Here is an 81,349-nt window from a genome sequence, read left to right as displayed (position 1 = left end):
AATTACGTATGTTCACTCAGAGACTTGGTATTCATTTATTGTCCGAAGACATTAAGAATCCATGTCACTTTGAGTGCCCACACAGATTGTCTGATAAATTGTTAAAGAGCAGTTGCGACGCGCTTTAGCGCTCTGTCGCGAGGTGGCGTATATTACGCTTTCCTCTTTCAGAGTCAACCCTGAATCTCAGGATTTTTTCTCTTCAACCGAACCGGTTGTTGTGTGAAGTGATTCACATCTGCCGTGTCGATGGAGGCGCATTATAGGGAGTTCTCGCGCCGCCGCAACCGCTAAATGACAGAAAAATGACTGGCTGCTGCATTCCACAGCAAAACCCCGCCTTATACCTTTTTACACACAGACTTATCCACAATGATACGAAAAAGTGAAATTGTGCGAGCGTTGCGCAAACGTTTTCGTTAAAATGCTCGCGCTTAACAGGCATGCCCCGCCAGGTGTGTTAGATGAGTTTTTCACAGGAAAAATTCATCTAACGCTCTCTGTAATCGTGAAATCCAGGGGATTTACCATGCAACAACGTCGTCCAGTCCGCCGCGCTCTGCTCAGTGTCTCTGATAAAGCCGGTATCGTTGAATTCGCTCAGGCACTTTCTGCACGCGGTGTGGAGCTGCTGTCCACAGGCGGTACCGCTCGCCTGTTAGCAGAGAAAGGTTTGCCGGTTACCGAAGTCTCTGATTACACCGGTTTCCCGGAAATGATGGATGGACGCGTCAAAACCCTGCACCCGAAAGTGCACGGCGGCATTCTTGGCCGTCGCGGTCAGGATGACGGCATTATGGAACAGCATGGCATCGCACCTATCGACATGGTTGTCGTTAACCTCTACCCGTTCGCCCAGACCGTAGCCCGCGAAGGTTGCTCGCTGGAAGATGCCGTAGAGAATATTGATATCGGCGGCCCGACCATGGTGCGCTCCGCAGCTAAGAACCATAAAGATGTGGCTATCGTGGTCAAGAGCAGCGACTACAGCGCCATTATTAATGAGATGGACGCCAATGAAGGTTCATTAACCCTCGCAACCCGTTTCGACCTCGCCATCAAAGCCTTCGAGCACACCGCCGCCTACGACAGCATGATCGCCAACTACTTCGGCAGCCTGGTGCCCGCCTACCATGGCGAAAGCAACGCTCCATCTGGCCGCTTCCCGCGCACGCTGAACCTGAACTTCATTAAGAAGCAGGATATGCGCTACGGCGAGAACAGCCACCAGCAGGCAGCCTTCTATATAGAAGAAGAGGTAAAAGAAGCCTCGGTTGCCACCGCTCAGCAGGTTCAGGGCAAAGCGCTCTCCTACAACAATATTGCTGACACCGACGCTGCGCTGGAATGCGTGAAAGCGTTCAGCGAGCCGGCCTGCGTTATCGTCAAGCACGCGAACCCGTGCGGCGTGGCGGTAAGCACCTCTGTTCTGGATGCCTATGATCGCGCCTACAAAACCGACCCGACCTCCGCGTTTGGCGGCATTATTGCCTTCAACCGTGAGCTGGATGCGCAAACCGCGCAGGCCATTATCTCGCGTCAGTTTGTCGAAGTGATCATTGCGCCATCAGCGTCTGAAGAAGCCCTGAAAATTACCGCGGCGAAGCAAAACGTGCGCGTCCTGGTTTGCGGTCAGTGGGCTGATCGCGTGCCGGGCCTGGACTTCAAACGCGTGAACGGCGGTTTGCTGGTTCAGGATCGCGATCTGGGTATGGTGACAGAGGCCGACCTGCGCGTGGTGACCAAACGTCAGCCAACCGAGCAGGAACTGCGTGACGCGCTGTTCTGCTGGAAGGTCGCGAAGTTCGTGAAATCCAACGCCATTGTCTACGCGAAAGAGAACATGACCATCGGAATAGGCGCAGGCCAGATGAGCCGCGTTTACTCGGCGAAAATTGCCGGTATTAAAGCAGGCGACGAAGGGCTGGAAGTGAAAGGGTCCGCCATGGCCTCCGACGCCTTCTTCCCGTTCCGCGACGGCATCGACGCGGCAGCGGCGGTGGGCATCACCTGCGTGATCCAGCCTGGCGGCTCCATTCGCGATGAAGAAGTGATTGCCGCAGCTGACGAACACGGCATCGCGATGATCTTCACCGACATGCGTCACTTCCGCCATTAATTCCCGGAGCAGAAAATGAAAGTATTAGTGATTGGTAATGGCGGCCGCGAGCACGCGCTGGCGTGGAAAGCCGCGCAGTCTCCGCGAGTGGAAACCGTCTTTGTGGCGCCGGGCAATGCCGGCACTGCCCTGGAGCCCACGCTGCAGAACGTCGCCATTGGCGTGACCGATATCCCGGCACTGCTGAGCTTTGCCCAAAATGAGAATATCGATCTGACCATCGTCGGTCCGGAAGCGCCGCTGGTGATTGGCGTGGTTGACGCATTCCGCGAAGCCGGGCTGACCATCTTCGGCCCGACGGAAGGCGCCGCGCAGCTGGAAGGTTCAAAAGCCTTCACCAAAGATTTCCTTGCGCGTCATCACATCCCGACGGCGGAATACCAGAACTTCACCGAGGTAGAGCCAGCGCTGGCGTATCTGCGTGAAAAAGGCGCGCCGATTGTGATTAAGGCCGACGGTCTGGCCGCCGGTAAAGGCGTGATCGTGGCGATGACGCTTGAAGAAGCGGAAGCCGCAGTGCAGGACATGCTGGCTGGCAACGCCTTTGGCGATGCGGGCCATCGCATCGTCATCGAAGAGTTTCTCGACGGTGAAGAGGCGAGCTTTATCGTGATGGTCGACGGCGAGCACGTCCTGCCGATGGCGACCAGCCAGGATCATAAGCGCGTGGGTAACGCAGACACCGGTCCGAATACCGGTGGGATGGGTGCTTACTCCCCTGCGCCAGTGGTCACTGACGAAGTGCATCAGCGCACCATGGAGCGCATCATCTGGCCTACCGTTAAAGGGATGGCGGCGGAAGGCAACACCTACACCGGTTTCCTCTATGCGGGCCTGATGATCGACAAGCAGGGCAACCCGAAGGTGATCGAATTTAACTGCCGCTTCGGCGATCCGGAAACGCAGCCCATCATGCTGCGCATGAAATCGGATCTGGTTGAACTGTGCCTGGCGGCCTGCGAAGGCAAGCTCGACGAGAAAACGTCCGAGTGGGACGAGCGTGCCTCTCTGGGCGTGGTGATTGCGGCGGGCGGTTATCCGGGGAATTACAACACCGGTGACGAGATCCACGGCCTGCCGCTGGAAGCGGTAGACGACGCAAAGGTGTTCCATGCGGGCACAACGCTGTCTGACGACGATCGCGTCCTGACCAACGGTGGCCGCGTACTGTGCGCGACCGCGCTGGGTCACACCGTTGCGGAAGCACAGAAGCGCGCCTATGCGCTGATGGCGGATATCCACTGGAACGGCAGCTTCAGCCGCCAGGATATCGGTTATCGCGCGATTGCGCGTGAGCAGGGCGAGTAAGAGTCGTCTGTTCCCCCTCACCCAACCCTCTCCCTCTGGGAGAGGGTATATTGCTCAAAAACTCTTTTCCGTCGGCTGCCAGGTGCAGAAATCTTCGTTCGCCACCAGCAGCAGCTGAGAACCTTCCGGCGCTTCAAGCCACGCGATACTCACTTCCATAGAAGAGTGACGCTGACGACGTTCAATATGTTCGGTTGCCCAGGATTCCAGCTCAGGCTTCACCGTCTGCCCTTCACAGGTCGTTACCGTACCATCGGCATGCCATCGCCCCTGGCGCAGCACTACGCGCCCCAGACGCAGCGCATCGCTGGTCTGGCGGATCTGTTCGGCACGATAGCGGTAGAGGGCTATTTGCTCGCTGGAAAGCTGCTGTTTATGACCGCTGACCTCGCGCTGCATAAAGCTCAGCTCGCCATGGTCATCAAAACGCACTTTCACATGTTCGGGGGTCTTACTGTAGATATTCAGCTCGATAAGGGAGAGGGAATCCCCCTGCCAGCGATACTCTGCGGTCGAGGTATTACCGGTATGCCACGGGCTGAATGCGGAAAGAAGGTGCACTTCCCCGCTGGAATCTTTGCGCCACATCCTGACCGCACCCTGGTTATCCGCGTAACCGCTGGCGGTAAACGGAGGAAGGGAGGCATCATGGCTACAGGCAGACAGTAACAGCACGCCTGCCAGCGCGAGCGTTCCGCGACAGAATGACAAAAGGGGCGTTGCCGCCCCTTCGTTAAAACTGTTCACTGCCACGCGTCTTACTTAACTGCGTCTTTCAGTGCTTTACCAGAAACAAATGCCGGCACGTTAGCTGCGGCGATTTTGATTTCTTTACCGGTCTGCGGGTTGCGGCCAGTACGCTCAGCGCGGTGGTTCACTTTGAAGGTACCGAAACCAACCAGTTGTACAGCATCGCCTTCTTTCAGAGACTCAGTAATAGCAGCCAGGGTAGATTCCAGAGCAGCTTTAGCCTGCACTTTAGACAGATCAGCCTTGTCCGCAATTACATCAATCAGTTGAGTCTTGTTCATAAGTTATCCTTTCAATGTGTTTATCGCTTGCTAAGCATCGAGTGCGACGAAAATGCCAAAAAAGCACTCTCCTGCATACACGCACCGATAGCCACTTTTTTTCGCCCCCCAAATGTAGACCAGACGGGGGGCAGAAGGGAAGAGTTGAGGTACGACAAAACAGGCGTTAAATCACGTTTTGTTGTCTCATTGGTTAAAAACTATACCAATATTACTCTCACCCGCCTCACGTAAGTCCGCGCGCAGCCCTTTGATCAGCTCAATGTCGCGTTCTTCACACTCTGCCAGCAGGCGGAAAATTTCCCACTGGATGTCCCATTCCTGCTCAACCGCCGGGTTGGCACGCAGCTCTTCGTCGGTCATTTCACGACCTTCCTGCGTCATTTCCAGCATCGCGACGGTGGTGATGGACGCCTTACTTACCTCAATCGCATGTTCCAGCGTTTCGCCGCTCAGACGAGAGTGGATCAGTTCGCTTAACGCGACGCAGGCGTCAATCGCCGGGTAGACGCCATACACATCATAGTCATCCGCCGCCGGGATTGCCTCTTCCAGCTTTTCGAGCTGAGAGTCGAAGTTAACTTTGGCATCTTTTACCGTCAGCGTTTCCCAGATCAAGTCCAGGATGCGGCGATAGATCTGGCCTTCACCAAATTCAGTCTGCTTGCAGAACGTGGCATAGTTGGGATACATGCGCTCGCACAGGCAGGCCATAAAGGTGACGTGCTGCCAGCTTTCCAGCTTCTCAAGGCGCAGATGAATCGGGTTTTGTAACATGATGATGTCTCGAATCGAAAATTAGCCGCAGTTTACCTGAATCATGGCTGAATTTCCTGCCAACGAACAAATGCCGGACGCGAGGACGCCACGGCATCGGCCCAGCGCGTTGGCTCCGGTAAACGGTAGCCCTTCATACAGCGTTGTACCCATGCCAGCGCGCTATCCATACTGACCCGATGCCCGGTAGCAATGAACAGCGGATTGCAGCGGGCTTTACTGCGCCAGACCCACGCCAGCTGCTCGCCTTTATCAATAAGCGGTGCCAGAGCGCCCGGCTCGGCGGAGAGCGGCTCAAACTTCCCACAGAGGCGTTTCTTGGCGACGCCGATGGTCGGCACATCCACCAGCAGCCCAAAGTGGCTGGCAACGCCCAGGCGGCGCGGGTGAGAGATGCCGTGTCCATCAACGAACAGCAGGTCGGGCTTTTGCGAGAGTTGCTCCCACGCTGCGAGCAGCGCGGGGTATTCACGGAAGGAGAGAAAACCGGGAATGTAAGGCATGGTGGTGGCGATACGCGCCACTTTGTACTCCACCAGCTCAAGCGAGGGGTACTTAAGAACCACCATCGCCGCCCGCGTCACTTCCCCGCCCTGCTCGAACCCCACGTCCGCGCCGCCGATGTACTGCGGGGGATCCGTATCCAGACGATCCTCGCGGATCACGGATGAGGCAAGTTCTATCTGTTGAGCGCGTAACGACGCGAGATCCATAACCACTCCTTACTTGTGATACTGGGCAGAAAGCCGATGCACCGCCTCCACAAAGACGCCTGCGTGTTCTGGCGGCACATCCTGATGAATGCCGTGGCCGAGGTTAAAGACGTGGCCTTCACCCTGGCCGAAAGCAGACAGTATAGTCGACACTTCTTCTTCAATGCGGGCAGGCTGGGCATAAAGCATGGACGGGTCCATGTTGCCCTGCAGCGCCACTTTGTCGCCCACGCGACGGCGCGCCTCGCCAATGTCGGTGGTCCAGTCAAGACCCAGCGCATCACAGCCGGTTGCGGCCAGCGCTTCCAGCCACTGCCCGCCGCCTTTGGTAAACAGGGTGACCGGCACGCGGCGACCTTCGTTTTCACGCAGCAGGCCGTCGACGATTTTGTGCATGTAGTACAGCGAGAACTGCTGGTAATCGCGCCCGGTCAGCACGCCGCCCCAGGTATCAAAAATCATCACCGACTGCGCGCCCGCTTTAATCTGCGCGTTAAGGTAAAGCGTGACGCTTTTCGCCAGCTTGTCGAGCAGCGCATGCAGGGCCAGCGGCTCGGCGTACATCATTTTTTTGATGACCGTGAAGGCTTTGCTGCTGCCGCCTTCAACCATGTAGGTCGCCAGCGTCCACGGGCTGCCGGAGAAGCCAATCAGCGGCACTTCGCCCTTCAGCTCACGACGAATGGTGCGCACCGCGTTCATCACGTAGCCCAGTTCGCCTTCGGGATCGGGGATTGGCAGCTTATCAACGTCGGCTTTACTTTTAATCGGGGAGGTGAAACGCGGGCCTTCGCCGGTTTCGAAATAGAGCCCAAGCCCCATCGCATCCGGAATGGTCAAAATGTCTGAAAAGAGAATGGCGGCATCCAGTGGAAAGCGACGCAGCGGCTGGAGCGTCACTTCACAGGCCAGCTCGGCGTTTTTGCACAGCGACATAAAATCGCCCGCCTGCGCACGCGTGGCTTTGTACTCTGGCAGATAGCGTCCCGCCTGGCGCATCATCCACACCGGGGTGACATCAACGGGCTGGCGCAGCAGCGCACGCAGATAACGATCGTTCTTCAGTTCGGTCATTTTTGCAGTTCCTTAAGCGTCATGGCCTCAGTGTAACACTACTCATACTCGGCCCGACACATTGCCACGGTATCTTCTATCAGCCGACGCGCCACCGTCCCCGGCGGGGGTAACAGCGGTAAATCGTCATAGCGATACCAGTTCGCCTCCAGCAGCTCTTTTTGGTCGATAACGATCTCGCCGCTATCGTAATCCGCCATAAACGCCGTCATTAAAGACATCGGGAAGGGCCACGGCTGAGACGTCACATAGCGCAGGTTTTTCACCCTGATACTGCTCTCCTCCATGACTTCACGCGCGACCGCCTGCTCCAGCGTTTCGCCAACTTCGACGAACCCGGCCAGCACGGTATGAATGCCGTTACGATGGCGGGTATGCTGCGCCAGCAGGATGGAATCCTCGCGACGAATGGCCACAATGATGCACGGCGCAATTTGCGGGTAGTAACGTTCGCGGCAGTGGCTACAGAGCATCGCCGACTCGGTTTTGCTCGGGTGCATGGTATGGCCGCAGTAGCCGCAGAATTTATGCGAGCGGTAAAACTCCGCCAGCTGCACGCCGCGGCCCGCCAGCTGGAACAGGCCAGCGTCAAGATCGAGCACCTGACGAACCGATCCCATATCGTGGCGACGAGATTGCTGGATCAACCACACCGGATCGCCCTGCCATTCGCCGATCCTCAGCGCGGGCAAGCCGACAAGATCGAAGGTTTCCGCCGCTCCGTAAGGCAGTGTCCCGGCGGGCAACCATAACTTTTGTTCGTGACTGACGATCCACCAACCCAGATCTGATTTTTCAATAATACGATCCATATCTATTGCACTACCTTCGCTTCACTGACATGTTGTTAGCATTGTGGTTACATTTTGGATAAGCAGATTCAATTCTAAACCTTGTGGAGTCGAACATGTTAAACCAGCTAGAAAGCCTGACTGAGCGCGTTGGAGGAAGTAACAACCTGGTGGATCGCTGGCTACATGACCGCAAGCATCTCCTCGTGGCGTATTACAATCTGGTCGGTATTAAGCCTGGCAAAGAATCCTTCATGCGGCTGAATGAAAAAGCGCTGGACGATTTTTGTCAAAGCCTGGTCGACTACCTTTCCGACGGGCATTTCAATATTTATGAACGCATTGTCCGTGAAATGGAAGGCACAAATCCCTATTTAGCCGCCAGCAAACTCTGTTCGCTGCTGGAAGCCAACACCCAGCGGATCATGGCGTACTACGACTCCACGCTCGAGAACGCGATCGATCACGATAATTATCTCGAGTTCCAGCAGGCGCTGTCCGATCTCGGTGAAGCGCTGGAGGAGCGATTCACGCTGGAAGATAAGCTGATCGTACTCGTGCTGGATAATGACCTGAAGGTCAGCAACGAAGACAACATCGCGCGGCCGGCTTGAGTTCTTAATCGTTAACGAGTAATTTACATCTATCGTCCCTCTTCGGAGGGGTTTTTCTTGTCGGAGTGCCCAGCGTTTGGAAAAACGCGGGCTGAGACCGTTAATTCGGGATCCGCGGAACCTGATCAGGCTAATACCTGCGAAGGGAACAAGAGTCAAACTGCTGTTGTATCGCCTTTCGGGCGATCTCCTCTTGCTTCATCCGTCGTCTGACAAGCCATGTCCTTCACCTTTGGAATGAGCTATGTCTGCAACTAAACTGACCCGTCGCGAACAGCGCGAATACGCCCAACGCTTCATCGACACCCTGGAAGGCACCGCTTTCCCGAACTCAACACGCATTTACATCACTGGCTCTCAGGCTGATATCCGCGTCCCGATGCGCGAGATCCAGCTTAGCCCGACGCTTATCGACGGCAGCAAAGAGACGCCGCAGTTTGAAGACAACGAAGCCGTGCCGGTGTACGACACGTCCGGCCCTTACGGCGACCCGACCGTTGCGATCAACGTGCAGCAGGGTCTGGCGAAGCTGCGCCAGGCCTGGATTGATGCGCGCAACGACAGCGAAGAATTGCCCGTCCGCAGCTCGGCGTATACCAACGCGCGTCTGGCCGACGACGGTCTGGACGCGTTGCGTTTCACCGGGCTGCTGACGCCGAAGCGTGCTAAGCCAGGCAAATGCGTTACGCAGCTGCACTACGCGCGTCAGGGCATTGTCACCCCGGAGATGGAGTTTATCGCCATCCGTGAAAATATGGGGCGCGAGCGCATCCGCAGCGAGGTGTTACGCCACCAGCATCCGGGCGAAGGGTTCGGTGCTCGCCTGCCGGAAAACATCACGCCGGAATTCGTGCGTGACGAAGTGGCGGCGGGCCGGGCTATCATCCCTGCCAACATCAACCACCCGGAATCAGAGCCGATGATCATTGGCCGCAACTTCCTGGTGAAGGTTAACGCCAACATCGGTAACTCTGCGGTCACCTCGTCCATCGAAGAAGAGGTAGAGAAACTGGTCTGGTCTACGCGCTGGGGCGCGGACACGGTGATGGACCTCTCAACCGGCCGCTATATTCACGAAACCCGCGAGTGGATCCTGCGTAACAGCCCGGTGCCGATTGGCACAGTGCCCATCTATCAGGCGCTGGAGAAAGTGAACGGCATCGCGGAAAACCTCACCTGGGAAGCCTTCCGCGACACGCTGCTGGAGCAGGCCGAACAGGGCGTGGATTACTTCACCATCCACGCTGGCGTGCTGCTGCGCTACGTGCCGATGACCGCCAAACGCCTGACCGGCATCGTCTCACGCGGCGGTTCGATTATGGCGAAGTGGTGCCTGTCCCACCATCAGGAAAACTTCCTCTATGAACACTTCCGCGAAATCTGCGAAATCTGCGCCGCCTATGACGTCTCGCTCTCGCTGGGTGACGGCCTTCGTCCGGGATCGATCCGCGATGCCAACGACGAAGCGCAGTTTGCCGAACTGCATACGCTGGGCGAACTGACCAAAATCGCTTGGGAGTATGACGTGCAGGTGATGATTGAAGGTCCGGGACACGTGCCGATGCAAATGATCCGCCGTAACATGACCGAGGAGCTGGAGCACTGCCACGAAGCGCCGTTCTACACCCTAGGGCCGCTGACCACCGATATCGCACCGGGTTACGACCACTTCACCTCCGGTATTGGCGCGGCAATGATTGGCTGGTTCGGCTGCGCAATGCTGTGCTACGTCACGCCGAAAGAGCACCTTGGCTTGCCCAACAAAGAGGATGTGAAACAGGGGCTTATCACTTACAAAATTGCCGCGCACGCTGCAGACCTGGCGAAAGGCCACCCGGGGGCGCAGATCCGCGATAACGCGATGTCAAAGGCGCGCTTCGAATTCCGCTGGGAGGATCAGTTCAACCTCGCGCTCGACCCGTTCACCGCCCGCGCCTACCACGATGAAACCCTTCCCCAGGAGTCCGGGAAGGTGGCGCACTTCTGCTCCATGTGCGGCCCAAAATTCTGCTCAATGAAAATCAGCCAGGAAGTGCGGGACTACGCCGCCGCGCAGGCAATTGAAGTCGGGATGGCGGATATGTCAGAGAACTTCCGCGCCAGAGGCGGCGAAATTTACCTCAAAAAAGAGGAGGCATAATGTACCAGCCCGATTTCCCCTCCGTCCCCTTCCGGCTAGGGCTGTACCCGGTCGTGGACAGCGTCGAGTGGATTGCGCGCCTGCTGGAGGCCGGCGTGCGCACGATCCAGTTACGTATCAAAGATAAACGCGATGACGAGGTCGAGGCCGATGTGGTTGCCGCCATTGCGCTGGGGCGTCGTTACCAGGCCCGCCTGTTTATCAACGACTACTGGCAGTTGGCGGTGAAACACCAGGCCTACGGGGTTCATCTTGGTCAGGAAGATCTGGAAACCACCGATCTGAGTGCCATTCGTGACGCAGGGCTGCGCCTGGGCGTGTCGACGCATGACGATATGGAGATCGACGTGGCGCTGGCCGCCCGTCCTTCTTATATCGCTCTCGGCCACGTTTTCCCGACGCAAACCAAGCAAATGCCTTCCGCGCCGCAGGGGCTGGCGCAGCTGGCAGACCACGTTAAACGCCTGGCAGAGTATCCGACGGTCGCCATCGGCGGGATTAGCCTTGAACGCGCGCCGTCCGTTCTGGAGACCGGCGTCGGCAGCATCGCCGTCGTCAGCGCCATCACCCAGGCCAATGACTGGCGTGATGCCACCGCACAGCTCTTACGGCTGGCAGGAGCAGGCGATGAATGATCGCGATTTTATGCGCTACAGCCGCCAGATCCTGCTGGAGGATATCGCCGTTGACGGGCAGCAAAAGCTGCTCGAAAGCCGGGTGCTGATCGTCGGTCTGGGTGGATTAGGCTCGCCTGCCGCGCTTTATCTGGCGGGCGCAGGCATCGGTACGCTGGTGCTGGCGGATGACGATGATATTCACATCAGCAATCTGCAGCGGCAGATCCTGTTTAATACGGCGGATGTGGGCCAGCCTAAGGCAGATATTGCCCGCCAGCGGCTGCATCAGCTCAACCCTGATATCGAACTCATCGCGCTTCAGACGCGCCTTAGCGGTGACAGCCTGCGACGCGAGGTTGCGCTGGCTGACGTCGTGCTCGACTGCACTGACAATATGGCGACGCGCCAGGCGATTAACGCCGCCTGCGTCGCGCACAATACGCCGCTTATCACCGCCAGCGCCGTCGGTTTTGGCGGGCAGATGATGGTCCTGACGCCGCCGTGGGCGCAGGGCTGTTACCGCTGCCTGTGGCCGGACGACGCCGAGCCGGAGCGCAACTGCCGCACGGCAGGCATTACCGGCCCCGTGGTCGGGGTGATGGGAACGTTGCAGGCGCTGGAGGCGATCACGCTGCTCTGCGGCATGGAAACGCAGCGTAATACGCTGCGGCTGTTCGACGCCCGCGCCGGCGGCTGGCGTCAGCTGGCTCTCCACCACGCAGGCCAATGCCCGGTATGCGGAGGTCACAATGCGCATCCTGTTTAACGATGAGCCAATGCAGTGTGACGAGGGGCAGACCGTAGCCACACTGCTCGATAAGCTGCGTCAGCTCAGGCCGGGAACGGCGCTGGCGCTCAATCAACAGATCCTACCGCGCGAGCAGTGGGAACATCAGCAGGTGAGCGAAGGCGACCAGATCCTGCTGTTTCAGGTTATCGCGGGAGGCTGAGATGTTACGTATTGCCGATAAAACCTTTGATTCCCATCTGTTTACCGGAACCGGGAAATTTGCCTCTCCGCAGCTGATGGTAGATGCCATCCGGGAAAGCGGTAGCCAGCTGGTGACGCTGGCGTTGAAACGCGTGGATCTGCGCCATCACAGCGACGCCATTCTGGCACCTTTGCTGGACGCAGGCGTAACGCTATTACCTAATACTTCCGGCGCGAAAACGGCGGAGGAGGCCATCTTTGCCGCCCGGCTGGCGCGTGAAGCCCTGGACACTCCCTGGCTGAAGCTGGAAATTCATCCGGACGCTCGCTGGCTATTACCCGATCCCATCGAAACGCTAAAGGCGGCGGAAAAGCTGGTTCAGCAGGGCTTTACCGTCCTGCCCTACTGCGGGGCCGACCCCGTCCTGTGTAAACGTCTGGAAGAGGTTGGCTGCGCGGCCGTGATGCCGCTGGGAGCGCCTATCGGCTCCAATCAGGGGCTGGAAACCCGCGCGATGCTGGAGATCATCATTGAGCAGGCGACCGTCCCCGTTATCGTTGACGCAGGTATAGGCGTGCCGAGCCATGCCGCCCAGGCGCTGGAAATGGGAGCCGATGCGGTGCTGGTCAATACCGCAATCGCCGTGGCCGACGATCCGGTTACGATGGCTCGCGCCTTCCGCCTGGCGGTCGAAGCTGGCCTGCTGGCAAGACAGTCTGGCCCCGGTTCGCGCAGCGTTCTTGCGCAGGCCACCAGCCCGCTGACCGGTTTTCTGGAGGCGTTATGATGCCGACCTTTACCGATCGCTGGCGGCAGCTTAACTGGGATGATATTGCCCTGCGCATCAACAGCAAAACCGCGGCGGATGTCGAACGGGCATTAGCTGCCCGCCACCTGACCCGCGACGATATGATGGCCCTGCTCTCGCCGGCGGCCAGCAGTTATCTGGAGCCGATGGCGCAGCGCGCGCAGCGGCTCACCCGTCAGCGCTTTGGCAACACGGTGAGTTTTTACGTGCCGCTGTACCTCTCCAACCTGTGCGCCAATGACTGTACCTATTGTGGCTTCTCAATGAGCAACCGCATCAGGCGTAAAACGCTTGATGAGCATGAAATCGCCCGCGAATGCGCCGCCATACGGGAGATGGGTTTTGAGCACCTGCTGCTGGTCACCGGTGAGCATCAGAGCAAGGTCGGAATGGACTACTTTCGCCAGCATCTGCCCGCCATTCGCCGTGAGTTTGCGTCGCTGCAGATGGAGGTTCAGCCGCTGTCGCAGGAAGAGTATGCGGAGCTAAAAACCCTCGGTCTGGACGGCGTGATGGTTTATCAGGAAACCTATCACGAGGCGATGTATGCCCGGCATCACCTGAAAGGCAAGAAACAGGACTTTATCTTCCGGCTGGAGACGCCGGACAGGCTGGGACGCGCCGGGATCGATAAAATCGGCCTTGGGGCACTGATTGGGCTATCCGACAGCTGGCGAGTGGATTGCTACATGGTGGCGGAACATCTGCTGTGGCTCCAGCAGCACTACTGGCAGAGCCGTTACTCCATCTCGTTTCCCCGGCTGCGCCCTTGCGCGGGCGGCATTGAGCCCGCGTCGATCATGGAAGAACGCCAGCTGGTGCAAACCATCTGCGCGTTTCGCCTGCTCGCCCCGGAAGTGGAATTATCGCTCTCCACCCGGGAGGCCCCGGCGTTTCGCGATCGGGTGATACCGCTTGCGATAAACAACGTCAGCGCCTTTTCTAAAACGCAGCCGGGCGGCTATGCCGATGAACGCCCTGAACTGGAGCAGTTCGCCCCGCATGATGGCCGACGGCCGGAAGCGGTCGCGGCCGCCCTGACGGCTCAGGGGCTGCAGCCCGTCTGGAAAGACTGGGACAGCTGGCTGGGAAGAGCTTCGCAATTACGCTGAAACCCGGTGTAAACGCGAAGAAAGGTTACGAGGCGGCTCGAAAGATGATAACCGGGTGATTGTCGACCAATGCCCGGTTTTTTTATGCTTAGCGGGTCAGCAACGGACGCTGACCAGGGCGAAAGGCTTCTTCCTCGTTTCGCCCTGCCCTCTCACCCAACGCAATTCACCGCGAAAATAAAAGGCACTTTCTTATTCACACTTAAGATAAATCATCTCCATGCCCAGGCATTTCCTTATAATTGGCTGTCAGCATCCGGACAGCGACTATGCTGAGAGGATATCGATTTACGCGACGCATTCACCATCGGGATTGATGTACAGCTCATGGCACTTCACAGCACTAAACTTTCGTTTACCCGGCCGATCATGCTCAGCTTTGCGGGGATCTTGTTCAGCTTCGTGCTGATTGCGCTCTTTATCACGCTGACACAGCGCAAGAATTTCCTCGATGAGTATCATAAGATCAATGGTAATTTCACCCACAATCTTGCGGTCAACTACACCGAATCCATCCTGCGCGAAAACGATCATATTCTGGGTACCGCCACGACCTTTTTCGCCCGCAATAACCGGCTGAATGAGACGCTAAGCACCCATCCTGAAGAGGGGCTGCAGGTACTGATGCACCTTCAGAACCTGATGCCGAGCGTATCGTCGATCTCACTTGCAGATACAGAGGGGCACTATCTGCGTGCGCCAGAAGTGCTGCCGACCGATAAAAGCAAAACGTTTGATGCACGTACCCGCCCGTGGTTTGTCGCCCAGGCCGAGGCCAGCTCCTTCAGCAATTACACGCATCCGTACAGGGACTACTTCACCGACCATCCCACGGTCACCGTTTACAGGCCGGTCATTTCACCGGAAGGCCGTTTGAAAGGCACCCTGGCGTTTCATCTCGATCTGACCTCAATGGGTTACACCCTGCGCCAGATGGTTGCCCCTGTTCAGGGCGAGTTCTTCGTCGTTGAACGCGATGGCGCGGTGGTGCTTCACCCGGACACGGGCGCGCTCTTTAAGCGGTACGTCAGCGAAGCGCTGATGGATAAAATGACCAGCGGTGAAGGGCACATTTACGATCAAAAAAGTAATGCCTGGTACTACTATTACTCCTTTACCAACCCTGACTGGTTTGTGATCTACCGGGTATCTGACGCGACGCTTGCCGATATTACCCGCCACGAGACAGCGCTCATCAGCTGGGGTTTCGCGCTGGCCGCCATTATCATTGTGCTGTTCGGGCTCTATCTGCGCCATGCTTCCCGCACCGTTCTGATGAATATTATCAACGCCATTAAAACCGGCGACGTGAGCCAGGCGCCTCGCCTTGAATCCATGCTCAGCCACACCATTCAGTCAAACAAAGAACGCGAGCTGGCCTACGTCCGACAGGCCACCCACGATGCGCTGACGGGCTGTAAGAATCGCCGCGCTTTCGATAACGATATGGCAGAGCTGATGAATAACCATCAGCCTTTCGCGCTGGCGCTGGTGGATATCGATAATTTTAAATCGATCAACGACACCTGGGGTCATCTGAGCGGCGATATCGTCCTGCGCAACGTCGCGCGTGAAGGCCTGCAGGTGATGCAGCCGCACAGCGTTTCCGTTTATCGTTACGGCGGAGAAGAGTTCGCGGTGATCTTCCAGGCCGAACGGTCCGAAGCCTCCCGGCAGTTACTGGAGGCGTGGCGTAGCGCCGTTGAACAGCGCGAGTGGCGGGAAGACAACCTGCATGTCACCTTCAGCGCCGGGCTGGGTGAGTGGCAGTTCGAACCGCTGGAACAGTTTGTTGGCCGTGTCGATGCCGCCCTGTATCAGGCCAAACAGCAGGGCAAAAACCGCATTTTGCTTACCTCAGAGATCTAATTTCCACCTCCCTCATTCGCCCGTTTCGGCGGGCAGAATTGCCGTTCATGTAAAATTGTAACCGGTTTCATAAAAATACCGATTTCTTTGTGATGCCAGACACACAATCGCGGTAAAGCGGTTGTTGAAGCCCACTGCACGGGATAATTATCAATAAACACATGTAGATCGAGGCTGACTATGAAGAACATCGTTTTATGCTGTGCAGCGGGAATGTCAACCAGCATGCTGGTTCAACGTATGAAAGATGCCGCAGTGAAAAAAGGGGTTGAAGTAACCATTAAAGCCGTTCCGGTCGCGGAATTTAAGGACAATATCGCAACGGCTGACATCGTATTACTGGGGCCACAGGTGAAATACGAGCAGGCAAAACTTCAGGCGCAGGCCGACCCGCTGGGTAAAAAGGTCGCGGTTATCGACATGATGGATTACGGCATGATGAAAGGCGATGTCGTGCTGGAAAAAGCGCTCAAGCTGCTGGAGTCATAATGGAAGACTTAGAAACAACGATCATGGAACTGCTGGTCAACGCAGGCGCGGCGCGTAGCGCTGCCCTGACGGCATTACAGATGGCACGCAAAGGTGAATTTGACGAAGCCGAAAAGGCAATGGAGGAGTCGCGCGAATACGTTAAGCACGCGCACACCATCCAGACCCAGCTCATTGGCCTTGATGAAGGTACCGGAAAACTGCCGGTTAACCTGATCACCGTTCACTCTCAGGATCACCTGATGAATGCGATGGTCATTCAGGATCTGGCGGGCGATATGATTGAGCTTTATCGACGTATCCCGTTGGTAAACTAAGAACCTACAGATGTAAAAAAACCCGCCGAGGCGGGTTTTTTATTGTCGGGTAACGCTACGCTTACCCGACCTCCGTGGTACATGCCCGGTAATGTTCGCCGCCGGGCATCAACGATTACTCGTTGTCAGAACCACCCAGACCTGCGTTCAGCAGTTCTGCCAGGCTCGCGGATGCATCTTCTGCAGTAACCTGCGGTGCAGCTGGCAGTTCGCCTGCCGCACGACGACGCATACGATCCTGGTGGTACGCATAACCGGTACCGGCCGGGATCAGACGACCCACGATAACGTTCTCTTTCAGACCGCGCAGTTCATCACGTTTACCCGCAACAGCCGCTTCGGTCAGGACACGCGTGGTTTCCTGGAACGATGCTGCAGAGATGAAGGACTCGGTTGCCAGAGACGCTTTGGTGATACCCAGCAGATCGCGTGCGTAAGTCGCACCGATTTTGCCGTTCGCTTCCAGATCGCGGTTAGCGATCTTCACGCGAGAGTATTCAACCTGCTCGCCTTCCAGGAAGTCGGAGCTGCCCGCGTTTTCGATGGTTGCTTTACGCAGCATCTGACGAACGATAACTTCGATGTGCTTATCGTTAATCTTAACGCCTTGCAGACGGTAAACGTCCTGTACTTCGTTGGTGATGTAACGCGTTACCGCGTGTACGCCACGAAGACGCAGAATGTCGTGCGGTGCTTCTGGACCATCGGAAACAACATCACCACGTTCTACACGTTCACCTTCGAACACGTTGAGCTGACGCCATTTTGGAATCATCTCTTCGTACGGTTCGCTGCCATCTACTGGGGTGATAACCAGACGACGTTTCCCTTTGGTCTCTTTACCGAAGGAAATGATACCGCTGATTTCAGCCAGGATTGCCGGCTCTTTCGGACGACGTGCTTCGAACAGATCCGCAACGCGTGGCAGACCACCGGTGATGTCCTTGGTACCGCTGGATTCCTGTGGAATACGCGCCAGAGCATCACCCGCACCGATCTGAATACCATCTTCCAGCTGAACGATCGCTTTACCCGGCAGGAAGTACTGCGCAGGCATATCGGTACCTGGGATCAGAACGTCGTTACCCTGAGCATCAACGATTTTCAGTGCAGGACGCAGATCTTTACCACCGGCAGTACGCTCAGCAGAATCCAGAACTACCAGAGAAGACAGACCGGTCAGCTCGTCGGTCTGACGAGTAATGGTCTGGCCGTCGATCATGTCAGTGAAGCGGATGAAACCACTTACTTCGGTGATAACCGGCATGGTGTGTGGATCCCAGTTTGCAACGGTTTCACCGCCGGCAACCTGCTCGCCATCACCTTTCGCCATAACCGCACCGTAAGGCACTTTATAGCTCTCTTTGGTACGACCGAATTCGTCGATCAGCTTCAGCTCGGTGTTACGTGAGGTGACAACCAGCTTGCCTGCAGAGTTAACAACAGACTTCGCGTTGCTGAGCTTGATGCTACCTTTGTTTTTCACCTGGATGCTGGATTCAGCAGCCGCACGAGATGCCGCACCACCGATGTGGAACGTACGCATCGTCAGCTGTGTACCCGGCTCACCGATGGACTGTGCCGCGATAACGCCGATTGCTTCACCTTTGTTGATGATGTGGCCACGCGCCAGGTCACGACCATAGCAGTGTGCACATACACCAAAGTCGGTGTCACAGGATACAACGGAACGCACTTTCACGGAGTCAACAGAGTTCGCTTCCAGCAGGTCACACCAGTGCTCGTGCAGCAGCGTGTTGCGTGGAACCAGAATGTCTGCGGTACCCGGCTTCAGAATGTCTTCCGCGGTAACACGACCCAGTACGCGATCGCGCAGCGGCTCTTTAACATCACCACCCTCGATAACCGGGGTCATGGTGATACCTTCGAGGGTGCCACAATCGTCTTCAGTAACAACCAGATCCTGTGCAACGTCAACCAGACGACGCGTCAGATAACCGGAGTTCGCTGTTTTCAGTGCGGTATCCGCCAGACCTTTACGCGCACCGTGGGTGGAGATGAAGTACTGGAGTACGTTCAGACCTTCACGGAAGTTCGCGGTGATTGGCGTTTCGATGATGGAGCCATCTGGCTTCGCCATCAGACCACGCATACCTGCCAGCTGACGAATCTGTGCTGCAGAACCACGCGCACCGGAGTCGGCCATCATGTAGATGCTGTTGAAGGAAACCTGCTGCTCTTCGACGCCGTCACGGTTAATCACGGTTTCGGTTTGCAGGTTATCCATCATCGCTTTGGATACACGATCGTTCGCCGCTGCCCAGATATCGATAACTTTGTTGTAGCGTTCGCCCGCGGTGACCAGACCAGACTGGAACTGCTCCTGGATCTCAGCAACTTCGGCTTCCGCTTCAGAGATGATCTCGTGTTTCTTCTCTGGGATAACCATGTCATCGATACCAACAGAGGCACCTGAACGCGCTGCATAAGCAAAGCCGGTGTACATCGTCTGGTCAGCGAAGATTACAGTCGGCTTCAGACCCAAAATGCGGTAACAGGTATTCAGCATTTTGGAGATCGCTTTCTTGCCCAGCGCCTGGTTGACGATGGAGAAAGGCAGACCTTTCGGTACGATCATCCACAGAATCGCACGGCCAACGGTCGTGTCTTTGATGCTGGTTTTCGCAACGAACTCGCCGTTTTCATCTTTTTCATATTCGGTGATACGCACTTTAACGCGCGCATGCAGAGAGGCCAGGCCAGCGCGATAAATACGCTCAGCTTCTTTCGGGCCAGTCAGCACCATGCCTTCGCCTTTGGCGTTAACACAGTCACGGGTCATGTAGTACAGACCCAATACAACGTCCTGAGAAGGAACAATGATTGGCTCACCGTTCGCTGGAGACAGGATGTTGTTGGTAGACATCATCAGCGCACGCGCTTCCAGCTGGGCTTCCAGCGTCAGCGGTACGTGAACAGCCATCTGGTCACCATCGAAGTCGGCGTTATAGGCCGCACAAACCAGCGGGTGCAGCTGGATAGCTTTACCTTCGATCAGTACTGGCTCAAATGCCTGGATACCCAGACGGTGCAGGGTTGGTGCACGGTTCAGCAGTACCGGGTGTTCGCGGATTACTTCGTCCAGGATATCCCAAACGACAGCTTCTTCACGCTCAACCATTTTCTTAGCGGCTTTGATGGTGGTGGCGAGGCCACGCAGCTCCAGCTTGCCGTAGATGAACGGTTTGAACAGCTCCAGTGCCATTTTCTTCGGCAGACCGCACTGATGCAGACGCAGGTATGGACCTACGGTGATAACAGAACGACCGGAGTAGTCAACACGCTTACCGAGCAGGTTCTGACGGAAACGACCCTGCTTACCTTTGATCATGTCGGCCAAAGATTTCAGAGGACGTTTGTTAGAACCGGTGATCGCACGACCGCGACGACCGTTATCCAGCAGGGCATCGACCGCTTCCTGCAGCATACGTTTTTCGTTACGTACGATGATGTCAGGCGCAGCCAGATCCAGCAGGCGTTTCAGACGGTTGTTACGGTTAATAACGCGACGATACAGATCGTTCAGGTCAGACGTCGCGAAACGACCACCATCAAGCGGAACCAGTGGACGCAGATCTGGCGGCAGAACCGGCAGAACGGTCAGGATCATCCACTCTGGCTTGTTACCAGACTGAACGAACGCTTCCAGCAGTTTGATACGCTTGGTCAGCTTTTTACGCTTGGTTTCGGAGTTAGTTTCGTTCAGCTCTTCACGCAGCTGCTCGCACTCTTGCTCCAGATCCATGCTCTTCAGCAGGGCCTGAATAGCTTCCGCACCCATCTTCGCGTCGAATTCGTCACCGAACTCTTCCAGCGCGTCCAGATACTGTTCTTCGGTCAGAATCTGGTGACGTTCCAGGTTCGTCATCCCGCCTTCGATAACCACATAAGATTCGAAGTACAGAACACGTTCGATATCGCGCAGCGGCATATCCAGCAGCAGACCGATACGGGACGGCAGAGATTTCAGGAACCAGATGTGCGCCGTTGGAGACGCCAGCTCGATGTGGCCCATGCGTTCACGACGCACTTTGGTCTGGGTCACTTCAACGCCGCACTTCTCACAGATCACACCACGGTGTTTCAGGCGCTTGTACTTACCGCACAGGCACTCGTAGTCTTTTACTGGCCCGAAAATACGCGCACAGAAAAGGCCGTCACGCTCAGGCTTGAACGTACGGTAGTTGATGGTTTCCGGCTTTTTGACTTCACCGAAAGACCATGAACGGATCATGTCTGGCGAAGCCAGAGCAATTTTGATCGCATCAAACTCTTCGGTTTTAGTCTGCGCTTTCAGAAACTTTAATAAATCTTTCACGGATTTGCTCCCGTCGGAGTTAGCACAATCTGGTGTCGGGGATTAACCCGACACCAGTGACCTGTTTGAGCGAGAATTACTCGTCTTCCAGTTCGATGTTGATACCCAGCGAACGAATCTCTTTCAACAGTACGTTGAAGGATTCTGGCATGCCCGGCTCCATCTGATGGTTGCCGTCCACGATGTTTTTATACATCTTGGTACGACCGTTCACGTCATCAGACTTAACGGTAAGCATTTCCTGCAGGGTGTATGCTGCGCCGTATGCTTCCAGCGCCCACACTTCCATCTCACCAAAGCGCTGACCACCGAACTGTGCCTTACCACCCAGCGGCTGCTGAGTAACCAGGCTGTAAGAACCGGTGGAACGAGCGTGCATCTTGTCATCGACCAGGTGGTTCAGTTTCAGCATGTACATGTAACCGACGGTTACCTGACGCTCAAACTGTTCACCGGTACGACCATCAAACAGCGTAATCTGACCGGAAGACGGCAGACCACCCAGTTGCAGCAGCTCTTTGATTTCAGATTCTTTCGCACCGTCGAAGACTGGCGTTGCGATTGGCATACCTTTTTTCAGGTTCTCGGCCAGACGCAGCACTTCGTCATCGCTGAAGGTATTCAGGTCGACTTTCTGGCGAACGTCGGTACCCAGATCGTAGGCACGCTGGATGAATTCGCGCAGTTTTGCGACTTCTTCCTGCTGCTTCAGCATGGCGTTGATCTTATCGCCGATACCTTTCGCAGCCATACCCAGGTGGGTTTCCAGAATCTGACCGATGTTCATACGAGACGGTACGCCCAGTGGGTTCAGTACGATATCTACCGGCGTACCGTTAGCATCGTGCGGCATATCTTCGATCGGGTTGATCTTAGAAATAACACCCTTGTTACCGTGACGACCTGCCATCTTATCACCAGGCTGGATCTGACGTTTAACGGCCAGATACACCTTAACAATCTTCAGCACGCCTGGTGCCAGATCGTCGCCCTGAGTGATTTTACGGCGTTTCGCTTCGAGTTTTTTCTCGAACTCGTGTTTCAGTTCGTCATACTGCTCAGCCAGCTGTTCCAGCTGATTCTGTTTCTCTTCGTCGGTCAGGCCCAGTTCCAGCCAGCGATCGCGTGGCAGTTTGTCGAGCTTCTCAGCTTCGATGCCACCGGCAACGAGTACCGCATAGATACGGCTGAACAGACCTGCTTCGAGGATCTGCAGTTCTTCAGACAGGTCTTTTTTCGCCTGCTTGAGCTGCATCTCTTCGATTTCCAGCGCACGTTTATCTTTTTCAACGCCATCACGAGTGAAGACCTGAACGTCGATAACCGTACCGGATACACCGTTTGGTACGCGCAAAGAAGAGTCTTTAACGTCAGACGCTTTCTCACCGAAGATTGCACGCAGCAGTTTTTCTTCTGGCGTCAGCTGGGTTTCACCTTTTGGCGTAACCTTACCAACCAGAATGTCGCCGCCGGTCACTTCCGCACCGATGTAAACAATACCGGATTCATCCAGCTTGGAGAGCGCAGCTTCACCCACGTTAGGGATGTCAGCGGTGATCTCTTCTGGCCCCAGCTTGGTGTCACGGGACACACACGCCAGTTCCTGAATGTGGATGGTGGTGAAACGATCTTCCTGAACCACACGCTCGGAGACGAGGATGGAGTCTTCGAAGTTGTAACCGTTCCACGGCATGAACGCTACACGCATGTTCTGACCGAGCGCCAGTTCACCGAGGTCGGTGGACGGACCGTCTGCCAGCACGTCGCCGCGCTCAACTGGCTCACCCAGAGACACGCATGGCATCTGGTTGATACAGGTGTTCTGGTTAGAACGGGTGTATTTGGTCAGGTTATAAATGTCGATACCTGCTTCGCCCGGGTACATCTCGTCTTCGTTAACTTTAATAACGATACGGGAAGCATCCACGTACTGAACGGTACCGCCACGTTTAGCAACCGCAGTTACACCGGAGTCAACGGCAACAGCACGTTCCATACCGGTACCAACCAGCGGCTTATCAGCGCGCAGCGTTGGAACGGCCTGACGTTGCATGTTCGCACCCATCAATGCACGGTTGGCGTCATCGTGTTCCAGGAACGGGATCAGGGACGCACCGACGGAGACCACCTGCTGGGTGGAAACGTCCATGTAGTCAACCTGGTCACGGCTGAACAGGCTGGATTCGCCTTTGCTACGACAGGTAACGAGATCTTCTACAAAGTGGCCTTCGTCATCCAGGTTGGAGTTCGCCTGAGCGATAACGTAGTTGCCTTCTTCGATAGCAGACAGGTAATGAATTTCGTCGGTTACAACACCGTCAGTCACTTTACGGTACGGAGTCTCGAGGAAACCGTATTCGTTAGTCTGTGCGTACACGGACAGGGAGTTGATGAGACCGATGTTTGGACCTTCAGGCGTTTCGATTGGACATACGCGACCGTAGTGCGTCGGGTGTACGTCTCGAACTTCGAAGCCTGCACGTTCACGGGTCAGACCGCCTGGGCCGAGTGCAGAGATACGACGCTTGTGCGTAATCTCAGACAGCGGGTTGTTCTGGTCCATAAACTGAGACAGCTGGCTGGAACCGAAGAACTCTTTCACGGCTGCAGAAATCGGCTTGGCGTTGATCATATCCTGAGGCATCAGGGTATCCAGATCGCCCAGAGACAGACGCTCTTTCACCGCACGCTCTACACGTACCAGGCCAACGCGGAACTGGTTTTCCGCCATTTCGCCTACGGAACGGATACGACGGTTGCCGAGGTGGTCGATATCATCCACTTCGCCTTTGCCGTTACGGATATCGATGAGCTTCTTCATCACTTCGATGATGTCGTCTTTGCTCAGGATTCCGGAACCTTCGATTTCTTCACGCAGCAGAGAACGGTTGAACTTCATACGACCTACCGCAGACAGATCGTAGCGGTCTTCGGAGAAGAACAGGTTCTCAAACAGGCTTTCAGCTGCTTCACGAGTTGGTGGCTCACCAGGGCGCATCATGCGGTAGATTTCTACCAGCGCGCTCAGACGATCGGTCGTTGGGTCGACGCGAATGGTCTCAGAGATATACGCACCGTGGTCCAGATCGTTGGTGAACAGCGTTTCGATACGTTTGTGACCAGACTGGCTCAGCTTAGCCAGCAGATCCAGGCTCAGCTCCATGTTAGCCGGGCAGATCAGCTCGCCAGTTGACTCGTCAACGTAATCTTTCGCGGATACTTTTCCTGCAATGTATTCAACCGGTACTTCGATGAGTTTGATATCATCTTTTTCCAGCTGACGAATATGGCGCGCAGTAATACGGCGACCTTTTTCCACATACACTTTGCCGTCGGCTTCGATGTCGAACGACGCGGTCTCACCACGCAGACGTTCCGGCACCAGCTCCATCTGCAGCTTGTTGTCGCGGATTTCAAAGATCACTTTCTCGAAGAACAGGTCCAGGATCTGTTCAGTCGTATATTGCAGCGCACGCAGGATGATGGTTGCAGGCAGTTTACGACGACGGTCGATACGGACAAACAGGTTGTCTTTCGGATCGAACTCAAAGTCCAGCCATGAACCACGGTAAGGGATGATGCGTGCGTTATACAGTACTTTACCGGAAGAGTGTGTTTTACCTTTATCGCTGTCGAAGAAAACGCCCGGGCTACGATGCAGCTGGGAAACGATAACACGCTCAGTACCGTTGATAACGAAAGTACCGTTGTCCGTCATGAGTGGAATTTCACCCATGTAGACTTCTTGTTCTTTAATGTCTTTTACGGTGCCTTCCGGCGCTTCGCGCTCGTAGATCACCAGACGCAGTTTTACGCGCAGCGGTGCGGAATAGGTCACGCCACGGATCTGACATTCCTGAACGTCAAACACCGGTTCGCCAAGGCGATAGCTGACGTACTGCAGCTCGGAATTACCGCTGTAGCTCTGAATTGGGAACACGGAGCGGAAGGCTGCTTCCAGGCCGTACTGCCCTTCAGGATCTTGCTCGATAAACTTCTGGAACGAGTCAAGCTGGATAGAAAGGAGATAAGGTATGTCCAGAACTTGTGGACGTTTACCAAAATCCTTACGAATACGTTTTTTCTCGGTATAGGAGTAAACCATAGGGTTCCTCAGCTCGCTGACAAGTCGACGCATCTGTCCGACGAAGGGACAGTTTGTGCAACACCATTTTGTGGACCGGAAAATTGAATACTTTCCGCAATACCTGTTGCTATCACGCTTAAATCATTTCGTCGCGATTTACACAGAGCGAGCACCCTGTCGCAATATATTAAGTCGTCGATAGAAACATGCATTGTCAGGACAACCAGCAGTCAAACAGTGTGAAATGCTGCTGATGCCTTACAGCGCAAAAAGGCTGGTGACTAAAAAGTCACCAGCCATCAGCCTAATGACTTAGGCTGCAACCAGAAAAGTTGGCTTATTTAACTTCAACTTCAGCGCCAGCTTCTTCCAGAGATTTTTTCAGTGCTTCTGCGTCATCTTTGCTCACGCCTTCTTTCAGCGCAGCTGGAGCAGATTCTACCAGGTCTTTAGCTTCTTTCAGACCCAGGCCAGTTGCGCCACGTACTGCTTTGATAACAGCAACTTTGTTAGCGCCTGCAGCTTTCAGAATTACGTCGAATTCAGTTTTTTCTTCAGCAGCTTCAGCCGGGCCAGCAGCTACAGCTACAGCAGCAGCAGCGGAAACACCGAATTTTTCTTCCATTGCAGAGATCAGTTCTACAACGTCCATTACGGACATAGCTGCAACTGCTTCAATGATTTGATCTTTAGTGATAGACATTTAAATTGTTCCTGAAAATCAGAATAAGTTTATACGTAAGCAAATGCTTTATAAAGATAACTGCTATTAAGCAGCTTCTTTCGCATCGCGAACAGCAGCCAGAGTGCGAACCAGTTTGCCAGCCGAAGCTTCTTTCATGGTTGCCATCAGGCGTGCAATTGCTTCTTCGTAGGTCGGCAGGGTTGCCAGGCGATCGATTTGCGATGCCGGGATCAACTCACCTTCAAAGGCTGCAGCTTTGACCTCAAATTTTGCATTCGCTTTCGCGAACTCTTTGAACAGACGAGCAGCAGCGCCCGGGTGTTCCATAGAGTATGCAATCAGGGTCGGACCAACAAACGTGTCTTTCAGGCACTCAAACTGAGTACCTTCAACGACGCGACGCAGCAGGGTGTTACGAACAACACGCATGTATACGCCAGCTTCACGACCTGCTTTACGCAGTTCAGTCATTTTGTCTACAGTAACGCCACGGGAATCCGCAACTACTGCAGACAGCGCGCCTTTGGCTACTTCGCTGACTTCAGCAACAATCGCTTGTTTGTCTTGAAGATTTAAAGCCATTAGCTTTGCTCCTGGATGTTTGCCGGAACTCATGTTCCGGAACTCACTTCACTCTCCCAAACGGAAAGAGCGTCTTAATACGGTGAGCAGAAACAAGCCAGAGTATTCAAAAAATAATCTTAGCGTTCTGTCACCGTCTACGCAGGGGATTAAGTTTCTTACGAAACACCTGCGGTCTTCGACGGAGGCCTGGATAGGCCAGGCTCCAACGAACAAATCTTTTTAGCCGCTAACTTTCGTTAGCAAACGTGGGGGTAAGATTGTAGACAAAATCACCGCCCACGTAAAGGCATTAGTTTGCAGCAGCGCTCAGGCCAGCCTGGTCAACTGCAACACCTGCACCCATGGTGGTGGAGATGCTAACTTTCTTGATGTACACGCCTTTCGCCTGAGTTGGTTTTGCTTTTTTCAGCGCAACCAGCAGAGATTCCAGGTTTTCTTTCAGTTTGTCAGCGTCAAAGTCCACTTTACCGATGGTGGTGTGGATGATGCCGTTTTTGTCGTTACGATAACGAACCTGACCTGCTTTAGCGTTCTTAACCGCTTCAGCAACGTTAGGGGTTACAGTACCAACTTTCGGGTTTGGCATCAGGCCGCGTGGACCCAGAACCTGGCCCAGCTGGCCAACAACGCGCATTGCATCTGGAGAAGCAATAACAACGTCAAAGTTCATTTCGCCTTTCTTGATCTGATCAGCCAGATCTTCCATACCTACCAGTTCAGCGCCGGCAGCTTTAGCAGCTTCAGCGTTTGCACCCTGAGCAAATACAGCTACGCGAACGGAACGGCCAGTACCGTGTGGCAGTACAGTTGCGCCACGAACGTTCTGATCGGATTTACGAGCGTCGATGCCCAGGTTAACGGCAACGTCAACGCTTTCAACGAACTTAGCGGTAGCCAGTTCTTTCAGCAGAGCGATAGCTTCGTTGATGTCGTACTGTTTGGTCGCATCAACTTTGTCACGGATCACGGACATGCGCTTGGTCAGTTTAGCCATTTCTTAGTCCTCCACTACCAGGCCCATGGAACGTGCAGTACCTTCAATGGAGCGAGTCATCGCTTCAATGTCGGAACCAGTCATGTCGGCAGCTTTAGTCTGCGCGATTTCCTGCAGCTGAGCGCGGGAAATTTTACCGACTTTGTCTTTGTTCGGCTTACCGGAACCAGACTTGATGCCCGCTGCTTTCTTCAGCAGAACTGCTGCTGGAGGGGTTTTGGTAACGAAAGTGAAAGAACGGTCAGCGTAAACAGTGATTACGACTGGGATTGGCAGACCTTTTTCCAGGGATTCGGTTTTGGCGTTGAACGCTTTACAGAATTCCATGATGTTCACACCTTGCTGACCCAGAGCTGGACCAACTGGTGGACTTGGGTTCGCCATACCAGCTGCAACCTGCAGCTTGACGTAGGCTTGTACTTTCTTAGCCATTCTAAAATCCTCTGATTGGGTAATAACGCCTCAAAAAGGCTCCCCGTGAATAAAAATCGTTTTACGGGCCAGGCCCATAAAAACAAAAGGCGCGAAATTGTATTCCAATCTCGCGCCCTGTGCAACGATTAAATCGCCGCTTTTTTGATCGCTGCTTAGGCTTTTTCTACCTGGGCAAAGTCCAGCTCTACCGGGGTCGCACGACCAAAGATAGACACAGAAACTTTCAGGCGGGACTTCTCGTAGTCGACTTCTTCAACCACGCCGTTAAAGTCAGCAAACGGACCATCACTAACACGAACCATCTCACCCGGTTCAAACAGCGTTTTAGGACGCGGCTTATCACCCACCTGCTGCAGGCGGTTCATAATCGCATCAACTTCTTTATCGCTGATTGGCGCCGGACGGTCGGACGTGCCGCCGATAAAGCCCATCACGCGTGGTACGCTGCGCACCAGGTGCCAGCTCGCGTCGTTCATAACCATTTGAACCAGCACGTAACCCGGGAAGAATTTACGCTCGCTTTTGCGACGTTGGCCGCCACGGATCTCAACCACTTCTTCGGTTGGAACCATAACTTCGCCAAATAACTCTTCCATGTTGTGTAATTTGATATGCTCACGCAGCGACGTTGCTACGCGGCCTTCAAAACCGGAAAACGCCTGAACGACGTACCAGCGCTTTTTAGGGGCTTCAGACATCTCAGAACCTCAGGCCAGTGATAAAGGATACCAGGCGAACCAGAATACCATCCAGTCCCCACAGGATCAGTGACATTACAGCGGTAACCGCCGCTACAATCAGCGTGGTGTGCAATGTTTCCTGGCGAGTCGGCCAAATTACCTTGCGGACTTCAGTACGCGCTTCGCGAGCAAAAGCAACGGTCGCTTTGCCTTTCGTTGTCAACAGCGCGACACCACCCGCTGCAGCAATCAGAATTACCACTGCAAGCGCGCGGAGCGGCAGCATCATGTCACGATAAAGATAGTTGCCAACAATCGCTACGAGAAGCAGCACGGCAACAACTACCCATTTCATCGCTTCCAGGCCGCGCCCGCTTCCTTGAGCTTCGGTATTCGCACTCATAAACCAACCTGTCAGAAGTATTCTACAAACATTTTCACCCCGCGATCGCGAGGCAAACCAAATCGAAACGCATATTCGCTTTTCGGATTATACGCTCTCTGCAGAGCCTGTCTCAGCAATGATTATGACAAAAATAATCACTGATGAGCCAGGTTCTGATGTGAAAGCGTGCAAAAAGGGCATCAAATGATGCCCTTTTATTGCGCATTGCGTCAAATGTTATCAGCAATTAGCCGAGAACTTTAGCAACAACGCCCGCGCCAACGGTACGGCCGCCTTCACGGATTGCGAAACGCAGACCGTCGTCCATCGCGATTGGGTGGATCAGCGTCACAACCATCTTGATGTTGTCGCCTGGCATTACCATCTCTACGCCTTCTGGCAGTTCGATGGTACCGGTCACGTCAGTTGTACGGAAGTAGAACTGTGGACGGTAGCCTTTGAAGAACGGAGTATGACGGCCGCCTTCGTCTTTGGACAGGATGTACACTTCAGATTCGAACTTGGTGTGTGGCTTGATTGAGCCTGGCTTCGCCAGAACCTGACCACGTTCGATTTCTTCGCGTTTGATACCACGCAGCAGAACACCAACGTTCTCACCAGCACGGCCTTCGTCCAGCAGTTTGCGGAACATTTCAACGCCAGTACAGGTAGATTTCGCAGTATCTTTGATACCAACGATTTCAACTTCTTCACCAACTTTGATGATACCGCGCTCTACACGACCGGTAACAACGGTACCACGACCGGAGATGGAGAATACGTCTTCGATTGGCAGCAGGAATGGCTTGTCAATCGCACGCTCTGGTTCTGGGATGTAAGAATCCAGGAAGCCAGCCAGTTCGATGATTTTTGCTTCCCACTCTGCTTCGCCTTCCAGCGCTTTCAGCGCGGAACCACGAACGATTGGGGTGTCGTCGCCTGGGAAATCGTACTGAGACAGCAGTTCACGAACTTCCATCTCTACCAGTTCCAGCAGCTCTTCGTCATCAACCATGTCGCACTTGTTCAGGAACACGATGATGTAAGGAACGCCTACCTGACGACCCAGCAGGATGTGCTCACGAGTCTGAGGCATTGGGCCGTCAGTCGCAGCAACAACCAGGATCGCGCCGTCCATCTGCGCAGCACCGGTGATCATGTTTTTAACATAGTCGGCGTGGCCTGGGCAGTCTACGTGTGCGTAGTGGCGAGTCGGGGTGTCATACTCAACGTGGGACGTGTTGATGGTGATACCACGCGCTTTTTCTTCTGGTGCGTTATCGATCTGGTCGAATGCGCGAGCAGCACCGCCGTAGGTCTTAGCCAGTACGGTAGTGATTGCAGCGGTCAGCGTTGTTTTACCATGGTCAACGTGGCCGATAGTACCGACGTTAACGTGCGGTTTTGTACGTTCAAACTTTTCTTTAGACATCGATTGTCCCTCTAAGACACGGATAAATCGGTGATATCACCACATCAACCAGGCGAAATGCCTGAACTGTTGAATACATTTACATTGAAACAGAGAGAAAAGGGAGGAGAAGTGAAGTGGTGCTGATACCCAGAGTCGAACTGGGGACCTCACCCTTACCAAGGGTGCGCTCTACCAACTGAGCCATATCAGCACGTATTGGAGCGGGCAGCGGGAATCGAACCCGCATCATCAGCTTGGAAGGCTGAGGTAATAGCCATTATACGATGCCCGCATCCTGAAACTCGGCTACCCAGTTCTTTCTGTAACAAAAAAAGAGATTTCTCTCTTTTTAAGTTCGAGCTGGTCAATTTTTCCAACCAGCTCCGGCGGCATATTCGCTGCCAGAAAGTGGTGGTGGGGGAAGGATTCGAACCTTCGAAGTCTGTGACGGCAGATTTACAGTCTGCTCCCTTTGGCCGCTCGGGAACCCCACCGGACTTGATGGTGCCGACTACCGGAATCGAACTGGTGACCTACTGATTACAAGTCAGTTGCTCTACCTACTGAGCTAAGTCGGCATCAAGTAGCGCGCATTCTATGGAGACCTGCGCAGTCATGCAACTAAAAAATTGCATAAAACGTTCTTTCGCTCACATTTTATTCGAAAGTAGCGTCGAGTGCTGTAAAATCATTCACTCGCGAACAAAAAATCAGCGGAAACCCCCGTTTTGCCCTGCGTTACTCTGGCGTGATGGCTCCCGCGTAACGCACCGCTTTCCCATATTTTTTCTTATTATTCCTGTCATCTGGTGTTAACCTCCTGCCCATTGTCCAAAATTAACTATGTGATGAGCCGTTACGCGCCGGTCTGTGGCGGTTCACAGAAGCATGCTTATGAGCAAAAAAGAGCAAACGTTAATGACGCCTTATCTTCAGTTTAACCGCAGCCAGTGGGCTGCCCTGCGTGACTCCGTCCCCATGACGCTGACGGAAGGCGAAATCGCACGGTTAAAAGGGATAAACGAAGATCTCTCCCTGGAAGAGGTGGCAGAGATCTATCTTCCCCTCTCTCGCTTGCTTAACTTCTATATAAGCTCCAACCTGCGCCGTCAGGCGGTGCTGGAGCAGTTCCTCGGAACCAATGGCCAACGCATTCCTTATATCATCAGCATTGCGGGCAGCGTGGCGGTAGGTAAAAGCACCACTGCGCGCGTATTGCAGGCGCTGCTGAGCCGCTGGCCGGAACACCGCAGCGTGGAGCTGATCACCACCGATGGCTTCCTGCACCCGAATGAGGTGTTAAAAGAGCGCGGTCTGATGAAGAAGAAAGGCTTCCCGCTCTCCTATGATATGCACCGGCTGGTGAAATTCGTCTCTGATCTGAAATCGGGCGCGCCGAACGTGACCGCGCCGGTCTATTCGCATTTAATCTATGACCGCATCCCGGACGGCGACAAAACGGTAGTGCAGCCGGATATCCTGATCCTCGAAGGGTTAAACGTGCTGCAAAGCGGGATGGATTATCCTCACGACCCGCATCACGTATTCGTTTCTGACTTCGTGGACTTCTCTATCTATGTCGATGCGCCGGAAGATTTGCTGCAAAGCTGGTATATCAACCGCTTCCTGAAGTTCCGTGAAGGGGCGTTCACCGATCCTGATTCTTACTTCCATAACTACGCGCATCTCTCTAAAGAAGAGGCTATTAAGGTCGCGACGGGGCTGTGGAATGAGATCAACTACGTGAACCTCAAAGAGAACATCCTGCCAACGCGCGAGCGCGCCAGCCTGATCCTCACCAAGAGTGAGAAACACGCTGTCGACCAGATCCGGTTGCGGAAGTAATCTTTCAGGTATAAAAAAACCGGCTCAGTGCCGGTTTTTTTGTTTACGCCTGCGGCTTCTCGCCGTTTTCATCCTGATCGACCGCGAAGCAGGCCACCAGTTGTCCACCGTAATCCTTCAGCTGCGGCTGCAACTGTGTGCAGGGACCAAAGCGGCGACGGCAGCGAGCGTTGAACGCACACCCCGGCGGCGGATTCAGCGGGCTTGGCAGTTCGCCGGTGAGCTTGATGCGCTCGCGACGGTCATCCGGGTTCAGACGCGGCGTAGCCGATAGCAGCGCCTGGGTGTACGGGTGACGAGGATTCGTAAAGATCTGGTCTTTGGTCCCCTTCTCCACGCAGCGCCCGAGATACATCACCATCACTTCGTCAGCAATGTGCTCCACCACGGAGAGATCGTGCGAGATAAATACGTACGACAGCCCCAGCTCCTGCTGCAGATCCATCATCAGGTTCAGCACCTGCGCGCGCACGGAAACGTCGAGCGCTGAAACCGGTTCGTCGGCAATCACTACGTCCGGGTCAAGCATCAGACCACGGGCAATGGCGATACGTTGACGCTGGCCACCGGAGAACATGTGCGGGTAACGATCGTAGTGTTCGGTTTTGAGGCCCACCTTCGCCATCATCGCCAGCGCTTTTTCACGACGCTGCTCTTTGCTCAGAATAGCGTTGATCTGCAGCGGCTCTTCCAGAATCTGCCCCACTTTTTTGCGCGGGTTCAGAGAACCGTACGGGTTCTGGAAGACGATCTGGATTTTCTGGCGACGCAGTTTCTGCGCCTGCGGATCGTGTTTGAGCAGATCCTGACCCTGATAATAAAGCTCACCGCCGGTCGGCGTTTCGATCATCGTCAGCAGACGGCCCAGGGTAGATTTACCGCAGCCCGACTCCCCCACCACCGCCAGCGTTTTACCGCGTTCGAGGGTAAAGGATACGCCATCCAGCGCTTTCACCAGACGCTCAGGGGCAAACATCCCCTTTTTGACCGGGTAATGTTTTTTCAGGTCGATGGCCTGCAACAGCATGTGTTGCGTGGCGGCCTGTTGCGTACTCATAGTGTTGGCCTCCCGGCATCATCGAGTGGGTAGTGACATTTCGACTGGCGGCCGTCAGCCAGCATATTCAGCTCTGGCTCATCGACACGGCATTTGTCCGTCGCATACGGGCAGCGCGGGTTAAGCAGGCAGCCCTGCGGACGGTCATATTTGCCCGGCACCACGCCCGGAAGCGAGGCCAGACGCGCTTTATCCTGAGCAAACTCCGGCAGCGCGCGCAAAAGCGCCTGGGTATACGGGTGACGCGGCGCGCGGAAGATATCGTGCGAGTTGCCGGTTTCCACAACCTGCCCTGCGTACATCACGATAATTTTATGGGCCGCTTCAGCCACCAGTGCCAGGTCGTGCGTAATCAGTACCAGCGCCATGTTCTCTTTCTGCTGTAGCTCCAGCAGAAGTTCGATGATTTGCGCCTGAATCGTTACGTCCAGCGCGGTGGTCGGCTCATCGGCAATTAGCAGCTTTGGCCGACAGGCAATCGCCATGGCGATCATCACGCGCTGGCTCATCCCGCCGGAGAGCTGGTGCGGATAAACGTCCAGACGCGATGCCGGGTCAGGTATTCCCACCTGCGTCAGCAGGTCGATAGCCCGCTGACGACGCGTTTTCTTATTGCCGCCCTGGTGCACCTTAATGGCTTCCATAATCTGGTAGCCAACGGTGTAGCAAGGGTTGAGGCTGGTCATCGGGTCCTGGAAGATCATCGCCACTTCAGCGCCCACCAGCTGGCGACGCTCTTTTTCGGAGATGCGCTTCAGATCCTGGCCGTTAAAGGTCAGGCTTTCTGCCATCACGCGACCGGGATAGTCAATCAAGCCCATGATCGCCAGTGAACTCACCGATTTACCGGAACCAGATTCCCCAACAATGCCGACCACTTCGCCCTGATTTACGCTGTAGCTGATGCGGTCCACGGCGCGAAACGGTGTGCCTTCGTCTCCGAAGTGCACCGATAATTTATCTATAGTTAATAACGCCATCTCGTGCCTCTTACTGCTTCAGTTTGGGATCAAGTGCATCACGCAGACCATCACCCATCAGGTTAAATGCCAGCACCGTCAGCAGAATCGCCACACCCGGGAAGGTGACGACCCACCAGGCGCTTTGTGCGAACTGCAACACGTCGGAGAGCATGGTGCCCCACTCCGGTGTTGGCGGCTGCGCACCCATGCCAAGGAAGCCAAGAGCGGCCATATCAAGAATGGCGTTAGAGAAACCAAGCGACGCCTGAACAATCAGCGGTGCAAGGCAGTTAGGAAGAATGTTGACGAACATCTGGCGCATGGCGCCTGCTCCCGCCACGCGAGAAGCGGTCACATAGTCGCGGTTCACTTCAACCAGAACGGCCGCGCGGGTTAATCGGACGTAGTGCGGAAGGGCCACGAAGGTCAGCGCCAGGGCGGCGTTACCTATCGACGGCCCAAAGACCGCCACCAGCACCAGAGCCAGCAGCAGGCTTGGCAGCGCCAGCATGATATCGACGATGCGCATGATGATGTTATCTACGATACCGCCGAAGTAGCCAGCAATCAGACCGAGAACCACGCCCATGATCAGCGACAGCACCACCACCAGACAGCCGACCAGCAGCGACAGGCGCGCGCCGTACATCAGGCGGGACAGCACGTCGCGGCCCACGTCATCGGTCCCCAGCAGGTGCGTCAGGCTGCCGCCGTCCTGCCAGGCAGGTGGCGCGAGCAGCGCATCGCGGAACTGATCCGCCGGGTTATACGGTGAAAGCACGTTCGCAAACACTGCAATCAGGATCATGATGGTGACATAGACCAGCCCGATAACCGCGCCTTTGTTGCGCTTGAAATAGTGCCAGAACTCCTGCAGCGGGGTCATAGGAACCGGCGCCGCGACCACTTTATTTTGAGTTACTTGTGACATGATGGCCCCTTACTTCTTATGTCGAATACGCGGGTTCACCACGCCGTACAGCAGATCGACCAGCAGGTTGACGAGAATAATCATCGTCGCAACCAGCAGCACACCGCCCTGCACCACCGGATAGTCACGGCGTTGCAATGCATCAATCAGCCAGCGTCCCAGCCCCGGCCAGGAGAAGATGGTTTCCGTCAGGATCGCCCCTGCCAGCAGTGTTCCCACCTGCAGGCCGATAACGGTAACCACCGGCAGCATCGCGTTACGCAGGGCGTGAACGATGATTACGCGCATACGGGTCAGCCCTTTAGCACGCGCGGTACGGATGTAGTCTTCGCCCAGCACTTCCAGCATCGAGGAACGGGTCATACGCACGATGACCGCCAGAGGAATGGTGCCCAGCACCATTGCAGGCAGGATCATGTGCGCCACGGCATCAATGAAGTTGCCCTCCTCGCCCCAGATAGCCGTATCGATCAGCATAAAGCCGGTCAACGGGTTGGTATCATCAAGGAAGACCATATCGCTGACGCGCCCGGACACCGGCGTCAGATTCCACTGCACCGACACCAGCATAATCAGCATCATGCCCCACCAGAAGATAGGCATGGAGTAGCCGGTCAGCGCGAGGCCAACGGCCGTATGATCGAAAATTGAACCGCGCTTAACGGCAGCCAGTACGCCAACGGGGATACCCACCGCGGTTGCAAAAATCATGGCGCAGATACCCAGTTCCAGCGTCGCTTTAAACCGCGGCACGAACTCGTCCCACACCGGAAGACGGCTTTTCAGTGAAATCCCTAAATCGCCGTGCAGAACGCCCCAGATGTAATGGAGGTACTGCTGCCACATCGGCTTATCAAGGCCGAGTTCCGCCAGCAGTTGGGCATGACGTTCAGGGGAAATACCACGCTCGCCCGCCATAATCATCACCGGGTCGCCGGGGATCATATGGACGAAGGCAAAAGTGAGAAGGGTGATACCGATAAACGTGGGGATGACAAGTCCCAGACGTCGGAGGATGAACTGCAACATAACCCGGATTCTCTCTGATGACGCACGCCCAACGGCGCGACGTCTGTATTGCTCACAAATCTTATTCCCTCCCCTTCAGAGAGGAAATAAAGCACTACTGCCGGGTGGCGCTACGCTTACCCGGCCTACACTCGTAGGCCCGTGCAAGCGCAGCGCCGCCGGGCATGGGGTGCTACTGCACCCCTTACGCTTTTAGTTATTCAACAGACACGTTTTCGAAGTGATGTTTGCCCAGTGGATCAACCACGTAGCCCTTCACTTCTTTACGCACTGGCTCGTACACGGTGGAGTGAGCAACAATCAGCGCCGGAGCCTGATCGTGCATAACAACCTGCGCTTGTTTGTACAGTTCGATACGTTTGTTGTGATCGTCGGTCGCGCGCGCCGGCTGGATCAGGTCTTCAAACGGCTTGTAGCACCAGCGAGAGTAGTTGGAACCGTCTTTCGCTGCCGCACAGCTGAACAGCGTCGCGAAGAAGTTATCCGGATCCCCATTGTCGCCGGTCCAGCCCATCATCACCGCCTGGTGCTCGCCCGCTTTGGCACGCTTGAGGTATTCGCCCCACTCGTAGGTCACGATCTTGGCCTGAACGCCGATCTTCGCCCAGTCAGCCTGAACCATTTCCGCCATGCGGCGCGCGTTCGGGTTGTATGGACGCTGAACAGGCATCGCCCACAGCTCAACGGTAAAGCCTTTATCCTGGCCCGCTTCTTTCAGCAGCGCTTTCGCTTTCTCAGGATCGTAGGTGTAGTCCTTGATGTCGTCGTTATAGCCCCACATGGTTGGTGGGATCAGGTTCTTCGCGGCAACGCCAGCGCCCTGATAAACGGCTTTGATGATCGCTTCTTTGTTTACCGCGTAGGTCAGCGCCTGACGGACTTTCACGTCATCAAACGGTTTCTTCTCGGTATTAAAGGAGAGGTAACCCACGTTCAGGCCCGCCTGCTCCAGCAGGTTGATGTTTTTGTCCTGCTTCATGCGCGCAATGTCGGCCGGGTTCGGGTACGGCATAACCTGACATTCGTTTTTCTGCAGTTTTGCGTAGCGCACAGAAGCATCAGGCGTGATGGAGAAGACCAGACGGTCGATCTGCGGCTTGGTACCCCAGTAGCCCGGGAAGGCTTTGTACAGAATACGGGAGTCTTTCTGGTACTGCAGCAGCTGGAACGGACCGGTCCCGATAGGATTCAGATCCACTTTCTCAGGCGTACCGGCCTTCAGCATGTTGTCCGCATACTCTTTAGAGAGAATAGAGGCGAAGTCCATTGCCAGGTCGGCCAGGAATGGCGCTTCCGGACGCGTCAGCACGAACTGAACGGTTTTGTCGTCCACTTTTTTCACTTCAGCAATCAGGTCAGGCAGACCCATGCCTTCGAAGTATTCATAGCTGCCGCCGGACACTTTATGGTACGGGTTCTGGGCATTTTTCTGACGGTCGAAGGAGAACACCACGTCGTCGGCGTTGAAATCGCGCGTAGGTTTGAACTCTTTGCTGTCCTGCCACTTCACGCTCTGACGCAGGTGGAAGGTATAGGTCTTACCGTCTTCGCTGACATCCCACTTCTCAGCCAGACCCGGAATCACTTCCGTAGTACCGGTTTTGAATTCAACCAGACGGTTATAGATAGGTACTGAGCTAGCGTCGTAGGTTGTACCAGAGGTAAAGAGCTGTGGGTTAAAGCCTTCCGGCGAGCCTTCAGAACAGTAAACCAGGGTTTTTGCCTGAACACTTGCTGCAACGGTCATAGCCACCAGGCTCAGACCAAGCTTCAGCATCCCTGACTTCTTCAAGGAAATACTCATTATTCTGCTCCAATGTGATGTTTTGCTTTGTTGTGTTACGCCGCCTGACCTTTATTTATTTTTTACCCGGTCTGGTCGGTGGTGCCCGTAGGCGTTAAAGGGATGGAGAATCCTTTCAGAAGAGCGTTTGAGTTGCAGCGCAGATCCTCCCTGAAATGCCCCTCATGCCCTACAATCTGTCAACAGAATGTGAAAACGTCAATACAGGTGGCGGGGATTTACGCGGAGTGTGAGAAACCGCAAACAAAGATTAAAAAAACCTTCGGGGCCCGTTTTCAGCAGGGAAATTTATGCTACTCGCCATGTTGCAGCACAAATATCTTCATATTCTGCAACATCCAGTGATTAACTTTTATTCAGATCAGGTAAATTTTCTTGCGGAATGGTGAATATCTGAGCACTAAATTCCGCGAACGTTAAAACGCACAGCGAAAAATGCTGAGGTTATCCATAAGCAACGCGAAAAAAGATCAATCCATATATAAAAAAATACAATGGATTATGTCACAAAATAGTTATCAGGCAGGAAGATGCAGGCCTACGGGGGATTTTGGCTACTCGGGATCAGTAAGCTGCTAATGCAAAAAGGGCTAACCTTGCGGTTAGCCCTTTTTTAAATGTGGTCGGCGAGAGAGGATTCGAACCTCCGACCCACTGGTCCCAAACCAGTTGCGCTACCAAGCTGCGCTACTCGCCGAATGCGGAGCGCATCTTACTGCTGAGGTGCGCCCCCGTCAATCCCTTAATTTAAAAAAGCCATTCAACTGGCGATAATCTCGCCAGCCCCGCTACTGCGCGGCTTTTGCAGCATTATCGGGAAGTTTACACCAGTTGTTATTTTCGTTAATCCCACCGTTCGGTGAAGTATACCCCAGGCAGCCCATAATGGTGTCGTACAGCTCAACGTGGCGGCGTGGGACTTTTATCTCTGCCTCTTTCTTGAGGTGCGCAAACATCTTCGCCTTTTCCGGGTTTTCCAGATACTTATCGGACATCCACATAATCATCGGCACGCGGAACTGCTCAGGCGGTGCCAGCTTGCGTGGTGTACCGTGCAAGTGCTCTTTTTCATTGATAGACTCGCCGTGATCGGCGGCGTAAATAACAATGGCTTTCTTATCGCGCAGCTCGTCAATCACCCGGCTCAGGAAAGTATCGACATACAGCACCGAGTTATCATAGGCGTTAATCAGTTCCTGCTTGCTGCAGTCTTTATTAATGCCCACGCACTCAGGCTGCCATTTGGCAAAATCGCGCGTGTAACGCTGGTAATAACTGTAATGCGACCCTTTGGTATGCAGAATAACCAGGTGCTTACCTTGCGGATGGTTTTTCAGAGACTGTGACATCTCTGCAAGCAACAGCATGTCATCCACATTTTTGCCACGGTTACGCGGCTCGGCGCCAATCTGCTCGCGGTAGGCGATATTATCCGCCATGGTATTCGAGTAGAACCACATCTCACTTTGCATGGCGAAAAGATCTGAGCTGAACCCAAGCTGCTTGAGCACGGCAAACACGTTCTGCTCTTTCAGGGTGCGCTGCGGGTTATCACTGGCTCCGCCTTCGCGAACAAACATACAGCGCAGTGAGAGCTTGGTCGCGGTATCACAAGAATAACCCCGGTAAGCCACCAGGTTCTTCTCCTGCGCCAGTTTTGGCGTGGTATCACGATCGTAACCAAGAATACCCATATGATCCCAGCGCGTCGTTTCGCCGATGACAAAGACGACGTAGGTATCATCAAGCCCGTCAGCCGGTGCCTGATAGGTGAATTTTTTCGTTGGGTTAATCAGCGATTTCACATCGCTGGATTCATCCGCCTGTGCCCAGGCATACAGGCCCAAAGCCGACAGCCAGTTTGATGGCAAATAGGAGTTGGCCACCACGCCGCCGTAGCTTGGCATATCCACGCCCGTCGCTTTTTCGATCCTCTTTTGCTGTTTTTCCATCAGGCGAATAGGCGCCCACACCAGCAGGCCGGCCAGCAACACGACGACGACATTACGGACCCGCTGCCCACGCGTGCGCAGCTGACGTAACAGCGTATAACGACAGGTGTTACTCCAGATAAAGAAGAGCGGGACCAGGCAGGTTAAAATCGTCCAGACGATAAAGCCTTTTCCGACTACCTCTTTGGAGAGATCGATATCGGTGGTCATTACCGACGCCACAATGCCGTAACCAATGACCACATTCATAAAGGTCATGTAATAACTGGCGGCAGCAGAAATGATCACCACCAACGAGGCCAGAATTTGCCAGGTGCGTCGGCCAAAAAGAGAGAGCAGGCGTAACAGGAAGAATGTGGCGAGGATAGAGCCGAACACTTCAATAGCAGCAAAAATTCCATTTCTTACGGTGAGGTGTTCGAAATAACCTTCCACTCGTCTGAACAGTACCGCGCCATTCAGAAATAATCCGATATAGACAGCCAGCATCAGACATAATCTTTGCTGGGTAAGAGATCTAATGTATTTCATGCAAACAACCCTGGGGGAAGGGGTATAAAGACCCGCTGAATCTCATGGAGAAAGCAGACAGAGTAAGTATGTGCGTAGGAAAGCGTTATCAGAAACGTCTACAAGCGCGGTAAGTAGACCACAGCGGAAGAGAAAAGTGGCAGCAGAGAATGTGATTCGTATAAATTTTTACAAAAAAACAAGTCTGGAAGCGCATTCTGCAGCGCAAAAAAAGAGGCCGTGACGGCCTCTTTGTGCTGCATCAGGCATGTGCTTCGTTATACACCTCACGCTGCGGCTGGCGGATGGTGGTCGACAGCGCCAGGGAAATAATCAGCAACGCGAATATGACGCAGAAGGTCACGTAGAAACCGCCAAACAGAGAGGCAATCAGCGACCCGCAAATACTGCCGATACCGAAGCCCAGGTAAATTACCCCGTAGTTCTTCGCCAGGTTGTTCAGACCAAAGAATTCGCTCACCAGTGACGGGAACACGGTAATAGTGCCGCCGAAGTTAAAGGCCACGCAGGCAATCGCCGCAAAGAAGGTCACTTCATTCAGCGGAGCAAACAGCAGTGCCGCCATGCCCACCAGCGACACCACCTGCCCCAGCGTGATGACGCGGATACGGGCGATTTTGTCCGACAGAATACCCAGCACCAGACGGCCAGAGAGGTTAGCGATGGAAATCACGGTCACCGCGTTAGCTGCCGTCGCCACGTCCAGTTTGACCATGCCCTGCGCGATATCTTTCGCCACGCCAATCACATACAGGCCGCTCATGCAGGCGGTCAGGAACATGACGGCCAGCATCCAGTACTGCGGTTTACGCATGGACTGCGCCAGCGTGAAGTCATTCTCCACCACGCCGTTAACGCTTTTGACCTCCTGCTGAGGAGCATCTTTCATCAGCGTTGCGCCGAACAGGATCATCACCAGGACAATAGCTCCCCAAATCATGAAGGTTTTTTCGAGGCCCACAGAGGCCAGAAGATGGGCATCGATAAATTTAAAACCGAGGCTGCCCAGGCCATAAGAGCCGATGGCAAAGGCGGAGATAAGGCCTTTACGCTCCGGGAACCATTTAACGCAGTTCGACAGGGTAAGCAGATAGCCCGCACCGTCCGCCAGCCCGACCAGCACGCCGGCGCTCAGCCAGAGCATCATCAGGTTATTGGAATGTGCCGTCAGGAAAAAGCCCAGGCCCAGCAGAATACCGGACGCCATGGTCACGCGCTTCACGCCAAAGCGCTCCTGAAGCTTACCGGCAACCGAGGAGGAGATCGCCAGCCCGAGGCTCAACAAGCCGAAGGAGAACGCCACCTGGCTTACCGATGCGCCAAGCTTATCGGAGAGTGCGCTGTTAAACAGGCTCCAGGTGTAGACCGATCCCAGCGCAAACTGGGTAACGATAGTGCCAAATAGCGTTAACCAACGGGTGCGGTTATATGTCGATGTGTTCATGGCAGTTGTCCTGCAAGAGAAAGTAAGGGAATTCGCTATGGACAACGATAAACAAAACCGTGATTTACCTGGGGGAAAACGGCATGAAATGCAGGAAGACGGGAATGAAATGCCATTAATCGGGAATGAACGGCCTTGCCAGCGAACGAAGCGTAATAATGTTAGTGCCTACTATCGCTGAAAACCGCGTGAATATTATGTTTACAATGTAAAGCCAACGTTAAAAAAAACGCATTGTTAAAATTTAGCGCTCACGCCGAGCGTATAGAGCGTCTCCTCACCCGTGATGTTCCCCTCGCCCTGGGCTAAAGACGCATAGGCTGCCATATGGGTATTGAATGGGATATCCGTTCCGACGGTCACATCCATCCAGCTGCCGCTCTGCGCAGGTGCGGGGGTCTGGGACATCCCATACTGCGACTTCCACTGGTTTTCCCCGAACTGCTGGTTGTAGCTGATTTGCGCCCAGGGGCGCAGTTCACCCACCTTCGTGTTCAGACGCCAGCCAAGCGAACTGATGCTGGCATGCCAGAGCGGGTCGGTCAGCGACTGGGTTGTTAGCGTATCGCCAAACTCATTCGCCATCGAAGGTGCCGAGCCATCGTAGCGCCATTCCGCAACCGGCCCTGTCGACATCTGCCCCTGCAGGGGAAAATTCCACCCGATGCTCACCCCTTCCGGCGCTTCGGAGGGTAAGGCAGAGGCGGTATTCAGGGTAAAGCCCGCCGAATTTTGTGACGTATTAATGCGTTCTGCGAGAATATCTTCATAACGCGGTTGGTGATCGGCGTCCCATGTATAACGTTCTGCCGTATTATTGTGTGCGTCTGAAACGATATATTCCTGTTGCCAGGCAAACGCGCTATGCGAATAAAGCACGCACGCTGAAATACCCACCAAGCCAAAAACAGCATGGCGACCACTGATTATATTTATCATCATCAAAGCGACTCCAGAGAGAGCCGAATTCGGCGATATTTGTCATTATTTGGGAAGAGTTTGCAGGCAGATAGCCTTGTATTAACTATTGTCTTTTTAGCAGACACGTCAAGCCTGACAGATTGAAAATTTTGCACTTTCTGAAGCCATAAGGGAGATAACCTATGCAACGTTGCGGCTGGGTAAGCCAGGATCAGCTTTATATCGACTATCACGACAAGGAATGGGGCGTACCGGAAACCGACGGCAAAAAACTTTTTGAGATGATCTGTCTGGAGGGGCAACAGGCGGGCCTGTCGTGGATCACCGTGCTGAAAAAAAGGGAAAACTACCGCAACGCCTTCCATCAGTTTGACCCTGTCGCCGTCGCCGCCATGACCGACGAGGATGTCGAACGGCTGCTGCAGGATGCCGGCATTATCCGCCATCGCGGGAAGATTCAGGCCATTATTGGTAACGCCCGTGCCTGGCTTGCCATGGAGCAAAACGGCGAGCCGTTCTCGGCGTTTGTCTGGTCGTTTGTGAATAACACCCCCATCGTGACCCGGGCCGCAACGCTTGCGGAGATCCCAACCTCTACGCCCGCCTCGGACGCCCTCTCAAAGGCGCTGAAAAAACGCGGCTTCAAATTCACCGGCACCACCATCTGCTACTCCTTTATGCAGGCCTGCGGGCTGGTGAACGACCATATTACGGAATGTTTCTGCCACCCGGGGGGCCATGATGATCCGCCAATGGCAAAGTGAAAATACCGCTCCGCTCCTGAGCCTGTGGCTTGAAAGCACCACCGTCGCGCATCCCTTTATCGACGCAGAGTACTGGAAAGAGAACGAAGCGATGGTGCGGGACGTCTATCTCCCGGCGGCGCAAACGTGGGTATGGGAAGATGAGGGGCAACTCTGCGGGTTTATCAGCGTGATGCACTCGCAGTTTGTCGGCGCGCTGTTTGTCGCGCCAGCCTTTATTGGCAAAGGGATTGGGCGCGCGCTGCTGAACCATGTACAGCAGCGCTACCCCTATTTAAGCCTGGAGGTGTATCAGAAGAACGAACGGGCGGTGAATTTCTATCACGCACAGGGCTTTCGTATTGAAGACAGCGCCTGGCAGGATGATACCCACCACCCGACGTGGATCATGTGCTGGCAGGCGGATCAAACGCCGTTAACGTAAGCGTCGGCCCTTGATACTTTTCAACCCAGGCCAGCGCCGTGTTTCCCGCACAGCCGTTCCCCAGCTTCGAGCTGGGGAGATCTTTGGTTAAGACGTTAACGGCACCGTTTTTACAGATCCCGCCTTCGCTCGGCTCCAGGTCAGGCCATGCTCCCTGATGAATACAGATAACGCCAGGGCGGATGCCCTCGCTCACCACTGCGCCTGCCAGCACCTGCCCGCGTGCGTTCCAGACGCGTACCACGTCGCCGTCGGCTATTCCCCGCGCTTTTGCATCAGCACTATTCAGCGTGACGGGCTCTCGCCCGGCAACCGCATACTGTTCGCGCAGTGAGCTGTAGTTCAGCTGGCTGTGCAGACGGTGCGCCGGATGGGCAGAAAGTACCTGCAACTGTTCCGGCTGCGCGTTGCCGTGCCACTCGTCCGGCTCCAGCCACATCGGATGCGGCGGGCAATCGGCATACCCAAAGCTGGCAATGCGCTGGCTGTGAATAACAATTTTCCCGCTCTCGGTTTTGAGAGGGTACCGTTCCGGATCCCGACGAAACTCCGCGAAGCGGATAAACCGGGCGTTATGTTCGCTCTCCGGCATCTCAAAAATTTCATTCGCTTCCCAGAAGGTGGCAAAAGGCGGCAGCGTCACGCCCTGGGCTGCGCCGCGCTCTCCGGCGATCTGGTAGAAGGTTTCCAGCCACTCAAGGTCCGTTTTACCTTCGGTGAAGCGCTCGCGGCCCCCCGCTTCCCAACGCTCGCTCAGCGCCGCAAACACCTCAAAATCGTCACGCGCTTCATCACGCGGGGGGACGACGCGCTTCATCGGCACCATATGCTGGTTGCTGTAATCCCCGGTCATGGTGAGATCGTTACGCTCAAACGAGGTGGTCGCAGGCAGAACGATGTCGGCGTGTTTAGCTGCCGCGGTCCAGAAGCACTCGGAGATCACCACCAGCTCCGGCTTTTGCCAGGCGCGGATCAGGCGGTTGGTGTCCTGATGGTGGGTAAAGTTCGCCCCGCCCGCCCACCAGACAAACTTAATATCAGGGAAGTGGCGATCCATACCGTTGTGCTGATAGAAACCTCCCGGGTTTTCCAGCGCTTCAACGATGCGCGCCACCGGAATTTTATCGACCGCATCCACGCCGCCCTGCACCGAGCCTTGCATCGACGCTAGTACCGCCGCTTTACGCGTTGGGTTACCGCCGTTGGCAAAGTGATAAGAAAGACCAAAACCCCCGCCGGGCGTGCCAATCTGCCCCAGCATGGCCGCGAGCGTCACCAGCATCCAGTGCTTCTGCTCACCATACTGCTGACGCTGCATCCCCCAGCCGGACATCAGCATGGTGGTGTGGTTGTGGAATAACGCGGCCAGTTCACGCAGTTTATCGGCCTCAATACCGCAAATGTCCGCCGCCCACTCCGCCGTTTTGGCGATGCCGTCGGATTTCCCCATCAGGTATTCCGCGAAGCGATCAAAACCGGTGGTACAGCGGTTGAGAAATGTTTCATCCTGCCAGCCTTTTTCGACCAGCGTATGGGCAATCCCCAGCATCATCGCCACGTCGGTTCCCATGTGCGGGGCCAGCCATTCGGCGCTGTCGCCGAGAAAATCCATGGTTTCTGAACGCATGGGGTCAATACAGATGATGCGCTTGCCGCTTTTACGCAGCGCGTCGAAGTAGGACATGCCCTGCTCGTCGGAGGCATTCCACGCAATTTTAAGCGTATTGAGCGGGTTGGCGCTCCACAGCACCACCACCTCAGTGTGCTCCAGCACCAGCGGCCAGCTGGTCTGCTGCTGATAGACCTCGTTACCCCCCACCACGTAAGGCATGATCGCCTGCGCCGCGCCGGTCGAGTAATCGCCCAGATGTCCGGTATAGCCGCCCGCCAGGCTCATGTAGCGTTGCAGCAGCGTCGCGGCTTTATGCAGCACGCCGTTAGAACGCCAGCCGTACGATCCCGCAAAAATCGACGAGGGTCCGTAACTCTCGCGAATGCGCTTATGCTGCGTGTGGATCAGCGCCAGCGCATCGTCCCAGCTGACGCGGACAAACGCGTCCTGGCCGCGACTGCCCTGCGGCTTATCCGGCGACGCCAGAAACCCTTTACGCACCATCGGCCAGCGCACGCGGGCGTTGCTGTGCACCTGATCGCGAACGGCGGTCTGCAGGGAGTTAGGGTGTTGCGTAGGCAATGCTCCGCGGGATGACAGCACATTTTCGCCGTCCGTTTCGACCAGCATCGGCCCCCAGTGGGCGGCGGTCAGAATGGTTTTTATCGAGGTGCTCAATGCGTGCGCTCCTGGTTGCGTGCAGGTTGACGGCCTTCTTATTGAGGCTGTTTATGGTTTGTCACAAATTTCAGAGTTATACCCGGAATTTTCTCCAGATCCGGACGTCATAATCAACTGCCACGCGCGTAGTGGCAAAGAATAAAAAGGATTAAGGAAATAAGATGAAGAAACGTGTACTCGTCATTGCTGCTCTGGTGAGCGGCGCCCTGGCGGTTTCAGGCTGCACAACAAACCCTTATAGCGGTGAGCGCGAAGCGGGTAAATCCGGCATCGGCGCGGGCATTGGCTCGCTGGTCGGGGCGGGCGTTGGCGCGCTCTCCTCCTCTAAGAAAGATCGCGGTAAAGGGGCGTTAATTGGCGCAGCAGCCGGTGCGGCGCTGGGCGGCGGCGTCGGTTATTACATGGACGTGCAGGAAGCGAAACTGCGCGACAAAATGCAGGGTACCGGCGTTAGCGTGACGCGCAGCGGTGATAACATCATTCTGAACATGCCAAACAACGTCACCTTCGACAGCAGCAGCGCAACGCTGAAACCGGCTGGCGCAAACACCCTGACCGGCGTGGCGATGGTGCTGAAAGAGTACAGCAAAACCGCCGTGAACGTGATTGGCTACACCGACAGCACCGGCAGCCAGGATCTGAACATGCGCCTGTCCCAGCAGCGTGCTGATTCCGTGGCCAGCGCCCTGATCACCCAGGGTGTCGCCGCGAACCGTATCCGCACCAGCGGCATGGGGCCGGCGAATCCGATCGCCAGCAACAGCACGGCGGAAGGCAAAGCGCAGAACCGCCGTGTAGAGATTACGTTAAGTCCTGTGCAGTAGGTAAAAGCAAAACGGCAACCCCGTTGCCGTTTTTAGTGTTTGCGCCCTCTCCCGTGGGAGAGGGTTGGGGTGAGGGCATCAGACCGCAACCTCTCGTAAGCGCAGCGCCACCGGGCAAATGACTTGATTCGTCAGATTTTCCCGCTAAGGTGTTCTCACGCACTTCAGGGAAATCAGCGATGAGCAAATCAACACGGGCCACCATCAGCGACGTGGCGAAAGCCGCCAGAACCGGTAAAACCAGCATTTCACGCTATCTCAACGGCGAGAAACATTTGCTGTCCGACGCGCTGCTGGCACGTATTGAACAGGCTATTGCCGAACTCGACTACCGGCCCAGCATCATGGCGCGCGGCCTCAAGCGTGGACGCACCCGCCTTATTGGTCTGATCATCGCCGATATCACCAACCCCTACTCCGTTAACGTGCTGAGCGGTATTGAAGCTGCCTGCCGCGAAAAAGGCTTTACGCCGCTGGTGTGTAATACCAATAACGAAGTGGACCAGGAGCTGCACTATCTTGACCTGCTGCGCAGCTACCAGGTAGAAGGCATCGTGGTCAACGCGGTGGGGATGCGTGAAGAGGGGTTAAATCGCCTGCAGCAATCCTCCCTGCCTATGGTGCTGATCGACCGGAAAATCCCGGAGTTCGCCTGTGATGTCGTTGGGCTGGATAACACGCAGGCCGCCACCACCGCCACCGAGCATCTGATTGAACAAGGCTTCGAGGCGATCCTGTTCCTCAGCGAGCCGCTGGGGATGGTCAACACCCGCCGTGAACGACTCGCGGCATTTCGCAGCACGCTGGAGCGGTATACCGGCGCGATCGCTGAAAATGCGGAAGTCGCGCTTCACGAAGCCAGCCAGCTCGATAACACCCTGCGCCAGTTTCACACCCGCCACCGGGGGATGCGCAAAGCGGTGATTTCCGCTAACGGGGCGCTGACGCTCCAGGTTGCCCGCTCGCTGAAGCGCATCGGCCTGCACTGGGGCAGCGATATTGGCCTGCTCGGGTTTGATGAACTGGAGTGGGCGGAACTGGCCGGCGTGGGCATTACCACCCTCAAACAGCCGACCTGGCAGATAGGCTACGCCGCCGTGGAACAGGTTGTTCGCCGCATTGAAGGGGCCAGCGAGGCCGTGCGCGAGCAGGTCTTCTCCGGCGAACTGATCGTTCGCGGCTCTACCGCCCGTTAACCCTCCCTCCGTGATGCCGATCATAAATTCAACATCCTGAACTTTTCTTTGGAACCGGTTCCATCTAGCGTAATAGTATCAATGTTGCGATGGAGTCAGGCAATGAGCAGGAAAATAATGGTGGTCACCGCCGCCTATGGCACAGACCAGGTCCGGCAGGCAGGCGGTCAACGGGCGATGCTCCCCGTGATTGCTGGAGCCGGTGCCGACGGCGTGGAGATCCGCCGCGAACTGTTCAGCCATGACGAGCTGCTGACGCTGCCCGCGCTGAGCGAAACGATCGAACTGCTGGGCCTGCTGGCGTGCTACTCCGCCCCTGCCGCCCTGTTTATGCCGGACGGTACGCTTAACCCGGACCTCCCGCGTTATTTATCGGAAGCCAGCACCTTAAACGCGCTTTGGCTGAAAGTCTCTCTGGGTCATTTCAACGACAAGCAGCCTCTTGAGGCCCTGCGCGCCCTGCTGAATGCAAGCGGCATGGCGCTGGTGGTGGAGAACGACCAAACCGACTGCGGTCAACTCGCCCCGATGCAGCGCTTCAAGGCGGCCTGCCGGGTGATGGCGTTGCCCGTCACGCTGACGTTCGACATGGGCAACTGGCTCTGGGTCGGTGACTCGCCGGAGGAGGCCGCACGTCATCTGGCTCCCGCGGTGAGCTATATCCACGTTAAAGCCGCCGTTGCGCATAACGCGCAGTTCCGCGCCGTTCCCCCGGACCACGCCGACGCGCGCTGGCTGGATCTGCTCAACCAGCTTCCAGCCGATGCACCGCGCGGCATTGAGTTCCCACTGGAAGGGGCGGATTTAATGGCCGTCACCCGTCATTACGTTAACCTGCTGCGCGAGGAGTAAACCATGCACAAGACGCTGGATGTCATCACTGTCGGCGAGGCCATGGCGATGTTTGTCGCCACCGAAACGGGCGAGCTGAGCACGGTAGAACACTTTATGAAGCGCGTGGCGGGAGCAGAACTGAACGTCGCCACCGGGCTTGCCCGTCTGGGCCTGAACGTCGGCTGGGTCAGCCGCGTGGGCGACGACAGCTTTGGTCATTTCATTCTCGACACCTTAAAAAAAGAGGGCATTGATGCCGCAGGCGTGACGCTCGACGGGCGTTTCGCCACCGGCTTTCAGCTCAAATCGAAAGTTGAAAATGGAACCGATCCCACCGTGGAGTATTTCCGTAAAGGATCGGCGGCAAGCCATCTCTCCGTCGAGGACTACCATGCGCCCTACTTTTCTTCAGCACGCCATCTGCACCTGAGCGGCGTGGCGGCTGCGCTTTCGGCAAGCTCATATGCGCTACTGGATCACGCTGCGGCTGTTATGAAAGCGCAGGGAAAAACCATTTCTTTCGATCCGAACCTGCGTCCGGTGCTCTGGAAAAGTGAAGCGGAGATGGTCGAGAAGCTGAACCGTCTGGCGTTCCAGGCCGACTGGGTGCTCCCCGGCATCAAAGAGGGGATGATCCTCACCGGCGAAAACACGCCGGAAGGGATTGCCGACTTTTATCTGAACCAGGGGGTAAAAGCCGTGGTGTTGAAAACCGGTGCGGATGGCGCATGGTTCAAAACCGCCGACGGCGAGCAGGGTGCCGTCGCTGCGATCAAGGTTGAGAACGTGGTCGACACCGTGGGCGCAGGCGATGGTTTTGCCGTGGGCGTTATTAGCGCACTGCTGGAAGGTAAAGCCTTACCGCAGGCCGTCGCCCGGGGCAATAAAATCGGCTCGCTGGCCATTCAGGTCCAGGGCGACAGCGAAGGGTTACCGACGCGCGCACAGCTTAACGAATAGATCCTTCCCCCCACTCTCTAACAGAGAGGGTGCTAATCATTCCCTCTCCCCTTTGGGGAGAGGGTTAGGGTGAGGGGGTAACAACCTCAACAACAGAGGCAAGCCTATGAACAGTTCGACCAATGCAGTAAAACGCTGGTGGTACATCATGCCTATCGTGTTCATCACGTACAGCCTGGCGTATCTCGATCGTGCCAACTTCAGCTTCGCATCCGCCGCAGGGATCACCGAGGATCTCGGGATCACCAAAGGCGTCTCCTCGCTGCTGGGCGCGCTTTTCTTCCTCGGCTACTTCTTCTTCCAGATCCCGGGCGCTATCTACGCCGAACGCCGCAGCGTGCGCAAACTGATCTTCATTTGCCTGATTTTGTGGGGTGGATGTGCGTCACTGACCGGCGTGGTGAACAACATTCCTGCGCTGGCCGCCATTCGCTTTATCCTCGGCGTGGTGGAGGCCGCGGTTATGCCCGCAATGCTGATTTACATCAGCAACTGGTTTACTAAATCCGAGCGCTCCCGGGCGAACACGTTCCTGATCCTCGGTAACCCGGTGACGGTACTGTGGATGTCCGTAGTGTCTGGCTACCTGATCCAGTCTTTCGGCTGGCGCGAAATGTTTATCATCGAGGGCGTCCCGGCGGTTATCTGGGCATTCTGCTGGTGGGTGCTGGTGAAAGACAAACCGTCTCAGGCGAAATGGCTCTCGGAAGATGAAAAAGCCGCGCTTCAGGCGCAGCTGGACAAAGAGCAGCAAGGCCTGAAGGCGGTACGCAACTATGGCGAGGCCTTCCGCTCGCGCAACGTCATTCTGCTGTGCGCACAGTATTTCACCTGGAGCATTGGCGTGTATGGCTTTGTGCTGTGGCTGCCGTCCATTATCCGCAGCGGCGGCGAAAATCTCGGCATGGTCGAGGTGGGCTGGCTGTCGTCGGTACCCTATCTGGCGGCGACCATCGCGATGATTATCGCCTCATGGGCCTCGGACAAGCTGCAAAACCGTAAACTGTTCGTCTGGCCGCTGCTGCTGATTGCTGCCTTTGCGTTTATCGGCTCCTGGGCCGTCGGGGCTAACCACTTCTGGGCCTCTTACACCCTGCTGGTGATTGCGGGCGCCGCTATGTACGCACCTTATGGTCCATTCTTCGCGATTATCCCGGAGATGCTGCCGCGTAACGTGGCGGGCGGCGCAATGGCCTTAATTAACAGCATGGGCGCGCTGGGGTCGTTCTTTGGCTCGTGGTTCGTTGGTTATCTTAATGGCGCAACCGGCAGCCCGTCAGCATCGTACATATTTATGGGGGTAGCACTTTTCGTCTCAGTGTGGCTAACTCTGATTGTTAAGCCTGCTAATAATCAACAGCTACCCGTCGGCGCACGCCACGCCTGAACCCTTTCACATCAACGGAGATTAGCATGAAGCCGTCCGTCATTTTGTATAAAGCCTTGCCTGACGATCTGCACCACCGCCTGGAAGAACATTTCACCGTGACCCAGGTGAAAGACCTTAGCCCGCAGACCGTAGCGCAACACGCCGATGCGTTCGCCCATGCCGAAGGGCTGCTGGGCTCCAGCGAAAAAGTGGATGCCGCACTGCTGGAAAAAATGCCGAAGCTTCGTGCCACCTCTACGGTTTCCGTAGGATATGACAACTTTGACGTGGATGCCCTCAACGCCCGCAAGATCCTGCTGATGCACACACCACATGCCCTGACTGAAACCGTGGCCGACACGCTGATGGCGCTGGTGCTCAGCACTGCCCGCCGCGTTGTGGAGGTTGCCGAACGCGTCAAAGCGGGCGAGTGGACAAAGAGCATTGGCCCGGACTGGTTTGGCGTGGACGTTCATGGCAAAACGCTGGGGATCGTCGGCATGGGCCGCATCGGTCTGGCGCTGGCGCAGCGCGCGTATTTCGGCTTTAACATGCCGATCCTCTACAACGCCCGCCGTCATCACGTTGAAGCCGAGGAACGGTTTAACGCGCGCTACTGCGAGCTGGATACGCTGCTTCAGGAAGCGGATTACGTCTGTCTGATCCTGCCCCTGACGGACGAAACCCATCATCTGATTGGCAAATCTGCGTTTGAGAAGATGAAGACGTCGGCCATTTTCATCAACGCGGGGCGTGGCCCGGTTGTGGATGAAAAGGCGCTGATTGAGGCACTGCAAAATGGTGAGATCCATGCAGCCGGTCTGGATGTGTTTGAGCAGGAGCCGCTGCCGGTCGATTCACCGCTGCTGACATTGCCCAACGTTGTGGCCCTGCCCCACATTGGCTCAGCAACGCACGAGACACGCTACAACATGGCGGCCACCGCAGTAGATAACCTGATTGCCGCGCTGGGCGGTAAGGTTAAACAGAACTGCGTTAACCCGCAGGTGCAACAGTAAAAACGAAAAAACCCGCCAGAAGGCGGGTTTTAGAATTCTTTGCTGCTGAGTTGGAAGCTTACAGGCTTACAACGTTACCAGCTGCTGGGCCTTTAGCGCCGCTTTCGATGGTGAAGGACACTTTCTGACCTTCGTCCAGAGATTTGTAGCCTTCGTTCTGGATAGCAGAGAAGTGTACGAACACGTCTTTAGAGCCATCGTCAGGAGTGATGAAGCCGAAACCTTTATCAGCGTTGAACCATTTTACCAGACCAGTCATTTTACCAGACATAGAAATTACCTTATTAAAAATTTGTTGTGCCTTCCGGCGCGATGGTTGCGTTACAGATTTTTAAGCGATGAAGGAAGGGTCACTACGAAGGGTATCTATGGATAACAATCTGGACTGCTTAACTAAACTGCTTTAGGTCTGTGTAACAAACCGACGGGGATAGTTATACCGATGTGGTAGGTGAATGACAAGCATTATTTTTATTATCTTTAAAAAACCCCGCCTGAAGCGGGGGTTTTTTATTTACTCGGTTGCCGCGACGGCTGCCGTCCACGCCTGACTAAAGGCCTGGTGCTGCGACGCCAGCGGGCCAATCAGCGTATTGTACTGGCTTGCCTGCTGTGAGGTCGGGAACTGGATACCGTTAGAGACGAAGCTCACCTGCGTACCCTGTTCGTTAATAAAGTCCCCTACCTGCACCAGCTGCTGCGTAAAGATCTGCGCGGCCGGGATCAGCGGTTGCAAAGCGTCGGAAGGTTTGGTGACCACTTTCTCATACGCTTTATCAAAGACCGGCTTGAGATCCTCACCCTGCTTCAGCGCAGAACGCGAAGCATCGGCCTGCATTTTGGCATTCTGCAACTGCTGGCTGAGCACGCCGAGCGCACCGTTGGACTGGCGCAGCGGTTCACGCTGGGTCACATAATCCTGCGGCACGCGGATCGCGTTAACGCTATCCAGCACCGGACGAAGACCGGAGTCCATCGCCTGGCTCACCTGCTGTGAATAACCATAAAGAATGGCGTAATCAGAAACAAAAGGACCCAACTGTTTTTTCTGATCCGCAGTCAGCGTTGGTAAACGTTCACCGCTGCGCATCACCGTATTCTGCAGAAAATCGATAAACGCTTTGCGCTGATCGCCTTCTTTATCGAAACACCCACTCAGGCTAACAACCATCAACAACGCCGCAATAGGCGCAAACCAGCGAGAGCAGGACTTTCCTGTCGCCATTTTAATACTCCTTTCACCCAAAAAAGCGCACACCGGCACACGCGTGCCTGACGGCTTACAAGAATAGTCCAGGTCAGCCCTGCAAGATACCCTTTTCATGCAAAACGGCTATTACCGTTTTCGTGCTGAGTATTTACAAAAAAATACCTATAGCAGCCTAAGGATGTGTAATCAGTGGATTAGCATAACTATCCACTTCGCTGAAACGAATCAACCTACCCTTACTGTACAAATAATCACTGCCGTGATGATCCACGATTTGCAATAGGGACTATTCTTAACAGGCTCTCTGATGTTCATGATCCCGCTGTGAGATTTATGAGGAGTTCTCAATGGAATATAAAGATCCTGAGTTTGAGCTGCTGAGCAGCCTGGAACAGATTATTTTTAAAGATGTACCGCAGACGATTACCCTGAAACAAAAGTCCAATCCCTTTACTGAATTTGAGCGGTTACGTAAAGCGTCAGGACTTAAAACGGATGAATTCGCAAGAGCGATGGGTGTCAGCGTATCGATGGTGCTGGAATGGGAATCAAAACGTGAAAAACCCACACCGGCTGAATTAAAGCTGATGCGCCTGATTCAGGCCAACCCTGCCCTTAGTAAACAGATAGCGTAATAAAGATAACCCGCCCCCGCCCTTGCGGGGGTTTGTGTTTTAGAGGCTTTTGCACCGCCATCCCGATTCCTGCCACACCAGTTCATGCGTCAGTTTTAAACCTTTTAGAAAAACCTCATCGTGGGACACCACCAGCAGCGCGCCGGGAAAATCGGCCAGCGCCGCTTCAATCGCCTGCACCGACGCCAAATCAAGATGGTTGGTGGGTTCATCTAACAGCAGCAACTGGGCCGCCTCTTCTCGCCATAAAACGCAGGCCAGTGCGGCTTTCAGGCGCTCGCCTCCGCTCAGTTCGGCCAGCGGAAGCGTGACTTTGTCCGCGCCCAGCTGAAGCTGGGCCAGCCGGGTCCGAAGCGTGCCCTCTTCAAGCGGCGTATTATGCAGGTTCAGATGCGTCATCACCGACCGGGAGAGATCCAGCTGCGTAAGATGCTGATCCAGATACGCGCATGATACCGACAGACGGCAGGTGCCTGACAGCGGCGCGATCTGCCCCAGAATGACCTTCATCAGCGTCGATTTGCCGCAGCCGTTCGGCCCACGCAGCGCCACGCGCATGGGACCATCCATCCGCCAGTCAGTTGGCGGCAGATCGACATAGGGCAGAACCAGATTGTCCATCACCAGCACCTGTTTCCCCTGCGCAATATGGCTTTCCGGCAGGGTAAACATCACGGGATTTTCTTCTTCAACCCGCTCGCGCGCCTTGTTAACCGCGGCATTCAGCGCGTCATTTTGATCGCTATGCTGTTTTTTCCAGGAACCCACACGCTCTTTCGCCGCCCCTTTGTATTTCACGCGCTCAAACGAGGCAATATTCAGCGTATCCACCGTGCGCAGCGTTTTAGCCGAACGCCGCTGGCTGTCATCATGTTCTTTTTGTATGCGGGCACGGGTACGCTTGCGCTCGGTCGCCGCATGTTCCAGCGCCGCGCGGGCGGCCTGTTGTTCTGCCTCGCGCTGGGTTTGCCAGGTGGCATAGTTCCCGCCGAAACTGCGCAAGCCGGACGCGCTCAGCTCAAGTATGCGCGGTACCCGGGCCAGTAACTCACGATCGTGAGATGCCACCAGCACGCCCCCCGGATAGCGGGCAAGCTGGTCGTAGAACCACGCCCGGCCTTCTCTGTCGAGGTGGTTGGTGGGCTCATCCAGCAGCAGATAATCTGCCCCGGCGGTAAACGCGCCGCACAGCAGGGCGCGAATGCGCTCCCCACCGCTCAGCTCATCAGCCCGCTTTTCGGGATCAAAAGGCGGAAGTTTAGCGGCGATAAACGCGTCGCTCAGCCGTTCCGCCAGATCCCAGTGCCCGTCGAGAATATCCAGATCCTCGGGCTCAGCATCGCCGCTGTCGATACGCTTTCGCGCCGCGAAAATCGTCTCATAGCCGAGCAGTTCAGCCAGCGTAAGCTGCGGAGAAATAACGTGCTGTTGCGCCACATACGCGCTTGTTCCGAAGCGCTCAATGTGGCCGCCAGCCGGGAGATCCAGCCCCGCCAGCAGACGCAGCAGGCGCGTTTTACCGCTGCCGTTGCGCCCAACCAGCGCGCACAGAGAGGGTTCCAGTGACAAATTCAGCGGACCAAAAAGGATATCGCCCGTCGCAAACTGACAGGTGACCTGATGCAAAATAAAAGAAGGGGATTGCGCAAAATGAGCCATAAGCACTCCTGAATGAAATCAAAACATCCCCTGCTCACGCGGTAGCGTTTAGCAAGGATCGAAATTCATCAGTCGTGTTTGTTCATTTTTGGGGGGCGCTCCAGCGCGAGAAACTTAACGTGATAAGGATAGCGGTAATGTGTTGGAGGTTTCAAGGTTAAATTTTGGACAATGCATACTCCCTCTCCCTTTGGGCTGAGGAATCCCCACAAAATAATACCTGCACAGACGACCCCCTCTCCCTTGAGGGAGAGGGCTGGGGTGAGGGGGGAACATACAGCTGTAGAGGTCATTCCGTTCACTTTATGTTCGTTGCTACTTTGTAAGGACATGACCTATGAACGTGCAAGGGTGGCTCAATCACCACTACCCTGGCGACCGGCCTGCAAAAAACGCCTCAGCGATTTACAGCCGGACCAGGACATCGCTGTAGGACCGCTGCCAGTAGTAAATTTCTCGTTGCGTTAATTTTGCGAGCCTCTTTCCAGAAATGGTAATATCCTCAGTGGCATAGCTCAAATATGTTGCCGCCAGTTTTGATGAGCAGTAAGTTCTCTTTGCACCTGCAAAATCAGGTGCCGGGTTTAGCATCCTGGCTTATCTTATCGGCAGCACATTTTGTGCAGCATGCTTTGCTACATCTCAATGGTGGGCTGAGCAGGGGCATCGAAAGATGCGCCGGTATCCGATAAGGCCGGTAATGCTAACTCTGTTCAGTCCACCACCAGCGAAATTAGCATTTCCGGTGGTGAGTGCTTTATCACTTATCGGAGGCTGCCAATATGGCTACTACCCCAACCCAAACTCATTCTTTAATCACCCTGCCCTTCAGTCACGCCACCGACTTCACCGAACTGGCGGATAACTGCGAACGTTTTACCGATGCACTGACAGATTGCGTAGAACCCGCCCACAAAATGGCGCTCTACGGCCGACTCTCGGCCTGTCTGGAACTTCTGCAACCGACGCTCCTGGAAGCTATTCCAGAACGTTTAAAAGCCAGCCTGACCGTGGAAGAACTCCCGTCACGCGTTCCGGTTTTCGAACCCGAATGCGATCAACTGGGGCGCTACTGTCAGGAGATTACGCAGTTGCTGATGAATGGCTCACTGCCGCGACAGTCTGCAATCGTGATAGAAGATTTGCTATGTGAACTGATCGGCTACTTTGCCGATACGCTGAAGGCACCACGCTGGCTGAAGACCGATGAAGGCACGGTGGCGATAGGCTAAACCTGCCGGATGGCGCTACGCTTATTCGGCCACAAAAGACCCATAAAAAAACCCGCCGAAGCGGGTTTTTAGCATTTGTAACAAAAGGCGCATTACTGCAGCAGCGAAATATCCGCTACGCGCAGGAACAGTTCACGCAGTTTTTCGAGCATGGTCAGGCGGTTAATACGCAGTTCCTGATCTTCTACGTTCACCATCACTTTCTCGAAGAAAGCGTCAATCGCTTCACGCAGTTCAGACAGCTCGACCAGCGCTTCCTGGTAGCGACCTTCGGCGAAGAACGGTTCCAGTTTGTCACGCAGCACCACAACCTGCATTGCCAGAGCGATCTCTTCCGGCTCTTTCAGCGTAGCGGCGTTAACACGCTCATTCAGCGTCTCGTCGGATTTCGCCAGGATGTTGGAGACTCGCTTGTTGGCCGCAGCCAGCGCAGCCGCCGCGTCCAGGGTACGGAAGTGAGAAACCGCCTTCATGCGCGCATCGAAATCTGCCGGACGGGTTGGACGACGCGCCAGCACCGCCTGAATGGTGTCAACGGTGTAGCCTTCATCCTGATACCAGGCGCGGAAACGCCCCAGCATGAAGTCGATAACGTCATCCACAACCTTCGCGTTTGTCAGTTTGTCACCGTACAGGCGCACCGCTTCTTCGGTCAGGGTCTGCAGATCCAGGTTCAGGTTCTTCTCAACGATGATACGCAGCACGCCCAGCGCGGCACGACGCAGCGCAAACGGGTCTTTATCGCCTTTCGGATGCTGACCGATACCGAAGATGCCCGCCAGGGTATCCATTTTATCGGCGATCGCGACGGCGCAGGCCACCGGATTGGACGGCAGATCGTCACCCGCAAAGCGCGGCTGGTACTGCTCGTTCAGGGCGACAGCCACGTCTTCCGCTTCACCGTCATGGCGCGCGTAGTGCATGCCCATCACGCCCTGGGTGTCGGTGAATTCGAACACCATGTTGGTCATCAGGTCGCACTTGGACAGCAGGCCCGCGCGGGTAGCGTGATTGACGTCTGCACCGATTTCACGGGCGATCCAACCGGACAGCTCTGCAATACGGTCGGTCTTGTCACGCAGCGTACCCAGCTGCTGCTGGAACAGCACGGTCTGCAGGCGCGGCAGGTTGTCTTCCAGACGCTTTTTACGGTCGGTATTGAAGAAGAACTCGGCGTCTGCCAGACGCGGACGCACCACTTTCTCGTTACCGGAGATAATCTGGGACGGATCTTTCGATTCGATGTTCGCCACGAAAATGAAGTTTGGCAGCAATTTGCCGTCGTTGGCGTAAACCGGGAAGTACTTCTGGTCACCCTTCATGGTGTACACCAGAGCTTCAGCCGGAACGGCGAGGAATTTCTCTTCGAACTTCGCGGTCAACACAACCGGCCATTCGACCAGAGAGGTCACCTCTTCCAGCAGGCTTTCGCTCAGGTCTGCGTTGCCGCCAATCTGGCGTGCCGCTTCTTCGGCATCCGCTTTGATTTTGGCTTTACGCTGCTCGTAGTCGGCAATGACCTTACCGCGCTCCAGCAGGATCTGCGGGTACTGGTCGGCATTGTCGATGGTGAATTCCGGTTCGCCCATAAAGCGGTGGCCGCGGATCACGCGATCGGACGCGACGCCGAGAATGGTAGCAGGAATAACGGTATCGCCGAGCAGCAGGGTCACGGTGTGAACCGGACGCACGAAGTGCACGTCGGACGCGCCCCAGCGCATCAGTTTTGGAATAGGCAGCTTAGCCAGCGAGGTTGCAATCATGTTTGGCAGCAGCGCTTCTGCGCTTTCGCCTTTAACATGAGCGCGATACAGCAGCCACTCGCCTTTGTCAGTGGTCAGACGCTCGGCCTGATCAACGGTGATACCGCAGCCGCGCGCCCAGCCTTCAGCCGCTTTGCTCGGTTTGCCTTCCGCGTCGAACGCCTGAGCGATAGCCGGGCCACGTTTTTCCACTTCACGATCCGGCTGTGACGCCGCCAGGTTTGCCACTTTCAGCGCCAGACGACGCGGTGCAGCAAACCACTCAATTTTACCGTGTGCCAGGCCAGCGTTATCCAGCTCGGCCGTTACGTTCGCAGCAAAAGATTCAGCCAGGCTGCGCAGGGCTTTTGGTGGCAGCTCTTCGGTGCCAATTTCCACCAGGAAAGTTTTCTCAGACATGGCCGCCTCTTATTTGTTTCGGTTGCACATCGGGAAGCCAAGGGCTTCACGGGACGCGTAGTAAGCTTCTGCAACGGCTTTGGTCAGGGTGCGAATACGCAGGATATAGCGCTGACGTTCAGTCACGGAGATGGCTTTGCGGGCGTCCAGCAGGTTGAAGCTGTGGGCGGCCTTCAGAATACGCTCGTAGGCTGGCAGCGGCAGCGGAGTCTCCAGCGCCAGCAACTGCTGCGCCTCTTTCTCGTATTGCTCGAAGCAGGTGAACAGGAAGTCCACGTCCGCGTATTCGAAGTTGTAAGTGGACTGCTCCACTTCGTTCTGATGGAACACGTCGCCGTAGGTCGTTTTCCCCAGCGGGCCGTCGCTCCAGACCAGGTCGTAAACGCTGTCTACGCCCTGAATGTACATCGCAAGACGTTCCAGACCGTAGGTGATTTCACCGGTGATCGGTTTACATTCCAGACCACCCACCTGCTGGAAGTAAGTGAACTGCGTCACTTCCATACCGTTCAGCCACACTTCCCAGCCCAGACCCCAGGCACCCAGCGTTGGGTTTTCCCAGTTATCTTCCACGAAACGGATATCGTGAATGGTCGGATCCATGCCCAGCTCTTTCAGCGACCCAAGGTACAGTTCCTGAATGTTTTCCGGGGATGGCTTAATCACCACCTGGAACTGATAGTAGTGCTGCAGACGGTTCGGGTTTTCGCCGTAACGGCCATCGGTCGGACGACGGGAAGGCTGAACATAGGCAGTAGCCATTGGCTCTGGCCCCAATGCGCGTAAGCTGGTCATTGGGTGTGAAGTGCCGGCGCCGACTTCCATGTCCAAAGGTTGAACAATGGTGCAGCCCTGACGAGCCCAGTAATCCTGTAAGGTCAGGATCAGGCCCTGGAAGGTCTTGGTATCAAACTTTTGCATAGTATTTCGTGCTGGATACGTGTGGTTTCAAAAGGAAGGGATCAGTATACCCGCTGGCTGCAAGATATACAGTACGAAACGGGGTTGTTTAGGGAAAATTGGGAAATAAGCCGCCACGCTAAAATCCATGAACGGCCTGATTGCTGATTATACGCGCACTCTAGCGCATCGAGAGGTGTAAAAACTGGCCGTCCGCGTCAAATGAACAGACAAAGCCCTCTTTACGCGCGGTATGCCCCCGCATCTCATAGCTCCCCTGAAAATGCTCAAAGCCGGTGACGGCAATATTTTGCGCCTCAGCGTTATAGCGATGGGCCGCCCGATCTTTACAGAGTTGCTCCATGCCCAGCGTGCGTTCAGGGCTAATTTTCCCCTGCTGTGCTTTTTGCACCGGGGCTTCCTGCGACGTACTGCATCCTGCGAGCATCAACAGCAGAAAGAGAGACACTACACGCTTCATCATCATTTTTATTACCGGCCTCGTTTAGGGCTGTTATTTTTAGTATCAACGCTTTTATAGATTATGTGTCAGCATTCTGCGAACCTCTCGTCTCGACGACAAGTTTAATGAATAAAACTCAGATTTTTCCAAGGGAAAGCATTAAGACAATGATGGTCACACTTTCTTTATCCGGACAACAGAGGGCCTGATGCAGTCAAAAATTAACTGGATTGATAACCTGCGGGGCATAGCGTGCCTGATGGTAGTGATGATCCACACGACCACCTGGTATGTCACCAACGCGCACAGTATCAGTCAGGTTAACTGGGATATCGCGAATATTCTTAACTCCGCCTCCCGCGTCAGCGTGCCGTTATTCTTTATGATCTCCGGCTTTCTCTTTTTTGGCGAGCGTAGCGCACAGCCAAGACACTTTATCCGCATCGCTTCGTGTCTGCTGTTTTACAGCGCCGTCGCGCTGCTCTACATCACGCTGTTTACGTCAATCAACGCCGGGCTGTCGCTGAAAAATCTGCTGCAAAAACCGGTGTTCTATCATCTGTGGTTTTTCTTCGCCATTATCGTTATCTACCTGGTCTCTCCGCTGATCCAGGTAAAACATATTGGCGGCAAAATGCTGCTGGCTTTAATGGTTGTGATTGGCATCGTGGCAAACCCGAATACCGTCTCGCAGAAAGTCGCTGGTTTTGAGTGGCTGCCCGTCGATCTTTATATCAACGGCGACACGTTTTACTACGTGCTGTACGGCATGCTGGGGCGCGCCATCGGCATGATGGATACCGGCAAACGGGGGCTAAACCTGCTTTGCGGGGCGGCGTTTATCCTCAGCGTGGGGATAATTTCACGAGGCACGCTGCACGAACTGCAGTGGCGCGGCAACTTTGCCGATACCTGGTACCTGTACTGTGGCCCGATGGTCTTTATCTGTGCGGTTTCCCTGCTCACGCTTGTGAAAAATACCCTGAACAGCCGCCCGCTTCCGGTGCTGGGCTTTATCTCACGCCACTCGCTGGGGATTTACGGTTTTCACGCGCTGGTGATCCACGCGCTTCGTACGCGCGGCGTTGAGCTGAAAAGCTGGCCACTGCTGGACATTATCTGGATTTTTTCCGCCACGCTGGCAGCGAGCCTGCTGCTGTCCATGCTGTTGCAGAAAATCGATACGCGCAGGTTTGTGAGCTAACCCGATACAGGTGGAGTGTAGGCCGGGTGAGCGTCAGCGCCACCCGGCACCTGTTTAAGACATCAGCGGTAAAAGCTGCTGATAAATTTTGCGGAACACGTCGCGCCGCTCGCCGTAGCGAGCATGGTTTTTCTCATCAGGAAAATGCTGCGCCTCAAGCGGCAACTGGGGCAGAAGTTGCGACAGAGACTTTTCAGGATTCAGCGCAATTTGCGCCAGACGCGCCGCACCCAGCGCAGGACCGACATCGCCTCCGGTACGATAATCCAGCTGTAACCCGCTAATATCAGCAAGCATCTGCCGCCAGTAGCTACTGCGCGCCCCGCCGCCAATCAGAGTGATGCTCGACGGCGTAAGACCACAGTCGTGCACCACGTCCATGCCATCCGCCAGCGCATAACCGACGCCTTCCAGCACCGCGCGCGCCAGCTCGGCCGGGCCGTGCTGATGCGTTAAACCAAAGAACACGCCTTTCGCTTCCGGATTGTTATGCGGCGTACGCTCCCCGGAGAGATAGGGTAAGAACCACACCGCGCCAGCCTGATCATCCGCCTGCTGCGCGGCGGCAATCAGCGCCGGAACGTCCGCCATGCCGGTCAGTTTTGCGGCCCAGTCCAGACAGGAGGCGGCGCTCAGCATCACCGACATCAGATGCCATTTACCCGGTAGCGCATGGCAAAAGCTATGTACCGCATTCTCAGGGTTACTGCGATAGCCGTCGCTCACGGCAAAATAGACCCCGGAAGTACCCAGCGAGAGCATCGCCTGGCCCACCTCGATCATTCCCACGCCAACCGCTCCCGCCGCGTTATCACCGCCACCGGCGACGACGGGCACGGCTGGCATTTTCCAGCGTTGCGCCACCGTCGGCGTTAAAGTTCCGGTCACTTCGCTGCCTTCGAAGAGCGCAGGCATCTGGTCGCGCGTCAAATGGCAGGCATCCAGCATGGCTGCGCTCCAGTCGCGCTTCGCCACGTCGAGCCACATCGTGCCCGCCGCGTCAGACATGTCACTGGCAAACTCGCCCGTCATGCGAAAGCGCAGGTAATCTTTTGGCAGTAAAACCTTCGCCACCTGGCGGAAAATCTCCGGTTCATGGCGTTGCACCCACAGCAGTTTGGGTGCCGTAAACCCTGGCATCATCAGGTTGCCGGTTATCTCGCGAGAGGCAGGCACACGTTCTTCGAGGAGTGCGCACTCCTCTGCACAGCGGCCATCGTTCCAGAGAATGGCGGGCCGCAGCACGCGGTGCTGGCTGTCCAGCAGCGTTGCGCCGTGCATCTGCCCGGCAATTCCCAGCGCTTTCACCTCTTGCAGGCTGTGCTGTTCACTTAACGCCTGAATCGCGCGATCCGTCGCCTGCCACCACTGTTCCGGGTCCTGTTCCGACCACAGCGGATGCGGGCGCGAAACCTGCAATTTCTCGGTTTGCGAGGCCAGCACATCTCCCTGCTCGCTTAACAGGATGGCCTTCACGCCCGATGTACCCAGATCGATCCCAATGTACATATTGTGGGTTCCTTAACTGAACATGCCCGGTAGCGCTGCGCTGACCGGGCCTACAAAAACCGGAGGCCGGGCACACAACGCGCTGCCCGGCGAGACCTGTTATTTATCGAACAGATAGTGATTGACCAGATTTTCCAGCAGCTCCTGATGGCCACTCTGATGCTGCGGCGCCAGCTGATGCTGTTCAGCGTACTTCGCGATCTCGGCAAGCGATAACTGGCCTTTCAAAATTTGCTGACCCAGCTCACTGTTCCAGCCGCTGTAGCGCTTCGCCACACGTTTATCCAGTTCACCGTCTTCAATCATACGGGCGGCAACTTTCAGCGCCAGCGCCATGGTATCCATCGCGCCGATATGGCCGTAGAACAGATCGTATTTGTCGGTGCTTTGACGACGTACTTTGGCATCGAAGTTCAGGCCACCGGTAGTGAAGCCGCCCGCCTTGATGATTTCATACATCACCAGCGCGTTCTCCTCGACGCTGTTCGGGAACTGGTCGGTATCCCAGCCCAGCTGCGGGTCACCACGGTTAGCATCCACGGAGCCGAAAATGCCGAGCGCGATAGCCGAGGCGATTTCATGGTGGAAGGCATGGCCCGCCAGCGTTGCGTGGTTAGCCTCGATGTTCACTTTGATCTCTTTTTCCAGACCAAACTGCTTCAGGAAGCCATACACGGTTGCCACGTCGTAATCATACTGGTGCTTGGTGGGCTCCTGCGGCTTCGGCTCAATCAACAGCGTACCGCGGAATCCGATTTTGTGCTTATGGTCGACCACCATCTGCATAAAGCGACCAATCTGTTCGCGCTCCTGACGCAGGTCGGTATTGAGCAAGGTTTCATAGCCTTCACGCCCGCCCCACAGTACATAGTTTTCGCCGCCTAACGTGTGCGTGGCATTCATCGCCGTCACCACCTGCGTGGCAGCCCAGCTAAACACTTCCGGGTCCGGGTTGGTTGCGGCGCCTGCGCCGTAACGCGGGTTGGTAAAGCAGTTCGCCGTGCCCCACAGCAGTTTTACGCCGCTTTGCTGCTGTTTTTCAGCCAGCACGTCCGTCATCTGCGCAAAGTTGTTCAGGTACTCTTTCAGCGATGCGCCTTCCGGCGACACGTCCACATCATGGAAGCAGTAGTAGGGCACGTTCAGCTTGTGGAAGAATTCAAAGGCAACGTCTGCCTTACGCTTCGCCAGTTCAATGGCTTCACCCGGCTGCTGCCACGGGCGATCAAACGCGCCCACGCCGAACATGTCGGCACCGTTCCAGCAGAAGGTATGCCAGTAACAGGCGGCAAAGCGCAGATGATCTTCCATACGCTTACCCAGCACCAGCTCATCCGGGTTGTAGTGACGAAATGCTAAAGGATTGGTCGTTTTCGTGCCTTCGTAACGAACGCGATCGAGTTGGTCGAAATAAGCTTGCATATTCAGCTCCATAATCAGGGTATTCGGCGTAAGAGTGCGACAGGAGTAATAGTGAATAGACATTTAACGTTGCTCAATTACGTTATTTCACACTGCTATTGAGAGAATGCACAACTGTGCGCTGGCTCGCAAAATAATGCGCTGGCAACGATTTTTCTGCGCTTATTCCAGAATCAAATGTAATTAGTACGTTACGCATTTTAAAATCCGATCGCGGTCATAAATTCGGAAATAAACCAAATATCATAATGAGAAGATAAAAATCTGTAATTGCCAGCAGGCCTCTCCACGTTAAGAATTTGCTGCGTCTCAGCAGTGAATGTTTCTTTTATCTCAGCAACACATACCCCTACAAAAAGGCCTGATAATTATGAAGATAAAGAACCTGACCCTTACTCTCTGCACTACTCTCCTGCTAGCCAGCTTTGCCGGACACGCCAAAGAGGTCAAAATCGGCATGGCGATTGACGACCTGCGCCTGGAGCGCTGGCAAAAAGATCGCGATATTTTTGTTAAAAAAGCGGAATCACTGGGTGCCGAAGTGTTTGTGCAATCCGCTAACGGCAACGAAGAAACCCAGATGTCACAGATTGAAAATATGATTAACCGTGGCGTCGATGTGCTGGTCATTATCCCTTATAACGGCCAGGTACTCAGTAATGTGGTTAAAGAAGCAAAACAGGAAGGCATAAAAGTGCTGGCCTATGACCGCATGATTAATAATGCGGATATTGATTTTTATATTTCGTTTGATAATGAAAAAGTCGGCGAATTACAGGCAAAAAGTCTGGTCGACAAAGTGCCTCAGGGGAATTATTTCCTGATGGGCGGTTCGCCGGTCGATAACAACGCCAAGTTGTTCCGCGAAGGGCAAATGAAAGTGCTTAAGCCGTATATCGACGAGGGCAAAATTCACGTCGTCGGCGATCAGTGGGCTGACGGCTGGCTGCCTGAAAACGCGCTGAAAATTATGGAAAATGCCTTAACCGCGAACAATAACAAAATTGATGCCGTTGTGGCGTCGAACGATGCCACCGCAGGCGGGGCGATTCAGGCGCTCAGCGCGCAGGGGCTTGCAGGGAAAGTGGCTATTTCGGGCCAGGATGCCGACCTCGCCGGGGTGAAGCGCATTATCGCAGGCACCCAAACCATGACGGTTTACAAACCCATCACCGAACTGGCGAACACGGCGGCAGAAATTGCCGTTGAGCTGGGGAATGGCCAACAGCCTAAAGCCGATACCTCGCTCAACAACGGCATGAAAGACGTTCCGGCTCGCCTGCTTACCCCTATTGAAGTCAATAAAGACAATATTGATGCCACCGTCATTAAAGACGGTTTCCACAAAAAGAGTGAACTGTAATCCAGCGCGGCCCCTGCTCTGCGGGGGCGCATCGACATGTCCTGTTTCTTTATCGGGTCAGCGGAGCAGTTATGTCTTATTTACTTGAAATGAAAAGCATCACCAAAGCGTTTGGCGTCGTGAAGGCCGTCGACAACGTGAGCCTCAGGCTCAACCCTGGCGAAGTGATGTCGCTGTGCGGCGAGAACGGGTCGGGGAAGTCCACGCTGATGAAAGTCCTGTGCGGGATCTATCCTCACGGTAGCTACGAAGGCGAAATTGTGTTTGCCGGCGAAACGCTCCAGGCCGCGCACATCCGCGATACCGAGCGCAAAGGGATTGCCATTATTCACCAGGAGCTGGCGCTGGTGAAGCATCTTACCGTGCTGGAGAACATCTTTCTCGGGGCTGAAATTTCCCGTCACGGCGTGCTGGATTACGACACCATGACGCTGCGCTGTGAAAAACTGCTGGCGCAGGTCAGCCTTGCGATTTCACCCGACACGCGCGTGGGCGATCTGGGTCTGGGCCAGCAGCAGCTGGTTGAGATCGCCAAGGCGCTGAACAAGCAGGTACGCCTGCTGATCCTTGATGAGCCTACCGCCTCACTCACCGAGCAGGAAACGGCGGTTCTGCTTAACATCATCCGCGACCTGCAAAATCACGGCATTGCCTGCATCTATATTTCGCACAAGCTTAATGAGGTGAAAGCCATCTCGGACACCATCTGTGTGATCCGCGACGGGCAGCACATCGGCACGCGCGACGCCGCCGGGATGAGTGAGGATGACATCATCACCATGATGGTTGGCCGCGAACTGACCGCGCTGTACCCGAACGAGCCACATACCGTGGGCGAGGAGATCCTGCGCGTCGAAAACCTCACCGCGTGGCACCCCGTTAACCGGCATATCAAGCGCGTCAACACCCTCTCCTTTTCGCTGTACCGTGGCGAAATCCTCGGTATTGCAGGGTTAGTGGGCGCAGGACGGACCGAAGCCGTTCAGTGTCTCTTCGGCGTCTGGCCGGGACGCTGGGAGGGCAACATTTTTATCGACGGTCAGCCAGTACACATCACCAACTGCCAGCAGGCGATTGCCCACGGCATCGCGATGGTACCGGAAGATCGCAAAAAAGACGGCATTGTGCCGGTCATGGCCGTGGGTCAAAACGTTACGCTTGCCGCGCTCGGTCAGTTTTCCGGTGCACTGACGGCCCTGGACGACGCGGCGGAGCAGCAGTGCATTTTGCAGTCGCTCGCCAGGCTGAAGGTGAAAACCTCCTCTCCCGACCTGGCCATCGGGCGTCTCAGCGGCGGCAATCAGCAGAAGGCTATCCTGGCGCGCTGTCTGCTGCTCAACCCCCGGATTCTGATTCTGGACGAGCCGACGCGCGGGATTGATATCGGTGCGAAATATGAAATCTACAAGCTGATCAACCAGCTTGTGCAGCAAGGGATTGCCGTCATTGTCATCTCGTCTGAATTACCTGAAGTGCTGGGCCTGAGCGACCGCGTGCTGGTTATGCACGAAGGGAAACTCAAAGCCAACCTGATCAACCAGAACCTGACGCAGGAGCAGGTGATGGAAGCCGCTTTAAGGAGCGAACGTCATGTCGAAAAGCAATCCGTCTGATATCAAAGTCGCTGTTCCGACGCCCGGCGCGTTTTCCGGGCTTAAGGCGCTCAACCTGCAGGTTTTCGTGATGATCGCGGCGATTATCGCCATCATGCTGTTCTTTACCTGGATGACCGACGGCTCTTACCTGAGCGCGCGCAACGTCTCTAACCTGCTGCGCCAGACGGCCATTACGGGCATTCTGGCCGTGGGGATGGTGTTCGTGATTATCTCCGCAGAAATCGACCTGTCGGTCGGTTCGATGATGGGCCTGCTCGGCGGCGTAGCGGCCATTTTTGACGTCTGGCTCGGGTGGCCGCTGCCACTGACCGTAGCGGTCACGCTGGTGCTGGGCCTGCTGCTCGGGGCATGGAACGGATGGTGGGTCGCCTACCGCAAAGTCCCGTCGTTTATCGTTACCCTCGCGGGCATGCTCGCCTTTCGCGGCATTTTGATTGGCATGACCAACGGCACTACCGTCTCCCCTACCAGCGCCGCCATGTCGCAAATTGGGCAGAGTTACCTCTCCGATGGCATCGGCTTTACGATCGGCGTGGTCGGGCTGATGGCCTTTATCGCGTGGCAGTGGCGCGGCCGTATGCGCCGTCAGGCGCTCGGGCTGGCAGCACCTGCGTCCACCGCCGTGGTGGGGCGTCAGGCGCTGACGGCGGCGATCGTGCTGGGGGCAATCTGGCTACTGAACGATTATCGCGGCGTGCCGACGCCGGTTTTACTGCTGGCCCTTCTGCTGCTGGGCGGCATGTTTATGGCAACGCGCACAGCGTTTGGCCGGCGTATTTATGCCATTGGCGGCAATCTTGAGGCGGCGCGTCTGTCGGGTATCAACGTAGAACGCACCAAACTCGCAGTCTTTGCCATCAACGGCCTGATGGTCGCGATTGCCGGACTGATCCTCAGCTCCCGCCTCGGAGCCGGTTCGCCGTCAGCCGGGAACATCGCCGAGCTGGATGCCATCGCCGCCTGTGTGATTGGTGGAACCAGCCTCGCCGGGGGGATCGGTAGCGTCGCGGGTGCGGTGATGGGCGCATTTATTATGGCTTCGCTGGATAATGGAATGAGTATGATGGACGTTCCAACGTTTTGGCAGTATATCGTCAAGGGCGCCATTCTGTTGCTGGCGGTCTGGATGGACTCCGCCACCAAGCGGCGAGCCTGAGAACAGCATCGTTACTTATTTGGGAAAGCAGCCATGTTTGAGAAGCGTCACCGCATTACGTTGTTATTCAATGCCAATAAAGCCTACGACCGTCAGGTGGTCGAAGGGGTTGGTGAATATTTGCAGGCGTCGCAATCCGAATGGGATATTTTTATTGAAGAGGATTTCCGCACCCGGCTCGAGAACATCAAGGACTGGCTGGGCGATGGCGTTATCGCCGACTATGACGACCCGGTGATTGAGCAGTTGCTGACGGACGTCGATGTCCCCATCGTCGGCGTCGGCGGCTCGTATTATTCCCCCGACAGCTACCCGCCGGTGCACTACATCGCCACCGATAACCATGCCCTGGTTGAAGCCGCCTTTCTCCATTTAAAAGAGAAAGGCGTGCACCGTTTTGCCTTTTACGGGTTGCCCGCCTCAAGCGGCAAACGCTGGGCGGTGGAGCGTGAGCACGCATTCTGTCAGCTGGTCGCGCAGGAGAAATATCGCGGCGTAGTGTATCAGGGGCTGGAGACCGCACCGGAAAACTGGCAGCACGCGCAAAACCGCCTGGCAGACTGGCTGCAAACGCTGCCGCCGCAAACCGGGATTATTGCCGTCACGGACGCCCGCGCCCGCCACGTGCTTCAGGTCTGCGAGCATCTGCACATTCCGGTGCCTGAAAAGCTGTGCGTCATTGGTATTGATAACGAAGAGCTGACGCGCTACCTGTCGCGCGTGGCGCTATCCTCGGTCGCTCAGGGAACGCGTCAGATGGGCTATCAGGCGGCGAAGCTACTGCACCGGCTGCTGGATAACGAATCGCTACCGCTGCAACGGTTACTGGTCCCGCCCGTGCGCGTGGTGGAGCGCCGTTCAACCGATTACCGCTCCTTAAGCGATCCGGCCGTTATTCAGGCGATGCACTACATCCGCAACCACGCCTGCAAGGGCATTAAGGTCGATCAGGTGCTGGATTCCGTCGGCATTTCGCGTTCGAACCTGGAGAAGCGGTTTAAAGAGGAGGTTGGCGAAACCATCCATGCGGTGATCCATGCGGAGAAACTGGAGAAAGCGCGCAGCCTGCTCATCTCAACGTCGCTGTCGATCAACGAAATCTCACAGATGTGCGGCTACCCGTCGCTTCAGTATTTTTACTCGGTGTTCAGGAAAGAGTATGACACCACCCCAAAAGAGTATCGGGAGCGGCACAGCGAGGTGCTTATCTAGAAAACAAAACGCCTTCCGATGGAAGGCGTTTTTTTACATTACATGTGCGAGGCGATTAAGCGCTGGTTATCCTGAAACATAGCGAACAGGTAGTTGTTATAACGCTGTCCCTGAGTCGAATACCCTTTCAGCTTGTGGATCATCGTGCTGGCCGTCACTTCCTGATCCGCTTTACGCAACTGGGCGCGTGACTTACGGAACGACGAGTAGGCCGGATGCGTATTCAGGTTCACCACGTAGGCGTTTACTGAATCTTTAACCGATGCAAACTGCGAATAACCTTTCACTTTGCCCGGCGCGTTAGTACAACGCCCTTTTGCGCATTTCATGCCAAAGAGGTTGTTATTGTTACGCGCCAGCTTCGAGGTTCCCCAGCCGCTTTCGGCTGCGGCCATGGTGGCGACCATGCTGCCTGGAATAATGTCCACACGCTCTAACAGCGAGTTCCACGGCACGCGACGCGTGTTACCGTTCCACTTAACCTTGTAGCGTTTCGCAATGTCTTTAAGACGCGTGCGCTCAGACGGCGACCAGCGGCTCTCGTACTGTTTCGAGATCAGCCAGTTACGATCTGCGGTAATCGCAGCATTTTGACTTTTGATGTAAGGCATTACCGTCCGGAGAAACGCTTTTTTTCGTGGTGTCCCGGAAGGGTATTTTCGCAAATCAGGAAGTGAACTACTCTTTGCACTATTGCGAGAATACTCTTGTTTACTGCTAACCTTACTGCTTGTCGTCTTTATTACGTGGGCTTTCTTACTCGTTGTATCCGTGTGCGTCTTCGCAAGCACCTCACCCGAAAATGCCATGGTGAGTAACATGAGTATCGCGGCCCCATATCGTCGAATGGGAGTCGATATCATTAGGTCTCCTGGTCGGATTTCATCATTCCAACACCTTATTTTTTTCTCGAATTTGAGAGCGGAATCTCAAATCATAGCAAAAATAGACTTCAAGAGCACGTATAGAAATAGTCCAAATCCGAAACCATGTCATCTGAAACGTGTTCACGAAATCATCAATTCTGAAAAAATGTGCGCGATATCGCAGATAACCGCCTAATTTTGCGCGGGATCACTCATCCTTTCGCATCCTCCTGGCAGAACGTGCGCGGGGAGGAGTTGTTCCCGTCTTCCCGATGGCACACTGGTTAAAAAAGCCGCGAAGGAATTTGGAATGAAACGCACCGCACTCGCTTTTCTGCTTTTACCGGCACTGGCGCAGGCAGACTGGTCATCACCGGGCTTTGCCGCGTTTAAGGCTGAAGGCACCGGCGTTTTCACCAGCCAGGCAACGCTGACGAAGGGTACCCGCCCACTGACGCTCAGTTTTGACAACGCGTGCTGGCAGCCGACCGATGCGATAAAACTCAACGAGATGCTGTCGCTCAAACCTTGCGAAGGCACGCCGCCGCAGTGGCGTCTGTTTCGCGACGGCAGCTACCAGATGCGGATTGATACCCGCTCAGGCACGCCGACGCTGATGTTGACGGTACAACGCGAGGCGGAAAAAACCGTCGCGAACGTTATCCGCCAGTGTCCAACGTGGGACGGCAAACCGCTTACGCTCGACGTCAGCCACACCTTCCCGGAAGGCTCCGTGGTGCGTGATTTTTACAGCAAGCAGACGGCGACGGTGCAAAACGGCAAAATCACCCTCCAGCCCGCGGCGAACAGCAACGGCCTGCTGCTGCTTGAGCGCGCCGAAACCGATAAACCCGCACCGTTTAGCTGGCAAAACGCCACCGTCTATTTCGTGCTGACGGACCGCTTCGTCAATGGCGATCCTACCAATGACAACAGCTATGGCCGCCATAAAGACGGCATGCAGGAAATTGGAACCTTTCACGGAGGCGATCTCAAAGGGCTTGCCGGTAAACTCGACTACCTGCAGCAGCTCGGCGTCAATGCACTGTGGATTAGCTCCCCGCTGGAGCAGATCCACGGTTGGGTAGGCGGTGGAACCAAAGGTGACTTCCCCCATTACGCCTATCACGGCTATTACACTCAGGACTGGACCACCCTCGATGCCAACATGGGCAACGAAGATGATTTGCGCCATCTGGTCGATGAAGCGCACAAGCGCGGCATCCGTATTCTTTTCGACATCGTGATGAACCACGCGGGCTACGCCACGCTGGCAGACATGCAGGCGTTTCAGTTTGGCGCGCTATACCTGCAAGGTGATGAGCTGAAGAAAACCCTGGGCGAGCGCTGGACGGACTGGAAACCAAGGGCCGGACAAAGCTGGCACAGCTTTAACGATTACATTAATTTCAGCGATAAAGCCGCGTGGGAAGCATGGTGGGGTAAAAAATGGATCCGCACCGACATCGGCGATTATGACAACCCTGGCTTTGACGATTTAACGATGTCGCTGGCCTTTTTACCGGATCTGAAAACGGAATCGACCGAGGCTTCCGGCCTGCCGAACTTTTATCAGCACAAGCCTGATACGAACGCGAAAGCCATTCCGGGCTTCACCCCGCGTGATTACCTGACGCACTGGCTTAGCCAGTGGGTGCGTGATTACGGCATTGACGGTTTCCGGGTCGATACCGCGAAGCACGTTGAGCTTGATGCGTGGCAACAGCTGAAAGACCAGGCAGGCCAGGCGCTGGCGGCGTGGAAAGCCGCTAACCCGGACAAAAAAGTCGATAACGCCCCGTTCTGGATGACGGGAGAGTCCTGGGGCCACGGCGTTATGCAGAGCGATTACTACCGCCACGGTTTCGATGCGATGATCAACTTTGATTATCAGGAGCAGGCGGCGAAAGCGGTGGACTGCCTGGCCGACATCGACCTGACCTGGCAGCAGATGGCCGAAAAACTGCAGAGCTATAACGTCCTGAGCTATCTCTCGTCGCATGATACGCGGCTTTTCCGCGAAGGGGGCCAGCGTGCGGCAGAGCTGCTCCTGCTCGCGCCGGGGAGTGTGCAGATCTATTACGGAGATGAATCAGAGCGGCCATTTGGTCCAACCGGCTCCGACCCGCTGCAGGGGACGCGCTCGGACATGAACTGGCAGGACGTCACGGGTAAAAATGCTGCCACCGTCGCCCACTGGCAGATTTTAGGCCAGTTCCGCGCCCGCCATCCGGCAATAGGTGAAGGCGTTCAAAAAACGCTGTCGCTTAAGGAGGGATACGGCTTTGTGCGCGAGCACAACGGCGATAAAGCGATGGTGGTGTGGGCAGGAGATTAAGCGCTACGTCCCCCTCACCCTAACCCTCGCCCCTTTGGGCAGAGGACCGGGTGAGGGGAGAAAAAGCATCAGAACAATACACTGAATAAATCAAAACCCACCATATAAAACATCAACACCGCCCTCTCCTCCCGATTTGCACCTGTCCGATGCTAGCGTTATGGTTACCCACTTTCATAATAAGCCAGACAGAACACCTGCTATGACGTTTTCACTTTTCGGCGACAAATTTACCCGCCATTCAGGCATTACCCGCCTGATGGAAGATCTCAATGACGGACTGCGCACCCCGGGCGCAATCATGCTTGGCGGCGGAAACCCGGCGCAGATCCCGGAGATGAATACCTATTTCCAGACGCTGCTGGCGCAGATGCTGGAAAGCGGCAAAGCTACCGACGCGCTGTGCAATTACGATGGCCCCCAGGGCAAAACCGAACTGCTGAAGCTCCTCGCCAACATGCTGCGTGACGAGCTCGGATGGGATATCGAACCGCAGAATATTGCACTGACAAACGGCAGCCAGAGCGCATTTTTCTACTTGTTTAACCTGTTCGCAGGACGTCGCGCCGACGGCACCACCAAAAAAGTGCTGTTCCCGCTGGCACCAGAGTACATCGGCTACGCCGATTCCGGCCTCGAAGAAGACCTGTTTGTCTCTGCGCGCCCGAACATTGAGCTGCTGCCGGAAGGCCAGTTCAAATATCACGTCGATTTCGAGCACCTGCACATCGGTGAAGAGACGGGCATGATCTGCGTTTCGCGGCCAACTAACCCGACCGGCAACGTCATCACCGACGATGAGCTGATGAAGCTGGATGCGCTCGCCAATCAGCACAACATCCCTTTGGTTATCGATAACGCCTACGGCGTGCCGTTCCCGGGCATTATCTTCAGCGAAGCACGCCCGCTGTGGAACCCGAACATTGTTCTGTGCATGAGCCTCTCCAAGCTCGGCCTGCCGGGCAGCCGCTGCGGCATCATTATCGCCAATGAAAAAATCATCACCGCCATTACGAACATGAACGGCATTATCAGCCTCTCTCCCGGCGGTATAGGCCCGGCCATGATGTGCGAGATGATTAAAAATAACGACCTGCTGCGCCTGTCCAATGAGGTGATCAAGCCGTTCTATTACCAGCGCGTTCAGGAGACAATCGCGATCATTCGCCGCTATTTGCCGGAAGAACGCTGCCTGATCCACAAACCTGAAGGCGCCATTTTCCTGTGGCTGTGGTTTAAAGACCTGCCGATCACCACCGAACTGCTCTACCAGCGCCTGAAAAAACGCGGCGTGCTGATGGTGCCGGGCGATTACTTCTTCCCCGGGCTGGATAAGCCGTGGCCGCACACGCATCAGTGCATGCGCATGAACTACGTGCCGGATCCAGAAAAAATTGAAGCGGGCGTGAAAATTCTCGCCGAAGAGATTGAGAACGCCTGGCGCGAAGGCGGCCAGTAACATCTTTCGCCAGATTTCGCTGCCGTTCAGTGCGAAATCTGGCGTTTTTGAAGCGGTTCAGCGCTCGGGTACGGTTCCCACCAGCCCGATTCGTCTGTTATGCCTCGCGTACCGTAAACCCAAGCTCTTTTGAGATAGCGTCTGCGGTTTCACGCAACGGGGTAAGCAAGTTCTTTTCGCCCACCTGCTTCATACGCGATGTCGATAGCGAAATGGAGATGGCATACGGCACGCGGCCATGAATATCAAAGACCGGCACGGCGATACAGGATACCCCCAGTTCATTCTCTTCTTTGTCCCGGGCCATGCTGTGCTCACGGATCTCTGCCAGTTCGCCGTACATCGCGTCCAGTTCGGTGATGGTATTACGCGTCAGCGGCTGGATCTGGTCCTGATGGCTTTCCCAGTAGCTTGCAACATAATCCTGATGGCCAAATGCCATATAAATCTTGCCCATTGCCGAGCAGTAGAGCGGCATATGCTGGCCGATATAGGCGCGGGTGCGCAGCATTCCGGTTGTCGGCTCAAGCTTATAAATCAGGATCGCATGGTCATCTTCACGGCTGGAGAAGTTCACCGTCTCGCCGGTCGCGATGTTCAGCGCCTCAAGATGCGGTGCCGCCACATGAATGATGTTCAGGGATGACAACGCCTTTTGCCCGACGGCAATAAATTTGGTGGTCAAACGATAGCTGCCCGCCGCAGGAGCTGGCGTGACATACCCGCAGGACTGCAACCCCTGCAGTAGCCGGTGAACCGTACTCTTATTCAGCCCAGCAAGCTCGGAGAGATGGGCAAGAGGACACCCGTTCGGATAGTTGCTGAGGATCTCAATCAGCATCAGGCCGCGAAACAAGCTCTGGCTACCTGCTGGCCTCTCTTTTTCTTGCGTCATTTCGCTCTCTTTCATGCTCATTGATTAGCTCCTTTCTTCTCGCGCTCCGATGGTAGCGCAAAGTGTGGCTCAGTTCACGATCTCAACAGAAAAAACACAACCAGTTGATTTTAATCGATTTTGAAAATCATGAATGTCGTTGATCTGACAAAAATTGATCGTTATATTTGAAATCAGATTTCGCATAGTGAAATTTAGCGATAAAAAAGCACTCACACTTGCCCCTTAAAAGCACAGGAGAACAGGGATGAAAGTGACCTTTGATGAGTTGAAAGCGGCGTTCAATCGGGTACTGATCGCGCGCGGCATACAAGCAGACACTGCAGATGCCTGCGCGGAGATGTTCGCCCGCACCACGGAATCCGGCGTCTATTCCCACGGTGTGAACCGTTTCCCGCGTTTTATTCAGCAACTTGATGCTGGCGACATCATTCCTGACGCCCAGCCAAAACGGATCACCACGCTGGGCGCCATTGAACAGTGGGATGCGCAACGCGCCATCGGTAACCTGACGGCGAAGAAAATGATGGATCGTGCTACCGAGCTGGCGTCCGATCACGGGATAGGTCTGGTAGCACTGCGTAACGCAAACCACTGGATGCGCGGCGGCAGCTACGGCTGGCAGGCGGCGGAAAAGGGCTATATCGGCATTTGCTGGACCAACTCGATTGCCGTCATGCCCGCCTGGGGATCAAAAGCGTGCTGTATCGGCACGAACCCATTGATAGTGGCGATCCCGTCCAACCCCATCACCATGGTGGACATGTCAATGTCGATGTTCTCTTACGGCATGCTGGAAGTGAATCGCCTGGCGGGGCGCGAGCTGCCGGTGGACGGCGGATTCGACGACGACGGCAACCTGACCCGTGAACCGGGCGTCATTGAGAAAAACCGCCGCATTCTGCCGATGGGTTACTGGAAAGGTTCTGGCCTCTCCATCGTGCTGGATATGATCGCCACCCTGCTTTCCAATGGCTCCTCCGTGGCGGAAGTCACCCAGGACAACAGCGATGAGTACGGCGTATCGCAAATCTTCATTGCCATCGAGGTAGATCGCCTGATCGACGGCCCAACCCGTGACGCCAAACTACAGCGCATTATGGACTTCATCACCACCGCCGAACGCGCCGATGAAAACGTCGCCGTCCGTCTGCCCGGGCATGAGTTTACGCGCCTGCTGGAGGAGAACCGCCGGGACGGCATCACCATCGACGACAGCGTGTGGGCGAAAATCCAGTCTCTGTAAGGAGGGGCCATGATATTCGGACATATTTCACAGCCAAATCCGTGCCGCCTGCCGCAGGCAATTGAAAAAGCACTTCATTTCCTGCGCACTACCGATTTCGCCACGCTTGAGCCAGGTGTCGTCGAAATTGATGGACGCACTATTTTTGCCCAGGTGCTCGACCTGACGACCCGGGAACCGCATGAAAATCGCCCGGAAGTACATCGTCGTTATCTGGATATTCAATTTCTGGCATCGGGTGAAGAGAAAATAGGTATCGCCATTGATACTGGTAATAACAAAATCAGCGAATCACTGCTCGAACAGCGGGATATTATTTTTTATCACGACAGCGAACATGAATCGTTTATCGAAATGATACCCGGCAGCTATGCCATATTTTTTCCGCAGGATGTGCACCGTCCTGCCTGTATTAAGAACACAAGTTCTGAAATTCGTAAGATTGTGGTGAAAGTAGCAGTCAGCGAATTACAGTAATTTACTGATAAATACAGGAACGCGAAATGACCAACACCGGTTTTATTATTGGTGCGTACCCCTGCGCACCCTCGTTTCACCAGAAAGGGGAACAACAAGAGCAAGCCTTCTGGCGGGAACTTGCCGACACGCCTTATATACGCGGTCTGGAACAACCGTGCCTTGAAAACCTTCATCCGTTTGGCGATGAATGGTTATTCCGGCACACCCCAGGCGACTGGCGCATGGTGGTGACAGCAGTGATGGAAACCATGCGGCGCCGCGCTACCAACGGCGCATTTGGCCTGGCGTCAGCCGACGAAGACCAGCGTAAAGCCTGCGTTGAATATTACCGCCATCTACATCAGAAAATTACCGCCGTGAACGCCCGTTTTCCGGGAAAAGTAACCGCGCTGGAAATGCAGGCGGCACCGCAGGCGGGCAACGACAATGTAGGGCAAGCCACCGAGGCGTTCTCCCGTTCCATCAAGGAGATCGCGGGCTGGGACTGGCCCTGCGATCTGATACTGGAACACTGCGATTCCATGACCGGCCCCGCGCCACGTAAGGGATTCTTACCTTTAGCACAGGTGCTTGACGTGGTGAGCACAACGAATATCAGCGTCTGCATCAACTGGGCGCGTTCTGCTATCGAAGGTCGCAATACCACCCTTCCGCTTGAGCATGTCCAGGCGGCAGTCAGGGCAGGAAAACTGGGGGCGCTGATGTTTTCGGGTACGACCACCCGCGGGGAATACGGTGAATGGCAGGATCTGCATGCGCCGTTTTCTTCGTTCTGCACCGACAGTTTACTCAGCACCGAACATGCAAAAACACTTTTTACTGCGGCGAACGCCGCATCCCTGAAATTCTCCGGTATTAAATTACTGGAAATAAATGCTAATGCTGATGTCAGCCATCGCATCGCAATATTGCGCGACGGCATTAGCGCTCTCCATAACGCGACACAATAAAAATAAAAACACTTATTCCGGTTACATTCACTGAGATATTAAATATGAATATTTCTAATCATGCTCTACACGCGAACATTCCGCGCCAGCGCTGGCTAAGAATCATTCCCCCTATTCTTATCGCCTGCATCATTTCCTATATGGACCGCGTAAATATTGCGTTTGCTATGCCCGGTGGTATGGACGAAGAACTCGGTATTTCCGCCACGATGGCGGGCCTGGCGGGCGGCATCTTCTTTATTGGCTACCTGTTTCTCCAGGTACCGGGCGGCAAGATTGCCGTTCACGGCAGTGGCAAGAAATTCATCGGCTGGTCGCTCGTGGCGTGGGCGGTTATTTCGGTGCTGACGGGCCTCGTCACGAACCAGTACCAACTCCTAGTCCTGCGCTTCTTACTCGGCGTGGCGGAAGGCGGGATGCTGCCCGTGGTGCTTACGATGATCAGCAACTGGTTCCCGGATGCCGAGCGCGGCCGCGCGAATGCGATTGTGATTATGTTTGTGCCTATCGCCGGAATCATCACCGCACCGTTATCGGGCTGGATCATCACCGCGCTCGACTGGCGTTGGTTATTCATCATCGAAGGGCTGATGTCCGTGGTAGTACTGGTGCTGTGGGCCTTCACCGTTTACGACCGACCGCAGGAAGCTCGCTGGATCTCTGAAGCGGAGAAGCGCTATCTGGTGCAAACGCTGGCCGCAGAGCAGCGCGCGATTGCCGGTAAAGAGGTAAAAAACGCGTCACTGAGCGCTGTGCTTTCCGACAAAACCATGTGGCAGCTGATCGCCCTGAACTTCTTCTATCAGACCGGTATTTACGGTTACACCCTCTGGCTGCCCACCATCCTGAAAGAGCTGACGCATACCAGCATCGGTCAGGTGGGGATGCTCGCCGTTCTGCCTTACGTCGGCGCGATTGCAGGCATGTTCCTGTTCTCATCACTCTCGGACCGCACCGGTAAACGCAAGCTGTTCGTCTCCCTGCCGCTGATTGGTTTTGCGCTCTGCATGTTCCTCTCGGTGACCTTAAAAGGAAACATCTGGCTGGCCTATGCCGCGCTGGTGGGTTGCGGATTCTTCCTGCAATCGGCCGCGGGGGTGTTCTGGACGATTCCGGCGCGTTTGTTCAGCGCCGAGATGGCGGGCGGCGCGCGCGGCGTGATTAACGCCCTGGGCAATCTCGGTGGGTTCTGCGGCCCATATGCAGTCGGCGTGCTGATCACTCTCTACAGCAAAGATGCCGGCGTTTACTGCCTGGCGGTATCACTGGCACTGGCCGCACTGCTGGCCCTGCTATTACCGGCAAAATGCGATGCCGGAGCAGAGCCTCATCCCTCGGTGAACCCGCATAAGCATGTGGCCTGATGTCCTTCCCCTTCTCCCACCGGGAGAGGGGAAAAACCAAATCGTAGGCCGGGTAAGCTAAGCGCCACCCGGCAAGCAAGGGAAGCAAAGATGAGTGAAAAAGAACCCTTCTGGCTGGGTATCGATTGTGGCGGTACTTATCTGAAAGCCGGTTTGTACAACAGCCAGGGCAGAGAAGTTTGTATCGAACGCCGTGCGGTTGCCACGCTGAGCCCACATGCCGGCTACGCCGAGCGGGATATGCACGCGCTTTGGCAGCACTGCCATGCAACCGTCGCCCGGTTGCTGAAGAATTCAGGCGTAGACGGCGAACAGATCAAAGGCGTTGGCATTTCTGCGCAGGGCAAGGGGCTGTTTCTTCTCGATAAACGGGATCAACCGCTCGGCAACGCGATGCTCTCCTCCGACCGCCGGGCCCTGGAGATTGTGCAGCGCTGGCAGCAGGACGGCATTCCCGAAAAACTCTATCCGCATACGCGCCAGACGCTGTGGACGGGGCATCCCGTATCGCTTCTGCGCTGGGTCAAAGAAAACGAACCGCAGCGGTATCAACAGATTGGCTGCGTGATGATGGCGCATGACTATTTGCGCTGGTGCCTCACGGGCGTAAAAGGCTGCGAAGAGAGCAATATCTCCGAGTCCAACCTCTACAACATGCAGACAGGCCGGTACGACCCCCAGCTCACGCGCTGGCTGGGTATTGATGAAATCGACGGCGCGCTGCCACCCATTGTCGGTTCAGCAGAAATTTGCGGGGAAATCACCGCTCAGGCAGCCGCACTGACCGGTCTCGCGGCGGGCACGCCCGTCGTTGGTGGACTGTTTGATGTGGTTTCCACCGCGATCTGCGCCGGGCTGCATGATGAACACACCCTGAATGCCGTGATGGGTACATGGGCCGTCACCAGCGGTATCGCCAACGGCATTCGCGACAACGAGCCATTTCCTTATGTCTATGGCCGCTATGTTCACCCGCAGCATTACATCGTCCACGAGGCCAGCCCGACGTCCTCCGGCAATCTCGAATGGCTGACAGCGCAATGGGGCGATATGTCATTTGATGAGATAAACCGCGCCGTCGCCAGCTTGCCGAAAGCCGGAAGTGAGGTGATCTTCCTGCCATTTCTCTACGGCAGCAATGCCGGGCTGGAGATGACCAGCGGGTTCTACGGTATGCAGGCGCTGCACACTCGCGCGCACCTTCTCCAGGCCGTTTACGAAGGCGTGGTGTTCAGCCATATGACTCACCTTAACCGGTTGCTGGAGCGCTTTACCCAGGTGCGGGCACTGCGCGTCACGGGCGGCCCTGCTCATTCGGCTGTGTGGATGCAAATGCTTGCGGACGTCAGTGGTCTGGCTATCGAACTGCCGCAGGTAGAGGAGACCGGCTGTTCCGGCGCGGCCCTGGCCGCACTCGTGGGAACGGGTGTCTATCCCGATTTTCACACCGCGCAGCGCGCCCTCACCCATGCCTGCAGGGTTATCGAACCCGATATGCACGCGCATGCGGCCTACCAGCGTAAATACCACCGCT

The 81,349-nt window shown here is 55.4% G+C and carries 69 protein-coding genes, 5 tRNA genes, 1 pseudogene and 1 riboswitch (1 of these 76 running past the window's edge); of the genes and pseudogenes, 36 read left to right on the top strand and 39 right to left on the bottom strand.

Translation table 11 applies throughout. The annotated features are described in order from the left end of the window. The first annotated feature begins 529 nt into the window (after positions 1 to 529). The gene (gene purH, locus FFS28_RS16325; RefSeq protein ID WP_137273553.1) at positions 530 to 2,119 is read left to right on the top strand and encodes a bifunctional phosphoribosylaminoimidazolecarboxamide formyltransferase/IMP cyclohydrolase; all 1,590 of its coding nucleotides are present in this window, start codon (positions 530 to 532) and stop codon (positions 2,117 to 2,119) included. Positions 2,120 to 2,134: 15 nt separating this feature from the next. Further along, complete coding sequence (gene purD / locus FFS28_RS16320; protein WP_137903480.1) at positions 2,135 to 3,427, top strand: phosphoribosylamine--glycine ligase; 1,293 nt, start codon at positions 2,135 to 2,137, stop codon at positions 3,425 to 3,427. A gap of 54 nt (positions 3,428 to 3,481) precedes the next feature. Here purD and FFS28_RS16315 read toward each other — a convergent pair whose 3' ends face one another. The 6 genes from FFS28_RS16315 to nudC form a co-directional block, all read right to left on the bottom strand. Beyond that, a complete protein-coding gene (locus FFS28_RS16315; RefSeq protein WP_102891712.1) occupies positions 3,482 to 4,174 on the bottom strand; it encodes a DUF1481 domain-containing protein in 693 nt (230 codons plus the stop codon). Positions 4,175 to 4,185: 11 nt separating this feature from the next. Next, positions 4,186 to 4,458, bottom strand: a complete 273-nt coding sequence (gene hupA / locus FFS28_RS16310; protein ID WP_002445246.1) for a nucleoid-associated protein HU-alpha — start codon at positions 4,456 to 4,458, stop codon at positions 4,186 to 4,188. 186 nt (positions 4,459 to 4,644) lie between these two features. Continuing rightward, the gene (locus FFS28_RS16305) at positions 4,645 to 5,235 is read right to left on the bottom strand and encodes a YjaG family protein (protein WP_006176765.1); all 591 of its coding nucleotides are present in this window, start codon (positions 5,233 to 5,235) and stop codon (positions 4,645 to 4,647) included. A gap of 41 nt (positions 5,236 to 5,276) precedes the next feature. Continuing rightward, positions 5,277 to 5,948, bottom strand: a complete 672-nt coding sequence (gene nfi / locus FFS28_RS16300; RefSeq protein ID WP_006176764.1) for a deoxyribonuclease V — start codon at positions 5,946 to 5,948, stop codon at positions 5,277 to 5,279. 9 nt (positions 5,949 to 5,957) lie between these two features. Then, positions 5,958 to 7,022: a uroporphyrinogen decarboxylase gene (gene hemE / locus FFS28_RS16295; protein WP_058610862.1), complete on the bottom strand. Its 1,065-nt coding sequence runs from the start codon at positions 7,020 to 7,022 to the stop codon at positions 5,958 to 5,960. Between the two features lie 38 nt (positions 7,023 to 7,060). Continuing rightward, positions 7,061 to 7,834 carry an NAD(+) diphosphatase gene (gene nudC, locus FFS28_RS16290; protein WP_006176762.1) on the bottom strand — a complete coding sequence of 258 codons (774 nt, stop codon included), beginning with the start codon at positions 7,832 to 7,834 and terminating at the stop codon, positions 7,061 to 7,063. Between the two features lie 95 nt (positions 7,835 to 7,929). Between nudC and FFS28_RS16285 the strand changes: the two genes are divergently transcribed. The 10 genes from FFS28_RS16285 to FFS28_RS16240 all read left to right on the top strand — a co-directional run bounded on the left by FFS28_RS16285 (position 7,930) and on the right by FFS28_RS16240 (position 16,711). Next, positions 7,930 to 8,427: an Rsd/AlgQ family anti-sigma factor gene (locus FFS28_RS16285; RefSeq protein WP_006176761.1), complete on the top strand. Its 498-nt coding sequence runs from the start codon at positions 7,930 to 7,932 to the stop codon at positions 8,425 to 8,427. Between the two features lie 51 nt (positions 8,428 to 8,478). Next, positions 8,479 to 8,592: riboswitch (TPP riboswitch) on the top strand. Positions 8,593 to 8,671: 79 nt separating this feature from the next. After that, positions 8,672 to 10,567 carry a phosphomethylpyrimidine synthase ThiC gene (gene thiC / locus FFS28_RS16280; protein WP_137903479.1) on the top strand — a complete coding sequence of 632 codons (1,896 nt, stop codon included), beginning with the start codon at positions 8,672 to 8,674 and terminating at the stop codon, positions 10,565 to 10,567. Beyond that, entirely contained in the window at positions 10,567 to 11,202 is a 636-nt protein-coding gene (gene thiE, locus FFS28_RS16275) for a thiamine phosphate synthase (RefSeq protein ID WP_137273557.1), read from the top strand. Before thiC ends, thiE begins: the two co-directional genes overlap by 1 nt. Continuing rightward, positions 11,195 to 11,950 (top strand): HesA/MoeB/ThiF family protein, encoded by a 756-nt coding sequence (locus tag FFS28_RS16270; protein ID WP_137903478.1) that lies wholly within the window; start codon positions 11,195 to 11,197, stop codon positions 11,948 to 11,950. Before thiE ends, FFS28_RS16270 begins: the two co-directional genes overlap by 8 nt. Next, positions 11,934 to 12,134, top strand: coding sequence for a sulfur carrier protein ThiS (gene thiS / locus FFS28_RS16265; RefSeq protein ID WP_006176757.1), 201 nt, complete (start codon positions 11,934 to 11,936; stop codon positions 12,132 to 12,134). The genes FFS28_RS16270 and thiS overlap by 17 nt, the downstream gene beginning before the upstream one ends. Before the next feature lies 1 nt (position 12,135). Then, positions 12,136 to 12,903 (top strand): thiazole synthase, encoded by a 768-nt coding sequence (gene thiG, locus FFS28_RS16260; RefSeq protein ID WP_137903477.1) that lies wholly within the window; start codon positions 12,136 to 12,138, stop codon positions 12,901 to 12,903. Beyond that, on the top strand, positions 12,903 to 14,036 hold the full coding sequence (gene thiH, locus FFS28_RS16255) for a 2-iminoacetate synthase ThiH (RefSeq protein WP_137903485.1): 1,134 nt from the start codon (positions 12,903 to 12,905) through the stop codon (positions 14,034 to 14,036). The genes thiG and thiH overlap by 1 nt, the downstream gene beginning before the upstream one ends. Positions 14,037 to 14,363: 327 nt before the next feature. Then, on the top strand, positions 14,364 to 15,905 hold the full coding sequence (locus tag FFS28_RS16250) for a sensor domain-containing diguanylate cyclase (RefSeq protein WP_137903476.1): 1,542 nt from the start codon (positions 14,364 to 14,366) through the stop codon (positions 15,903 to 15,905). A 180-nt stretch (positions 15,906 to 16,085) separates the two neighbouring features. Continuing rightward, positions 16,086 to 16,394, top strand: coding sequence for a PTS sugar transporter subunit IIB (locus tag FFS28_RS16245; RefSeq protein WP_137903475.1), 309 nt, complete (start codon positions 16,086 to 16,088; stop codon positions 16,392 to 16,394). Then, positions 16,394 to 16,711 carry a PTS lactose/cellobiose transporter subunit IIA gene (locus tag FFS28_RS16240; RefSeq protein ID WP_008503455.1) on the top strand — a complete coding sequence of 106 codons (318 nt, stop codon included), beginning with the start codon at positions 16,394 to 16,396 and terminating at the stop codon, positions 16,709 to 16,711. The genes FFS28_RS16245 and FFS28_RS16240 overlap by 1 nt, the downstream gene beginning before the upstream one ends. A 115-nt stretch (positions 16,712 to 16,826) precedes the next feature. On the opposite strand, the gene rpoC is transcribed toward FFS28_RS16240, so the two are convergent. The 13 genes from rpoC to FFS28_RS16175 form a co-directional block, all read right to left on the bottom strand. After that, positions 16,827 to 21,050: a DNA-directed RNA polymerase subunit beta' gene (gene rpoC, locus FFS28_RS16235; protein ID WP_137903474.1), complete on the bottom strand. Its 4,224-nt coding sequence runs from the start codon at positions 21,048 to 21,050 to the stop codon at positions 16,827 to 16,829. 76 nt (positions 21,051 to 21,126) lie between these two features. Continuing rightward, positions 21,127 to 25,155 (bottom strand): DNA-directed RNA polymerase subunit beta, encoded by a 4,029-nt coding sequence (gene rpoB, locus FFS28_RS16230; protein WP_137903473.1) that lies wholly within the window; start codon positions 25,153 to 25,155, stop codon positions 21,127 to 21,129. A gap of 319 nt (positions 25,156 to 25,474) precedes the next feature. Beyond that, complete coding sequence (gene rplL, locus FFS28_RS16225; protein ID WP_006176746.1) at positions 25,475 to 25,840, bottom strand: 50S ribosomal protein L7/L12; 366 nt, start codon at positions 25,838 to 25,840, stop codon at positions 25,475 to 25,477. A gap of 66 nt (positions 25,841 to 25,906) precedes the next feature. After that, positions 25,907 to 26,404, bottom strand: a complete 498-nt coding sequence (gene rplJ / locus FFS28_RS16220; protein WP_001207203.1) for a 50S ribosomal protein L10 — start codon at positions 26,402 to 26,404, stop codon at positions 25,907 to 25,909. 292 nt (positions 26,405 to 26,696) lie between these two features. Next, positions 26,697 to 27,401, bottom strand: a complete 705-nt coding sequence (rplA, locus tag FFS28_RS16215; protein ID WP_006176745.1) for a 50S ribosomal protein L1 — start codon at positions 27,399 to 27,401, stop codon at positions 26,697 to 26,699. Between the two features lie 3 nt (positions 27,402 to 27,404). Further along, positions 27,405 to 27,833, bottom strand: a complete 429-nt coding sequence (rplK, locus tag FFS28_RS16210; RefSeq protein ID WP_004097640.1) for a 50S ribosomal protein L11 — start codon at positions 27,831 to 27,833, stop codon at positions 27,405 to 27,407. Between the two features lie 155 nt (positions 27,834 to 27,988). Next, positions 27,989 to 28,534 carry a transcription termination/antitermination protein NusG gene (nusG, locus tag FFS28_RS16205; RefSeq protein WP_002438628.1) on the bottom strand — a complete coding sequence of 182 codons (546 nt, stop codon included), beginning with the start codon at positions 28,532 to 28,534 and terminating at the stop codon, positions 27,989 to 27,991. A 1-nt stretch (position 28,535) separates the two neighbouring features. Then, positions 28,536 to 28,919: a preprotein translocase subunit SecE gene (gene secE, locus FFS28_RS16200; protein WP_003033128.1), complete on the bottom strand. Its 384-nt coding sequence runs from the start codon at positions 28,917 to 28,919 to the stop codon at positions 28,536 to 28,538. A 229-nt stretch (positions 28,920 to 29,148) separates the two neighbouring features. Then, positions 29,149 to 30,333 carry an elongation factor Tu gene (tuf, locus tag FFS28_RS16195; RefSeq protein WP_058637001.1) on the bottom strand — a complete coding sequence of 395 codons (1,185 nt, stop codon included), beginning with the start codon at positions 30,331 to 30,333 and terminating at the stop codon, positions 29,149 to 29,151. A gap of 117 nt (positions 30,334 to 30,450) precedes the next feature. Further along, positions 30,451 to 30,526: transfer RNA gene (locus FFS28_RS16190), tRNA-Thr, on the bottom strand. A 6-nt stretch (positions 30,527 to 30,532) separates the two neighbouring features. Further along, a tRNA-Gly gene (locus FFS28_RS16185) sits at positions 30,533 to 30,607 on the bottom strand. 117 nt (positions 30,608 to 30,724) lie between these two features. Beyond that, positions 30,725 to 30,809: transfer RNA gene (locus FFS28_RS16180), tRNA-Tyr, on the bottom strand. 8 nt (positions 30,810 to 30,817) lie between these two features. Further along, positions 30,818 to 30,893 (bottom strand) — tRNA-Thr (locus FFS28_RS16175). A gap of 316 nt (positions 30,894 to 31,209) precedes the next feature. Here FFS28_RS16175 and coaA point away from each other — a divergent pair. Continuing rightward, positions 31,210 to 32,160, top strand: coding sequence for a type I pantothenate kinase (gene coaA, locus FFS28_RS16170; RefSeq protein ID WP_137903472.1), 951 nt, complete (start codon positions 31,210 to 31,212; stop codon positions 32,158 to 32,160). 43 nt (positions 32,161 to 32,203) lie between these two features. Here the strand turns inward: coaA and dppF are convergent, their stop codons facing one another. From dppF to FFS28_RS16120, 9 genes are all read right to left on the bottom strand, one after another. Then, positions 32,204 to 33,217, bottom strand: coding sequence for a dipeptide ABC transporter ATP-binding subunit DppF (gene dppF / locus FFS28_RS16165; RefSeq protein WP_137903471.1), 1,014 nt, complete (start codon positions 33,215 to 33,217; stop codon positions 32,204 to 32,206). After that, a complete protein-coding gene (dppD, locus tag FFS28_RS16160; protein WP_137903470.1) occupies positions 33,214 to 34,197 on the bottom strand; it encodes a dipeptide ABC transporter ATP-binding protein in 984 nt (327 codons plus the stop codon). Before dppD ends, dppF begins: the two co-directional genes overlap by 4 nt. A 10-nt stretch (positions 34,198 to 34,207) precedes the next feature. Then, the gene (gene dppC / locus FFS28_RS16155) at positions 34,208 to 35,110 is read right to left on the bottom strand and encodes a dipeptide ABC transporter permease DppC (RefSeq protein WP_137903469.1); all 903 of its coding nucleotides are present in this window, start codon (positions 35,108 to 35,110) and stop codon (positions 34,208 to 34,210) included. A gap of 9 nt (positions 35,111 to 35,119) precedes the next feature. Next, entirely contained in the window at positions 35,120 to 36,139 is a 1,020-nt protein-coding gene (gene dppB / locus FFS28_RS16150; protein WP_006177810.1) for a dipeptide ABC transporter permease DppB, read from the bottom strand. A gap of 196 nt (positions 36,140 to 36,335) precedes the next feature. Beyond that, complete coding sequence (dppA, locus tag FFS28_RS16145) at positions 36,336 to 37,943, bottom strand: dipeptide ABC transporter periplasmic-binding protein DppA (protein ID WP_137903468.1); 1,608 nt, start codon at positions 37,941 to 37,943, stop codon at positions 36,336 to 36,338. Between the two features lie 620 nt (positions 37,944 to 38,563). Beyond that, positions 38,564 to 38,640, bottom strand: a tRNA-Pro gene (locus FFS28_RS16140). A 91-nt stretch (positions 38,641 to 38,731) separates the two neighbouring features. Continuing rightward, entirely contained in the window at positions 38,732 to 40,426 is a 1,695-nt protein-coding gene (gene eptB, locus FFS28_RS16135) for a kdo(2)-lipid A phosphoethanolamine 7''-transferase (RefSeq protein ID WP_137903467.1), read from the bottom strand. Positions 40,427 to 40,667: 241 nt separating this feature from the next. Next, positions 40,668 to 41,870 carry an L-lactate MFS transporter gene (locus FFS28_RS16130; protein WP_088209045.1) on the bottom strand — a complete coding sequence of 401 codons (1,203 nt, stop codon included), beginning with the start codon at positions 41,868 to 41,870 and terminating at the stop codon, positions 40,668 to 40,670. A gap of 237 nt (positions 41,871 to 42,107) precedes the next feature. Beyond that, positions 42,108 to 42,812: an autotransporter domain-containing protein gene (locus FFS28_RS16120; protein ID WP_137903465.1), complete on the bottom strand. Its 705-nt coding sequence runs from the start codon at positions 42,810 to 42,812 to the stop codon at positions 42,108 to 42,110. Positions 42,813 to 42,973: 161 nt separating this feature from the next. On the opposite strand from FFS28_RS16120, the gene tag reads away from it, so the two are divergent. Then, positions 42,974 to 43,555, top strand: a complete 582-nt coding sequence (tag, locus tag FFS28_RS16115) for a DNA-3-methyladenine glycosylase I (protein WP_058610527.1) — start codon at positions 42,974 to 42,976, stop codon at positions 43,553 to 43,555. Beyond that, positions 43,533 to 43,979, top strand: coding sequence for an N-acetyltransferase (locus tag FFS28_RS16110; protein ID WP_058610526.1), 447 nt, complete (start codon positions 43,533 to 43,535; stop codon positions 43,977 to 43,979). Before tag ends, FFS28_RS16110 begins: the two co-directional genes overlap by 23 nt. Here the strand turns inward: FFS28_RS16110 and FFS28_RS16105 are convergent. Next, a complete protein-coding gene (locus FFS28_RS16105; protein WP_137903464.1) occupies positions 43,942 to 46,269 on the bottom strand; it encodes a molybdopterin guanine dinucleotide-containing S/N-oxide reductase in 2,328 nt (775 codons plus the stop codon). The two genes, FFS28_RS16110 and FFS28_RS16105, sit on opposite strands and share 38 nt — an antisense overlap. A gap of 164 nt (positions 46,270 to 46,433) precedes the next feature. Between FFS28_RS16105 and FFS28_RS16100 the strand changes: the two genes are divergently transcribed. From FFS28_RS16100 to ghrB, 6 genes are all read left to right on the top strand, one after another. Continuing rightward, entirely contained in the window at positions 46,434 to 47,096 is a 663-nt protein-coding gene (locus tag FFS28_RS16100; RefSeq protein ID WP_006177799.1) for an OmpA family lipoprotein, read from the top strand. Between the two features lie 179 nt (positions 47,097 to 47,275). Beyond that, a complete protein-coding gene (locus FFS28_RS16095) occupies positions 47,276 to 48,292 on the top strand; it encodes a LacI family DNA-binding transcriptional regulator (RefSeq protein WP_088209040.1) in 1,017 nt (338 codons plus the stop codon). 102 nt (positions 48,293 to 48,394) lie between these two features. Further along, on the top strand, positions 48,395 to 49,144 hold the full coding sequence (locus tag FFS28_RS16090) for a sugar phosphate isomerase/epimerase family protein (RefSeq protein WP_058610524.1): 750 nt from the start codon (positions 48,395 to 48,397) through the stop codon (positions 49,142 to 49,144). A 3-nt stretch (positions 49,145 to 49,147) separates the two neighbouring features. Further along, positions 49,148 to 50,086, top strand: coding sequence for a sugar kinase (locus FFS28_RS16085; protein WP_137903463.1), 939 nt, complete (start codon positions 49,148 to 49,150; stop codon positions 50,084 to 50,086). 106 nt (positions 50,087 to 50,192) lie between these two features. Then, complete coding sequence (locus FFS28_RS16080) at positions 50,193 to 51,473, top strand: MFS transporter (RefSeq protein ID WP_006177794.1); 1,281 nt, start codon at positions 50,193 to 50,195, stop codon at positions 51,471 to 51,473. A 26-nt stretch (positions 51,474 to 51,499) separates the two neighbouring features. Then, positions 51,500 to 52,474, top strand: coding sequence for a glyoxylate/hydroxypyruvate reductase GhrB (gene ghrB / locus FFS28_RS16075; protein WP_137903462.1), 975 nt, complete (start codon positions 51,500 to 51,502; stop codon positions 52,472 to 52,474). A 58-nt stretch (positions 52,475 to 52,532) separates the two neighbouring features. On the opposite strand, the gene cspE is transcribed toward ghrB, so the two are convergent. Next, entirely contained in the window at positions 52,533 to 52,745 is a 213-nt protein-coding gene (cspE, locus tag FFS28_RS16070) for a transcription antiterminator/RNA stability regulator CspE (protein WP_006177792.1), read from the bottom strand. A 243-nt stretch (positions 52,746 to 52,988) separates the two neighbouring features. Next, positions 52,989 to 53,699, bottom strand: coding sequence for a DUF3053 domain-containing protein (locus FFS28_RS16065; RefSeq protein WP_137903461.1), 711 nt, complete (start codon positions 53,697 to 53,699; stop codon positions 52,989 to 52,991). 332 nt (positions 53,700 to 54,031) lie between these two features. On the opposite strand from FFS28_RS16065, the gene FFS28_RS16060 reads away from it, so the two are divergent. After that, positions 54,032 to 54,319 (top strand): HTH-type transcriptional regulator, encoded by a 288-nt coding sequence (locus tag FFS28_RS16060; protein ID WP_006177790.1) that lies wholly within the window; start codon positions 54,032 to 54,034, stop codon positions 54,317 to 54,319. Between the two features lie 39 nt (positions 54,320 to 54,358). Here FFS28_RS16060 and FFS28_RS16055 read toward each other — a convergent pair whose 3' ends face one another. Continuing rightward, the gene (locus tag FFS28_RS16055; protein ID WP_137903460.1) at positions 54,359 to 55,978 is read right to left on the bottom strand and encodes an ABC-F family ATP-binding cassette domain-containing protein; all 1,620 of its coding nucleotides are present in this window, start codon (positions 55,976 to 55,978) and stop codon (positions 54,359 to 54,361) included. A 717-nt stretch (positions 55,979 to 56,695) separates the two neighbouring features. On the opposite strand from FFS28_RS16055, the pseudogene FFS28_RS21980 reads away from it, so the two are divergent. Continuing rightward, positions 56,696 to 56,794: pseudogene (locus FFS28_RS21980) on the top strand (hypothetical protein); the annotation flags it as partial. Further along, positions 56,761 to 57,210: a hypothetical protein gene (locus FFS28_RS16045; RefSeq protein ID WP_137903459.1), complete on the top strand. Its 450-nt coding sequence runs from the start codon at positions 56,761 to 56,763 to the stop codon at positions 57,208 to 57,210. The pseudogene FFS28_RS21980 and the gene FFS28_RS16045, both read left to right, overlap by 34 nt. 92 nt (positions 57,211 to 57,302) lie before the next feature. On the opposite strand, the gene glyS is transcribed toward FFS28_RS16045, so the two are convergent. From glyS to FFS28_RS16030, 3 genes are all read right to left on the bottom strand, one after another. After that, positions 57,303 to 59,372, bottom strand: a complete 2,070-nt coding sequence (gene glyS / locus FFS28_RS16040) for a glycine--tRNA ligase subunit beta (protein ID WP_088209036.1) — start codon at positions 59,370 to 59,372, stop codon at positions 57,303 to 57,305. Between the two features lie 9 nt (positions 59,373 to 59,381). After that, positions 59,382 to 60,293, bottom strand: coding sequence for a glycine--tRNA ligase subunit alpha (gene glyQ / locus FFS28_RS16035; protein ID WP_006177784.1), 912 nt, complete (start codon positions 60,291 to 60,293; stop codon positions 59,382 to 59,384). 160 nt (positions 60,294 to 60,453) lie between these two features. After that, positions 60,454 to 60,759, bottom strand: a complete 306-nt coding sequence (locus FFS28_RS16030; RefSeq protein WP_006177783.1) for a YsaB family lipoprotein — start codon at positions 60,757 to 60,759, stop codon at positions 60,454 to 60,456. 184 nt (positions 60,760 to 60,943) lie between these two features. On the opposite strand from FFS28_RS16030, the gene FFS28_RS16025 reads away from it, so the two are divergent. Further along, the gene (locus tag FFS28_RS16025) at positions 60,944 to 61,939 is read left to right on the top strand and encodes an acyltransferase (RefSeq protein ID WP_006177782.1); all 996 of its coding nucleotides are present in this window, start codon (positions 60,944 to 60,946) and stop codon (positions 61,937 to 61,939) included. Positions 61,940 to 61,993: 54 nt separating this feature from the next. On the opposite strand, the gene xylB is transcribed toward FFS28_RS16025, so the two are convergent. Next, positions 61,994 to 63,448 carry a xylulokinase gene (gene xylB / locus FFS28_RS16020; protein WP_137903458.1) on the bottom strand — a complete coding sequence of 485 codons (1,455 nt, stop codon included), beginning with the start codon at positions 63,446 to 63,448 and terminating at the stop codon, positions 61,994 to 61,996. Positions 63,449 to 63,547: 99 nt separating this feature from the next. After that, positions 63,548 to 64,870, bottom strand: coding sequence for a xylose isomerase (gene xylA / locus FFS28_RS16015; protein ID WP_137903457.1), 1,323 nt, complete (start codon positions 64,868 to 64,870; stop codon positions 63,548 to 63,550). A gap of 370 nt (positions 64,871 to 65,240) precedes the next feature. On the opposite strand from xylA, the gene xylF reads away from it, so the two are divergent. The 4 genes from xylF (at position 65,241) to xylR (ending at position 70,217) form a co-directional block, all read left to right on the top strand. Next, positions 65,241 to 66,233: a D-xylose ABC transporter substrate-binding protein gene (gene xylF, locus FFS28_RS16010; RefSeq protein ID WP_137903456.1), complete on the top strand. Its 993-nt coding sequence runs from the start codon at positions 65,241 to 65,243 to the stop codon at positions 66,231 to 66,233. Positions 66,234 to 66,304: 71 nt separating this feature from the next. Next, a complete protein-coding gene (locus FFS28_RS16005) occupies positions 66,305 to 67,846 on the top strand; it encodes a xylose ABC transporter ATP-binding protein (RefSeq protein WP_137903455.1) in 1,542 nt (513 codons plus the stop codon). Further along, the gene (gene xylH / locus FFS28_RS16000) at positions 67,824 to 69,005 is read left to right on the top strand and encodes a xylose ABC transporter permease XylH (protein ID WP_137903454.1); all 1,182 of its coding nucleotides are present in this window, start codon (positions 67,824 to 67,826) and stop codon (positions 69,003 to 69,005) included. Before FFS28_RS16005 ends, xylH begins: the two co-directional genes overlap by 23 nt. A gap of 33 nt (positions 69,006 to 69,038) precedes the next feature. Further along, the gene (xylR, locus tag FFS28_RS15995; RefSeq protein WP_006177776.1) at positions 69,039 to 70,217 is read left to right on the top strand and encodes a D-xylose utilization transcriptional activator XylR; all 1,179 of its coding nucleotides are present in this window, start codon (positions 69,039 to 69,041) and stop codon (positions 70,215 to 70,217) included. A gap of 38 nt (positions 70,218 to 70,255) precedes the next feature. Here the strand turns inward: xylR and FFS28_RS15990 are convergent, their stop codons facing one another. Then, the gene (locus FFS28_RS15990) at positions 70,256 to 71,080 is read right to left on the bottom strand and encodes a protein bax (protein WP_072208901.1); all 825 of its coding nucleotides are present in this window, start codon (positions 71,078 to 71,080) and stop codon (positions 70,256 to 70,258) included. A 313-nt stretch (positions 71,081 to 71,393) separates the two neighbouring features. Here FFS28_RS15990 and FFS28_RS15985 point away from each other — a divergent pair, with 313 nt between their 5' ends. Beyond that, positions 71,394 to 73,421 carry an alpha-amylase gene (locus FFS28_RS15985; protein ID WP_137903453.1) on the top strand — a complete coding sequence of 676 codons (2,028 nt, stop codon included), beginning with the start codon at positions 71,394 to 71,396 and terminating at the stop codon, positions 73,419 to 73,421. Positions 73,422 to 73,623: 202 nt separating this feature from the next. Then, the gene (gene avtA / locus FFS28_RS15980) at positions 73,624 to 74,880 is read left to right on the top strand and encodes a valine--pyruvate transaminase (RefSeq protein ID WP_058610514.1); all 1,257 of its coding nucleotides are present in this window, start codon (positions 73,624 to 73,626) and stop codon (positions 74,878 to 74,880) included. A gap of 97 nt (positions 74,881 to 74,977) precedes the next feature. On the opposite strand, the gene yiaJ is transcribed toward avtA, so the two are convergent. Next, a complete protein-coding gene (gene yiaJ, locus FFS28_RS15975; RefSeq protein ID WP_101736798.1) occupies positions 74,978 to 75,796 on the bottom strand; it encodes an IclR family transcriptional regulator YiaJ in 819 nt (272 codons plus the stop codon). Positions 75,797 to 76,022: 226 nt separating this feature from the next. Between yiaJ and yiaK the strand changes: the two genes are divergently transcribed. The 5 genes from yiaK to FFS28_RS15950 form a co-directional block, all read left to right on the top strand. Continuing rightward, the gene (gene yiaK, locus FFS28_RS15970; RefSeq protein WP_088209028.1) at positions 76,023 to 77,021 is read left to right on the top strand and encodes a 3-dehydro-L-gulonate 2-dehydrogenase; all 999 of its coding nucleotides are present in this window, start codon (positions 76,023 to 76,025) and stop codon (positions 77,019 to 77,021) included. A 9-nt stretch (positions 77,022 to 77,030) separates the two neighbouring features. After that, on the top strand, positions 77,031 to 77,498 hold the full coding sequence (locus tag FFS28_RS15965) for a YhcH/YjgK/YiaL family protein (protein WP_137903452.1): 468 nt from the start codon (positions 77,031 to 77,033) through the stop codon (positions 77,496 to 77,498). Between the two features lie 26 nt (positions 77,499 to 77,524). Continuing rightward, complete coding sequence (locus FFS28_RS15960) at positions 77,525 to 78,451, top strand: DUF4862 family protein (RefSeq protein WP_137903451.1); 927 nt, start codon at positions 77,525 to 77,527, stop codon at positions 78,449 to 78,451. Positions 78,452 to 78,495: 44 nt separating this feature from the next. Next, positions 78,496 to 79,815 (top strand): MFS transporter, encoded by a 1,320-nt coding sequence (locus FFS28_RS15955; RefSeq protein ID WP_137903450.1) that lies wholly within the window; start codon positions 78,496 to 78,498, stop codon positions 79,813 to 79,815. A gap of 90 nt (positions 79,816 to 79,905) precedes the next feature. Further along, positions 79,906 to 81,349 carry the 5' portion of an FGGY-family carbohydrate kinase gene (locus tag FFS28_RS15950; RefSeq protein ID WP_137903449.1) on the top strand. The gene runs 62 nt beyond the window's last position, so the window shows 1,444 of its 1,506 coding nt (coding positions 1-1,444); it begins with the start codon at positions 79,906 to 79,908; its stop codon lies off the right edge, out of view.

It is taken from the genome of Enterobacter sp. 2VL (genome assembly GCF_005503595.1).
Classification (GTDB): domain Bacteria; phylum Pseudomonadota; class Gammaproteobacteria; order Enterobacterales; family Enterobacteriaceae; genus Enterobacter; species Enterobacter cancerogenus.
This window is presented reverse-complemented; position numbering and strand designations above follow the sequence as displayed.

Excerpts from the sequence above, each read along its gene's own strand:
- eptB (WP_137903467.1), bottom strand. The coding sequence starts at position 40,426 with ATGAAATACATTAGATCTCTTACCCAGCAAAGATTATGTCTGATGCTG.
- thiG (WP_137903477.1), top strand. The coding sequence starts at position 12,136 with ATGTTACGTATTGCCGATAAAACCTTTGATTCCCATCTGTTTACCGGA.
- nfi (WP_006176764.1), bottom strand. The coding sequence starts at position 5,948 with ATGGATCTCGCGTCGTTACGCGCTCAACAGATAGAACTTGCCTCATCC.
- FFS28_RS16120 (WP_137903465.1), bottom strand. The coding sequence starts at position 42,812 with ATGATGATAAATATAATCAGTGGTCGCCATGCTGTTTTTGGCTTGGTG.
- xylA (WP_137903457.1), bottom strand. The coding sequence starts at position 64,870 with ATGCAAGCTTATTTCGACCAACTCGATCGCGTTCGTTACGAAGGCACG.
- rplK (WP_004097640.1), bottom strand. The coding sequence starts at position 27,833 with ATGGCTAAGAAAGTACAAGCCTACGTCAAGCTGCAGGTTGCAGCTGGT.
- FFS28_RS16305 (WP_006176765.1), bottom strand. The coding sequence starts at position 5,235 with ATGTTACAAAACCCGATTCATCTGCGCCTTGAGAAGCTGGAAAGCTGG.
- FFS28_RS16080 (WP_006177794.1), top strand. The coding sequence starts at position 50,193 with ATGAACAGTTCGACCAATGCAGTAAAACGCTGGTGGTACATCATGCCT.
- FFS28_RS16060 (WP_006177790.1), top strand. The coding sequence starts at position 54,032 with ATGGAATATAAAGATCCTGAGTTTGAGCTGCTGAGCAGCCTGGAACAG.
- FFS28_RS15985 (WP_137903453.1), top strand. The coding sequence starts at position 71,394 with ATGAAACGCACCGCACTCGCTTTTCTGCTTTTACCGGCACTGGCGCAG.
- tuf (WP_058637001.1), bottom strand. The coding sequence starts at position 30,333 with ATGTCTAAAGAAAAGTTTGAACGTACAAAACCGCACGTTAACGTCGGT.
- xylB (WP_137903458.1), bottom strand. The coding sequence starts at position 63,448 with ATGTACATTGGGATCGATCTGGGTACATCGGGCGTGAAGGCCATCCTG.
- hemE (WP_058610862.1), bottom strand. The coding sequence starts at position 7,022 with ATGACCGAACTGAAGAACGATCGTTATCTGCGTGCGCTGCTGCGCCAG.
- rplJ (WP_001207203.1), bottom strand. The coding sequence starts at position 26,404 with ATGGCTTTAAATCTTCAAGACAAACAAGCGATTGTTGCTGAAGTCAGC.
- FFS28_RS16285 (WP_006176761.1), top strand. The coding sequence starts at position 7,930 with ATGTTAAACCAGCTAGAAAGCCTGACTGAGCGCGTTGGAGGAAGTAAC.
- FFS28_RS16055 (WP_137903460.1), bottom strand. The coding sequence starts at position 55,978 with ATGGCTCATTTTGCGCAATCCCCTTCTTTTATTTTGCATCAGGTCACC.
- FFS28_RS16110 (WP_058610526.1), top strand. The coding sequence starts at position 43,533 with ATGATCCGCCAATGGCAAAGTGAAAATACCGCTCCGCTCCTGAGCCTG.
- FFS28_RS16250 (WP_137903476.1), top strand. The coding sequence starts at position 14,364 with ATGGCACTTCACAGCACTAAACTTTCGTTTACCCGGCCGATCATGCTC.
- rplA (WP_006176745.1), bottom strand. The coding sequence starts at position 27,401 with ATGGCTAAACTGACCAAGCGCATGTCCGTGATCCGTGACAAAGTTGAT.
- FFS28_RS16100 (WP_006177799.1), top strand. The coding sequence starts at position 46,434 with ATGAAGAAACGTGTACTCGTCATTGCTGCTCTGGTGAGCGGCGCCCTG.
- nudC (WP_006176762.1), bottom strand. The coding sequence starts at position 7,834 with ATGGATCGTATTATTGAAAAATCAGATCTGGGTTGGTGGATCGTCAGT.
- FFS28_RS15960 (WP_137903451.1), top strand. The coding sequence starts at position 77,525 with ATGACCAACACCGGTTTTATTATTGGTGCGTACCCCTGCGCACCCTCG.
- thiC (WP_137903479.1), top strand. The coding sequence starts at position 8,672 with ATGTCTGCAACTAAACTGACCCGTCGCGAACAGCGCGAATACGCCCAA.
- tag (WP_058610527.1), top strand. The coding sequence starts at position 42,974 with ATGCAACGTTGCGGCTGGGTAAGCCAGGATCAGCTTTATATCGACTAT.
- xylH (WP_137903454.1), top strand. The coding sequence starts at position 67,824 with ATGTCGAAAAGCAATCCGTCTGATATCAAAGTCGCTGTTCCGACGCCC.
- rplL (WP_006176746.1), bottom strand. The coding sequence starts at position 25,840 with ATGTCTATCACTAAAGATCAAATCATTGAAGCAGTTGCAGCTATGTCC.
- FFS28_RS16090 (WP_058610524.1), top strand. The coding sequence starts at position 48,395 with ATGAGCAGGAAAATAATGGTGGTCACCGCCGCCTATGGCACAGACCAG.
- thiS (WP_006176757.1), top strand. The coding sequence starts at position 11,934 with ATGCGCATCCTGTTTAACGATGAGCCAATGCAGTGTGACGAGGGGCAG.
- purD (WP_137903480.1), top strand. The coding sequence starts at position 2,135 with ATGAAAGTATTAGTGATTGGTAATGGCGGCCGCGAGCACGCGCTGGCG.
- thiH (WP_137903485.1), top strand. The coding sequence starts at position 12,903 with ATGCCGACCTTTACCGATCGCTGGCGGCAGCTTAACTGGGATGATATT.
- yiaK (WP_088209028.1), top strand. The coding sequence starts at position 76,023 with ATGAAAGTGACCTTTGATGAGTTGAAAGCGGCGTTCAATCGGGTACTG.
- FFS28_RS15990 (WP_072208901.1), bottom strand. The coding sequence starts at position 71,080 with ATGATATCGACTCCCATTCGACGATATGGGGCCGCGATACTCATGTTA.
- xylR (WP_006177776.1), top strand. The coding sequence starts at position 69,039 with ATGTTTGAGAAGCGTCACCGCATTACGTTGTTATTCAATGCCAATAAA.
- cspE (WP_006177792.1), bottom strand. The coding sequence starts at position 52,745 with ATGTCTGGTAAAATGACTGGTCTGGTAAAATGGTTCAACGCTGATAAA.
- xylF (WP_137903456.1), top strand. The coding sequence starts at position 65,241 with ATGAAGATAAAGAACCTGACCCTTACTCTCTGCACTACTCTCCTGCTA.
- dppA (WP_137903468.1), bottom strand. The coding sequence starts at position 37,943 with ATGAGTATTTCCTTGAAGAAGTCAGGGATGCTGAAGCTTGGTCTGAGC.
- dppF (WP_137903471.1), bottom strand. The coding sequence starts at position 33,217 with ATGAGTACGCAACAGGCCGCCACGCAACACATGCTGTTGCAGGCCATC.
- nusG (WP_002438628.1), bottom strand. The coding sequence starts at position 28,534 with ATGTCTGAAGCCCCTAAAAAGCGCTGGTACGTCGTTCAGGCGTTTTCC.
- rpoB (WP_137903473.1), bottom strand. The coding sequence starts at position 25,155 with ATGGTTTACTCCTATACCGAGAAAAAACGTATTCGTAAGGATTTTGGT.
- secE (WP_003033128.1), bottom strand. The coding sequence starts at position 28,919 with ATGAGTGCGAATACCGAAGCTCAAGGAAGCGGGCGCGGCCTGGAAGCG.
- FFS28_RS16270 (WP_137903478.1), top strand. The coding sequence starts at position 11,195 with ATGAATGATCGCGATTTTATGCGCTACAGCCGCCAGATCCTGCTGGAG.
- dppC (WP_137903469.1), bottom strand. The coding sequence starts at position 35,110 with ATGTCACAAGTAACTCAAAATAAAGTGGTCGCGGCGCCGGTTCCTATG.
- dppB (WP_006177810.1), bottom strand. The coding sequence starts at position 36,139 with ATGTTGCAGTTCATCCTCCGACGTCTGGGACTTGTCATCCCCACGTTT.
- FFS28_RS16030 (WP_006177783.1), bottom strand. The coding sequence starts at position 60,759 with ATGATGATGAAGCGTGTAGTGTCTCTCTTTCTGCTGTTGATGCTCGCA.
- FFS28_RS16005 (WP_137903455.1), top strand. The coding sequence starts at position 66,305 with ATGTCTTATTTACTTGAAATGAAAAGCATCACCAAAGCGTTTGGCGTC.
- FFS28_RS15965 (WP_137903452.1), top strand. The coding sequence starts at position 77,031 with ATGATATTCGGACATATTTCACAGCCAAATCCGTGCCGCCTGCCGCAG.
- FFS28_RS16245 (WP_137903475.1), top strand. The coding sequence starts at position 16,086 with ATGAAGAACATCGTTTTATGCTGTGCAGCGGGAATGTCAACCAGCATG.
- FFS28_RS15955 (WP_137903450.1), top strand. The coding sequence starts at position 78,496 with ATGAATATTTCTAATCATGCTCTACACGCGAACATTCCGCGCCAGCGC.
- glyQ (WP_006177784.1), bottom strand. The coding sequence starts at position 60,293 with ATGCAAAAGTTTGATACCAAGACCTTCCAGGGCCTGATCCTGACCTTA.
- hupA (WP_002445246.1), bottom strand. The coding sequence starts at position 4,458 with ATGAACAAGACTCAACTGATTGATGTAATTGCGGACAAGGCTGATCTG.
- FFS28_RS16240 (WP_008503455.1), top strand. The coding sequence starts at position 16,394 with ATGGAAGACTTAGAAACAACGATCATGGAACTGCTGGTCAACGCAGGC.
- FFS28_RS16130 (WP_088209045.1), bottom strand. The coding sequence starts at position 41,870 with ATGAACACATCGACATATAACCGCACCCGTTGGTTAACGCTATTTGGC.
- thiE (WP_137273557.1), top strand. The coding sequence starts at position 10,567 with ATGTACCAGCCCGATTTCCCCTCCGTCCCCTTCCGGCTAGGGCTGTAC.
- FFS28_RS16065 (WP_137903461.1), bottom strand. The coding sequence starts at position 53,699 with ATGGCGACAGGAAAGTCCTGCTCTCGCTGGTTTGCGCCTATTGCGGCG.
- dppD (WP_137903470.1), bottom strand. The coding sequence starts at position 34,197 with ATGGCGTTATTAACTATAGATAAATTATCGGTGCACTTCGGAGACGAA.
- glyS (WP_088209036.1), bottom strand. The coding sequence starts at position 59,372 with ATGTCTGAGAAAACTTTCCTGGTGGAAATTGGCACCGAAGAGCTGCCA.
- purH (WP_137273553.1), top strand. The coding sequence starts at position 530 with ATGCAACAACGTCGTCCAGTCCGCCGCGCTCTGCTCAGTGTCTCTGAT.
- FFS28_RS16085 (WP_137903463.1), top strand. The coding sequence starts at position 49,148 with ATGCACAAGACGCTGGATGTCATCACTGTCGGCGAGGCCATGGCGATG.
- avtA (WP_058610514.1), top strand. The coding sequence starts at position 73,624 with ATGACGTTTTCACTTTTCGGCGACAAATTTACCCGCCATTCAGGCATT.
- yiaJ (WP_101736798.1), bottom strand. The coding sequence starts at position 75,796 with ATGAGCATGAAAGAGAGCGAAATGACGCAAGAAAAAGAGAGGCCAGCA.
- FFS28_RS16025 (WP_006177782.1), top strand. The coding sequence starts at position 60,944 with ATGCAGTCAAAAATTAACTGGATTGATAACCTGCGGGGCATAGCGTGC.
- coaA (WP_137903472.1), top strand. The coding sequence starts at position 31,210 with ATGAGCAAAAAAGAGCAAACGTTAATGACGCCTTATCTTCAGTTTAAC.
- ghrB (WP_137903462.1), top strand. The coding sequence starts at position 51,500 with ATGAAGCCGTCCGTCATTTTGTATAAAGCCTTGCCTGACGATCTGCAC.
- FFS28_RS16045 (WP_137903459.1), top strand. The coding sequence starts at position 56,761 with ATGGCTACTACCCCAACCCAAACTCATTCTTTAATCACCCTGCCCTTC.
- FFS28_RS16095 (WP_088209040.1), top strand. The coding sequence starts at position 47,276 with ATGAGCAAATCAACACGGGCCACCATCAGCGACGTGGCGAAAGCCGCC.